General features: G+C 61.2%; 107 protein-coding genes and 1 tRNA gene (2 of these 108 cut by a window edge). 73 read left to right on the forward strand and 35 right to left on the reverse strand.

What is annotated here, in order from left to right; all coding sequences use genetic code 11:
- Window positions 1-571: the 3' end of a type VI secretion system ImpA family N-terminal domain-containing protein gene (locus tag LIX93_RS05765; protein ID WP_226503055.1), read on the forward strand. The gene continues 575 nt to the left of window position 1, outside the view; only the last 571 of its 1,146 coding nucleotides appear in the window; its start codon lies off the left edge, out of view; the stop codon is at window positions 569-571.
- Between the two features lie 64 nt (window positions 572-635).
- On the opposite strand, the gene LIX93_RS05770 is transcribed toward LIX93_RS05765, so the two are convergent.
- From LIX93_RS05770 to gap, 12 genes are all read right to left on the reverse strand, one after another.
- On the reverse strand, window positions 636-848 hold the full coding sequence (locus LIX93_RS05770) for a cold-shock protein (RefSeq protein WP_226503056.1): 213 nt from the start codon (window positions 846-848) through the stop codon (window positions 636-638).
- Window positions 849-1,271: 423 nt separating this feature from the next.
- Window positions 1,272-2,396, reverse strand: a complete 1,125-nt coding sequence (gene gcvT, locus LIX93_RS05775) for a glycine cleavage system aminomethyltransferase GcvT (RefSeq protein ID WP_226503057.1) — start codon at window positions 2,394-2,396, stop codon at window positions 1,272-1,274.
- Between the two features lie 200 nt (window positions 2,397-2,596).
- Window positions 2,597-5,458: an aminomethyl-transferring glycine dehydrogenase gene (gene gcvP, locus LIX93_RS05780; RefSeq protein WP_226503058.1), complete on the reverse strand. Its 2,862-nt coding sequence runs from the start codon at window positions 5,456-5,458 to the stop codon at window positions 2,597-2,599.
- Window positions 5,459-5,468: 10 nt separating this feature from the next.
- The gene (gene gcvH, locus LIX93_RS05785; RefSeq protein ID WP_226503059.1) at window positions 5,469-5,846 is read right to left on the reverse strand and encodes a glycine cleavage system protein GcvH; all 378 of its coding nucleotides are present in this window, start codon (window positions 5,844-5,846) and stop codon (window positions 5,469-5,471) included.
- Window positions 5,847-6,142: 296 nt separating this feature from the next.
- Window positions 6,143-7,651: a sigma-54-dependent transcriptional regulator gene (locus LIX93_RS05790; protein WP_226503060.1), complete on the reverse strand. Its 1,509-nt coding sequence runs from the start codon at window positions 7,649-7,651 to the stop codon at window positions 6,143-6,145.
- A gap of 203 nt (window positions 7,652-7,854) precedes the next feature.
- Entirely contained in the window at window positions 7,855-8,208 is a 354-nt protein-coding gene (locus LIX93_RS05795) for a DUF5064 family protein (RefSeq protein ID WP_226503061.1), read from the reverse strand.
- A 69-nt stretch (window positions 8,209-8,277) separates the two neighbouring features.
- Window positions 8,278-8,706, reverse strand: coding sequence for a YbaN family protein (locus tag LIX93_RS05800; protein ID WP_226503062.1), 429 nt, complete (start codon window positions 8,704-8,706; stop codon window positions 8,278-8,280).
- Complete coding sequence (locus LIX93_RS05805) at window positions 8,688-9,302, reverse strand: biliverdin-producing heme oxygenase (protein WP_226503063.1); 615 nt, start codon at window positions 9,300-9,302, stop codon at window positions 8,688-8,690. Before LIX93_RS05805 ends, LIX93_RS05800 begins: the two co-directional genes overlap by 19 nt.
- A gap of 152 nt (window positions 9,303-9,454) precedes the next feature.
- Window positions 9,455-12,016: a TonB-dependent receptor gene (locus LIX93_RS05810; protein ID WP_226503064.1), complete on the reverse strand. Its 2,562-nt coding sequence runs from the start codon at window positions 12,014-12,016 to the stop codon at window positions 9,455-9,457.
- Window positions 12,017-12,185: 169 nt separating this feature from the next.
- Window positions 12,186-13,142, reverse strand: coding sequence for a FecR domain-containing protein (locus LIX93_RS05815; protein WP_226503676.1), 957 nt, complete (start codon window positions 13,140-13,142; stop codon window positions 12,186-12,188).
- Between the two features lie 51 nt (window positions 13,143-13,193).
- Window positions 13,194-13,712, reverse strand: coding sequence for a sigma-70 family RNA polymerase sigma factor (locus tag LIX93_RS05820; RefSeq protein WP_226503065.1), 519 nt, complete (start codon window positions 13,710-13,712; stop codon window positions 13,194-13,196).
- Between the two features lie 90 nt (window positions 13,713-13,802).
- Entirely contained in the window at window positions 13,803-14,804 is a 1,002-nt protein-coding gene (gene gap, locus LIX93_RS05825; protein ID WP_226503066.1) for a type I glyceraldehyde-3-phosphate dehydrogenase, read from the reverse strand.
- Between the two features lie 266 nt (window positions 14,805-15,070).
- Here gap and edd point away from each other — a divergent pair, with 266 nt between their 5' ends.
- The 9 genes from edd to LIX93_RS05870 all read left to right on the forward strand — a co-directional run bounded on the left by edd (window position 15,071) and on the right by LIX93_RS05870 (window position 26,133).
- Window positions 15,071-16,897, forward strand: coding sequence for a phosphogluconate dehydratase (gene edd, locus LIX93_RS05830; RefSeq protein WP_226503067.1), 1,827 nt, complete (start codon window positions 15,071-15,073; stop codon window positions 16,895-16,897).
- Window positions 16,894-17,847 (forward strand): glucokinase, encoded by a 954-nt coding sequence (locus tag LIX93_RS05835; RefSeq protein ID WP_226503068.1) that lies wholly within the window; start codon window positions 16,894-16,896, stop codon window positions 17,845-17,847. Before edd ends, LIX93_RS05835 begins: the two co-directional genes overlap by 4 nt.
- 74 nt (window positions 17,848-17,921) lie before the next feature.
- Window positions 17,922-18,650: a response regulator transcription factor gene (locus LIX93_RS05840; protein ID WP_226503069.1), complete on the forward strand. Its 729-nt coding sequence runs from the start codon at window positions 17,922-17,924 to the stop codon at window positions 18,648-18,650.
- A 46-nt stretch (window positions 18,651-18,696) separates the two neighbouring features.
- Complete coding sequence (locus LIX93_RS05845) at window positions 18,697-20,112, forward strand: ATP-binding protein (RefSeq protein ID WP_275948747.1); 1,416 nt, start codon at window positions 18,697-18,699, stop codon at window positions 20,110-20,112.
- A 162-nt stretch (window positions 20,113-20,274) separates the two neighbouring features.
- On the forward strand, window positions 20,275-21,561 hold the full coding sequence (locus tag LIX93_RS05850; RefSeq protein WP_226503070.1) for an ABC transporter substrate-binding protein: 1,287 nt from the start codon (window positions 20,275-20,277) through the stop codon (window positions 21,559-21,561).
- 199 nt (window positions 21,562-21,760) lie between these two features.
- Window positions 21,761-22,669, forward strand: a complete 909-nt coding sequence (locus LIX93_RS05855) for a sugar ABC transporter permease (protein ID WP_226503071.1) — start codon at window positions 21,761-21,763, stop codon at window positions 22,667-22,669.
- Entirely contained in the window at window positions 22,662-23,507 is an 846-nt protein-coding gene (locus tag LIX93_RS05860) for a carbohydrate ABC transporter permease (protein WP_226503072.1), read from the forward strand. Before LIX93_RS05855 ends, LIX93_RS05860 begins: the two co-directional genes overlap by 8 nt.
- Before the next feature lie 3 nt (window positions 23,508-23,510).
- Window positions 23,511-24,671 carry an ABC transporter ATP-binding protein gene (locus tag LIX93_RS05865; protein WP_226503073.1) on the forward strand — a complete coding sequence of 387 codons (1,161 nt, stop codon included), beginning with the start codon at window positions 23,511-23,513 and terminating at the stop codon, window positions 24,669-24,671.
- Window positions 24,672-24,771: 100 nt separating this feature from the next.
- A complete protein-coding gene (locus tag LIX93_RS05870) occupies window positions 24,772-26,133 on the forward strand; it encodes a carbohydrate porin (RefSeq protein WP_226503074.1) in 1,362 nt (453 codons plus the stop codon).
- Between the two features lie 103 nt (window positions 26,134-26,236).
- Here the strand turns inward: LIX93_RS05870 and LIX93_RS05875 are convergent, their stop codons facing one another.
- Window positions 26,237-27,097 (reverse strand): MurR/RpiR family transcriptional regulator, encoded by an 861-nt coding sequence (locus LIX93_RS05875; RefSeq protein WP_226503075.1) that lies wholly within the window; start codon window positions 27,095-27,097, stop codon window positions 26,237-26,239.
- Between the two features lie 202 nt (window positions 27,098-27,299).
- Here LIX93_RS05875 and zwf point away from each other — a divergent pair, with 202 nt between their 5' ends.
- From zwf to LIX93_RS05890, 3 genes are read left to right on the forward strand one after another with little or no spacing between them, the layout of a single operon-like run.
- The gene (gene zwf / locus LIX93_RS05880; protein ID WP_226503076.1) at window positions 27,300-28,769 is read left to right on the forward strand and encodes a glucose-6-phosphate dehydrogenase; all 1,470 of its coding nucleotides are present in this window, start codon (window positions 27,300-27,302) and stop codon (window positions 28,767-28,769) included.
- Window positions 28,756-29,466, forward strand: coding sequence for a 6-phosphogluconolactonase (pgl, locus tag LIX93_RS05885; protein ID WP_226503077.1), 711 nt, complete (start codon window positions 28,756-28,758; stop codon window positions 29,464-29,466). The genes zwf and pgl overlap by 14 nt, the downstream gene beginning before the upstream one ends.
- Window positions 29,467-29,483: 17 nt before the next feature.
- The gene (locus LIX93_RS05890) at window positions 29,484-30,152 is read left to right on the forward strand and encodes a bifunctional 4-hydroxy-2-oxoglutarate aldolase/2-dehydro-3-deoxy-phosphogluconate aldolase (protein ID WP_226503078.1); all 669 of its coding nucleotides are present in this window, start codon (window positions 29,484-29,486) and stop codon (window positions 30,150-30,152) included.
- A gap of 91 nt (window positions 30,153-30,243) precedes the next feature.
- On the opposite strand, the gene LIX93_RS05895 is transcribed toward LIX93_RS05890, so the two are convergent.
- The gene (locus tag LIX93_RS05895; RefSeq protein ID WP_226503079.1) at window positions 30,244-30,483 is read right to left on the reverse strand and encodes a DUF3820 family protein; all 240 of its coding nucleotides are present in this window, start codon (window positions 30,481-30,483) and stop codon (window positions 30,244-30,246) included.
- Window positions 30,484-30,689: 206 nt separating this feature from the next.
- Between LIX93_RS05895 and LIX93_RS05900 the strand changes: the two genes are divergently transcribed.
- Window positions 30,690-31,145, forward strand: coding sequence for a PA2169 family four-helix-bundle protein (locus tag LIX93_RS05900; protein WP_226503080.1), 456 nt, complete (start codon window positions 30,690-30,692; stop codon window positions 31,143-31,145).
- A gap of 85 nt (window positions 31,146-31,230) precedes the next feature.
- Here LIX93_RS05900 and LIX93_RS05905 read toward each other — a convergent pair whose 3' ends face one another.
- Together LIX93_RS05905 and LIX93_RS05910 are read right to left on the reverse strand one after the other, a co-directional pair.
- Entirely contained in the window at window positions 31,231-32,745 is a 1,515-nt protein-coding gene (locus tag LIX93_RS05905; RefSeq protein WP_226503081.1) for a diguanylate cyclase, read from the reverse strand.
- A 351-nt stretch (window positions 32,746-33,096) separates the two neighbouring features.
- The gene (locus LIX93_RS05910; protein ID WP_226503082.1) at window positions 33,097-33,777 is read right to left on the reverse strand and encodes a hypothetical protein; all 681 of its coding nucleotides are present in this window, start codon (window positions 33,775-33,777) and stop codon (window positions 33,097-33,099) included.
- Window positions 33,778-33,952: 175 nt separating this feature from the next.
- Between LIX93_RS05910 and LIX93_RS05915 the strand changes: the two genes are divergently transcribed.
- Entirely contained in the window at window positions 33,953-34,249 is a 297-nt protein-coding gene (locus LIX93_RS05915) for a hypothetical protein (protein ID WP_226503083.1), read from the forward strand.
- An 8-nt stretch (window positions 34,250-34,257) separates the two neighbouring features.
- On the opposite strand, the gene LIX93_RS05920 is transcribed toward LIX93_RS05915, so the two are convergent.
- The 3 genes from LIX93_RS05920 to norR form a co-directional block, all read right to left on the reverse strand.
- The gene (locus LIX93_RS05920; RefSeq protein WP_226503084.1) at window positions 34,258-34,725 is read right to left on the reverse strand and encodes a GNAT family N-acetyltransferase; all 468 of its coding nucleotides are present in this window, start codon (window positions 34,723-34,725) and stop codon (window positions 34,258-34,260) included.
- A gap of 8 nt (window positions 34,726-34,733) precedes the next feature.
- A complete protein-coding gene (locus tag LIX93_RS05925) occupies window positions 34,734-35,633 on the reverse strand; it encodes a chemotaxis protein (RefSeq protein ID WP_226503085.1) in 900 nt (299 codons plus the stop codon).
- A gap of 81 nt (window positions 35,634-35,714) precedes the next feature.
- Window positions 35,715-37,277, reverse strand: coding sequence for a nitric oxide reductase transcriptional regulator NorR (norR, locus tag LIX93_RS05930; RefSeq protein WP_226503086.1), 1,563 nt, complete (start codon window positions 37,275-37,277; stop codon window positions 35,715-35,717).
- Between the two features lie 158 nt (window positions 37,278-37,435).
- Here norR and hmpA point away from each other — a divergent pair, with 158 nt between their 5' ends.
- The 10 genes from hmpA (at window position 37,436) to hemB (ending at window position 48,887) form a co-directional block, all read left to right on the forward strand.
- Window positions 37,436-38,608, forward strand: a complete 1,173-nt coding sequence (gene hmpA, locus LIX93_RS05935; protein WP_226503087.1) for an NO-inducible flavohemoprotein — start codon at window positions 37,436-37,438, stop codon at window positions 38,606-38,608.
- 165 nt (window positions 38,609-38,773) lie between these two features.
- On the forward strand, window positions 38,774-39,280 hold the full coding sequence (locus LIX93_RS05940; RefSeq protein ID WP_226503088.1) for a disulfide bond formation protein B: 507 nt from the start codon (window positions 38,774-38,776) through the stop codon (window positions 39,278-39,280).
- A gap of 564 nt (window positions 39,281-39,844) precedes the next feature.
- The gene (gene cyoA, locus LIX93_RS05945) at window positions 39,845-40,783 is read left to right on the forward strand and encodes a ubiquinol oxidase subunit II (protein ID WP_226503089.1); all 939 of its coding nucleotides are present in this window, start codon (window positions 39,845-39,847) and stop codon (window positions 40,781-40,783) included.
- Window positions 40,784-40,786: 3 nt separating this feature from the next.
- Window positions 40,787-42,802, forward strand: coding sequence for a cytochrome o ubiquinol oxidase subunit I (cyoB, locus tag LIX93_RS05950; RefSeq protein WP_226503090.1), 2,016 nt, complete (start codon window positions 40,787-40,789; stop codon window positions 42,800-42,802).
- A gap of 3 nt (window positions 42,803-42,805) precedes the next feature.
- Window positions 42,806-43,435 (forward strand): cytochrome o ubiquinol oxidase subunit III, encoded by a 630-nt coding sequence (gene cyoC / locus LIX93_RS05955; protein ID WP_226503091.1) that lies wholly within the window; start codon window positions 42,806-42,808, stop codon window positions 43,433-43,435.
- Window positions 43,435-43,767 (forward strand): cytochrome o ubiquinol oxidase subunit IV, encoded by a 333-nt coding sequence (cyoD, locus tag LIX93_RS05960; protein WP_226503092.1) that lies wholly within the window; start codon window positions 43,435-43,437, stop codon window positions 43,765-43,767. Before cyoC ends, cyoD begins: the two co-directional genes overlap by 1 nt.
- A 9-nt stretch (window positions 43,768-43,776) precedes the next feature.
- Complete coding sequence (cyoE, locus tag LIX93_RS05965) at window positions 43,777-44,652, forward strand: heme o synthase (protein WP_226503093.1); 876 nt, start codon at window positions 43,777-43,779, stop codon at window positions 44,650-44,652.
- A 457-nt stretch (window positions 44,653-45,109) separates the two neighbouring features.
- On the forward strand, window positions 45,110-46,318 hold the full coding sequence (alaC, locus tag LIX93_RS05970; RefSeq protein WP_226503094.1) for an alanine transaminase: 1,209 nt from the start codon (window positions 45,110-45,112) through the stop codon (window positions 46,316-46,318).
- Between the two features lie 421 nt (window positions 46,319-46,739).
- Window positions 46,740-47,894, forward strand: coding sequence for a cyclopropane fatty acyl phospholipid synthase (cfa, locus tag LIX93_RS05975; RefSeq protein WP_226503095.1), 1,155 nt, complete (start codon window positions 46,740-46,742; stop codon window positions 47,892-47,894).
- A gap of 18 nt (window positions 47,895-47,912) precedes the next feature.
- Window positions 47,913-48,887: a porphobilinogen synthase gene (gene hemB, locus LIX93_RS05980; RefSeq protein ID WP_226503096.1), complete on the forward strand. Its 975-nt coding sequence runs from the start codon at window positions 47,913-47,915 to the stop codon at window positions 48,885-48,887.
- Window positions 48,888-48,943: 56 nt separating this feature from the next.
- On the opposite strand, the gene LIX93_RS05985 is transcribed toward hemB, so the two are convergent.
- Entirely contained in the window at window positions 48,944-50,134 is a 1,191-nt protein-coding gene (locus LIX93_RS05985; protein WP_226503097.1) for an MFS transporter, read from the reverse strand.
- A gap of 276 nt (window positions 50,135-50,410) precedes the next feature.
- On the opposite strand from LIX93_RS05985, the gene LIX93_RS05990 reads away from it, so the two are divergent.
- Window positions 50,411-52,528 (forward strand): glycosyl hydrolase family 28-related protein, encoded by a 2,118-nt coding sequence (locus LIX93_RS05990; protein ID WP_226503098.1) that lies wholly within the window; start codon window positions 50,411-50,413, stop codon window positions 52,526-52,528.
- A 115-nt stretch (window positions 52,529-52,643) separates the two neighbouring features.
- On the opposite strand, the gene LIX93_RS29655 is transcribed toward LIX93_RS05990, so the two are convergent.
- Complete coding sequence (locus tag LIX93_RS29655; protein WP_226503099.1) at window positions 52,644-53,957, reverse strand: PAS domain-containing methyl-accepting chemotaxis protein; 1,314 nt, start codon at window positions 53,955-53,957, stop codon at window positions 52,644-52,646.
- Window positions 53,958-54,169: 212 nt separating this feature from the next.
- On the opposite strand from LIX93_RS29655, the gene LIX93_RS06000 reads away from it, so the two are divergent.
- The 4 genes from LIX93_RS06000 (at window position 54,170) to LIX93_RS06015 (ending at window position 57,139) form a co-directional block, all read left to right on the forward strand.
- Window positions 54,170-54,781 (forward strand): LemA family protein, encoded by a 612-nt coding sequence (locus LIX93_RS06000; protein ID WP_226503100.1) that lies wholly within the window; start codon window positions 54,170-54,172, stop codon window positions 54,779-54,781.
- Window positions 54,778-55,554: a TPM domain-containing protein gene (locus tag LIX93_RS06005; RefSeq protein ID WP_226503101.1), complete on the forward strand. Its 777-nt coding sequence runs from the start codon at window positions 54,778-54,780 to the stop codon at window positions 55,552-55,554. The genes LIX93_RS06000 and LIX93_RS06005 overlap by 4 nt, the downstream gene beginning before the upstream one ends.
- A gap of 27 nt (window positions 55,555-55,581) precedes the next feature.
- Window positions 55,582-56,199 carry a hypothetical protein gene (locus LIX93_RS06010; RefSeq protein WP_226503102.1) on the forward strand — a complete coding sequence of 206 codons (618 nt, stop codon included), beginning with the start codon at window positions 55,582-55,584 and terminating at the stop codon, window positions 56,197-56,199.
- Between the two features lie 100 nt (window positions 56,200-56,299).
- On the forward strand, window positions 56,300-57,139 hold the full coding sequence (locus LIX93_RS06015) for a PhzF family phenazine biosynthesis protein (RefSeq protein ID WP_226503103.1): 840 nt from the start codon (window positions 56,300-56,302) through the stop codon (window positions 57,137-57,139).
- 230 nt (window positions 57,140-57,369) lie between these two features.
- Here LIX93_RS06015 and LIX93_RS06020 read toward each other — a convergent pair whose 3' ends face one another.
- Window positions 57,370-58,542: an aspartate aminotransferase family protein gene (locus LIX93_RS06020; RefSeq protein ID WP_226503104.1), complete on the reverse strand. Its 1,173-nt coding sequence runs from the start codon at window positions 58,540-58,542 to the stop codon at window positions 57,370-57,372.
- Between the two features lie 98 nt (window positions 58,543-58,640).
- Between LIX93_RS06020 and LIX93_RS06025 the strand changes: the two genes are divergently transcribed.
- The gene (locus LIX93_RS06025) at window positions 58,641-59,564 is read left to right on the forward strand and encodes a LysR family transcriptional regulator (protein WP_226503105.1); all 924 of its coding nucleotides are present in this window, start codon (window positions 58,641-58,643) and stop codon (window positions 59,562-59,564) included.
- Between the two features lie 51 nt (window positions 59,565-59,615).
- Window positions 59,616-60,533: a polyphosphate kinase 2 gene (ppk2, locus tag LIX93_RS06030; protein ID WP_226503106.1), complete on the forward strand. Its 918-nt coding sequence runs from the start codon at window positions 59,616-59,618 to the stop codon at window positions 60,531-60,533.
- 17 nt (window positions 60,534-60,550) lie between these two features.
- Here ppk2 and LIX93_RS06035 read toward each other — a convergent pair whose 3' ends face one another.
- From LIX93_RS06035 to LIX93_RS06045, 3 genes are all read right to left on the reverse strand, one after another.
- Window positions 60,551-61,243: an amino acid ABC transporter permease gene (locus tag LIX93_RS06035; RefSeq protein ID WP_226503107.1), complete on the reverse strand. Its 693-nt coding sequence runs from the start codon at window positions 61,241-61,243 to the stop codon at window positions 60,551-60,553.
- Window positions 61,244-61,246: 3 nt separating this feature from the next.
- The gene (locus LIX93_RS06040; RefSeq protein ID WP_226503108.1) at window positions 61,247-61,975 is read right to left on the reverse strand and encodes an amino acid ABC transporter permease; all 729 of its coding nucleotides are present in this window, start codon (window positions 61,973-61,975) and stop codon (window positions 61,247-61,249) included.
- A 156-nt stretch (window positions 61,976-62,131) separates the two neighbouring features.
- The gene (locus LIX93_RS06045; RefSeq protein ID WP_226503109.1) at window positions 62,132-62,938 is read right to left on the reverse strand and encodes an ABC transporter substrate-binding protein; all 807 of its coding nucleotides are present in this window, start codon (window positions 62,936-62,938) and stop codon (window positions 62,132-62,134) included.
- A 332-nt stretch (window positions 62,939-63,270) separates the two neighbouring features.
- Here LIX93_RS06045 and LIX93_RS06050 point away from each other — a divergent pair, with 332 nt between their 5' ends.
- From LIX93_RS06050 to LIX93_RS06060, 3 genes are read left to right on the forward strand one after another with little or no spacing between them, the layout of a single operon-like run.
- Complete coding sequence (locus LIX93_RS06050; protein ID WP_226503110.1) at window positions 63,271-64,230, forward strand: ABC transporter substrate-binding protein; 960 nt, start codon at window positions 63,271-63,273, stop codon at window positions 64,228-64,230.
- A gap of 7 nt (window positions 64,231-64,237) precedes the next feature.
- On the forward strand, window positions 64,238-65,101 hold the full coding sequence (locus tag LIX93_RS06055) for an ABC transporter permease (RefSeq protein ID WP_226503111.1): 864 nt from the start codon (window positions 64,238-64,240) through the stop codon (window positions 65,099-65,101).
- Entirely contained in the window at window positions 65,098-65,901 is an 804-nt protein-coding gene (locus LIX93_RS06060; RefSeq protein WP_226503112.1) for an ABC transporter ATP-binding protein, read from the forward strand. The genes LIX93_RS06055 and LIX93_RS06060 overlap by 4 nt, the downstream gene beginning before the upstream one ends.
- 177 nt (window positions 65,902-66,078) lie before the next feature.
- Here the strand turns inward: LIX93_RS06060 and LIX93_RS06065 are convergent, their stop codons facing one another.
- Window positions 66,079-66,879, reverse strand: coding sequence for an alpha/beta hydrolase (locus LIX93_RS06065; protein WP_226503113.1), 801 nt, complete (start codon window positions 66,877-66,879; stop codon window positions 66,079-66,081).
- A 123-nt stretch (window positions 66,880-67,002) separates the two neighbouring features.
- Between LIX93_RS06065 and LIX93_RS06070 the strand changes: the two genes are divergently transcribed.
- From LIX93_RS06070 to LIX93_RS06095, 6 genes are all read left to right on the forward strand, one after another.
- The gene (locus tag LIX93_RS06070; protein WP_226503114.1) at window positions 67,003-67,509 is read left to right on the forward strand and encodes a MarR family transcriptional regulator; all 507 of its coding nucleotides are present in this window, start codon (window positions 67,003-67,005) and stop codon (window positions 67,507-67,509) included.
- A 27-nt stretch (window positions 67,510-67,536) separates the two neighbouring features.
- Window positions 67,537-68,472, forward strand: coding sequence for a LysR family transcriptional regulator (locus tag LIX93_RS06075; RefSeq protein WP_226503115.1), 936 nt, complete (start codon window positions 67,537-67,539; stop codon window positions 68,470-68,472).
- A gap of 130 nt (window positions 68,473-68,602) precedes the next feature.
- Window positions 68,603-69,535: a TauD/TfdA family dioxygenase gene (locus tag LIX93_RS06080; protein ID WP_226503116.1), complete on the forward strand. Its 933-nt coding sequence runs from the start codon at window positions 68,603-68,605 to the stop codon at window positions 69,533-69,535.
- Window positions 69,532-71,019 carry an AMP-binding protein gene (locus LIX93_RS06085; protein ID WP_226503117.1) on the forward strand — a complete coding sequence of 496 codons (1,488 nt, stop codon included), beginning with the start codon at window positions 69,532-69,534 and terminating at the stop codon, window positions 71,017-71,019. The genes LIX93_RS06080 and LIX93_RS06085 overlap by 4 nt, the downstream gene beginning before the upstream one ends.
- 9 nt (window positions 71,020-71,028) lie before the next feature.
- Window positions 71,029-71,628, forward strand: a complete 600-nt coding sequence (locus LIX93_RS06090) for a thermostable hemolysin (RefSeq protein ID WP_226503118.1) — start codon at window positions 71,029-71,031, stop codon at window positions 71,626-71,628.
- Between the two features lie 42 nt (window positions 71,629-71,670).
- The gene (locus tag LIX93_RS06095; protein WP_226503119.1) at window positions 71,671-72,873 is read left to right on the forward strand and encodes a multidrug effflux MFS transporter; all 1,203 of its coding nucleotides are present in this window, start codon (window positions 71,671-71,673) and stop codon (window positions 72,871-72,873) included.
- 65 nt (window positions 72,874-72,938) lie between these two features.
- Here LIX93_RS06095 and LIX93_RS06100 read toward each other — a convergent pair whose 3' ends face one another.
- Window positions 72,939-73,445, reverse strand: coding sequence for a GAF domain-containing protein (locus LIX93_RS06100; RefSeq protein ID WP_226503120.1), 507 nt, complete (start codon window positions 73,443-73,445; stop codon window positions 72,939-72,941).
- Window positions 73,446-73,672: 227 nt separating this feature from the next.
- Between LIX93_RS06100 and LIX93_RS06105 the strand changes: the two genes are divergently transcribed.
- Window positions 73,673-74,419 (forward strand): SDR family oxidoreductase, encoded by a 747-nt coding sequence (locus LIX93_RS06105; protein ID WP_226503121.1) that lies wholly within the window; start codon window positions 73,673-73,675, stop codon window positions 74,417-74,419.
- A 60-nt stretch (window positions 74,420-74,479) separates the two neighbouring features.
- Here LIX93_RS06105 and LIX93_RS06110 read toward each other — a convergent pair whose 3' ends face one another.
- Together LIX93_RS06110 and LIX93_RS06115 are read right to left on the reverse strand one after the other, a co-directional pair.
- Window positions 74,480-76,033: an alkaline phosphatase D family protein gene (locus LIX93_RS06110; protein ID WP_226503122.1), complete on the reverse strand. Its 1,554-nt coding sequence runs from the start codon at window positions 76,031-76,033 to the stop codon at window positions 74,480-74,482.
- Between the two features lie 205 nt (window positions 76,034-76,238).
- Window positions 76,239-76,565 (reverse strand): DUF3077 domain-containing protein, encoded by a 327-nt coding sequence (locus LIX93_RS06115; RefSeq protein ID WP_226503123.1) that lies wholly within the window; start codon window positions 76,563-76,565, stop codon window positions 76,239-76,241.
- 466 nt (window positions 76,566-77,031) lie between these two features.
- Here LIX93_RS06115 and LIX93_RS06120 point away from each other — a divergent pair, with 466 nt between their 5' ends.
- The gene (locus tag LIX93_RS06120; protein WP_226503124.1) at window positions 77,032-77,835 is read left to right on the forward strand and encodes a 2OG-Fe(II) oxygenase; all 804 of its coding nucleotides are present in this window, start codon (window positions 77,032-77,034) and stop codon (window positions 77,833-77,835) included.
- Window positions 77,836-78,089: 254 nt separating this feature from the next.
- Here the strand turns inward: LIX93_RS06120 and LIX93_RS06125 are convergent, their stop codons facing one another.
- Both LIX93_RS06125 and LIX93_RS06130 read right to left on the reverse strand, forming a co-directional pair.
- Window positions 78,090-78,533, reverse strand: coding sequence for a hypothetical protein (locus LIX93_RS06125; protein WP_346015220.1), 444 nt, complete (start codon window positions 78,531-78,533; stop codon window positions 78,090-78,092).
- Window positions 78,534-78,810: 277 nt separating this feature from the next.
- Window positions 78,811-78,895 (reverse strand) — tRNA-Leu (locus LIX93_RS06130).
- A 109-nt stretch (window positions 78,896-79,004) separates the two neighbouring features.
- On the opposite strand from LIX93_RS06130, the gene queA reads away from it, so the two are divergent.
- The 6 genes from queA to LIX93_RS06160 all read left to right on the forward strand — a co-directional run bounded on the left by queA (window position 79,005) and on the right by LIX93_RS06160 (window position 85,082).
- Window positions 79,005-80,054 carry a tRNA preQ1(34) S-adenosylmethionine ribosyltransferase-isomerase QueA gene (gene queA, locus LIX93_RS06135; RefSeq protein WP_226503126.1) on the forward strand — a complete coding sequence of 350 codons (1,050 nt, stop codon included), beginning with the start codon at window positions 79,005-79,007 and terminating at the stop codon, window positions 80,052-80,054.
- Window positions 80,055-80,059: 5 nt separating this feature from the next.
- The gene (tgt, locus tag LIX93_RS06140; protein ID WP_226503678.1) at window positions 80,060-81,175 is read left to right on the forward strand and encodes a tRNA guanosine(34) transglycosylase Tgt; all 1,116 of its coding nucleotides are present in this window, start codon (window positions 80,060-80,062) and stop codon (window positions 81,173-81,175) included.
- 43 nt (window positions 81,176-81,218) lie between these two features.
- A complete protein-coding gene (gene yajC / locus LIX93_RS06145) occupies window positions 81,219-81,557 on the forward strand; it encodes a preprotein translocase subunit YajC (protein ID WP_226503127.1) in 339 nt (112 codons plus the stop codon).
- A 63-nt stretch (window positions 81,558-81,620) separates the two neighbouring features.
- Window positions 81,621-83,489, forward strand: coding sequence for a protein translocase subunit SecD (gene secD, locus LIX93_RS06150; protein WP_226503128.1), 1,869 nt, complete (start codon window positions 81,621-81,623; stop codon window positions 83,487-83,489).
- 9 nt (window positions 83,490-83,498) lie between these two features.
- Window positions 83,499-84,410 carry a protein translocase subunit SecF gene (gene secF / locus LIX93_RS06155; RefSeq protein ID WP_226503129.1) on the forward strand — a complete coding sequence of 304 codons (912 nt, stop codon included), beginning with the start codon at window positions 83,499-83,501 and terminating at the stop codon, window positions 84,408-84,410.
- A gap of 138 nt (window positions 84,411-84,548) precedes the next feature.
- Entirely contained in the window at window positions 84,549-85,082 is a 534-nt protein-coding gene (locus tag LIX93_RS06160) for a glycine zipper 2TM domain-containing protein (protein WP_226503130.1), read from the forward strand.
- Window positions 85,083-85,208: 126 nt separating this feature from the next.
- On the opposite strand, the gene suhB is transcribed toward LIX93_RS06160, so the two are convergent.
- Window positions 85,209-86,027 carry an inositol monophosphatase family protein gene (gene suhB / locus LIX93_RS06165; protein WP_226503131.1) on the reverse strand — a complete coding sequence of 273 codons (819 nt, stop codon included), beginning with the start codon at window positions 86,025-86,027 and terminating at the stop codon, window positions 85,209-85,211.
- Window positions 86,028-86,173: 146 nt separating this feature from the next.
- Between suhB and trmJ the strand changes: the two genes are divergently transcribed.
- The 21 genes from trmJ to LIX93_RS06270 all read left to right on the forward strand — a co-directional run bounded on the left by trmJ (window position 86,174) and on the right by LIX93_RS06270 (window position 104,943).
- On the forward strand, window positions 86,174-86,947 hold the full coding sequence (gene trmJ / locus LIX93_RS06170) for a tRNA (cytosine(32)/uridine(32)-2'-O)-methyltransferase TrmJ (RefSeq protein WP_226503132.1): 774 nt from the start codon (window positions 86,174-86,176) through the stop codon (window positions 86,945-86,947).
- A complete protein-coding gene (gene cysE / locus LIX93_RS06175; protein ID WP_226503133.1) occupies window positions 86,947-87,723 on the forward strand; it encodes a serine O-acetyltransferase in 777 nt (258 codons plus the stop codon). Before trmJ ends, cysE begins: the two co-directional genes overlap by 1 nt.
- Window positions 87,724-87,931: 208 nt before the next feature.
- On the forward strand, window positions 87,932-88,423 hold the full coding sequence (gene iscR / locus LIX93_RS06180; protein ID WP_226503134.1) for a Fe-S cluster assembly transcriptional regulator IscR: 492 nt from the start codon (window positions 87,932-87,934) through the stop codon (window positions 88,421-88,423).
- A 43-nt stretch (window positions 88,424-88,466) separates the two neighbouring features.
- Entirely contained in the window at window positions 88,467-89,681 is a 1,215-nt protein-coding gene (locus LIX93_RS06185; RefSeq protein WP_226503135.1) for an IscS subfamily cysteine desulfurase, read from the forward strand.
- 47 nt (window positions 89,682-89,728) lie between these two features.
- Complete coding sequence (iscU, locus tag LIX93_RS06190; protein ID WP_226503136.1) at window positions 89,729-90,115, forward strand: Fe-S cluster assembly scaffold IscU; 387 nt, start codon at window positions 89,729-89,731, stop codon at window positions 90,113-90,115.
- Window positions 90,116-90,161: 46 nt separating this feature from the next.
- Complete coding sequence (iscA, locus tag LIX93_RS06195) at window positions 90,162-90,485, forward strand: iron-sulfur cluster assembly protein IscA (RefSeq protein WP_226503137.1); 324 nt, start codon at window positions 90,162-90,164, stop codon at window positions 90,483-90,485.
- An 11-nt stretch (window positions 90,486-90,496) separates the two neighbouring features.
- Window positions 90,497-91,018, forward strand: coding sequence for a co-chaperone HscB (hscB, locus tag LIX93_RS06200; RefSeq protein ID WP_226503138.1), 522 nt, complete (start codon window positions 90,497-90,499; stop codon window positions 91,016-91,018).
- A gap of 41 nt (window positions 91,019-91,059) precedes the next feature.
- Entirely contained in the window at window positions 91,060-92,922 is a 1,863-nt protein-coding gene (gene hscA / locus LIX93_RS06205; RefSeq protein ID WP_226503139.1) for a Fe-S protein assembly chaperone HscA, read from the forward strand.
- A 3-nt stretch (window positions 92,923-92,925) separates the two neighbouring features.
- On the forward strand, window positions 92,926-93,267 hold the full coding sequence (gene fdx / locus LIX93_RS06210) for an ISC system 2Fe-2S type ferredoxin (RefSeq protein ID WP_226503140.1): 342 nt from the start codon (window positions 92,926-92,928) through the stop codon (window positions 93,265-93,267).
- Between the two features lie 13 nt (window positions 93,268-93,280).
- On the forward strand, window positions 93,281-93,481 hold the full coding sequence (iscX, locus tag LIX93_RS06215) for a Fe-S cluster assembly protein IscX (protein WP_226503141.1): 201 nt from the start codon (window positions 93,281-93,283) through the stop codon (window positions 93,479-93,481).
- 86 nt (window positions 93,482-93,567) lie between these two features.
- Complete coding sequence (gene ndk, locus LIX93_RS06220) at window positions 93,568-93,999, forward strand: nucleoside-diphosphate kinase (RefSeq protein ID WP_226503142.1); 432 nt, start codon at window positions 93,568-93,570, stop codon at window positions 93,997-93,999.
- A gap of 23 nt (window positions 94,000-94,022) precedes the next feature.
- Complete coding sequence (gene rlmN, locus LIX93_RS06225) at window positions 94,023-95,171, forward strand: 23S rRNA (adenine(2503)-C(2))-methyltransferase RlmN (RefSeq protein WP_226503143.1); 1,149 nt, start codon at window positions 94,023-94,025, stop codon at window positions 95,169-95,171.
- Between the two features lie 13 nt (window positions 95,172-95,184).
- Window positions 95,185-95,946, forward strand: coding sequence for a type IV pilus biogenesis/stability protein PilW (gene pilW / locus LIX93_RS06230; RefSeq protein ID WP_226503144.1), 762 nt, complete (start codon window positions 95,185-95,187; stop codon window positions 95,944-95,946).
- The gene (locus LIX93_RS06235; protein WP_226503145.1) at window positions 95,943-97,001 is read left to right on the forward strand and encodes a RodZ family helix-turn-helix domain-containing protein; all 1,059 of its coding nucleotides are present in this window, start codon (window positions 95,943-95,945) and stop codon (window positions 96,999-97,001) included. The genes pilW and LIX93_RS06235 overlap by 4 nt, the downstream gene beginning before the upstream one ends.
- A 3-nt stretch (window positions 97,002-97,004) precedes the next feature.
- Complete coding sequence (gene ispG, locus LIX93_RS06240) at window positions 97,005-98,114, forward strand: flavodoxin-dependent (E)-4-hydroxy-3-methylbut-2-enyl-diphosphate synthase (RefSeq protein ID WP_226503146.1); 1,110 nt, start codon at window positions 97,005-97,007, stop codon at window positions 98,112-98,114.
- A gap of 35 nt (window positions 98,115-98,149) precedes the next feature.
- Window positions 98,150-99,439 carry a histidine--tRNA ligase gene (gene hisS, locus LIX93_RS06245; protein ID WP_226503147.1) on the forward strand — a complete coding sequence of 430 codons (1,290 nt, stop codon included), beginning with the start codon at window positions 98,150-98,152 and terminating at the stop codon, window positions 99,437-99,439.
- A 41-nt stretch (window positions 99,440-99,480) separates the two neighbouring features.
- Window positions 99,481-100,122 carry a tetratricopeptide repeat protein gene (locus LIX93_RS06250; RefSeq protein WP_226503148.1) on the forward strand — a complete coding sequence of 214 codons (642 nt, stop codon included), beginning with the start codon at window positions 99,481-99,483 and terminating at the stop codon, window positions 100,120-100,122.
- A complete protein-coding gene (bamB, locus tag LIX93_RS06255; RefSeq protein ID WP_226503149.1) occupies window positions 100,115-101,269 on the forward strand; it encodes an outer membrane protein assembly factor BamB in 1,155 nt (384 codons plus the stop codon). The genes LIX93_RS06250 and bamB overlap by 8 nt, the downstream gene beginning before the upstream one ends.
- A 143-nt stretch (window positions 101,270-101,412) precedes the next feature.
- On the forward strand, window positions 101,413-102,873 hold the full coding sequence (gene der, locus LIX93_RS06260; RefSeq protein WP_226503150.1) for a ribosome biogenesis GTPase Der: 1,461 nt from the start codon (window positions 101,413-101,415) through the stop codon (window positions 102,871-102,873).
- 142 nt (window positions 102,874-103,015) lie between these two features.
- Window positions 103,016-104,164: a pyridoxal phosphate-dependent aminotransferase gene (locus LIX93_RS06265; protein WP_226503151.1), complete on the forward strand. Its 1,149-nt coding sequence runs from the start codon at window positions 103,016-103,018 to the stop codon at window positions 104,162-104,164.
- Window positions 104,152-104,943 (forward strand): amidohydrolase, encoded by a 792-nt coding sequence (locus LIX93_RS06270; protein WP_226503152.1) that lies wholly within the window; start codon window positions 104,152-104,154, stop codon window positions 104,941-104,943. The genes LIX93_RS06265 and LIX93_RS06270 overlap by 13 nt, the downstream gene beginning before the upstream one ends.
- A 449-nt stretch (window positions 104,944-105,392) precedes the next feature.
- On the opposite strand, the gene leuA is transcribed toward LIX93_RS06270, so the two are convergent.
- The 3 genes from leuA to xseA form a co-directional block, all read right to left on the reverse strand.
- Window positions 105,393-107,063, reverse strand: coding sequence for a 2-isopropylmalate synthase (gene leuA, locus LIX93_RS06275; protein WP_226503153.1), 1,671 nt, complete (start codon window positions 107,061-107,063; stop codon window positions 105,393-105,395).
- A 463-nt stretch (window positions 107,064-107,526) separates the two neighbouring features.
- Window positions 107,527-108,354 (reverse strand): peptidoglycan DD-metalloendopeptidase family protein, encoded by an 828-nt coding sequence (locus tag LIX93_RS06280; RefSeq protein ID WP_226503154.1) that lies wholly within the window; start codon window positions 108,352-108,354, stop codon window positions 107,527-107,529.
- 3 nt (window positions 108,355-108,357) lie between these two features.
- Window positions 108,358-109,803 carry an exodeoxyribonuclease VII large subunit gene (gene xseA, locus LIX93_RS06285; RefSeq protein ID WP_226503679.1) on the reverse strand — a complete coding sequence of 482 codons (1,446 nt, stop codon included), beginning with the start codon at window positions 109,801-109,803 and terminating at the stop codon, window positions 108,358-108,360.
- Between the two features lie 165 nt (window positions 109,804-109,968).
- Here xseA and LIX93_RS06290 point away from each other — a divergent pair, with 165 nt between their 5' ends.
- From LIX93_RS06290 to guaA, 3 genes are all read left to right on the forward strand, one after another.
- On the forward strand, window positions 109,969-110,526 hold the full coding sequence (locus tag LIX93_RS06290) for a sugar ABC transporter ATPase (RefSeq protein WP_226503155.1): 558 nt from the start codon (window positions 109,969-109,971) through the stop codon (window positions 110,524-110,526).
- A gap of 108 nt (window positions 110,527-110,634) precedes the next feature.
- Entirely contained in the window at window positions 110,635-112,104 is a 1,470-nt protein-coding gene (gene guaB, locus LIX93_RS06295; RefSeq protein ID WP_226503156.1) for an IMP dehydrogenase, read from the forward strand.
- A 104-nt stretch (window positions 112,105-112,208) separates the two neighbouring features.
- On the forward strand, window positions 112,209-113,353 hold the 5' portion of the coding sequence (gene guaA / locus LIX93_RS06300) for a glutamine-hydrolyzing GMP synthase (RefSeq protein WP_226503157.1). It continues 433 nt past the right edge of the window; 1,145 of the gene's 1,578 nt are visible here — the first part of the coding sequence; it begins with the start codon at window positions 112,209-112,211; its stop codon lies off the right edge, out of view.

Consider the following 113,353-nt stretch of genomic DNA (forward strand, 5'->3'; position numbering starts at 1 on the left):
AATGCCGGTGGTCTTACTGCCAGCGCCCCAGATGCCTGAAATGCCACCTGATGGTTCAAAGCGCAAGCGCCGTATCGCGCTATGGCTGTTTGCGCTGATCGTCATCTTCGTACTGGCCGGCGGGGCTTGGTGGTGGCATTCATTCGCCGGGGCTCAACCACCTCACAGGTCTCTTGAGCCGGTGCGTCTGGACAGTCTGTCGCTGTTCGATGCCGGCAGCAGTGAACTCAAGCCAGGCTCGACCAAGGTGCTGATCAACTCGCTGGTCAACGTCAAGGCTCAGCCGGGCTGGCTGATCCAGATCGTCGGGCACTCCGACACCACAGGCGACGAGAATCAGAATCTTCAGCTGTCATACGCGCGCGCTCGCGCGGTGCGCAATTGGATGCAGCGTATGGGTGACATTCCAGACGATTGTTTCGTTGTGCAAGGTGCTGCCGGTACTCAGCCGATCATCAGCAACCATACGGCGGCGGGGCGAGCCGCCAACCGGCGAGTGGACATCAGTCTTGTGCCGCAAGCGGGTGTTTGTGGCGAGCCGAGCGTGCAGGTCGGCGGACCGATTCGATGAAGGCGTAACAGACATGAAAAAGCCCTCACCGATTACCGGCGAGGGCTTTTTCGTCACGCGCGAATCAGTCTTCGGCTTGAACTTCGTCAGCCTGCATGCCTTTTTGGCCTTGCACTGCAACGAAGCTCACTTTCTGGCCTTCTTTCAGGCTCTTGAAGCCGTTACCCTGGATTGCGCGGAAATGTACGAACAGATCCGGACCGCTCTCTGGAGTGATAAAACCAAAACCCTTTTCGTCGTTAAACCACTTGACGGTACCGCTCTGACGAGTCGACATAGCTTTATTTCCCTTGAAACAGAATTAGTGACAGCTTCTTCCAAATGAAAGAGTACTTGGCTGGTTGCGGGAAAGTTTAGCGCCGTCGAACGGGGATTGTAGCAATGCTCAGAGCTACTGCCCAGGCCACGTACTATAGAGACCCATGCAAACACAGTCGCTAGACTCTACGACAACTCCTGTGACAAAAACAAGCCTGCCAGACCGTGCTTTTAGCGCTTTTCAGCACCTTTTTATTCGCGGTTAATTACCTCTCGCCATTAGCCGCTGTTCGGTCTTTTTCGATTCCGTACAGTGAGTTTCGATATTGAATCGAGACAGTTCCTCTAAGCCCTTGTTAGTGCGAATAAAAGTTTTGAGGCGAAGGTTGTCTGGTCCGCAAGCAGGGTGCACGACCGGCGAGGTCGCCCACCTGCGAAGTGCCTAGCCGCGGTAATAACGCTGAACAACGAAGGGCATCTTGCTGACCTTGACCGCGACGCGCTTGCCGCGCACCACGGCCCACAAGTCGCTGTCCAGCACACTGTGAGCTATATCGACATAGGCCATGGCCACCGGCGCGCCCAAGGTCGGACCGAAGCCGCCGCTGCACACACTGCCCACTACCTTGCCCTCGGCATCTACCACCTCGGCGCCTTCACGCACTGGCGTACGCTCTTGCGGCAGCAGGCCTACGCGCTTGCGGGCGATGCCATCGCGCTGTTGGGCGAAGATCACTTCGGCACCCGGGAAGCCTCCCGCCCGCGCACCATCGCTGCGGCGGGCCTTGGAAATGGCCCACAACAGGCTGGCTTCGATGGGCGTGGTTTCGCTGTTCATGTCATGGCCATACAGGCACAGCCCGGCCTCCAGGCGCAGCGAGTCGCGGGCGCCGAGGCCGATCGCGGCGACCTCCGGCTCGGCCAGCAGGCGGCGGGCCAAGGCTTCGGCGCGTTCGGCGGGTACGGAGATTTCGAAGCCATCTTCACCGGTGTAACCGGAGCGACTGACGTAGCAGTCGCTGCCATCGATGCTGACGGCAGCGAACTGCATGAAGGTCATGGTCGCCACGCCAGGGGCCAGGCGCGCCAGCACGGTAACGGCGGCCGGGCCTTGCAGCGCCAGCAGGGCGCGCTGTTCAAACAGTGGCTCGACGGTGCACTGATCGCCCAGGTGCGCGCGCAGATGGGCCAGGTCTTGGTCCTTGCAGGCGGCGTTGACCACCAGAAACAGCTGGTCATCACCCAGGTTGGCGACCATCAGGTCATCGAGGATGCCACCCTGAGGATTGGTGAACATCGCATAGCGCTGCATGCCCACGGGCAGGTCGATGATGTCCACCGGTACCAGCGCTTCGAGGGCCTTGGCGGCGTTGGCGCCGGTCAGGCGAATCTGGCCCATGTGCGAGACGTCGAACAGGCCAGCCTGTTCGCGGCTGTGCAGGTGTTCCTTCATGACGCCCAGCGGGTATTGCACGGGCATGTCATAACCGGCGAACGGCACCATGCGCGCGCCCAGTTCGAGGTGCAAGGCGTGCAGGGGAGTGTGTTGCAGGGATTCGGTGGACATGGAGATGGTTCCTTGAAAATTGGGCAGGCCCGCGCTCGGTGAGAATTCTATGGTTTCGCGCCAGCTATCCCGGCGTCTTCGCGGGCAAGCCTTGCTCCTACAGCGCGGGTCGTACACCTGTGGGAGCAAGGCTTGCCCGCGAAGAGGCCGGTGCTGCCTGCCCAAAACCATAGAATCCCCACAAGGGAATGTGCGTGAAGTTATGCCTCTTGATACGCCTCGATCGAAGGGCAGGCGCACACCAGATTGCGGTCGCCGAAGACGTTGTCGACGCGGCCCACCGGCGGCCAGTACTTGCTCTGCACTAGCGAGCGCACTGGGTACACGGCCTGTTCGCGACTGTAGGGGTGGGTCCACTCGCCGACGATTTCCTCGGCGGTGTGCGGCGCGTTCTTCAACGGGTTGTCTTCGCTGTCGAGGCTGCCGTTTTCCACCGCGCGGATCTCTTCACGGATGCAGATCATGGCGTCGCAGAAGCGATCGAGCTCGGCGCGGGATTCGCTTTCGGTCGGCTCGATCATCAAGGTGCCGGCCACCGGGAACGACATGGTCGGGGCGTGGAAGCCGAAGTCGATCAGGCGCTTGGCGACGTCATCGACGCTGATGCCGCTGCTGTCCTTCAACGGCCGCAGATCGAGGATGCATTCGTGCGCCACCAGGCCGTTGCTGCCGCTGTACAGCACCGGGTAGTGGGTCTCCAGCCGGCGGGCGATGTAGTTGGCGTTGAGGATCGCCAGCTGCGAAGCGCGCTGAAGGCCGGCGCCGCCCATCATGCGGATGTACATCCAGGTGATCGGCAGGATGCTGGCGCTGCCGAATGGCGCCGCGCACACCGCGCCTTCCTTGCGCGCCATGCTCGCATGGCCGGGCAGGAACGGCGCCAGGTGTGACTTGACGCCGATCGGGCCGACGCCCGGGCCGCCACCGCCGTGGGGGATGCAGAAGGTCTTGTGCAAGTTGAGGTGCGAGACGTCGCCACCGAACTTGCCGGGTGCGCACAGGCCGACCATGGCGTTCATGTTGGCGCCGTCGATGTACACCTGGCCGCCGTTGTCATGCACGATGGCGCAGATCTCGCGGATGCCTTCTTCGAACACGCCGTGGGTCGACGGGTAGGTGATCATCAGTGCGGCGAGCTGGTCGCGGTGCTGCACGGCCTTGGCGCGCAGGTCTTCGATATCGACGTTGCCGCGGGCGTCACACGCGGTGACCACCACACGCATCCCGGCCATGTTGGCGGTAGCGGGGTTGGTACCATGGGCCGATGACGGGATCAGGCACACGTCACGGCGCTCGTCGCCGCGGCTCAGGTGGTAGGCACGAATGGCCAGCAAGCCGGCGTACTCACCTTGTGAGCCAGCGTTGGGCTGCAGCGACACAGCGTCATAGCCGGTGGCGGCGCAGAGCATGGCCTCCAGCTCGTCGGTGAGCATCTGGTAGCCCTGGCTTTGTTCGGCGGGAGCGAACGGGTGCAGGCTACCGAACTCCGGCCAGGTGATCGGGATCATCTCGCTGGCGGCATTGAGCTTCATGGTGCACGAACCCAGGGGGATCATGGTGCGGTCCAGCGCCAGGTCCTTGTCGGCCAGGCGGCGCAGGTAGCGCATCAGCTCGGTTTCGGAATGGTAGCGGTTGAACACTTCATGGCTGAGGATGGCCGACTGGCGCACCAGCGCGGCAGGCAGGCGATCACTGTAGCTCTGCGCCAGCGCGTCGAAGTCAGGTAGCCCCTGGCCGTCGGCAAACACCTGCCACAGCGCCTGTACATCGGCCTGGGTGGTGGTTTCGTCCAGCGACAGGCCCAGACGAGCCGCGTCGATGATCCGCAGATTGATGCCGGCCGCGGTGGCTTTTGCATGCAGCGCGGCAGTGGCATCGCCGGTGGCGAAAGTCAGGGTGTCGAAGAAGTATTCCTGCTCGGCGTGCACGCCCAGCGCGCTCAGGCCCTGGGCCAGCACTGCGGTCAGGCCGTGGACGCGGCGGGCGATCTGCTGCAGGCCTGCCGGGCCGTGATACACGGCGTAGGTGCTGGCGATGTTGGCCAGCAACACCTGGGCGGTGCAGATGTTGCTGGTGGCCTTTTCGCGGCGGATGTGCTGCTCGCGGGTCTGCATGGCCAGGCGCAGGGCGGTCTTGCCGTGGCGGTCGATGGACACTCCCACCAAGCGCCCGGGCATGTCGCGCTTGAACGCGTCGCGGGTGGCGAAGTAGGCGGCGTGCGGGCCACCAAAGCCCAACGGCACGCCGAAACGCTGGGCGCTGCCCAGGGCCACGTCGGCACCGAATTCGCCGGGCGGAGTCAGCAAGGTCAGGGCCAGCAGATCGGCCGCCACGGCGACCAGCGCGTTGGCGTCGTGAAAGCGCTGGATCAGGGCGGTGTAGTCGTACACGTCGCCGTTGGTGGCAGGGTACTGCAGCAGGGCGCCGAAATAGTCGCTCAGATCACCGAGTTGCTGTTCGTCGGCCACCACCACTTCGATACCCAAGGGTTCGGCGCGGGTACGCAGCACGTCCAGCGTTTGCGGGTGGCAATGCTGCGAAGCGAAGAACGCACGGCCCTGTTTGTTTTTGCTCAAGCGCTTGCAGAAGGTCATGGCTTCGGCGGCGGCGGTGGCTTCGTCGAGCAGGGACGCGTTGGAGATCGGCAGGCCGCTGAGGTCGCTGATCAGGGTCTGGAAGTTGAGCAGCGCTTCGAGACGGCCTTGGGAAATCTCCGGCTGGTAAGGCGTGTAGGCGGTGTACCAGGCTGGGTTTTCCAGCAGGTTGCGCAAGATCGGCGCCGGCGTGTGGCAGTTGTAGTAGCCCTGGCCGATGTAGGTCTTGAACAGTTGGTTGTGGCCGGCGATGGCCTTGATAGCGGCAAGGGCTTGAGCCTCGCTCTGGCCTTCGGACAGCTCCAGCACGCTGGTGCCCTTGATCGATTCCGGGATCACGCTGGCGCTCAAGGCCTGCAGCGAATCGAAGCCGAGGGTGGCGAGCATGGCCTGTTCGTCCTCGGCGCGCGGGCCGATGTGACGGGCGATGAATTCGTTGGCGGTGTTCAGAGGCGTGCGCAGGGTCATGACGGATTCCTTAGCCTTGGGCGCTGATCAAGTTGTCATAGGCTAGCTGATCGAGCAGCGTATCGAGTTGACCGGCGTCGGCCGGTACGAAACGGAAGAACCAGCCATCGCCCAGCGGCGCGTCGTTGACCAGCTCCGGGGTGGCATCCAGGGCGCTGTTGACCTCGACCACTTCGCCGTCCAGGGGCATGTTGATGCTGCTGGCGGCCTTGACCGATTCCACCACCGAGACTTCGGCGTGCTGGCTATAACTGGCCAGGTCCGGGAGCTGCACGAAAACCACGTCGCCCAAGGCGTTCTGGGCGAAGGCGGTAATGCCGACGGTGACGCTGCCATCGGCTTCCAGACGCAGCCATTCGTGCTCCACGGTAAAACGCAACTCGCTCATTCAAACTCCTCAGGGGCAGCGCTATGGGCTGGCCAATGCAAAGGTGGCCCGGGCGTGCTCGGGCTGATCTGGGAGCATTGTTTGCAAGTTTGTTGCCAAGTGGGTGCGGGTGTCGGAAACAGCGGGGTCGGGGGCGTTTTGGCGACTGACAGAGCAGGGCAGGCTGGAACGAAATCGATACGGTAGAAGGGGATTTATAAACTGGCGACTATTCAGCGCCTTACCGGCGGGCCTTGTGAGGCTGTTGGAATGATTTCGATACGATGTAACGAATTCGTTCCGGGCCGGATGCCGCACTAGGCATCCTTGTAAAGCCCGTACTTGCGCAACCGATGCGCAATCGCCGTATGGGAAGTCTGCAATCGCGCCGCCAACTGCCGAGTGGAGGGGTAGTTGACGTAGAGCTTCTCCAGCAGCGCTTTCTCGAAGCCTTCCACGGCCTGCTCCAGGCTGTCGATCTCGATATCGCTCTGACGCGCGACCGAGGTGCCGGCGATGTCCAGGTCGCCGATGTCCACCAAGGTGCTCTCGCAGATGGCTGCCGCGCGGAAGATGACGTTTTGCAACTGACGCACGTTGCCCGGCCAGCGGTTGCCCAGTAGCGCGGGATAGGTGCCCGGCGCCAGGCGGCACAGCGGCCGCTGGATCTGGGTGCAAGCCTGCTGCATGAAATAGCGCGCCAGCATCAGGATGTCCTGGCCGCGTTCACGCAGCGGCGGTACCTCCAGTGACAGCACGTTGAGGCGGTAGTAGAGGTCTTCGCGAAAGGTGCCTTCGGCGACCATCTTTTGCAGGTTGCGATGGGTGGCGCTGAGGATGCGCACGTCGACCTTGACCTCGCGGTCGCCGCCGACTCGCCGGAAGCTGCCGTCATTGAGGAAGCGCAGGAGCTTGGCTTGCAGGTAGGGCGACATTTCGCCGATCTCGTCGAGAAACACCGTGCCCTGGTTGGCCAGCTCCATCAGCCCCGGCTTGCCGCCCCGCTGAGCGCCGGTAAAGGCGCCGGGGGCATAGCCGAACAGCTCGCTCTCGGCGAGATTTTCCGGCAGCGCCGCGCAGTTGAGCGCCAGGAACGGCGAGCTGTGGCGTGCGCTGATGGCATGGCAGCCGCGGGCGACCAGTTCCTTGCCGGTACCGGTCTCGCCTTGGATCAGCAATGGCGCATCAAGGGCCGCCACGCGCAGCGCGCGGGTCTTGAGGGTACGGATGGGCGGTGATTCGCCCAGCAGCGAGTCGAAGCCTTCGGCATGATCATGGTGCAGCGCGGCCAGGCGTTCGCCCATGCGATTAGGTGGGTAGAGGGTCACCAAAGCACCAGCGTCGGTGATCGGCGTGGCATCGAGCAGCAGCGTCTGGCCATTGATCAGCACTTCGCGCAGCGGCAGCCGAAAGCCTTGCTCGATCAGGATAGCCAGCAGTTCATTGTCGCCCAGCAACTGGCCGAGGAATTCATCGCGCGGGTCGCGGCCATAGAGCGCGATCAACGCCGGATTGGCCAGCAGCACGCGCCCGGCGCTGTCCAGCGCCAATACCGGATCGGCCATGGCCGCCAGCAGGGCTTCGAGTTGCAGGTGACGACGCTGGCCCGGCAGCATATCGACCACCGTCACCGCCTGCACACCGCGCACGCTGAGCAAGGCATGGTGAAGCTCCTCGAGCACTTGGGGGCTCAGGGTTGGCGCGTCGATATAGACATTCGGCGGGACCATCTCCACGGCATCCAGGTTGAGGTTGCGAGCCCCAAGTAACGCCAGTACTTCCTGGGTGATACCGACTCGGTCGATGAAGCTGACGTGGATGCGCATGGGCTAGCAGAGGTTCTGGACAGCAGGGACGGGCAGTATGCCTTGGCGGGGTGAGTATTGGAAAATAGCTGTGATTCAACAGGGCATTATGCAAACCGCACTGGCCCTTCGGAGCCCAGCCTTGCTCCCACCCGTTTCAGGATCTGTTTGCACTGTGGGAGCAACGCTTGCTCGCGAAGAGACTGGCCGCAGCGACGCCACTCTCAGACACGCTCGGTATTCACCGGATCACCCGAATGTCGACCAAGTTTGCTGCGCACATCCTCGAACATCGCATCGTATTGCTTGTGCACCGCTATCGGCAGCACCTTGGCCTTGGGCAGCCCGTGTTTGTGGGCGATGCGTTCGGCATTGCTGGCGAAATTGCAGGCCATGTCCTGAGGCAGGTCGAATTGGTCTTCGAACCCCTTGCCGTCGATCTGGCCGCTGATGTCGAAGTGCATCAACGCGCCGCGCTCGGCGTCGGTGCGCACTTCGTACTTGAGGTGGATGTCATAGCCGACTTCGTCAGGAAGCAGCTTGGCGTGCTGGAGGTGCAGATGACCGGGTTCGAACATGGGAAGGGTTCTCCTGGGCTGATGCGTGCAGGATAGACCCTTGCCGAAGGCTGTGGTTCAGCACGGCGATCAGCTGCGGCGTTCTTCGGGCCGCGACCAGATCCACAGATTGACCAGCACCATGCCGCCAATGGCCGCATAGAGGAACCACAGGTGCTTGAGGGTCAGCCACATCACCACGCTGCAGATCAGCATGCTCACGGTGGCGCTGACCTTGGCCTTGCGCGTGATGATCTTGCCATCGCGCCAGTTGGTGATGATCGGACCAAACAGCCGATGGTTCTCCAGCCAAGCGCTCAAGGCCGGCGAGCTGCGGGTCGCGGCCCAGGCGGCCAGGAGGACGAACTCGGTCGTCGGCAAGCCGGGGATGACGATGGCGATCAGGCCGATGGTCAGGCTTGTGTAGGCCAGTACGCCATACAGCACACGAGCGATCTTGGAGCGGGGCGGCCTAGGGTTGTCCATGGAGTCCAGGTTGATCACGCCGAGACGTTGCATTCGGCGGCGTAGGTGTATTGCAACAGTACGTGCAGGCGGGAAAAGGCGTCGAGTGCGGCTTGATCGGCTTCGGCTTCTGCGGCCTCGCTGAACGCCAGCGCGTCGAACACCGCGTTGAACGCTTTCCAGCCCTTGGCACGGCCGCCTTCGGGTTCGGCCAAGTGACGGGCACCGAACGCTTCGGTGAAACCGAGGGCATTGGCACGCTTGATCAGGATGGCGGCGCCGAGTTTAGACCCTTCCGAGACACGAATCCAGGTAAGCGCGGTGGCCTGGCTGGGGTGGTTCAGAGCGCTCGGCAGTGGTGCCGGCACTGGCAAGCCAAGATCGGCAAGGTCGGCCTTGGCGGCATCGGCGCGACAGCGCTCGGGCAGGTCGGGGAACAGCGCGACCAGCGCCGGATCGTTGTACAGATGCTGCAGTTCGGCCTGGAACAGGTACTGCATCTGCACGAAATGGCCGTAGCTTTCGACGCTGTCGAAGGGGGCATAGCCGGCGACGACCTGCTCGAGCTCGTCGTGCAGGCTGTGACTCAGTGCACGCAGGCGCGCCGAGCGCAGAGGAGTGGCGTTTTGGGCCTGTTCGATGACAGTCATGGTCGAATCCTTGGAAAAATGGCGGTGCTGTATTAACCAGACGAATGAGGCGCCGCTCTCGGTAAAAATAGCGGGAAATGTTGCCTTCGGCTGGCATGGCAGAGGGCAGCCTGTACCGCGAGCCATCGGTGCTCGCGGTACAGTGCCACGAATCAGAGGTCCCAGACCAGATTGATTGCGAAGTTGCGGCCGGGTTCGCTGAGGCGCTCGATATTGGCGGGGGCCAGTACGCCGGCTTCGCCGACGCCGTCGTAGCCACGGACATCGTCCCACTGCCAGTATTTCTTGTTGGCAAGGTTATAGATCCCGCCACTCACAGTCAGATCCGAGGTGAGCTTGTAAAAGCCGGTCAGATCGACCACGCCGTAACCTGGTGGATGGAATTTGTTGGCGCCATCCGGAGCGTAGAACGTGCTGTCGTCGACGCGGGTTTTGCGCTTGACCAGCGTCCAGGCCAGCTCGCCGCCGTATTTGGGCTGGCTGTAGCCCAGGCCCATCACCGTGGTGAACGGATTTACGGTGTTCAGTGGCTCGCCCGTGTCCTGATTTTCCCCCCACAGATAGGCCATCGAACCTCTGGCGTACAGGCCTTGTGGTGCGCCGAAGCGGTCGAGGTCGAGGCGGCCCTTCAACTCGGCCCCTTTGATGACTGCGTGCTTGACGTTGTTCGCCTGGAACGTCAGCTCTTCGGCGCCGTTGGTGACATTGTCTTCGTCGATGAAGTTTTTGTACTGGTTATAGAACACTGCCAGGTCGAACGAGCCAGCGTCAAAGCTGCCCCGCAAGCCGGTTTCATAGCTGCGGCTTTCTTCCGGCTTGAGCCCCGGGTTGGGTTTGACGATGTAGCCGGTCGCCGTGTTTTCAAAGCGGCCATACAAGGACTTTGCCGAGGGTGTGCGGAAGCCTTCGGCATACTGGCCATACCAGGTGTAATGCTCGTCGAACGCGTAGGTCACGCCGAAGCTGGGTGTGAACTTGTGCCAGTTTCTGGTCGAGTCGTCGAAGACGTCGTCGGGATCGGCTGCCACCGATGCCAGGAAGGCATCGGTCCCATGTGGCTTGAGGCTGGTGTAGCTGTAGCGCAGGCCCGGAGTGAAGGTCCACTGGTTCCAGCTGATCTGGTCCTGAGCGAACAGCGCGTAGGTATCGACGATTGGATCCGGGAAGTCGCTGACCTTAGCGAGCGCCGAGGTCGCCAATGAGCCGCCGACGCCCACGGCGCGGCACGCTCCTGTTGCGGTCAGGCAGGTGGCGGTCCCGCTGCGCGAGCCAGTGACTTTCTGACGCTTGAAATGAGTGCCGTAGGTCAGCAGATGGTCGCTGTCGCCGATGCGCAAGGCCTTGTCAGCCTGGGCGTCGAGGACCCATTGGCGCTCCTGGTAAACCGTGTCGCGGGTACGCAGCACGGTGTAGGCGAATGGGAAATAGATTTCCTCGGTGCGCTGATCGGTCTTGGCCAACTGGTAGTTGAAGCTCCATTTGATGTGGTCAGCCACGGCGGAATCCAGGGCGAAGTCGTGAGTGACGCCAAAGCGTTCGCGACTGATCGTGTCGCTGCCCTGTCGAGTGCGGTACATGCCCAGGCCGGTTCCGTTGGCCTGGAACGGCCCGCCCACGGCACTCAACTGGTTGGTATCCACATCACTCTTGTACTTCTCGTAAGTGAACGCCAGCCGGCTTTCATCGGCGTAGTTCCAGCCCACCTTGGCCAGCACGTTGGTCTTGCGCGCGTCTTCAGGATTCGCCTCGGTACGGTTCAGGCCGGTACCGCCATGTTCGCCATAGGACTCGGTCTCATGGCCATCGCGCTGGCTGAAATGCAAGAGCCCATCGAAGTCACCGCTGCGCCCGGCAAATGTGCCGGACTTCAACCAGCTGTCATCCTTGGAGCTGTAGCCGGTCTTCAGGCGTGCGCCGTAGTCCTGGCCCGGCTTGATGATGTCCTCGGGGTCGAGGGTGAAGTAGCTGACCGCGCCGCCAATGGCACTGCTGCCGTATAACACCGAGGCGGGGCCGCGCAGGATCTCCACGCGCTTGATGATTTCCGGATCGACGTAGTTGCGCTCGGTCTGAGCGTAAGGGCCGTTGAAAAAGCTGTCGGGAACTTCGACGCCGTCCACCTGAGTGAGGATGCGGTTGCCATCGATGCCGCGGATGTTGTAGCCGGTGGTACCCGCGCGGTTGCCTGCGCCCCCGACCGAAACGCCCGGCTCATAGCGCACCAGGTCACGAATGTCGTTGACGTTCTGGCGGTCCAGCGCCTCGCGGGTGTGCACGGTGACGGTGGCGGGCACCTTGCTGACGTCCTCAGCCTGACGCGTCGCACTCACCGTGATCTCCTGCAACGCCAGGGCCGAGCTGCGGCTGCGCTCCAGCACGATGTTGGTGTCACCCAGCTTGCGATAGCTGAGGCCGGTGCCCAGCAGCAGGCGTTCGAGCGCCTTGTCGGGCGTCAAGGCACCCTTGACGCCGGGTGAGGAGACCCCCTGTGCCAGTTCCGCTGGCAGGCCCACTTGCCAGCCGGTGACCTGGCTGAAATTGTTCAGCGCGGCGACCAAGGGCTGCTGGGCGATGGCGAACGAGTAGGTACCGACCTGCCGGCGCACAGCCGAACCAGCATCGGCAGCGATGACGGGCAGCGCGATGCCGGCGCAGAGCAGGGCGACGGTGAGGACGGACAGCGTGTGAGCGCGGTGGTACGAACCTGATGGCATGAAAAGGTGTTCCCTGGCACGGGTAATAGTGAATGATTCGAATGGGAATCAATTGCATCGACTAAGACTAGACGTGCCAGGGAAACGATTGCGTAAAAATAATTGGCGTGGCTGGAGTTGTGCAGTGGTGCTGATGAGTCTTCGCGGGCAAGCACAGGCGCGGCAAATGTCAGTTGAGAATCACCAACCCCGGATACTCCTGCAGCCTGGCCGAGGTCACATGCGCTAGCGAACGCAACACATCCCGCGGTTGATCCAGGCGATAGTTGCCGGTGACCTTCAGGGCGTCCAGCTGGGCATTGCGGCTGACGATCCAGCCAGGGTAATAGCGGCGCAACTCGGTCAGCACCTCGCCCAACGGGCGGTCTTCGAACACCAGGCGGCCTTGCACCCAGGCCAGGTCAACCGCCGGGTCCATGTGTTCGCGCCGAGCGAAGCCCTGGGGGCCGATGCGGATACTGTCACCGGCGCTCAGGCGCAGGCTTTGGGTATCGTTGGCTTGCAAGTCGACATTGCCGCGCTGCACCTTGACCTGGGCCTCACCGTCCAGGTAGCTCACCGCGAACGCGGTGTCATGCACGCTGGCCAGCACCGGGCCGGCCTGGACCTCCAGCGGCAACGCCGGGTTGCCATTGACTTCGAAGAACGCCTCGCCTTGCAGCAGTCGGGTGCGGTGGTGATCGATATCGAAAGTCGAGGCGATGGCCGAATGGGTGTTGAGCAGCACCTTGGAGCCGTCCGGCAGTTCCAGCCGCTGACGCTCGCCCACCTGGGTCAGATGATCGGCTTGCAGGCGCATCGGCAGATTGCTGAAGCTCAATATGCCGACTACCAGCACGGCCGCTGTCGCCAAGGGTTTCCAGTAAGCCGCCAGGCGCCGAGGCAGGTGTGGCGTGCGCCGCGTCTGTAAGATCTCCGCCGCCTGGCGCACTGATGGCCCCTGCCATAACGCGGCGGCTTTGGCGAACGCGGCCGCATGTTCGGGCGCGGCCACTAGCCAGGCATCGAAAGCCACGCACTCTTCAGCGCTGGGGCTTTCGAGGCGGATCAGCCAGTCCAGCGCTTGATCGACGGCCGGATCCAGCTCGCCACTGCAGGTGTGGGTGGCTGCCCCAGACGCGGGCAGGGTGTCAGGATCAATCAAGACGGTTCCTCGGCAGCGAGTGCCAGATCAGATTCATGGCGCTTCCATGCGCTCGGCGATACCCATGCAGATGGCCATGATCAATTTGAGTTCCTTCTGCACCGTGCTGGCCGATACCTGAAGCGCTTCGGCGATGTCGACATAGCTGGCACCCTGCAGGCGGCTGAGGATGAAAATCCGTTGCTGGCGTTCGCTCAGCTTCGACAGGCTGCTGCTCAGGCGTTGCAGCAATTGCTCGGCATGGGCGGCATCTTCGGCGCAACTTCCGGGCGCTGCAACATTATGTAGCACATCTGTAGACACATCTTCCAGCAGCGTACGTTCCTGCAGGCGCCGTGCGCGCAGGTGATCGAGGGCCAGATTGCGTGCGGTCTGGAACACGAACGGCTCCAGGTGGGTGATGGGGCGCTCGTTCAGCGCCCGCGCGACCCGCAGGTAGGTCTCCTGCAGCAGGTCTTCGGCGGTGCTGGGGTTGTCGACCATGCGCTGCAAGGTGCGCAGCAGCACCAGGCGCTGGGCGATGAACACCGAGTTGAAGTGGGACTGGCTCACGGGAATACCGAACGACGAGGTAGCGGATGATAATGCTTATCATCCGCTACTCGCGTCAAGCGTTGCCTGAACCTTTACCTGGGGAAATCGTCACTCGGCGGAGCAGAGTGCCAGGCAGTTGTCGAGCATGCGGTTGGAGAAACCCCATTCGTTGTCGTACCAGGCCATGACCTTGACCAGTTTGCCGTTGGTCTTGGTGTGATTGGCGTCGAAGATCGACGACAGCGGGTTGTGATTGAAATCGGTAGAGACCAGCGGCAGGGTGTTGTAGCCCAGAATCTTCGATTGTTCACTGGCCTGCTTGAGCAGCGCGTTGATCTCTTCGCTGCTGGCCTGTTTGCCGACATTGAGGGTCAGGTCGACCAGCGACACATTGATCACCGGTACGCGTACCGACATGCCGGTCAGCTTGCCCGCCAGTTCCGGCAGCACCAGGCCCACGGCCTCGGCGGCACCGGTCTTGCTCGGGATCATCGACTGGGTGGCCGAGCGCGCGCGGTACGGGTCGGTGTGGTACACGTCGATCAGGTTCTGGTCGTTGGTATAGGCGTGAATGGTGGTCATCAGGCCTTGCTCGATGCCCAGCTCGCGGTGCAGTACCTGGGCGACCGGGGCCAGGCAGTTGGTGGTGCACGAGGCGTTGGAGATGATCTGGTGCGACTGGCGCAGCACGTTATGGTTGACGCCGTACACAACGGTGGCATCGGCGCCCTTGGCCGGTGCGGAGATAATCACTTTGCGGGCACCGGCTGTCAGGTGCGCGGCGGCCTTGTCGCGGTCGGTGAAGAAACCGGTGCATTCGAATACCACATCGATCTGCTGGGCCTTCCACGGCAGCTCGGCCGGATTGCGAATGGCGCTGACCGTAATACGGTCACCATTGACGGTAAGACTTTCTTCATCATGCTCTACCGTGGCGTCGAACGTGCCGTGTACGGTGTCGTACTTGAGCAGATGAGCGTTGATCTTGCTGTCACCCAAATCGTTGATGGCGACGACTTGCAGGTGCTGGCGATAGTCTTGGGTATACAGTGCACGGAGGACGTTACGACCGATGCGTCCAAAACCGTTGATTGCGATGCGAATAGTCATGGGGTACCTACTGTCAGACAGATTGTAAGGTGATCGGGCCACGAGCGCACGGGACACTGAATCTGGTTTTGTTGTTGGAATTACAAGATTATTCGCATAGAAATAGAAAACAAGCCTTTTTAATGGCAATATTTTGTTCTATCTACAACGAGTGACCGGTACGGCACCTTTTCTGGATCCTTTTCGAGCCTAGACGTTGTATCGGCCCGACGAGTGAAACTTGTGAATCTGCCGCAGAGGTCGCCCCAAAAGCCTGGAGTTTTCCCATGCATCCCCGCGTTCTCGAGGTCACCGAACGGCTGATAAACCGCAGCCGTGCCACACGCGATCGTTACTTGCAGCTGATCCGTGAGGCAGCTACAGACGGTCCGCAGCGTGGCAAATTGCAATGCGCCAACTTTGCTCACGGAGTGGCCGGTTGCGGTCCCGAGGACAAGCACACCCTGCGCATGATGAACGCCGCCAACATCGCCATCGTGTCGTCGTATAACGACATGCTCTCGGCCCACCAGCCCTACGAAACCTACCCGGCGCAGATCAAGCAGGCGCTGCGTGAGATCGGTTCGGTCGGGCAGTTCGCCGGTGGCGTGCCGGCCATGTGCGATGGTGTGACTCAGGGCGAAGCCGGCATGGAGCTGAGCCTGGCCAGCCGCGAAACCATCGCGCTGTCTACCGCCGTGGCGTTGTCGCACAACATGTTCGACGGCGCGCTGCTGTTGGGGATCTGCGACAAGATCGTGCCGGGATTGATGATGGGCGCGCTGCGTTTTGGCCATCTGCCGACCATTTTCGTCCCGGGCGGGCCGATGCCGTCGGGTATTTCCAACAAGGAAAAGGCCGACGTGCGCCAGCGCTACGCCGAAGGCAAGGCCAGCCGCGAAGAGCTGCTCGAGTCGGAGATGAAGTCTTATCACAGCCCTGGCACCTGCACCTTCTACGGCACCGCCAACACCAACCAGTTGTTGATGGAAGTGCTGGGCCTGCACTTGCCGGGCGCTTCGTTCGTCAACCCCAATACGCCGCTGCGTGATGCCCTGACTCACGAGGCCGCACATCAAGTCACGCGCCTGACCAAGGCCAGCGGCAACTTCATGCCATTGGGCGAGATCGTCGACGAAAAATCCCTGGTCAACTCCATCGTTGCCCTGCACGCCACCGGCGGCTCGACCAACCACACGCTGCACATGCCGGCCATCGCGATGGCTGCGGGCATCCAGCTGACCTGGCAGGACATGGCTGATTTGTCCGAAGTGGTCCCGACCCTGTCCCACGTGTATCCGAACGGCAAGGCCGATATCAACCACTTCCAGGCCGCGGGCGGCATGGCATTCTTGATTCGCGAGCTACTCGAAGCCGGGCTGCTCCATGAAGACGTCAACACCGTGGCCGGGCGTGGCCTGAGCCGCTATACCCAGGAGCCGTTCCTGGTAGAAGGCAAACTGGAGTGGCGCGACGGCCCGATCGAGAGCCTCGACGAAACTATCCTGCGCCCTGTCCGTAATCCGTTCTCGGCCGAAGGCGGTCTGCGAGTGATGCAAGGCAACCTCGGTCGCGGGGTGATGAAAGTCTCGGCGGTGGCGGTGGAAAATCAGGTGGTCGAAGCGCCGTGCCGGGTGTTCCAGGATCAGCAAGAGCTGGCCGACGCCTTCAAGGCCGGCGAGCTGGAGAAGGATTTCGTTGCGGTGATGCGCTTCCAGGGGCCGCGCTCCAACGGCATGCCTGAATTGCACAAGATGACGCCTTTCCTTGGTGTGCTGCAGGATCGCGGCTTCAAAGTGGCGCTGGTGACCGACGGGCGGATGTCCGGTGCTTCGGGCAAAATCCCGGCGGCCATCCATGTCAGCCCCGAAGCTGCCAGCGGTGGACCATTGGCGTTGGTCGAAGACGGCGATATCATTCGCGTCGATGGCGTCGCCGGTACCTTGCAGGTGCTGGTCGACGCCCAGACGCTGGCCGCGCGCACCCCGGCAGTCGGCACCCTGGCCAATGGCGTGGGCTGCGGACGTGAACTGTTTGGCTTTATGCGCCAGGCGTTCAGCTCGGCAGAACAAGGTGCCTGTGCCTTTACTTCGAGTTTGGAATCGCTGCAATGAAACTGGCGCTGGTAGGTGATATCGGTGGTACCAACGCGCGTTTCGCGTTGTGGGAAGAACAACAATTACATTCGGTTCGGGTCTTCCCGACCGCCGATTACACCAGCCCTGAGCACGCCATTGGCGTGTATCTGCAGGACCTCGGTCTGAACAAGGGCGATATCGGCGCGGTCTGCCTGGCGGTGGCCGGGCCGGTCAGCGGCGACGAATTCCGTTTCACCAACAGCCACTGGCGCATCAGCCGCAAGGCGTTTTGCGCGACCCTGCAGGTCGAGCACCTGTCGCTGATCAACGACTTCACCGCCATGGCCCTGGGTATGACCCGGCTCAAGCCCGATGAGTACCAGACCGTCTGCCAAGGCGATCCGGACCCGTCGCGCCCGGCCGTGGTCATCGGCCCTGGCACCGGACTGGGTGTGGGCACCCTGATGAATCTGGGCGAGCACTGGCTGGCGTTGCCGGGCGAGGGCGGGCATGTCGATCTGCCGGTGGGCAACGCGCGCGAGTCGCAGCTGCGCGCGCACATCGAGGCCGATATCGGCCATGTCAGTGCCGAAACCATCCTCAGCGGTGGCGGCCTGCTGCGCTTGTACCAGGCAATCTGCGCCGTCGATGGCCATACCCCCACGCACAAATCCCCGGCTGAAGTCAGCGAAGGCGCCTTGGCGGGGGAAGCGGTGGCGCTGGCCACCGTCGAGCAGTTCTGCCGCTTCCTCGGCCGCGTGGCGGGCAACAATGTCCTCACCGTGGGCGGTCGTGGCGGGGTGTATATCGTCGGCGGCGTGATCCCGCGTTTCCTCAAGCTGTTCCTTACCAGCGGCTTTGCCCAAAGCTTCGCCGACAAGGGCTGCATGAGCGATTACTTCAAGGGCATTCCGGTATGGGTCGTGACCGCCGAGTTCTCGGGCCTGCTGGGCGCTGGGGTGGCCTTGCAACAGACCCTGGCTTGAGCGTCTAATCAGCACCAGACAGCCGGGCGCTTCGACCCGGCGGATAACAATAAGCGAATCACAAGGACGGTCATGTGAGCACTGCCGGCAAATCGATCCTGCTGGTCGATGACGACCAGGAAATCCGCGAACTGCTGCAGGTCTACCTCAGTCGTGCCGGCTTTGCCGTGCGCACAACGGCGGACGGACGGGGTTTTCGCGAAGCACTGAACGCCGCTGACCCTACCGATCTGGTCATCCTCGATGTGATGCTGCCCGACGAAGACGGCTTCAGCCTGTGTCGCTGGACGCGGGCCCATCCGCGTCATGGCCAGGTGCCGATCATCATGCTCACCGCCAGCTCCGACGAGGCCGATCGGGTCATCGGCCTGGAGCTGGGTGCCGATGACTACCTGGGCAAACCCTTCAGCCCCCGAGAACTGCAAGCGCGCATCAAGGCCTTGCTGCGCCGCTGCTCGTTCAGTCAATCGTCCAATGCCAGCAGCGACGTTCTGGCGTTCGACGAATGGCGCCTGGACATGGTCAGCCATCGGCTGTTTCACGTCGATGGCGAAGAGGTGGTGCTTTCGGGGGCCGATTTCGCCTTGCTCAAGCTGTTTCTCGATCATCCGCAGCAGATTCTCGATCGCGACACCATCGGCAACGCCACCCGCGGGCGCGAGCCGATGCCGCTGGATCGCATCGTCGACATGGCGGTCAGCCGCCTGCGTCAGCGCCTGCGTGATATCGACAAGCCGCCTCGGCTGATCCGCACCGTGCGTGGCAGCGGCTATCAACTGGCGGCCAGCGTTGCGCCTGCCTGAACTGCGCCTGCCCAAGCCACGCCTGCCGCGCTCGCTGCTCGGGCGCATGTTGCTGCTTACCCTGCTGGCGGTGCTACTGGCCCAGGCGTTGTCGAGTGTGATCTGGGTGGCGCAATTGCGCGCCACCCAGCTCGAAGGCCTGGTTACCAGCGCCCGCAGCCTGGCTCATTCGATGGTCGCCAGCGTCAGTTACATTCGCTCGCTGCCGGTGGCTTACCGGCCGATGGTCCTTGAGCAGCTGCGCAGCATGGGCGGTACGCGCTTCGTGGTGACCCTCAACGACAAGCCTCTGGACATGAACGTGTTGCCGCGCACGCCGCGCAAGGACGCGGTCATCGACAGCGTCGGTGAAATCCTGCGCGCCAAGCTCGGCGACCAGGTGGATGTCTCGGTGCAATTCGTGGCCCCCGATGATCTGCGCATCTTCAACAGCGGCCTCAAGCTTGAAGAACTGCCGCGTTCCTGGGCCCACTACGCCTTGACCCTGGAGCCGGTCAATCCGCCGATCCTGGTCACCCAGATCGAACTGGGGGAGGGCGAGTGGCTGTACATCGCCTCCTTGCTGCCCGAGCCTTATACCAGTCTGGAGGAGCAAGGCCTGCCGGCGCAGCAGGTGGCCTTTATCGTCATGACCAGCGCCTTCCTGCTGTTGTTCATCGGCCTGCTGGTGCACTGGCAAAGTCGCCCCCTCAAGCGCCTGGCCCGGGCTGCGCGGGAGTTGTCGCTGGGCGCCGAGGTGGATGGCCCCGCAGTCGATGGGCCGATCACCGAGGGCGGGGGCAGCGAGGTGGTGGAGGTGGCCCGGGCCTTCAACGCGATGCGCGAACGCATCAGCCGCTACCTCACCGAGCGCAGTCAGTTGTTCAGTGCCATCTCCCATGATTTGCGCACGCCCATCACCCGTTTGCGCTTGCGTGTCGAGCTGCTCGAAGACCCGGATCTCGAGGCGCGCTTCAGCCGCGATCTCGACGAGTTGGAGTTGTTGGTCAAGGGCGCGCTGCAATGCGTGAAGGACACCGATATCCACGAAAACATCGAGCCGGTGGACCTCAACCACGTACTCGACTGCTTGGTCGAGCCGTTTCTGTCGCCCTTGGGCAACGGCACCGTGACCCTCGATGGCCGGGCGCGCAGGCCGTATTCGGGCAAGCCGCTGGCGCTCAAGCGCTGTATCGGCAACCTGATCGATAACGCCAGGAAGTACGGCAAGCGTGCCCATGTGCGCATCGAGGATGGCGGCAAGGTCTTTACCCTGCATGTCGACGACGAAGGCCCCGGCGTGCCGGAGCAGCGCCTGGAGCAGGTGTTCGAACCGCACTTTCGCCTGGCCGGCGGTCAGCAGGGCTATGGCCTGGGGCTGGGGATTGCGCGCAATATCGCCCATAGCCATGGGGGGGAGGTGACGCTGCAGAATCTGCGTGAAGGTGGTTTGCGCGTCACCTTGGTGTTACCGAGGGGGTGATGGGCGATCACTGACGGCCTTCGCGGGCAGCCTCAACGCAAATGTCACAGCATGGTGACATTCCCACAGCGATTCGTTACGTGCGTTTTGCCGAATCCTGTTTAGACTCCTCGCAGCGCAAGCACAGACTTGCCCCGGTATAACAACAAGAAAGGTAATCAAATGAATGCGATTTCTCGCCTCGCTACTGTCGTTTCCCTGGCTTCCTTGTTCCCGCTCAGCGCCCTCGCTGCCGATTCCAAAGGCACTGTAGAGGTCGTTCACTGGTGGACGTCCGGTGGTGAAAAGGCAGCGGTCGATGTCCTTAAAGCCCAAGTCGAAAAAGACGGCTTCACCTGGAAGGACGGCGCCGTCGCAGGCGGTGGCGGTGCGACTGCCATGACCGTGCTGAAGAGCCGCGCCGTGGCGGGCAACCCACCGGGTGCCGCGCAGATCAAGGGCCCGGATATTCAGGAGTGGGCCAGCACCGGCTTGCTCGACACCGACGCATTGAAGGAGGTCGCCAAGGACGAGAAGTGGGACAGCCTGCTGTCGAAGAAAGTCTCCGACACCGTCAAGTACGAAGGCAACTACGTGGCCGTGCCGGTGAACATCCACCGCGTCAACTGGCTGTGGATCAACCCTGAGGTGTTCAAGAAGGCCGGGATCGCCAAGGCGCCGACCACCCTCGAAGAATTCTATGCCGCCGGCGACAAGCTCAAGGCGGCGGGCTTCATCGCCCTGGCGCATGGCGGCCAGCCATGGCAGGACAGCACCGTCTACGAAGACGTGGTGCTCTCGGTCATGGGCCCGGAGGGCTTCAAGAAGGCCTTCGTCGACCTCGACCAGAAAACCCTCACCGGCCCGGAGATGGTCAAGGCCTTCACCGAACTGAAGAAAGTCGCCACCTACATGGACCCCAATCGCGCCGGGCGTGACTGGAACATCGCCGCTGCCGACGTGATCAATGGCAAGGCCGGCATGCAGATGATGGGCGACTGGGCCAAGAGCGAATGGACCGCGGCGCACAAGGTCGCTGGCAAGGACTACGAGTGCGTGCCGTTCCCGGGCACCCAGAATGCCTTCACCTACAACATCGACTCGCTGGCCATGTTCAGCCAGAAGGACAAGACCACCACGGCGGCCCAGCAAGATCTGGCCAAAGTCGCGCTGGGCATAGACTTCCAGAAAGTCTTCAGCATCAACAAGGGCTCGATCCCGGTGCGTACCGACATGTTGAACGACATGAGCAAGTACGGCTTCGACTCCTGCGCCCAGACCGCCGCCAAGGACTTCCTCGCCGACGACAAGACCGGCGGCCTGCAGCCGAGCATGGCGCACAACATGGCCACCAACCTGGCCGTGCAAGGCGCGATCTTCGATACGGTGACCAACTACATCAACGATCCGAAAGCCGATCCGCAGGAAACCGCGAAGAAGCTGGCGGCGTCGATCAAGGCGGCTCAGTAAGGCTCAGGAGCGGTGGCGACTCCTTCGCGGGCAAGCCTTGCTCCCACAGGCACCTGTGGGCGCAAAGATTGCTCGCGAAGGGCAAGCAAGCCACGCACCCAGTTCACCCCTGTCGGAGCTTTCACTCGCTTGCATCCTGTAGGGGGATGCAGGGGAACGTCCGGCAGGTTCTATTTGGTTTGACTACGGGATCACGTTGATGAGCTCTGTCGCTGTGTCCAGCAAAGCTTCGCCGTTCGACGCGCTGCAACGCTGGCTGCCCAAGCTGGTCTTGGCGCCCAGCATGCTGATCGTGCTGATCGGCTTCTACGGTTACATCCTCTGGACGGCGGTGATTTCCTTCACCAGCTCCAGCTTCATGCCCACGTACAAGTGGGTCGGCCTGGCGCAATACGCTCGGCTCTGGGACAACGATCGCTGGTGGGTCGCCAGCAAGAACCTCGCGGTATTCGGCTTCCTGTTCATCGCCATCAGCCTGGTGCTTGGCGTGTTCCTGGCCGTACTGCTCGACCAACGCATTCGCCGCGAAGGCTTCATTCGCACGATTTACCTGTACCCCATGGCACTGTCGATGATCGTCACCGGCACCGCCTGGAAGTGGTTGCTCAACCCCGGCCTGGGCCTCGACAAGATGCTCCGTGACTGGGGCTGGGACGGTTTTCGCATGGACTGGCTGGTCGACCCGAGCCGCGTGGTGTATTGCCTGGTGATCGCTGCCGTGTGGCAGTCGTCGGGGTTCGTCATGGCGTTGTTCCTGGCCGGACTGCGGGGTGTCGATCAGTCGATCATCCGCGCCGCTCAGGTCGATGGCGCCAGCTTGCCCACCATCTATCTGCGCATCGTGCTGCCCAGCCTGCGCCCGGTATTCTTCAGTGCCTTCATGATCCTCGCGCACATCGCCATCAAGAGTTTCGACCTGGTGGCGGCGATGACCGCAGGCGGCCCCGGCTACTCCTCGGACCTGCCAGCGATGTTCATGTATTCCTTCACCTTCAGCCGCGGCCAGATGGCCATGGGCTCGGCCAGTGCGATTCTGATGTTGTGCGCGATCCTGACGATCCTGGTGCCGTACCTGTACTCCGAACTGCGAGGCAAGCGCCATGAGTGATCGTCCACAACGCACGCCGCTGAGCCTCAGTCGCGTGGCCATCTACACCGTTCTGCTGATTGCTGCGGCGGTGTATCTGGTGCCGCTGGTGGTCATGCTGCTGACCAGCTTCAAGTCGCCCGACGATATCCGCACCGGCAATCTGCTCAGCTGGCCGGCCGTGGTCACCGGCATTGGCTGGATCAAGGCCTGGGACACGGTCGGCGGGTATTTCTGGAACTCAGTGAGGATCACCGTACCGGCCGTATTGATTTCGACCTTCATCGGCGCGCTCAACGGCTACGTGCTGTCGATGTGGCGCTTCCGCGGCTCGCAATTGTTTTTCGGCCTGCTGCTGTTCGGCTGCTTTCTGCCGTTCCAGACCGTCCTGCTGCCGGCGTCCTTCACCCTCGGCAAGCTGGGCCTGGCCAACACCACCACGGGCCTGGTGTTGGTGCACATCGTGTACGGCCTGGCCTTCACCACGCTGTTTTTCCGCAACTACTACACCAGCGTGCCGGGTGCCTTGGTGGCGGCGGCGCGGCTGGACGGGGCTGGGTTTTTTACCATCTTCAACAAGATCCTGTTGCCGATGTCGATCCCTATCATCATGGTCTGCCTGATCTGGCAGTTCACCCAGATATGGAACGACTTCCTGTTCGGCGTGGTGTTCGCCAGTGGTGACGTGCAGCCGATCACGGTGGCGCTCAACAACCTGGTCAACACCAGCACCGGGGTCAAGGAATACAACGTAGACATGGCCGCGGCGATGATCGCCGGGCTGCCGACACTGCTGGTGTATGTACTGGCGGGCAAGTATTTCCTGCGTGGGCTCGCTGCCGGCGCGGTCAAGGGGTAGAACATGGCAACGCTTGAACTGCGCAATGTAAACAAGACCTACGGCAGCGGTTTGCCGGACACCTTGAAAAATATCGAACTGAAGATCAACGACGGTGAGTTCTTGATTCTGGTCGGCCCGTCCGGTTGTGGGAAATCCACCCTGATGAACTGCATCGCGGGCCTGGAGAATATCTCCGGCGGCGCGATCCTGGTGGATGACAGCGACATCAGCGGCATGAGCCCCAAGGATCGCGACATCGCCATGGTGTTCCAGTCCTATGCGCTGTACCCGACCATGACGGTGCGCGAGAACATCGCCTTCGGCCTGAAGATTCGCAAGATGGCCCCGGCGGCCATCGAAGAAGAAGTCGCCCGAGTCGCCAAGCTGTTGCAGATCGAGCACCTGCTGGGCCGCAAACCGGGCCAGCTGTCCGGTGGCCAGCAGCAGCGTGTGGCCATGGGCCGCGCGTTGGCGCGGCGGCCGAAGATCTATCTGTTCGACGAGCCGCTGTCCAACCTGGACGCCAAGCTGCGGGTAGAAATGCGCACTGAAATGAAACTGATGCACCAGCGTCTCAAGACCACCACCGTGTACGTCACCCACGACCAGATCGAGGCCATGACGCTGGGCGACAAGGTGGCGGTGATGAAGGACGGCATCATCCAGCAATTCGGAACGCCCAAGGACATCTACAACGATCCGGCCAATCTGTTCGTCGCCAGTTTCATCGGTTCGCCGCCGATGAACTTCATTCCCCTGCGCCTGCAACGCCAGGACGGCCGCCTCGTGGCGCTGCTCGACAGCGGCCAGGCGCGTTGCGAACTGGCCCTGGGCATCGACGAGGCCGGCCTCGAGGATCGCGAAGTGATCCTCGGCATGCGCCCGGAGCAGATCGGCCTGGTGGGCAGTGATGCCAGCGAGTTGCCAAGCATTCGCGCCGAAGTGCAGGTCATCGAACCCACTGGGCCGGACACCCTGGTGTTCGTCACGCTCAATCAGACCAAAGTCTGTTGCCGCCTGGCACCGGACATGGCGCCACAGGTAGGCGAGACCCTCAACCTGCAGTTCGATCCGAGCAAGGTGTTGCTGTTCGACGCCAAGAGCGGTGAACGTCTGGGGGTTGTCGGCCAGCCGCAGTCTGCACCCCGCGCCGGTAACGTCGCGCAGTTCAAGGGTCGTTGAAAACCGGCGAATGGCCTGTCATTTGCCCATCGAGTTGTCACTGCAGCACGCCCCGGCTTGAAGGGTTGGGGCTAATAACAATAAAACGAGGACGCAAAGGATGAACAAGTACACCACCAAGGCACCCGCCAGATTGCAGTTGATCGGGCGGCTGTCGATGCTCGGAGCGTTGGGGCTTGCGGGCACGGCCCAGGCGACCGACGCGTTTGACGCCAATTCGCCATGGATGTCCGGCGACTGGGGCGGCACGCGTACCGAGCTGCTGAACAAGGGCTACGATTTTTCCCTGGAGTACGTGGGCGAAGTCGGCAGCAACCTCAAGGGCGGCTACGACCACGACACCACGGCGCGCTACAGCGACCAGTTCGCCCTGGGCGTGAAGTTCGATCTGCAGAAAATCCTCGGCTGGAACGACGCCGAAGCCAAGATCACCATCACCGAGCGTAGTGGTCGCAACATTTCCAACGATCGGATCGGCGACCCGCGTGGCGGCACCTTCAGCTCGTCCCAAGAGGTATGGGGGCGCGGCCAGACCTACCGCCTGACCCAGATGTGGATCAAGCAGAAATACTTCGACGGCGCGCTGGACGTCAAAGTCGGCCGCTTCGGCCCGGGCGAGGAGTTCAACAGCTTCCCGTGCGACTTCCAGAATCTGGCCTTCTGCGGTTCGCAGGTGGGTAACTGGGCCGGTAGCGTCTGGTACAACTGGCCGGTCAGCCAGTGGGCGTTGCGCGTCAAGTATCACCTGACGCCGGACGTCTACGCGCAGATCGGTGCGTTCGAGCAGAATCCGTCGAACCTGGATCGCCAGAACGGCTTCAAACTCAGCGGTAGCGGTACCAAGGGCGTGCTGTTGCCGGTCGAACTGGTATGGACGCCGAAGGTCAACGACTTGCCCGGCGAATACCGTGTGGGCTACTACAAGAGCTCGGCGCAAGCTGACGATGTCTACGAAGGCGCCGACGGTCAGGCCCAGCCGATCTCCGGCGGTGCATACAAGTCTCACGACAGCAAGCACGGCTGGTGGGTCGTGGCGCAGCAACAGCTGACCACGCACAACGGTGACAAGAACCGCGGCCTGAGCATCTTCGCCAACGCCACGGTGCACGACAAGGCCACCAACTACATCGATAACTACCAGCAGTTCGGTTTCACCTACAAGGGCCCGTTCGATGCGCGTCCCAAGGATGATATCGGTATCGGTGTGGCGCGTATCCACGTCAACGACGACGCCCAGGATCAACGCCGTCTGGTCAATGATTTGAGCGGTATCACCGACTATGACAACCCAGGCTACCTGCCGGTGCAGAGCACCGAGTACAACGCCGAGATCTACTACGGCTTCCACCTGGCCAACTGGCTTACCGTGCGGCCCAACCTGCAGTACGTGAAGCACCCTGGCGGTATCGACAAGGTCGACGATGCCATCGTTGCCGGGTTGAAGATTCAGTCGAGCTTCTGAGGATGTAAAAGCGGGGGAGGGGCAATCCCTTCCCCGTTCGTCTCGATGGCCCCTTCGCGAGCAAGGCTTGCCCGCGAAGGCCGTTACGCGGTGAGCCTGCTATTCACTCCTCCGCCGGATAGCGGCTGGCGTTCAAACTCTCTTTGATCTTGCGCAAATGCGGCTGGAAGTCAGTGCCGCGACGCAGGGTCATGCCTGTGGCCAGCACATCGAGTACGGTTAACTGAATGATGCGCGAGGTCATCGGCATGTAGATGTCGGTATCTTCGGGCAGCGGGATGTTCAAGCTCATCGAGCAAGCCTGTGCCAGCGGCGAGTTCATGGCCGTCAAGCCCAGCACTGATGCGCCGTTTTCCCGCGCCGTGCGCGCCACTTCCACCAGCTCGCGGGTACGCCCGGTGTAGGAAATGATCACGAACAGCTCGCCGGTATGGGCCACCGATGCGAGCATGCGCTGCATCAGCACGTCGGCGTGGGCGGTGACCGCCAGGTTGAAGCGGAAGAACTTGTGCTGCGCATCCATGGCCACCGGCGCCGAAGCGCCGAGGCCGAAGAAGTGGATCTGCCGCGCCTGGATCATCATGTCGACGGCGCGGCTGACCAGCGCCGGGTCCAATTGCTGGCAGGCGCTGTCCAGCGAGGCGATGGCGCTGGCAAAGATTTTTTGCGTATAGGCCGCCGGGTCGTCATCCTCCTCTACGGCGCGGCTTACATAAGCGGCGCCGCTGGCCAGGCTCTGGGCCAGTTGCAGCTTGAGTTCGGGATAACCACTGACCCCGAACGAGCGGCAAAAGCGGTTGACGGTCGGTTCGCTGACCTTGGCCGCCTGAGCCAAGGCGGCGATACTGAAGCGTGTGGCCTGCTGAGGGTTGAGCAAGATGGCTTCGGCCACCTTGCGCTCGGCCTTGTTGAGCTCTTCCAGGCGACCTTTGATCTGCTCCAGAAGGTTTCGCGCGCGGTCCATGGTGTCTCCTGGTTGGGGGAAAACAGCCGTTGGGCATCTGCCATGAGGCTGTCGTCAGGGTGGTCTATCGTACTGATGGCCCACTGGGATCACCACTTGAATCTGGTAAAGCGGCCAAATGTTGTGGTTATTACTACATTTACCTTGAAAATCGCCGTTGAAAACGGTATTTCTACTTCAACTTGATAAAAGAAAAAACATCATGCTCTCGAACCCTGCAGACCCTTGCACATTTGCCCTGTTCGGCGCCCTTGGCGACCTGGCACTGCGCAAACTGTTCCCGGCGTTGTACCAGCTGGACAGAGCCGAGCTGTTGCACGCAGAAACGCGCATTCTGGCGCTGTCGCGTGAAGCCGGTACGGTGGACGAGCACCTGGCGAACATCGAGTCGCGCTTGCGCAGCTTCGTCGGCGAAGCGCAGATCGAAGAGGCACCGCTCAAGCGTTTCCTGGCGCGTCTGAGCTACGTGCATGTGGACTTTCTCGAGGTCAACGACTACTACGCGCTGGCCGAAGTGGTGGGCGATGTCGACCAACTGATCGCCTATTTCGCGACCCCGGCAGCGGTCTATGGTGCTATCTGCGAGAACCTGGCCAAGGCCGGGCTGACCGAGCGTACCCGTGCCGTGCTGGAAAAACCCATCGGCCATGACCTGGAATCGTCACGCCGGGTCAACGATGCGGTGGCGCAGTATTTTCCGGAAAACCGCGTCTATCGGATCGACCATTATCTGGGCAAGGAGACGGTACAGAACCTCATCGCCCTGCGCTTTGCCAACAGCCTCTTCGAAACCCAGTGGAACCAGAATTCCATCTCCCACGTGGAGATCACCGTGGCCGAAAAGGTCGGTATCGAGGGCCGCTGGGGCTACTTCGACAAGGCTGGCCAACTGCGCGACATGATCCAGAACCACCTGTTGCAGCTGCTGTGCCTGATCGCCATGGACCCGCCGGCGGACCTCTCCGCCGACAGTATCCGCGACGAGAAGGTCAAGGTGCTCAAGGCCTTGGCGCCGATCACCTCCGACGGCCTGAACACTCAAGTGGTGCGCGGTCAGTACATCGCTGGCTACGCCGAGGGCAAGCCGGTCCCGGGTTACCTGGAGGAAGAAAACTCCAACACCCAGAGCGATACCGAAACCTTCGTCGCCCTGCGTGCCGATATCCGCAACTGGCGCTGGGCCGGGGTGCCGTTCTATCTGCGTACCGGCAAGCGCATGCCGCAAAAGCTGTCGCAGATCGTTATCCATTTCAAGGAGCCGCCGCATTACATCTTCGCTCCTGAACAGCGCCTGCAGATCGGCAACAAACTGATCATTCGCCTGCAACCGGATGAAAGCATTTCGTTGCGGGTAATGACCAAGGAGCAGGGCCTGGACAAGGGCATGCAATTGCGTAGCGGTCCGTTGCAACTGAATTTTTCCGACACTAATCGCGGCGGCCGTACTCCAGATGCCTATGAGCGTCTGCTGCTGGAAGTGATGAAGGGCAATCAGAACCTGTTTGTCCGTAAAGATGAAATCGAATACGCGTGGAAATGGTGTGATCAGCTGATCGCCGGGTGGAAGAAATCCGCCGATGCGCCCAAGCCGTACGCGGCCGGGTCGTGGGGGCCGATGAGCTCGATTGCACTGATTACCCGCGATGGGAGGTCTTGGTATGGCGATATCTGAACTGCAACTGCCCCAGGGTGTAAGCACCCAGGAATTCCCCAGCGCGCCGTTACTGGCCGAGGCGTTGGCCGAGCGTGTGGTGGGGCAACTGCGCGAAGCCATCGAGGCTCGCGGCGTGGCCACGCTGGTGGTCTCCGGGGGCAAGAGCCCGATTGCGTTGTTCCAGCATCTGGTACGCCTGCCGCTGGACTGGTCCAAGGTGGTGATCACCTTGGCGGACGAACGCTGGGTGCCGGTCGAGCACGTCGACAGCAACGAAGCGCTGCTGCGTCGTTACCTGCTGGTAGGCGCGGTGGCCAAGGCGAAATTCATCGGCCTGTACCGCTCCGCCGAGAGTCAGGAAAAGGCCGCGCTGGCCGCTGACGAAGCGCTGGCCGAGCTGCCGGCCATCGACGTGCTGGTGCTGGGCATGGGCGACGACGGTCATACCGCCTCGCTGTTCCCGAACAGCCCGAACCTGACCCAGGCGCTTGACCCGCAGGGTACTCGTCGCTGCTGGCCGATGCTGGCGCCGACCGTACCCCATCAACGCTTGAGCATGAGCCGCGCGCTGCTGGCCAGCGCCCGGCACCCGCTGCTGTCCATTTCCGGACAGGGCAAACTTGATACTTTGCGCACGGCCGCGAGTGGCGATGAAGCCACCATGCCGGTGCGTGCCTTTTTGCAATCCCCGTTGGAAATCTACTGGTGCCCATGAGCCAAGGACCCGCCGCTATGACGACGCCCGCACAACAACAAAGCCGCATGGCCGACAAGATCGCCCGCATCGACGCGATCTGCGCGCAAGCCCGCATCCTGCCGGTGATCACGATCAACCGTGAGCAGGACATCCTGCCCATGGCCGATGCCCTGGCCGCCGGTGGTCTGCGCACCCTCGAGGTGACGTTGCGCTCCGAGCTGGGCCTCAAGGCCATCAAGATTCTGCGCGAGCAACGCCCTGAATTGTCGATCGGCGCCGGTACGGTGCTGAGCCGCGAGATGTATGCGGCGGTCGAGGCCGCTGGCGCGCAGTTCGTGGTCACGCCAGGCGTGACCCAGGACATCCTGCAAGTGGGCCTCGAAAGCGACCTGCCGTTGTTGGCGGGCACCTCCAGCGCCTCCGACATCATGCTCGGCTATGCCCTGGGCTACCGACGCTTCAAGTTGTTCCCGGCGGAAGTCAGCGGCGGTGTCGCCGCACTCAAGGCCCTGGGTGGCCCATTCGTAGGCGTGCGTTTCTGCCCGACCGGCGGCGTGGGCCCGGCCAACATCAAGAGCTACATGAGCCAGCCCAATGTGATGTGCGTGGGCGGCAGCTGGATGCTCGACAGCGCCTGGATCAAGAACGGCGACTGGGCTCGGGTCCAGGAAGCCAGTGCCGAGGCGCTCGCGCTGCTGGACTGATTCCAAAGTTTTGTTGCATGGCTTGACGGCTATTTGTGGTGCGCTCGGTCGGCGCACCTTTTTTTTGCCTGCGAAAACCCGGCCGCCGCTCTCAATACTCCCGCGCTGGTGGCAGGCCATGCTTGGCCCGCAACGGGGCCAGCAGCTCCCCCAAGCCGTTGTGATCGATTTCCTGCATCAGCGCCAACAGTCCACCCAGCTCGCCTGAGGGGAAGCCTTCACGCGCGAACCAGTTAAGGTAAGGCCCTGGCAGATCGGCAATGATTCGGCCCTTGTATTTGCCGAACGGCATCTGTCGAGTGACCAGCAGTTCAAGTTTTTCAGGATTCATTATCAAGCGCAGCAATAAAGAGTATGGAATTTTGAAAATACAGGCATTTTGCATGAGGGCCAATAGACGCTTCATGCATAACGACAGATTCGATAAAGTTCACCTATTCTCAACCTGTTGATTATAAACGTTTTTATATTTATAGAGAGTCTGGCACGAACCCTGCTCTATTCAGGTTAACCCTTAAACAGTTGGAGTTACTGAATATGAACGATCAAGCCAAAGACGTCGTAAAAGTACTGAACAATCTGATCGAAACCTGCAAAGACGGTCAGGAAGGGTTCAAGACTTGTGCTGAAGATATCAAGAACCCTGAATTGAAAGCCCTGTTCATCAAGCGCTCCCAGGAGTGCGGTGTCTCGGCTGGCGAACTGCAGCAGGAAGTCATTGCACTGGGCGGCGAGCCTGAAGATTCCACCAGCGTAAGCGCTGATCTGCATCGCCGTTGGGTCGACTTGAAATCTCTGGTCACCGGCAAGAGCGAAGAAGCCGTGCTTAACGAAGCCGAGCGTGGTGAAGACCATGCCAAGGCCGCCTACAAGGAAGCCCTGGCTCAACCACTGCCAGCGAATATCTATGCCATCGTCGAACGTCAGTTCGGTGGTGTGCAGCGTAATCACGATCAGGTCAAAGCGCTGCGTAATATCGCCCGCGCCAGCTGATTTGCAATGAGTTAATGCGTGTGTCATCCCCTTTGACGCCGGCTGTTGCCGGCGTTTTTTTGCGTGTGCTATCGGCCTTTGATGCTCAGGAGGGCGATAGTTCGAAGACCGGGGACCGGGCGCAGGCGACCTGATTGCGGCCGTTGCGCTTGGCCCGGTACAGGGCCGCGTCGGCTTCGGCCAGCAGCGCTGCCAATGAATCCACGCCTTCAAGGGTCGTGGAGCCCACGCCGATACTGACCGTTACCGATAGCCGCGGGCTGCCCAGCACGCTTTGCTGCTCGACGGCCAGGCGGATGGTTTCGGCAATGGTGCGAGCGCCCTCCAAAGGGGTTTCGGCCAGTACCACCACAAACTCCTCGCCGCCATATCGTGCCGCCAGGTCCGCAGGCCGGTGGGTGCAGTGACGCAGGGTGTTGGCCACTGCACGCAAGGCGTCATCGCCGCCTTGATGGCCATGACGTTCGTTGAAGGCCTTGAAGTGGTCGACGTCGATCATCAGTACCGACAGCGGTTTGTGGGTGCGCAGGGCGCGTAGCCATTCGCGATTAAGCGTTAGGTCCAGCTGTCGGCGGTTAGCCAGGCCCGTCAGGCTGTCGGTGGCGGCCAGGGTGGCGAGCTTGCGCTCGGCGCGTTGGCGTTTTTTCAGTTCCCGGCGCAGCAGGGCGCCCAGCCACAGAATGCCCAGGCACAGCCCGCCGGTAGCGGTGCAGACCAGCACTGCGGTGCGGCGCCAGGCGCCATACACCACCTCGGCAGACACCGCGACCACGACGATCATCGGCAGTTTGCCGACGCGCCCGAACGTATAGAGACGCGCTTTATTATCGTTGCCAGACACCGCCACAAAGCTGCCCGAAGTACCCCCTGCCATTATCTCCAGGAAGTTGCCCCGATGACTATAGTCGGCGCCTGCCACGGCGTCGCCCATGGAGAGCGGCTCGCGGGCGAGCATGAAGCCCTCGTCGCTCATCAGGCTGACGCTGCTGTCCGAACCGATGTTCAGGCTTTTGAACAGATTGTTGAAGTAGTCCAGGCGCAGGGCGCCGGACGCCACACCGAGAAATTGCCCCGAAGGCGATGTGATGCGCCGGCTGAGGCTGATGCACCAGCCCAAGGTGCCGATCTGGTCCAGGAAGGGCCGGCTGACGATGAGGCCGCTGTCGACGTGTTCCCGGTGGGCACGGAACTCCGGCCAGCCGGCGAAATTGGCCTTGCGCGGCGGGTCTGCCAGCGAGTCGGCGACGATGTTGCCTTGCGCATCGATCCACAGCAGGTCGCCGCGCAAGGGCGCACCGGTCGCTTTGCCGAACAGCATGCTGCGCTGCAGGCGGGTGGGGATGGCGCCGAAGTCAGGGTTTTGCGAGGTTTCGATGAGCCCCTGCAGCGAGGCATCGTAGAGATCGATGTTGCGCTGCACTTCGGTGTCGATCAGTTGCACCACGTTGCTGGAGGCGCGAATGGCTGCCAGCTTGGCGCTGCTGTGCTCGCGCACGAGCATGAAGGTCACCAAGGCGATGATCGCCGCCATCGCCAGCACGCAGCCAAGAATCAACGCTCGTTCGGGTAGATCGCGTCTGCGGTGAGTCCGTTCGATCATGGCAGTGAATCTGGCTCGGTCAGTGAGACGGCGTTCAGGAGCGTGATTCCTGAGCGGCGGCGAGGCCCAATCGCCGTGTGACGTCGGGAGCGGCCGTATTCTAGGGGCGTGACCGAGTAGTCACAAGTGATCGAAACGGAGTTGGAAGTACGGCGCGTGGTGGAGGGCAATACTGAAATAAAACTTTTATCGATATTCTCTTTTGTTTTCCTTGGTTTATCTCGGTGACGCGCCAGGGCGAATCGATGTTTATTTGCCAGATCAAATCAAGTGGCAGCAATTATCGAAGCGCTGGAAATATCCAACGGGGCACATCGGTGCCGGAATCGAGTCGATGTCTTCAGGATTTTACTATTGCGCGACCACTTGCACGCGAGTCCCGGGCTTGAGCGCGGTCGGCCCATCGACCACCAATTGGTCACCTTGCTGCACGCCTTCGATGACTTCCAGCATGACCGTGCGATACGTCACCTTGACGGGTACCGAAGCCACGGTGTCGCCTTCCAGGCGGTAGACCGCATCCTGCCCGCCGTCGTGGCGCACCACATCGGCCGGGACCGCCAGCACCTGGCGCAACCAGCCGGTCTGCACCTGCAAGTTGATTGCATCGCCGGCGTGCAGTGTCTGCCGGGCATTTTCAAACTCGGCCTTGACCCGCACGGTGGCCGAGGGGGCTTCGTTGTCGATCAGCGTCAGGCGTCCCTCGGCCAGCAGCGAAGGCGACTGGCTGTTCGCGTAGGCCAATACCGGCGGATTTTCGGTGTCCTGTATCAGGTTCTGCAAGACGGGCAGGGTATTTTCAGGCAGGGCAAACTCGGCGGCCACAGGAGTGGTGCCAGTGGCGCCATGCAGCGAGTGAACGGTGCCCAGGCCGCCGAGCATGCGCGGGACGTCCTGCAGGGTCAGGGTGATGACGCGCACGTGAAGGGCGTCCTGGCCCACGGTTTTATCGCTGCGCGGTGACTGCAGGGCGAAATACAGAGCCAGGCCCAGGCCCGCGACCACTACAACAAGGATTGAAGACTTACGCATATGACTCGGTGCCTGACGCGGAGTATGGGCGCCTATGAAGCGGCCACTACTGAAACGTTTAATGTGAATTAACGGAGTATTCCTACAACCAACTCGGAATTATCCAATAGATCTTGCCAATAGCAGCCACGAGACTTAACACCGAGTCGATCTACGGACGCAAGAGGTAGTCTTGGTGGGTGCCCAGAAAAACAACAATTCTCTATCTTTTTCAATGTTCCTGCTGCCTGTCCTGCTGCTCGGTGGAGGGAGTCTAGGGCTTTATCTTGCGCCTTGGGGGCCTGCGTCCGGAGCCTGGCTGCTGCCCTTCATGGCTGTGGTCATCGGCTTGACGCATGTGTGGCGCTACCGGTGGATGTACTGGCTGTCTTCGAGCAGCACGGTGATCGGTGTGCTGGCGATGTTCATCGCAACGGAGAGCGAGCTGTCACTGACTGCATTGTCGTTTCTGTACTTGTTCGTACAAGCTTGAGCGCGCTATCAACAGGATTCGCGTCGCAGGCAGTGCAGGCCCATGTGCTCATACAGCCGGCGCGCCGGATGGTTGTCTTCGCGCACCCGCAGGTCCATCGAAGCTTCGCCGCGTTGGCGATAGGTTTGCATCGCCCAGGCGAGCAATGCGCGGGCGAGCCCCCGGCGCCGCGCCCGCGGATGCACCACCAGGTCCTTGAGATAGCCGCTGGTCCAGCCCTGCACCAGCGCGATCAGGCCGTGGTTGTCCATGACCAGCAGGCACAAGGCAGGATCGTACTCGGCATTGCTGCGCCACTGCTGCTGCCAGGTGGGCCAGTCAAGCAGGTCGTCGGCATTGGCTTCGCGTAACAGGGCGTAGGCAGGTGCGGCGTCAGCGGCGTCGAACAGGCGCAGCGTTACCTCGGGCGGCCAGAGGGGGGAGGGCGTCGCCTGCTGCAGCGGCATGCGCAGCAACAGGCAATGATCGGCCGCCATGCAGTGCGTCAGTCCGGCAGGCCGTTGACCGCCCGTGCCGCGCGAATCAGGCAATGGGTCAGCTCTGGCGAGGAGAATTTGGTCAATACCGCGTTGGCACCGGCGGCCTTGGCCTTCTCGCTGTTCATGGCGCTGTCCAGCGAGGTGTGCAGCAGCACGTACAGGTCCTGGAAGTCCGGCGTCTCGCGCAGGCTGCGGGTCAGGGCATAGCCGTCCATCTCGGACATCTCGATGTCCGACACCAGGATGTTGATCTGCTGGGCGGTGCCTTGCAGATCCAGCAGTTGCTCGATGGCTTCCTTGGCACTGCGGGCGGTGTGGCAGGACAGGCCCAGTGTGCGCAGCGTCAGTACCGATTGCTGTAACGCTACCTGGCTGTCGTCGACCACCAGGATGTTAGCCGTGGAGAGCATCTCGGCATCTTGCGCACTCAGGCCGGTGGCCACAGCCTCGACCTTCATCGGAGAAATGCCGTGGATGACTTTTTCGATGTCCAGCACCTGCACCAACACGTTATCGACTCGAGTCACGCCAGTGATATAGGACTTGTTGCCCGAGCCAAAGGGCGGCGGGCGAATGTCGGTGGTCAGGCAGTGGACGATCTTGCTCACGGCTTGCACGTGCAGGCCCTGCTTGGAGCGGCTCACATCCGTGACAATCAGGCAGCCACCGGCCGGGTCGAGCAGGGGCATTTCGCCGATGGCGCGGCTGAGGTCGATTACCGACAGCGAGGTACCGCGCAGCGTGGCGACGCCTTTGACGTTGGGGTGCGATTCCGGCAGGCGAGTCAGCGGTGGGCAGGGGATGATCTCGCTGACTTTGAGCAGGTTGATCGCCATCAATTTGCCGCTGCGCAGGGTGAACAGCAACAGCGACAACGAATCCGCGCGGGCTTTGGGGGACGACATAAGAACCTTCTGAGTCGTGTGGGGGGAGCATTGTTGGGGTTATCGACCTGAGGGCGGCAGGCTTTAGCGTTTTGTCTGCGGTCATTTCAATGACAGGCGTCTGGCCATGCGATTGAGGTTAGCGCGGTCCATGCCGAGCTCCCTGGCGGCGCTGGCCCAATTGTGGTCGTGTCGGGTCAGGCACGCTTCGATCATCTGGCGTTGAAAGCTGTCGGTGGCCCGGCGCAGGTCGCCGTCCGGGGAGAACGGTAGAGGCGGCGTACCTGGGCTGGGCGACTGATGTGCAGCCATTGGCATGTCCACTCCCTGTTCGATATCCAGGTCCCGGGCACTCAAGCCTAGCAACCGGGAGCCCGCCCGTCGCCCCCAGGCCTTGAGTGCGCTACGGCCGATCAGGTGCTCCAGTTCCCGCACATTGCCGGGCCAAGTATAGGCCAGCAGGGCGGACTGGGCGTCCGCCTCCAGGTGTAACCCGTCGAGGCCCAAGCGCGAGCGGTTGAGCTCCAGAAAGTAGCCGCTGAGCAGCAACACGTCGCGCTCACGCTCGCGCAACGGCGGAATGTGCAGCGGGAATACGCTCAAACGGTGATAGAAATCGGCGCGGTAGCGTCCCGCGCGCACTTCTTCGGCGAGGTTGCGGTTGGTGGCCGCGATCACGCGCACATCTACTCTTTGATCCTTGTCGGAACCCAGCCGCTGCAGCTGGCCGCTTTGCAGCACGCGCAACAGTTTGGCCTGGACGGTGAGCGGCAATTCACCGACCTCGTCGAGGAACAGGGTGCCGCCATCCGCCAGTTCGAATTTGCCCCGGCGGTCGGCTTGCGCGCCGGTAAAGGCGCCGCGCACATGGCCGAACAGCTCGCTCTCGACCAGGTTTTCCGGCAGGGCCGCACAATTGATGCTCACCAGTGGTGAGCGGGCGCGTGACGAGGCGCGGTGAATGGCTTGCGCGACCAGCTCCTTGCCCACCCCCGTTTCCCCGGTGACGAGTACCGTCAGGTCGCTGTGGCTGACCAGTTCGATCTCTTCCTGCAGGCGTCGGAGGGCGGGGCTCTGGCCGATCATTGGCTGGTGTTGCTGGCCGCTGGCCTGGCGGTAGATCTCAGCGCGGTGGTGCTCGTCTTCGGCGCGCCGCGCCAGATGCTGGATACGCTCGGCCACCGTGACGGTGGCAGCGGCGAGGCTGGCGAAGGCTTGCAGGGCGCCGGGCTCCAGGTGGTCGAAGCGGTGTGGGTCGAGGGCGTCCAGGGTCAGCAAGCCCCAAGGTCGCTCATCGATCATCAGCGGGCAACCCATGCAATCGTGTACATGCAGTTGCTCGTGCAGGCCGTCCACTAGCCCGTCATAAGGGTCGGGCAGCGGGCTGCGGCTGTCGAAGCGCGTGGGCGCGGGACTTGCCAGCAGTTGCTGGAAGCGTGGATGTTCGTCGACCTTGAAGCGTCGGCCCAGGGTGTCGGTACTCAGGCCGTCGACCGCCAGTGGGATCAGCCACTGGCCTTCAAGGCGCAGCAGTGCGGCAGCGTCGCAGGGCAGCAGGGCCCGCAGTGCGTCCAGCAAGCGACGATAACGTTCTGTCTCGGGCAGCTCTCGGGAGAGATCCTCGACCAGAGGGAGAAGGGCGGTCAGCAGGGGTTTTGCAGTCATAAAGACCTCGCGTAGTCGATATGACTCTACTCGATTGCGAGTCATTATGACTTCATAATTATCAAGCTATTGATTTATATGGATAATTTATATGGCATGAAAAGTGGAATGTCTTTGGCAGACATTCATCGTGAGCCCCACGGCTCCAGGAGCTTTCTATGCTGAGCCTAGAACACCGCGCCATCGTCAAAGCCACTGTCCCCTTGCTGGAAACCGGCGGCGAGGCCCTGACCACGCATTTCTACCAACTGCTGCTGAACAAGCACCCCGAGCTGCGTCCACTGTTCAATCAGGCGCACCAGGCCGATGGCGCGCAACCTCGCGCGTTGGCCAACGGGGTGTTGATGTACGCCAAGCACATCGATCAGTTGGACGCCCTCGGCGATCTGGTGGGGCGCATCATCAACAAGCATGTGTCGCTGCAGATCCTGCCAGAGCACTATCCGCTGGTTGGCGCCTGTCTACTGCAATCCATCGAGGAGGTTTTGGGCAAAGAGATCGCCACCGCTGCGGTCATTGAGGCCTGGGGCGCGGCCTATGGGCAGTTGGCCGAGATTCTGATCGGTGCCGAAGAGGTGCGATATCAGCAAAATGAGCAAGCCGAAGGCGGCTGGCGTGGCGCACGGGCATTCCGCCTGAGCCGCAAGGTTGTGGAAAGCGCAGAGATCACTTCGCTGTATTTCGAACCCGTCGATGGCCAGGCGATTCTGCTTGCTGCGCCTGGGCAATACATCGGCCTGCGGCTCTCTATCGATGGTCAGGAGCATCGGCGCAACTACTCGCTCTCGGCGCTGGCCAGCCACGGGCATTACCGCATCAGCGTCAAGCGTGAACCGGGCGGCAAGGTATCCAACTACCTGCACGACCGATTGGCCATCGGCGCCCCCCTGGACCTGTTCGCCCCTGCCGGTGAGTTCACCCTCACAGACAGTGACAAACCCTTGGTACTGATCAGCGGCGGCGTCGGTATTACCGCCACCCTGGCGATGCTCGAGGCTGCGCTGCCAACAGGGCGTGCCGTGCATTTCATCCATTGCGCGCGCAATCACGCAGCCCACGGGTTCAGGACGCAGGTCGATGCGCTGGCCATGCAATATCCGCAGCTCAAGCGTTTTTACTGCTACGAAGAAGGGGCGGGCGCCGATGCCCTCGGCCGTCTTGATGCCAGCCTGTTGGAGCGCTGGCTGCCGCTTTCGCGTGACGTGGATGCCTACTTTCTCGGGCCCAAGCCCTTTATGTCGGCGGTGCGCAGATTGTTGATCGCCAGCGGCGTGCCTTCGCAGCAGTGTCGGTACGAGTTTTTCGGCCCGGCCAGTGCGCTGGATCAATAAAAGCGAAATCAAGCCCCTGTAACATTTGCACAGAGTTAATCGTGCATTAATCGATTTACCCTTTACTCGCTGGCGCTGCAGGGGCGTAGACTTGCGCCCACTTTTCATCTGCGGCCCTCAAATGCGGCCGCAGGTCGATTCGAACTGGCGAACAAAGGAAAACCCATGAGTGACATCAATGTGCGGCTGGTCCGCGAGCGGCGTTATCTGGTGCTGCTGGGGATCATCTGTCTGGCGCTGATCGGCGGCGCGCTGTACATGCAGGTGGTATTGCAAGAGGCCCCTTGCCCCCTGTGCATCCTGCAACGCTATGCCTTGCTGCTGATCGCCATTTTCGCCTTCATCGCCGCCGCCATGCCGGGGCGCAAATCGATGACCTTTTTCGAGGGGCTGGTGGTCTTGAGTGCCTTGGGCGGGATCGCCGCTGCCGGCAATCACGCGTGGGTGCTCGCCCATCCGTCGGATAGCTGCGGCATCGATGTGCTGCAACCAATCGTCGATGGCTTGCCTATGGCGAACTGGTGGCCAATGGTCTTCCAAGTGTCTGGCTTCTGCACTACGCCGTACCCGCCGGTGCTGGGTTTGTCGCTTGCGCAGTGGGCTTTGACGGCTTTCGTGCTGACCGCTGTGCTGGTGCCGCTGTGCGTTTACAGAAATCGTCGGAACGCCTAGCTCGCTTCAGATTCATACTTGCAGGCCGATACAAATTGTCGCCTGCGCGGTTTCGTCGCGGCGAATGACGATTTATTCTGGTTCATTCGCCTGCAGCCCAGATATTTCGGGCGTATCAGCGGATCTGTCAGGGTGCGACATCGTGTCGCAAGGACTTGAAATTACGGCCGATTGTTGCATAATTCGGAAGTAACTGTTGCTAACTAAACCGTATTCATTGAGGGGTTACCTCACTACAATCGCGGCACTTTCCGCCTTGCGGTACCGTCTGAAAACCCTCCGAATCACGCGCACACGCGCTGTTCAGAGCCTCGGGCATCCAGCTTCGCGGTGTCGTGTAGAAGGTCCCTTCAGGATGTCCTGCACCCGATGGATCGGGTCCGTTGAAGGCGTAATGCCGACGAAGCCACAATAATAGAACACCGTACTACACTGGTCTGCCAACAGCAGCTGATCTAGAGGCATGCCCGTTTTCGATACCGATAAATGCTGACGCTTGGCAGGACGAAGTGTTGGCGATCACAACACAATTGCATTGAAGCAAGCTGCTTTAGAGGTCGTGAGATGAGCAAAAAGCGTTACCCCAGACTGTTTGGCATATTGCCCTTTTTCGGCATGCTTTTTCTCAGCGGGTGCAACTGGACCCTGCTGGATCCGAAAGGGCAGGTCGGCATCGACGAACGTAACCTGATCTTCATCGCCTTCGCCTTGATGTTGCTGGTGGTGGTTCCGGTGATCGTCATGTGCTTCATGTTCGCGTGGAAGTACCGCGCGTCCAACAAGGATGCCGATTATCAGCCCGAGTGGGCCCACTCCACCAAGATCGAACTGACAGTGTGGGGCATCCCGCTGCTGATCATTATCGCGCTCGGCTGGGTGACCTATGAATCCACTCACCGCCTTGATCCGTACAAGCCACTGGTTTCCGAGAACAAGCCCATCACCATCCAGGTTGTAGCGCTGGACTGGAAGTGGATGTTCATCTATCCGGAACAAGGCATCGCCACGGTCAACAAAGTGGTGTTCCCGGCCAATACACCGGTCAATTTCCGTATCACGTCCGACTCGGTGATGAACTCGTTCTTCATCCCGGCACTCGGCGGCCAGATCTACGCGATGGCCGGCATGCAGACCCAGCTGCACCTGATAGCTAACGAAAACGGTGTGTTTGACGGTATCTCCGCCAACTACAGCGGTGCCGGTTTCACCGGTATGAAGTTCAAAGCAGAAGCGACCTCCCAGGCTGATTTCGATGCGTGGGTCAGTAAAGTCAAGGCAGCACCTAAACAGCTTGATACGGCTGAATACGCTGAAATGGCCAAACCAAGTGAAAACAATCCTGCCGTCGAGTACAGCTCGTTTGCACCGAACCTGTTTCAGACCATCCTCGACAAGTACGAAGGTATGAACCCAGGTAAAGGTCTGCACTCCGAGCACGAAGCCGGTGGCAGTATGGAAGGGATGGACATGGGCGCGAATTCAGCTGCTGGGGCGAAGGAGTAAAAGATGTTCGGTAAATTAAGTCTGGAGGCGATACCGTTCCACGAGCCGATTGTGATGGTGACCCTTGCGGTCGTCGCCATATTGGGCCTGGGCCTCGTATCAGCAATCACCTACTTCAAGAAGTGGGGTTATCTGTGGACCGAGTGGTTGACCACTGTCGACCACAAACGTATCGGCGTGATGTACATCGTCGTGGCCGTGGTCATGTTGCTGCGTGGTTTTGCCGACGCCATCATGATGCGTTCCCAGTTGGCGGTCGCCACGGGCGGCTCCACCGGCTTCTTGCCGCCGGAACACTACGACCAGATCTTCACCGCTCACGGTGTGATCATGATCATCTTCATGGCCATGCCATTCATGATCGGTCTGATGAACATCGTGGTGCCGTTGCAGATCGGCGCACGCGACGTGGCCTTCCCGTTCCTCAACTCCGTCAGCTTCTGGCTGTTCGTGGCTGCGGTGCTGCTGGTCAACATCTCCCTGGGTGTCGGCGAATTCGCCAAGACCGGCTGGGTGGCCTATCCACCGCTGGCGGGGCTGCAATACAGTCCGGGCGTAGGCGTTGACTACTACATCTGGGCACTGCAGATATCAGGCCTGGGTACATTGCTGACAGGGGTGAACTTCATCGTCACCATCCTGAAGATGCGTGCGCCTGGCATGACCCTGATGAAAATGCCGGTGTTCACCTGGAACTGCCTGTGCACCGCTGTCCTGATCGCCGCTTCGTTCCCGATCCTGACTGCGACACTGCTGTTGCTGACCGCCGACCGTTACCTGGGCTTCCACTTCTTCACCAATGAACTTGGTGGGAACCCGATGATGTACGTCAACCTGTTCTGGGCATGGGGTCACCCTGAGGTGTACATCCTGATCCTGCCAGCGTTTGGTGTCTTCTCCGAGGTCACCTCGACGTTCGCCAAGAAACGCCTGTTCGGCTACGTATCGCTGGTCTATGCGACCATCGCCATTACCGTGCTGTCGTTCATCGTCTGGCTGCACCACTTTTTCACCATGGGTTCGGGGGCCAACGTCAACGCCTTCTTTGGCATCATGACAATGGTGATCGCGATCCCGACGGGTGTGAAAATCTTCACCTGGCTGTTCACCATGTACCGTGGTCGCATCGAGTTCACCACTCCGATGCTGTGGACGATCGGCTTCATCGTGACCTTCAGTATCGGTGGTATGACCGGCGTATTGCTAGCCGTTCCTGGTGCTGACTTCGTACTGCACAACAGCCTGTTCCTGATTGCGCACTTCCACAACGTGATCATCGGTGGTGCCGTGTTCGGTTACCTGGCCGGTTTCTCGTTCTGGTTCCCGAAAGCCTTCGGCTTCAAGCTGAACGAGCGTCTGGGCAAGTACTCCTTCTGGTGCTGGATCGTCGGTTTCTACCTGGCGTTCATGCCGCTGTACGTGCTGGGCTTCATGGGCATGACCCGTCGCCTGAACCACACCGATAACCCAGAATGGACGCCGTGGCTGCTGGCTGCCTGGGTCGGTGCACTGTTCGTCGCTGCAGGTATCTTCTTCCAGCTGCTGCAACTGTACGTGTCGATTCGCGACCGTCACAAGAACCTGGACACCACGGGCGATCCATGGGATGGCCGTACGCTGGAATGGTCGACTTCGTCGCCACCGCCGTTCTACAACTTCGCTGAAGTACCAGCCGTTTCCGACCTGGACGCTTACTGGGGCATGAAAGAGCGCTCCCAGGCGACCGAAAAGGCCGCGACCTACAAGCCGATCCACATGCCACGCAACACCGGCATGGGTGTACTGATCGGTGCGTTCAGCCTGGTAATGGGTTTCGCACTCATCTGGCACATCTGGTGGGCAGCGATCATCGGTCTGGTCGGCATGATTGCCGGTGTGATCATCCGCAGCTACGACAACGATATCGACTACTACGTGCCGGTTGACGTAATAGCACGCATCGAGGGCGAACACATGAAGTCGCTGGCTGCCGCCAGTGCCGCTCATGGCCGTCTGAACTCCACGGTGGAGAAGGCTTAAATAATGTCCAATACAGCAATTCACGGCGCTGTCGCCGACGGCCATGGTCACGATCATGGCCACGATGATCATCACGACGCCGGGGCCATGACGGTCTTCGGCTTCTGGATCTACCTGATGACGGACTGCATCCTGTTCGCGTCGATCTTTGCCGCGTACGCAGTCCTGGTAAACAACGTTGCTGGCGGGCCTTCGGGCGCCGACATCTTCGAACTGCCTTATGTGCTGGTCGAAACCGCAGCGCTGCTGTTGAGCTCCATCACCTTCGGCTTCTCGATGCTGGCGATGTACAAGGGTGACAAGGGCAAAGTGCTGCTGTGGCTGTTCATCACGTTCCTGTTCGGTCTGGTCTTCATCGGCATGGAAATCAATGAATTCCACAAGCTGATCGAAGAAGGTTTCGGCCCGGATCGCAGTGGCTTCCTGACCGGGTTCTTCACCCTGGTCGGCACCCACGGTGTGCACGTGACCAGCGGTCTGTTGTGGATGGCCGTGGTCATGCTGCAAGTACGCAAGTACGGCCTGACGCCTACCAATCAGACGCGCATGAGCTGCCTGAGCTTGTTCTGGCACTTCCTGGACGTGGTCTGGATCTGCGTATTCACCGTTGTCTACCTGCTGGGGACCCTGTAATGGCTAACGCACATACCACTTCCGCCGGCAGCAGCCACGGTAGCCACAAGTCGTACCTGATCGGTTTCATCCTGTCGGTGATCCTGACCGCGATTCCGTTCGCCGCAGTCATGACCCACGCGCTGCCCAAGGACATGACCCTGCTGGTCGTCCTGGTTACCGCCGTGGTTCAGGTCCTGGTGCACCTGGTGTACTTCCTGCACCTTGACCGCAGCTCCGAACAGCGCTGGAACGTGATTGCATTCGTGTTCTCGGCATTGATCATTGCGTTCCTGGTCGGCTTGTCGCTGTGGATCATGTTCAGCATTCATCACTTCATGATGGCGAAGTGAGGCAGGCGCATGTCCATTAAGCACTTTATCCAAATCACCAAACCGGGGATCATTTTCGGTAACGTGCTTTCTGTGGCAGGCGGCTTTTTCCTGGCCTCGCAAGGAACGGTCAATCTCTGGCTGTTCCTCGCTACAGTGATTGGTACTTCGTTGGTGGTGGCGTCGGGCTGTGCATTCAACAATTGCATCGACCGCGACATCGACGTGAAGATGGAGCGCACCAAGAACCGCGCGTTGGTCCAGGGCGAGATTTCTCTGAAAGTCGCCCTGACCTACGCCACGGTGCTGGGTGTCGCCGGGCTGGGCATGCTCTGCGAGCTGGCCAACCCGCTGGCCTCGCTGTTCGGCCTGATCGGTTTCATCATCTACGTCGGTTTCTACAGCCTCTACCTGAAGCGCAAGTCGGTTCACGGCACGCTGGTGGGCAGCCTCTCCGGGGCCATGCCACCGGTCATCGGCTATGTCGCGGTGAGCAATCACTTCGACCTGGCCGCGCTGACCCTGCTGGTGATGTTCAGCCTGTGGCAGATGCCGCACTCGTACGCAATCGCGATCTTTCGCTTCAACGATTACCTGGCAGCGTCCATTCCGGTGCTGCCGGTCAAGCGTGGTATCGAAGTCGCCAAGCGGCACATCCTGTACTACATCGCGGCGTTTCTGGTCGCTACGCTGATGTTGACCCTTGGCGGCTATGCCGGCATGAGTTACATGGCAGTGGCAGCGGCGATGGGCATGTACTGGCTGTACATGGCCTGGACCGGCTACAAGACCTCAGATGACGTGAAGTGGGCGCGCAAGCTGTTCGTGTTCTCGATCTTCACCATCACGGCGCTGAGCATCATGATGTCCGTGGACTTCAAGATCCCGACGGTGCTGCTTACCTAAGCGTATTGTTTTACGCGTAGGTGCCAGGCGTTAGCCTACTGCCATACGAAACGCCCCGGGCCTCAAGGTTTCGGGGCGTTTTTGTTTTTGCGGGATTCGGGTTTGGGCCTGCTTACGCTCCAGCCTGCGCAGCGGCCTGCCATTGGCCCCTCGCCTAGGCTCGGGGTGCCCGCGTTCCGTCAGCTGAACAGAAGGCACGCCTCGACGCGCCATCTATGGCGCAACGAGGCTTTGCCGGCATCCATGCCGGCAAGCCCTCTGTTCAGCTGACGGAACGCGGCCTGCTGGAGGGCCGCCGCACAGGCTGGAGCGCAAGCAGGCCCACACCGACCCAGCCCCCCCGCCCAATGAAAAACACTGGACAACCCCAACCCAGGGCCATTATCTTCCCTGCCGTGGCCACCGCAGTGGCCGACGTCGCTCGGACGGTTCCGGGCGCTTACGTTTCGAGGAAGTCATGGCCGAACATCGTTCGCCGCGCCGCTTTGCGCGCATAGATCGTCTCCCCCCCTATGTTTTCAATATCACTGCCGAGCTGAAGATGGCCGCGCGTCGTCGTGGCGAAGACATCATCGACTTGAGCATGGGCAACCCCGACGGGCCGACGCCGCCGCACATCGTCGAAAAACTCTGCAGCGTCGCCCAGCGCGAAGACACCCACGGTTACTCCACCTCTCGCGGTATCCCGCGCCTGCGCCGGGCAATCTCGCGGTGGTACAAGGATCGCTACGACGTCGAGATCGACCCTGAAGACGAAGCCATCGTTACCATCGGCTCCAAGGAAGGCCTGGCGCACCTGATGCTGGCCACCCTGGACCAAGGCGACACCGTCCTGGTGCCCAACCCCAGCTACCCGATTCACATCTACGGTGCCGTGATTGCCGGCGCCCAGGTGCGCTCGGTGCCACTGGTGCCAGGGGTGGATTTCTTCAACGAGCTGGAGAGGGCGATTCGCGAGTCCATCCCCAAGCCGAAGATGATGATTCTGGGCTTCCCGTCCAACCCGACCGCGCAATGCGTGGAACTGGATTTCTTCGAGCGCGTGGTGGCCCTGGCCAAGCGCTACGACGTGCTGGTGGTGCACGACCTCGCTTACGCCGACATCGTCTACGACGGCTGGAAAGCCCCTTCGATCATGCAGGTGCCGGGCGCCAAGGACATCGCGGTCGAGTTCTTCACCCTGTCCAAGAGCTACAACATGGCCGGCTGGCGGATTGGCTTCATGGTCGGCAACGCGGAACTGGTCAACGCCCTGGCGCGGATCAAAAGCTACCACGACTACGGCACCTTCACGCCGTTGCAGGTCGCCGCCATCGCCGCGTTGGAAGGCGATCAGCAGTGCGTGCTGGACATCGCCGAGCAGTATCGCCAGCGCCGCAACGTGCTGGTCAAGGGCCTGCACGAACTGGGCTGGATGGTCGAGAACCCCAAGGCGTCGATGTACGTGTGGGCCAAGATCCCCGAGGCGTATGCGCATCTGGGCTCGCTGGAGTTCGCCAAGAAGCTGCTGGCCGAAGCCAAGGTCTGCGTGTCGCCGGGTATCGGCTTTGGCGACTACGGCGACGATCATGTGCGCTTCGCGCTGATCGAGAACCAGGACCGGATCCGGCAGGCAGTGCGCGGGATTCGGCAGATGTTCCGGGCGGATGACAAGGCCAGAGTCTGATACTGCGCGGTCCCTGTGGGCGCGTGCAGAGCCCGCTCCCACAGGTGAAAGTGTTGCGCATGGTGGCTCAGCGTAGTGATCAGGTTCCAGCCATCACCGTACAACACGGTATTTTCCGGGAAACCCGGTTCTGGGCTACGCTGCATATACTTGCTACTGGATTATTACCGATCCGGAAAATAACTTTTCCCAAATGGGTATTTTTAACTGCGCGCATTCGGGCCTAAGCTCGAGTGATTAGCTGATGATGAAAATATCCATGAAAGTGCGTCATAAAGTCGCCCCGCATCGCCACTGCCATTGCCTCACGGGCGCCGGGGGCTATGCTGTGGACGGCACTTTTGCTTTTTGCGTGAGTTCTAAATTTTTGGACGTACGACTCGCGCATTACTAGATCGAATGCAAAGAACAGGGGATCGCTATGCACACCAAGCTTTCTGGTTCACCCGCTTCTTCTACCCGCAGCACCAGTGCGTTGCGGTTTACCCAAGATCTGCTGTCCAAAGCTGGCCTGAGCGTGGATGGACGCGCCCCATGGGACATGCAGATCAAGGACCCCAAAGTTCCCGAGCGCGCGCTCGCCGAGGGCAACCTCGGCCTGGGCGAGGCCTACATGAACGGCGACTGGGATGCCGAGCAACTCGATGAGTTCTTTGCGCGTCTGTTGCGCTCTGGGGTAGCGGACCTGGTCAACCCGGCGGCGCTGTTGTTCCATGCGGTGCGTGCCAAGTTGGTCAACCTGCAAAGCCGCAGCCGCGCCTTTCAGGTGGGGGAGCAGCATTACGATCTAGGCAATGACTTCTACGAAAGCATGCTCGACCCGCGCATGGCCTACACCTGCGGTTACTGGCGCGACGCCAAGGACCTGACCGAAGCGCAGAACGCCAAGCTCGACCTGATCTGTCGCAAACTGAACCTGCAACCTGGCCAGCGCGTGCTGGATATCGGCTGTGGCTGGGGCAGTTTCATGTCTTACGCAGCCGAGCACTATGGTGTCGAGTGCGTAGGTGTGACCATCTCCAAGGAGCAGTGCGACTGGGCCAAGCGTCAATACCCGGACCTGCCGCTGGAGTTTCGCCTGCAGGATTACCGTGAAGTCGACGAGCAGTTCGATCACATCGTCAGCGTCGGCATGTTCGAGCACGTCGGCCGCAAGAATCACCGCACCTACATGGAAATGGCCCATCGTTGCCTCAAGGACGACGGCCTGTTCCTGCTGCACACCATCGGCAAGAACCAGCGCAACAGCTCCACCGATCGCTGGATCGATAAATACATCTTCCCCAACGGCGACTTGCCGTCCATCGGTCAGATCGGCGATTCCATCGATGGACTGTTCGTGGCCGAAGACATGCACAACTTCGGCGCCGACTACGATAAGACACTGATGGCCTGGTGCGAGAACTTCGAAGCGGCCTGGCCACGCTTCTCGCAAGTCATGGGCGAGCGTTTCTATCGCATGTGGCGTTATTATCTGCTGTCGTGCGCCGGGGCTTTTCGAGCCCGTGATATACAGCTCTGGCAATGGGTACTGTCGAAAAAAGGCGTACTCGGCGGCTATGAGCGCGTCGTTTGATCAATCAAGGAATTCCCGATGTCCAGTTATTTCCCCGCGACACGTCCACGTCGTCTGCGGCGCAACGAGCACTTGAGGTCGATGTTCCAGGAGGCGGAGTTCAGCCTGGATGACCTGGTGCTACCGATTTTCGTCGAGGAAGGCATCGACGATTTCGTCCCGATCAAGACCATGCCCGGGGTCAATCGCATCCCCGAGTCGAAGCTGGCCAGCGAGATCGAACGCTACGCCCGCGCGGGTATCCGCTCGGTCATGACCTTCGGCGTTTCGCACCATCTCGACGAGACCGGCAGCGACACCTGGAACGACAACGGCCTGGTGGCGCGCATGTCGCGCATCATCAAGGACACCGCTCCGCAGATGGTGGTCATGTCCGATACCTGCTTCTGCGAGTACACCTCTCACGGCCACTGCGGCGTGCTGCACGGTCATGAAGTCGACAACGACGCGACGCTGATCAACCTTGGCCGCCAGGCCGTGGTGGCCGCTCAGGCGGGCGCGGATTTCATTGCGCCATCGGCGGCGATGGATGGCCAGGTGCAGGCGATCCGCAGTGCCCTGGACGCAGCGGGCTTCAGCCAGACCTCGATCATGGCCTATTCCACCAAGTTCGCCTCGGCGCTGTACGGCCCGTTCCGTGAAGCCGGTGGCACGGCACTGACCGGTGACCGCAAGACCTACCAGATGAACCCGATGAACCGCCGTGAAGCGGTGCGCGAGTCGCTGCTGGACGAGCAGGAAGGTGCCGATGCGATCATGGTCAAACCGGCCGGTGCCTATCTGGACATCATTCGCGACATCCGCGAAGCCTCACGCTTGCCCCTGGCGGCGTATCAGGTGAGTGGCGAGTACGCGATGATCAAGTTCGGCGCGCAGGCCGGTGCCATCGACGAGGCGCGCGTGATGCGCGAAAGCCTGGGCGCGATCAAGCGTGCGGGCGCCGATCTGATCTTCACCTACTTCGCCATGGACATCGCCCGCGACGGGATTTGATCCACGCAATGCCCCTGTGGGAGCGAGCTCGTTCCCACAGAGGCAGGCGAATACGCTCAGGCGGCACTCGCGCGCCGTGCATACCCCATGCTCACCATCGCCAGCACGGCTACTGCGGCGATGATCACGCTGAACACCTCACCCGCCAGGCTCAAGCCGAACGGCGCGATGCTGAATCCCAAGGCAATCACCGGCAGCGACATCGAGAAATAGAACACGATGAACAACGCCGAGGTCACCGCTGCCTTCTGCTGCGGCGGGCAGGCCGCCATCACTGCGCCCATCCCGGCTTTGAACACCATGCCCTGACCGGCACCGGACAGGCAGCCGCCTAACAGCAACAGGCCCATCTGATGGGTGTGGATGCTCGCGCCCAGCGCCAGCACGCCAGCGATCAAGCCGCAGCACCCGACGGTCATCTGCTGCTTGGGGGCGATCCATTTCAGCGCCGCCTGACCGCCGATAGAAGCGACGAAGAACAGGCAGCACACGGCGCCGATCACCAGGCCCCCTTGCTGGCCCATCAATTGGCGCATGATCGATGGCACCAGGCTGGTGACTACCCCGGCAACGCTGAAACCGGCCAGCCCGGCGATCGCTGCCGGAATGAACAACGCGCGCACCGCCGGCGTGATGCTGGGGCGCATGATCCCCAGGCGCACCTGCTCGGGCCGCTGCACCGTTTCGCGCGCCACGGCGATACCTGCCGCCGCCAGCACCAGCAGGCCCAGGTGCAAACCGAAGACAAGGGTGGTCGGCCATGGCAGGTATTGCGAGGTAAACCCCGCCAGCAACGGGCCGAAGCCCAGGCCGAACATGTTGGCGGCAGTGGCCATCAAGGTCGCCTGGCTGCGCCACGCCGTGGGCGCCGACTCGACCACCGCCACGGTCGCGGTGCCGGTCATGATCCCGGCGCTGAAACCGGAAAACAACCGGCCCGCCAGCATGCCGCCGACCGAGTGGGTGGTGAGGAAGATCACCGCGCTGATCGCCGCCATCAGCAGACCCGCCAGCAACAGCGGACGGCGGCCGATCTGGTCCGACCAGCTGCCGACCAGCACTAGCGCAGCGATCACCCCGGCGGCGTACACCGAGAAGATCAACGTCAGCCAGATGGCATCGAAGCCCAGTTGCTGCTGGTACAGCGCATAGAGGGGAGTCGGCAGGGTAGTGCCCATCATGGTGATGAAAAAGGCTACGGCTACCAGCAGAAAGTCGCGCTGTGCGTGGGGCGTTTTATCCGTCATTGGAAGGCTCTGTCTCAAGGGCTTGATTTCAGGGTGTGACCGGTGTGGTGTCGCCAAGGTTCGCACAAGTCATGGGCGAAGAGGCCCCATTGTCACAGAGAATCTTGCGCGACAGCCAGTTGGCGTTTCGTCGGGTCGCGAGTTCAAATCTGGAAAAACCTCTCAGTTCGCCCACACTGTCACATTCTCTCGCAGTCTGTTCGCCGGTCTGGCGTGTGCTGCGCAGCAGTGCACCGGTTGTCGATCAAGGAGTCACTCGCAGGTTCTGGAGAACTCATGACCACAGTGTTCAATGCCGCCGATTTCGGCGCGACAGGTAACGGTAGCAGCGACGATACCGCCGCGCTGCAAAAAGCCATCAATGCCGCCGCAGCCGGGGGAGGGACCGTGCACCTCGATGCCGGCACTTATATCCTCAGCGCCACGGCCGGCAGTTGCCTGACCCTGAAAAGCAACGTCACCCTGCAAGGCGACGGTATCGGTGCCACCACGCTGAAGCTGGCCGATGGCGCCAGTGCGGCCGTCACCAGCCTGATCAAGGCCGGCAACAGCAGCCACGATGTCGGGGCCAGCCGGTTGACCCTGGATGGCAACACCGCGCATACCGCCGCTGTCGCCACAGGCTGGCTCAACGGCAGCGCTACCCAGGTGCAGTTGGACAGCATCGAGGCGCAGAACTTCGGCGGCGCCGGCCTCGATCTGCAGGGCAAGAACAGCCAGGTCACCCTCAGCCACAGCAGCGTGCACAACAACGCCGGTGATGGCCTGGTGGCCGATTACCTCAGCAACAGCACCTTCAGCCACAACAGCGCCTACGCCAATGGCGGCAATGGCTACAACCTGGGTGGCGACGTACGCCTGATCGACAGTGACGCCTACCGCAACGGCGGCAGCGGCGTGTTCCTGCAAGAGGGCACCAGCGGCGCTCGCAGTGCGCTGTCAGTCGAAGGCGGGGTGATCTATGGCAACCATGCCGATGGCGTGACCGCCAGCGCGGCGGAACTGTTCTCCATCAGCGGCGCCGATATCCATGACAACGGCGATGCGGGCGTGTCCCTGGAGGCCAGTTCGTTCGGCGACGTGTCCTACAACCACATCTACGATAACGCCCAGAATGGCAGCTCGGCCGAAGTGCAGATTCTAGGCGCAGCCAGCGGTGTCACTGGCAAATCGGCGACGCCGGCGTCCGAGTTCAACACCGTCGGTACCAACATCATCACCGGCGGCGAGCACTCCACCTATGGCGTGCTCGAAGCCCAGGGCGCTGGCGACTACAATTTCGTCAATCAGAACATCATCAGCAACATGATCGAGGGTGGCGCCCAGGTGTACGGCGAGCACAGCGACTCGGCGAAGAACCCCTCGCAGATCTTCACCTTCGGTACCAGCGACGGCAACGCCATTACCGGCGGCATCACCCGCGACACCATGTTTGGCCAGGCTGGCAATGACGTGCTCAGCGGTGGCGCCAACGACGACACCCTGGTCGGCGGTGGCGGGGTCGACACGCTCTCCGGGGGCACCGGCAATGATATCTTCCGTTTCACCTCACTGGAGGACAGTTACCGCACGGCGAGCAAATCCTTCGCGGATCGCATCACCGATTTCGATGCCGCCCACGACAAACTCGACCTCGCCGACATCAATATCAGCGGCCTGGGTGACGGTCAGAACGGCACCCTGTACCTGTCGTACAATGCTGCCAAGGACGTCACCTACCTGAAGAGCTTCGAGGAGGACGCGCAGGGCAACCGCTTCGAGCTGGTGCTCAAGGGTGATTACCGTGGCAGCCTGACCGATGATAACTTCCAGCACGAGATCAGCGGGACCTCGGGCCGCGACGTTCTCACCGGTACGGCCGGCGCCGAGACCTTGCTGGGCAATGCCGGCAAGGACGTGCTCGATGGCGCTGTAGGGGACGATCGGCTCAACGGCGGCGCAGGCGCCGATGTGCTCACCGGTGGCGCGGGTGCCGACACTTTCGTGTTCACCAATGTGCACGACAGCACCCGTTCCGACGGTGCGGGGGGCACGGCGCTGCGCGAAACCATCACCGACTTCAACGAACAGGACAACGACCTGATCGACGTCTCGGCGCTGGGGTTCAGTGGTCTGGGCAATGGTTACAACGGCACCCTCAAGGTGGTGCTCAGTGCGGCGGGGGACAAGACTGCACTCAAGTCACTCGAGCCGTCGGGCCCTGATGGCCAGCATTTCGAGATATTGCTCAGTGGTAACCACCTCAATGATCTGACGATGAACAACGTCATCTTTTCCAACCAGAGCAGTTCGGTGGTGACCTCCGAGCCTTACCAGAGCCCTGGATTGGACGATGGCACGGTGGCGCCGATCACGGTGATCGGCGTGGCCGGTCATCAAGAGGCACTCAGCTGACGCGGCGCTGATGCTGCTGGCCTCTTCGCGAGCACACTTTGCTCCTGCGGTCTTGCACCTGGAGCAAAGCGTGCTCGCGCAAGGGCCCTCGACAGCACTATCAATCCGCCAGTAATCAGCGCAACTGACTGGCAAACTGCCCCACCGCACTGACCACCCGCTTGGCGCCATCCTGTATCTCGACGATCACGTCACCCGCCTGGTTGGCCAGGTTCAAGCCTTGCTCGGCCTGGGTGCGGCTGTTGGCCATGCCGCGCACGGCTTCCTCGGCCAGCTTCTGGTTCTGTTGCACCACCGTAATGATCTCTTCCGTGGCCGTGCTGGTGCGCCCGGCCAGTTGCCGCACTTCATCCGCCACCACGGCAAAACCGCGGCCCTGTTCGCCCGCGCGCGCCGCCTCGATCGCCGCGTTGAGGGCCAGCAGGTTGGTCTGCTGGGCGATGCCGCCGATGGTCTGCACGATCGAGCTGATCAGCAGCGACTGCTTGCCCAGCGCCTCGATGCCCTGGGAGGCAGACTCCATCTCTTCGGCGATCTTGTGCATGGTATTGACGGTTTCCTGGACCACGCTGGCACCGCGTTGGGCACTCACATCGGTCTGCTGCGAGGTACTGAACGCGATGCTGGCCGCCTCGTTGACCTCATGCTCGCGGTTGACCTGATCGGTCACCAGGGTCGCGAACTTGACCACTTTGTAGAGCTTGTCGCTGGTGTCATGCACCGGGTTGTAAGAGGCTTCTAGCCATACCGTACGGCCGCTGGCGTCGATGCGCTTGAAACGATCGGCAATAAAAGTGCCGCGGTTGAGCGTGGCCCAGAATTCGCGATATTCAGCCGAGTTGGCTTCTTGCGGATCGCAGAACATGCTGTGGTGCTTGCCTTTGATCTGCTCCAGGCGATAACCCATGGCCTGCAGGAAGCGATCGTTGGCAGTCAGTACCTCGCCTTGCAGGTTGAACTCGATGACGGCGGTGGAGCGCAGCAGCGCATTGATCAGCCCTTCGTTTTCCTTGGCGATGACCACCGTGGTGGTCACGTCGGTGGCCACGCAGTCGACGCGAAAGACATTACCCTGCTCATCCTTGAGCGGATTCCAGAACGCCCGCAGCCAAGCCTCGGTGCCATCGGCGCGCAGCAGCCGGTAGAGATCGCCGATGGAGTTGCCGCGAGCGACCGCCGCCTTGAGGTTGCGGTAGCAATCGAGTTTCTTGACGTACTCCGGAACGATCTCGTCCAGCGAGCGTCCCAGCAATGTCGACTCGGTGTGCTGCATGGCCTGGGTGAATTTCTGGTTGATATGGGTGATGCGAAACTGCGCGTCGATACTCAGCGCGATCATCTCCTGGTCCATCGCTTCTTGCACCTGCCGCAGCAGGCTGACCTCGGCGCGCAACGCCGCCAACTCCTGTTTGGAACGAGTATTGAACATGGCGATACCAGATGTAGGAAACAGTTAATAAGGTTTATCGACGCGATCCAGCGTTTTTTGATTTACCAGACAGTTTTCCCGATTGACGGGTACTGGCTCATTGCCCATACCCGCTATTGAGCTTAGCAGTGGTTTTGCCAGTGCAACGGCTAGTCTTCAACAGAACCGCCCAATGGCTTGGCCACCTATCTCGCAAGGAACGACACGTCATCATGGACATCATCGCAAATACCCTGTCTCGCACCCGGCTGCTGGCACTGCTGGTCATCACCAGCTTGCTGAGCGGCTGTGGCATCAATAACATTCCCCAGTACGACGAACAGGTCAAAGCGGCCTGGGCGCAGGTCGAAAACCAGTACCAGCGACGTGCCGACCTGATCCCCAATCTGGTGGAAACCGTCAAGGGCTATGCGAAGCAGGAGCAGGACACCTTGACCAAGGTGATCGAGGCGCGGGCCAAGGCGACGTCGATCCAGATCGATGCGAGCACCATCAACGATCCGGCCAAGGTGCAGCAGTTCGACCAGGCTCAGCAGCAACTCAGTGGTGCACTGAGCCGCTTGATGGTGGTGTCCGAGCGCTATCCTGACCTCAAGTCCAACCAGAACTTCCTGGCGTTGCAATCGCAGCTCGAGGGCACCGAAAACCGTATCGCGGTGGCGCGGCGTGACTTCATCGCTGCCGTCGAGAAGTACAACACCGAAATCCGTACCTTCCCCGGCAAGCTCTGGCAGATGACGATGTACCGCGACATGCAGGTACGCGAGAACTTCAAGGCCACCGCGGCCAATGCCAACGAAGCGCCCGCCGTGAAGTTTCAATGAGGCCATCGCTGGCGAGGCTGTGCCTGACGCTGATGCTGTGGGGCTTGGTGAATATCGCCCAGGCCCTGACCTTTCCGACCCTGAGTGGGCGGGTAGTGGATCAGGCCGGCATGCTCGATGCTGGGGCGCGGACGCAGATCAGCCAGATGCTCGAGGCTCATGAACAGGCCAGCGGCGAGCAACTGGTGGTGGTCACGGTGCCGGACCTGCAAGGCAGCACCATCGAGGATTACGGCTACCAGCTCGGGCGCGCCTGGGGCATAGGCCAAAAGGGCAAGGACAACGGTGCGCTGCTGCTGGTGGCCAAGGACGAACGGCGGGTGCGTATCGAGGTGGGATACGGCCTTGAAGGTCGCCTCACCGACGCGCAGTCCTCGATCATCATCAACAGCGTCATGTTGCCGGCCTTCAAACAAGGCAATTTCAGCGCCGGCATTCAGGCAGGCGCGGCCGCTATGTTGCAGGTACTCGGGGGCGATCCTCTGGCGCAGCCGCAGCAGCGTGCGGCCAGTGAACACGGCCGCGAGCAATTGCCGTGGCCGCTATTTCTGTTCCTCATCGTGGTCGTGGTGCTGGTTGTGCGCGGTGGTGGAGGCGGTGGCCGTGGCCGTGGAGGTGGCGGTCGCTCGGTGCTGAACGGCGCGATACTGGGCAGCGTGCTGGGCGGCGGTGGTTCCTCGGGCGGCGGCTTTGGCGCAGGTGGCGGTGGCGGCGGTGGTTTTGGTGGGGGCGGCGGCAGCTTCGGCGGCGGTGGAGCTTCCGGTGGCTGGTAAACGAATGACAACGAGTCTGACCCCAACATGACCCTGCTCAACGAACATGCGCAACAACAGGTCGCCGCCGCTATCGCCAAGGTCGAGCGCGAGAGCGACGCCGAACTGGTCACCGTGCTGGCGCCGCGAGCGGACGATTACGCTTACATTCCGCTGCTCTGGGCGGGCCTGATTGCGCTCCTGGTGCCTGGTATCGTCAACTACTACCCGGCCTGGCTCAGCGCTCACCAGTTGCTGTTGGTGCAATGGCTGACCTTTATCGTGATCGGCCTGGTATTTCGTTTGCCGGTGATCACCACGCGCCTGATCCCCCGACGAGTGCGGCACTGGCGGGCGGCCAACCTGGCGCGGCGCCAATTTCTCGAACGCAAGCTGCACCATACGGTGGGCGGCACCGGGGTGTTGATCTTCGTCTGCGAGGCCGAGCGCTACGTAGAGATACTGGTGGACCATGGGATTTCCCAGCGCATCGGCGATGACACCTGGAAGGCGATCGTCGCCGACTTCACCCAGGCGGTCGGCCGTGGCCAGACGCTGCAGGGATTCCTGACCTGCATCGAGGCCTGCGGCGAGCACCTCAAGCGCCATGTGCCACTGACCCAGGCGCGTAACGAGTTGCCGGATCGCCTGATCATCCTCGACTGACCGCAGCGCTCGCGCCCGACCGAGCCTGGAAAAATGCCTTTGCAGCTCCCATAGGCTGCGGCACAGTGCAGTCTTTTCCCCTGGCACGAGGCTTTCTGCGGTGCGCACTTACCCCTTCAAACAGGTCGACGTCTTCAGTACCCAGCCGCTCAAAGGCAATCCGCTGGCGGTAGTGCTTGGCGCCGATGAGCTGGACGCCACCCGCATGGCGGCGTTCGGCAACTGGACCAACCTCAGCGAAACCACCTTCCTGCTCCAGCCCCAGGACCCGCGGGCAGACTACCGAGTACGGATCTTCACCACCTCGCGCGAGCTGCCGTTCGCCGGCCATCCGACCTTGGGCAGTTGTCACGCCTGGCTGCAGGCCGGCGGCCAGCCCAAGGGTGAAGAGATCATTCAAGAGTGCGGTATCGGCCTGGTGCGGATTCGGCGCCAGGGCACGCAGCTGGCCTTTATCGCACCGCCGTTATTGCGGGCCGGCCCGGTCGAGGCCGAGGTACTGGAGCGCGTACGCCAGGCGCTGGATTTGCGCCCTGAAGAAATCCTCGACGCGCAGTGGGTGCAAAACGGCGTGCCATGGATGGCGCTGATGCTGCCGAGCCGGGCGCGGGTGTTGAGTTTGCAGCCCGACTACGCGCAGTTGGCCGGTCTGGATGTAGGGGTGGTGGCGCCGTGGCAGGCCGAAGATGGCGATGAAGCGCAGTTCGAAGTGCGCGCCTTTATCGGCGGTGACGGTGTGCCCGAAGACCCGGCCACCGGTAGCCTCAACGCCGGTATCGCACGTTGGTTGCTGAGCACCGGCCAGGCCCCTGCGCGCTATGTCGCCAGTCAGGGCACTGCACTGGGTCGCTCGGGCCGGATTAGTGTGGAGCGAGTGGGCGATGACATCTGGATCGGCGGTGCGGTGGTGACCTGCATCGAGGGGCAAGTCAGGCTTTAAGCTGAAATCTGCGGTGCAGCTGATGGCCTCTTCGCGGGCAAGCCTTGCTCCCACAGGTGTACAAATCAACTCTGTGGGCAAGCCTTGCTCCCACGAGGGTACGAGTCAACTCTGTGGGCAAGCCTTGCTCCCACAGGTGTACAAATCAACTCTGTGGGCAACCCTTGCTCCCACGAGGATACGAGTCAACTCTGTGGGAGCAAGGCTTGCCCGCGAAGAGGCCTCCAGCCTCAACCGAGAAGCAACTGCTCGAGCCTGCCAACGATCATGTCCACTTCCAGATCGCTGACCGTCAGTGGCGGCAGCAAGCGCACGGTCTTGCCCCGCGTCACATTGATCAGCAGCCCTTGCTCCTGCGCAGCCCTGAGCGCCAGATCCCGCACCGGCTCGCGCAACTCGATCCCGACCATCAGCCCCAGGCCACGAATCTCCAGGACATTGGCGTTATCGGCCAACGCCTCGCGCAGTCCCTTGAGCAACCGATGGCCCTGACGCGCGGCGTTAGCCAGCAACCCCTCGTCCCGGACAATCTCCAGCACCGTACAGGCCACCCGGCACGCCAACGGATTACCGCCAAAGGTGCTGCCGTGGCTGCCCGGGGTGAATAGGTCGGCGATCCGCTGCCGGGCCAGGCAGGCGCCGATCGGGATGCCGTTGCCCAGCGCCTTGGCCAGGGTCAGCACATCCGGGACGATGCCCGCATGCTGGAAGGCGAACCAGTGCCCGGTACGGCCGATGCCGGTCTGGATTTCGTCGAGCATCAACAGCCAGCGTTGGCTGTCGCACTGAGCGCGCAACGCCTGGAGGTAGCCCGCAGGCGCGGTTTGTACGCCGCTCTCGCCTTGCACGGGTTCGAGCAATACGGCACAGATGCGTTCGGCGTAAGTCCGCGTCAGCGCCTGTAGCGCGGCGATATCACCAAAGGGCACCCGCAGGAAATTACCCGGCAACGGCTGAAAACTGCTGCGTGATGCGGCGCAATCGCTGGCCGCCAAGGTGCCCAGAGTGCGGCCATGAAACGCGTTGACCATGACCACGATCAAGGGCGCCTCGATGCCCTTGGCCCAGCCGTACAAGCGGGCCAGCTTGAGCGCGGTCTCGTTGGCCTCGGCGCCGGAGTTGTTGAAAAACGCCGCGTTGAGGCCCGACAGCGTGGTCAGTTTGGCGGCCAGCCGTTGCTGCCAATCGATGCCGTACAGGTTGGAGGTATGAAGCAGCAATCCGGCTTGCTCGGTGATCGCCGCGACGATGCGAGGATGACAGTGGCCGACGTTGGTCACTGCCACCCCGGCCACCGCGTCCAGGTATTCGCGACCATGCTGATCCCACACACGGGTGCCCAGGCCGCGCTGAAATTTCAGGGGCAGGGGTTTATAGGTGTTCATCAGGCTGGCAGCGGTCACGGTCTGGATCTCCTTGGATTGGTTTTTGCCAGTATCTTTAACCACTCGATGGGGATAAATGCGTCTATCCTGAGATGACTTTAAAGCAGGGGTTGATAATGGATTTGTTCCAGGCCATGGGTGTGTACGTCAAAGTGGTCGAAACCGGCAGCATGACCGCCGCCGCGCAAGCCTGCGGGCTGTCCACCACCATGGTCGGTAATCACCTGCGTGCGCTTGAACAACGCCTGGGCGTCAGCTTGCTCAAGCGCACCACTCGTCGCCAGAGCCTCACCGAGTTCGGCGCCACCTACTACCAGCGTTGCAAGGACGTGCTGGGGCTGGTCGACGATTCCGAGCAACTGGCCGAGCAGGCGCAGGACGACGCCCGTGGCATGTTGCGCCTGACCGCTCCTGCCGCGTTCGGGGCCGAACGCCTGGCGCCAGCGCTGGCAGAATTCAGCCTGCTGTACCCGCTGGTGCAGTTGGAAGTGGTGCTGACCAACCAGATCATCGACCCGATCGAACAGAACTTCGACGCCGCCATTCGCTTAGGCGTGATCGAATCCTCCGGGCTGATTGCCCGTCCGTTGCAGGATTACACCCTCAATATCTGCGCCGCGCCCGAATACCTGCAACGTCGCGGCATCCCCGCCGACCCCGAGCAATTGCGCGAGCACGACTGCCTGGCGTTTTCCTACCCGGCTGGAGACGATTGGCAATCGGTGGCCAAGCAGTGGCGGCTCACCGGCCCGCAAGGCGAGGTGGTCGTCCCGGTGTCCGGCCCCATGGCCATCAACAGCTCTCCAGGCCTGCGTCAGGCCGCCCTGGCCGGTATGGGCATCGTCATGCTGCCCGACGTGGTCGTCGGCCAGGACATCGCAGAAGGCAAACTCATCGCCCTGCTCAACGACTACCCACCGCCGAGCCGGCCGATGCACCTGGTCTACACCCAGGACCGTTATCGGTTGCCCAAGCTGCGGCGGTTCGTGGATTTTGTGATGGCGCGATGGGGGCGTACTCAAGGCTTCACTGCCCCGTAACAAAATGTCTTTAAGCTGCGAGCCTCATCCGTCAGCCACGGGGCTCTCAGCATGCAAGCGACGACCGAAATTCTGATGCAGCGCATTCACCGCGAGTTGCTCGACCACAGCGACGAGGAGCTGGAACTGGAACTGATGGAGGACGGCGAGGGGCTGGATGAGCTCTTTGATCACCACACCCCCGAGAGCCCGGAGAAGGCCGCGCGACGCTTTTATTTCCAGGAGCTGTTCCGCCTGCAGGGCGAGTTGGTGAAGCTGCAGAGCTGGGTGGTCAAGACCGGCCACAAGGTGGTGATCCTGTTTGAAGGGCGAGATGCGGCGGGCAAGGGCGGGGTCATCAAGCGCATCACTCAGCGGCTCAACCCGCGGGTCTGCCGGGTGGCGGCACTACCGGCACCGAACGATCGCGAGCGTACCCAATGGTATTTCCAACGCTACGTTTCGCACTTGCCGGCAGCCGGTGAAATCGTGCTGTTCGACCGCAGTTGGTACAACCGCGCGGGCGTCGAAAAGGTCATGGGCTTTTGCAACGACGACCAGTATGAGGAGTTTTTCCGCACGGTGCCGGAGTTCGAACGAATGCTGGCAAGCTCCGGCATCCAGCTGATCAAGTACTGGTTTTCGATCTCCGACCAGGAGCAGCATCTGCGCTTTTTGAGCCGTATCCACGACCCGCTCAAACAATGGAAGCTGAGCCCGATGGACCTGGAGTCGCGTCGGCGCTGGGAGGCCTACACCAAGGCCAAGGAAGTCATGCTCACCCGCACCCACATCGCCGAAGCGCCGTGGTGGGTGGTGCAGGCGGATGACAAGAAAAAGGCTCGGCTCAACTGCATCAATCATTTGCTGGCGCAGATGCCGTACGAAGAGGTCGAAACGCCGCGTATCGAATTGCCGCAACGGGAGCGGCAAGAGGATTACACCCGCACGCCGACGCCGCCGGAGTTGTTTGTGCCGTTGGTGTATTGAGGGCGCCGCGATCCCGATCAGCTCTTTTGTACTCGGGCCGATGCGTTGCGTGTCAGCAGATTGGCTAGCACCGAGAGGCCCGAGCAGAAGATGAAATACACCAGACCCACGAACAGGAAAATCTCGGTGGGATGCACCATCACCCGATTGCTCACCTGAGTGGCCACGAACGACAGCTCGCCGACGCCGATCACATAGCCCAGGGAGGTGTCCTTGATCAGCGAGACCCACTGGTTCAAAAACGAGGGCAGCATGATCGGTAATGCCTGGGGCAGTATCACTGAGGTCAGTATCTGCCCATTTCTCATGCCCAGCGCCTTGGCGGCGGCCCACTGTCCGCTGGGCAGGCTCATGATCCCGGCATATACCGAGTGAGCCAGGTAGGCGCCGCCGATCAGCGACAAGGCGCAGACCACCGTCGCGAGTGCGGGCACATCGACATGGAAGACGATGGGCAGCAGGAAGTAGCTCCAAAAGATCAGCATCAGCACCGGGATCGCCCGGAAAAAGCCCAGAAACGCTATCAGCGCCCAACGTGCGCGGCCCTTGATCACCACCATGGCGATGCCCAGAGCCAGGCCGATGATCGCCGCGGCGATCCCCGAGCACAGGCTCAGCACCAGGGTCAGGGCGGCGCCGCCCAGCGGGCCGTCGGGATAGGCGCCAATCAGCAGGTAACTCAGGTTGTCGCGGATAACCGAAAAATCCATGGCTCAGGCGGCCTTCTGACGATAGGCGGCGCTGCGCTGAATCAACACACCGACCACTTCGATCACGGCGATGGCGGCGATGTACAGCAACGTTGCGAAGCCGAACGCCTGGAAGGTCTTGAAGGTTTCGGTCTCGACCTGACGCGAGGCGTAAGACAGCTCGGCCAGGCCGATGGCCATCGCCAGGGACGAATTCTTCAGGGCGTTCATGTACTGCCCCAGCAACGGCGGCAGGGCGGTGCGCAGTGCCTGTGGCAGGATCACCGAGCGCCACACTTGCCCAGGCGTGAGCCCTAGCGCCAGGCCGGCGGCCTGTTGTTCCTTGCGTACCGAGGCGATGCCGGCGCGCAACTCTTCGGCGATAAAGGCGCTGGTGTACAGCGTCAGGCCCCAGAAGCCGGCAATGACTTCGAACGACGGCCATTCCAGCAGCCAGCCGCCAAGGCGCCATTCATGGGGGAAGTTGATCCAGGCAACGAAGTCTTCCGGCAACAGTGCCGAGACCCCGAAGTACCAGAAGAACAGTTGCACCAGCAACGGGGTGTTACGAAACAGCCCCAGGTACGCGATCGCCAGCCCGCGCAATGAGCGTGATAGCGATACCCGCCCCAGGCACACGACAAAGCCCAGCGCGGTCGCAGTCAGGCAGACCACCACGCTGAGCACCAGGGAGAGTTTGAAACCATCGAGCAATAGGTACAGGTATTGCGGTGCGAGCAATTCGCCGAACATAGCGGGGAGTCCGTTGGAAATCTGTTAGCGGCGCCTTTGGATTTGCGTTGCTGCACCGCGCACTTTTGCGAGCACGCTTTGCACCCACAGGTGGACGCCTGTGGGTACAGGTTGCGCGTTCGGCCGCGACGAGGCCATCAGCAGGGCTACAACCCCCTAGCCCTTGTCGCCAATCTTGTACAAGCGCGCCAGCGGCGTCTTGGTGTCGGGGCCGAACCAGGTGTCGTAGATTTTCTGCGCCTGGCCGCTGGCTTCGAGCTCGGTCAGGGTCTTGTTGACGAAGTCGGTGAGGGCCGTTTCGCCCTTGGGCAGCCCGACACCGATCAGGTCGTTGGAAATGGTGAAGGGCGGGACTTCGTATTTATCCTTGTCGGGCACGTTGGCCAGCAGGCCGATCAGTTTGGGGCCGTCCTGCGTGATGGCCTGCACGTTGCCATTGCGCAGTGCAGTAAAGGCAAATGGCGTATCGTCGTAGGCCACTACCTTGGCACCCGGGTATTTGGCCCGCAGCACGCCTTCGTTGACCGTGCCTTTGTCGACGCCGACCTTCCATTTGTTCAAGTCTTCCGGGTTCTTCAAGGTGCCTTTCTTGACGATGAACTGCTGTCCGGAAGCGAAGTAAGGAATGCTGAAGTTCACCTGCTCGGCGCGTTCCGGGGTGATGGTGAAGTTGGCCAGCACCAGGTCGACCTTGTTGGACACCAACAGCGGCACGCGGTTGGCCGGGTTGGTCGGTTGAACCTCGAGCTTTACCCCCAGTTTGTCGGCAATGGCCTTGGCGTAATCCACATCCAGGCCTTCGATCTGTTTGCTTTTGGCATCGACGAATCCAAACGGCGGATTACCGTCGAAAGAAGCGACCCGTAATACGCCGGATTTCTTGATGTCTTCCAGGCGATCGGCGTGTGCCAAGGTTGAAAGTACGGCGATAGCGATGGCAGTAATGGCAGTGAGTTTTTTCATAAGGCGTCAAGTCCCTGAGCGCTGGAAATTATTTAAGAAGCGGGCGCTGGCTTATAGGGATAAAGGGATTGGACCCTCGGGTTAGCGCCTCTGCGGGATGGATCGTTGCAGGTGTTCAAGGGGCAGGGAAATAAGTAATAACGCTAACTTATGCAAATTGGGTCTAGAATTTTTTATTCGTTTTCGAAATAACAAGCGGAATTTTTAGTATTTTAAGTGCCGTTTCCAGCTGGCTATAGTCTGCGGCCAATCAATAACGGAGCCGTACCATGGGTCGCGGATGGAAGAAACTAATCGTCGGTTTGAGCCTTGTAACATCAGTGGTTTTCTCCATGGCTTCGTTTGCCGAAACTGCACCTGACGAAGTTCGCTTCGCTTGGGCGGGTGGCCCGCGTACCTGGGTGCTGGGCAAGATCGACAAGTCATTCGATAAAGCCTTTGGTGCTCCGGTCAAATGGATTGCCTTTGCCTCTGGCTCCGATGTACTGAGCCTGTTCGCCGCCAATGAAATCGACATAGCGCGTTTCGGTTCCAGTCCCGCGGCTGCCGGTATCGCCCGTAATCTGCCGATCGAAGTGATTGGCGCACCGGAAATCATCGCCACGTCCGAGCGCCTGATCGCCCGCAAAGGCATCAACAACCTTAAAGATCTGGAAGGCAAGACCGTTGCCTATCCGGCAAACTCAACCGCGCAATATGCCTTTGAAGCCGCCATCAAGCTCAATCACGTCGATCGCAGCAAGATCAAGGCGCTGACCCTCAAACCCGCAGAAATCGTCGCCGCCTGGCAGCGTGGCGATATCGATGCGGCGTATGTATGGGGGCCATTCACCCAGCAGTTGGAAGCCGCCGGTGGCACACAGATCTTCGCCACCCAGGACCTGGCCAAACAGGGCGTGCTGATTTTCAACAACCTGGTGGTGCGCAAGGCTTTCGCAGATGCACACCCCGAGCTGGTGGTGAAATTCCTTCAGGTGTTCCAGGACAAGGTCGATCAGTACAAGAAAGACCCTGAAGGTTCGGCCAAGTTGATTGCCGAGCATCTCGATATCCCGTTCGCCACTGCACGCGATACTTTGGCAGGCGTGAAGTACCCCTCGATCAACGAGCAGCTGACGACCGCCTACCTGGGCAACAGCCAGACCAAGGCTGACTCGCAGATTGCCAAGGCCTACAAGGACACGGCCAATTTCCTTGTCGATATCGACGAGTTGCGTAAACGTGATGTGCCTGAGTCCTACGCGCCGCATATCAACACCACGTTCCTGGAACGTGCCGCCGCAGCCAAGTGAGTTTTCCATGTCCTTGATAAACGCAAAGGGGGTCGCTGCGGCGACACCCGATGCTGCGCATAACCCCTCTGCACGATCGGGCCGCCTGGCGGCCTGGTTGCAACAGTGGAAATTGCGTCTGATCAGCATCGCCGCCGTCGCTTTGGTGCTAGGGATCTGGCAACTGTCCAGCACCCTGGAGTGGGTCAATCCGACCCTGCTGCCGCCTGTGACGGAAGTGGCGACCACCGCCCTCGAACTGGTAGCCAAAGGTTACCGCCAGACACCGTTGTGGCAGCATTGGCTGATAAGCACAGCGCGCGCCTCGGCCGCGTTTGCCGCCGCCATTATTGTCGGTGTGCCGCTGGGCCTGGCGATGGGTCGCAATCCCTACGTGAATGCCGCGCTCAATCCTTTCGTGCAGTTCCTGCGGCCATTGCCGAAAATCGCTCTGGTGCCGCTGGTCATCCTGTGGCTGGGCATTGGCGAAGGTGGCAAGTTTTTCCTGATTTTCATCGCCACGGTGCTGAGCATCGTTGTCAGCGCGGCGGCGGCGGTACAAGGCGTCAGTGAGGCACGGATTCGCGCCGCACAGACGCTGGGCGCCAGCCGACGCAAGCAGTTTACCCATGTGATTCTGCCCAACGCCTTGCCGGAGATCATGACCGGCATCCGCCTCTCGGTGGGCGTCGGCTGGACCTCGCTGATCGCCGCCGAAATGGTTGCCGCCGACTCCGGCCTCGGCTGGATGGTCATCAATGCCGGCACCTACCTGCGCACCGATGTGGTCATGCTGGGCATCCTCATGCTTGGCCTGACCGGGGTGCTGTTCGATCTGGTCATCGTTACCTTGCAACGTCGATTCGCCCCCTGGGCCGGGAAGGATGTATGAGCACTCAGCACCGCATCAGCCTCACTTCGGTGAGCAAGCGCTTTGCCAGTCCTGGCCACGGCAAGCCTGATACCGAAGTATTGCGCAACGTTTCCTTATCCCTGGCCGATGGCGAGTTCGTCTGCCTGCTGGGGCCTTCAGGCTGCGGCAAGTCGACCATCCTCAACATGGTCGCCGGCTTTGAACACGCCGACAGCGGCGCCGTGCTGCTGGATGGCAAGCCCATCACGCAACCCGGCCCGGAACGCGGCGTTGTGTTCCAGCAGCCGACGTTGTTCCCTTGGCTGAACGTGCAGGAGAACATCGCCTTCGGCCCGCGGATTACCGATCAGCCCAAGGCCGCCTACCAGCAACAGGTCAACCACTACCTGGAGCAGGTGGGTCTCGTCGAGTTCGCCGATCACTACCCCTGGCAACTGTCCGGCGGCATGCGCCAGCGCGCGGCGTTGGCCCGTGCCTGGCTGCCCAATCCGGAAATCCTCTTGATGGATGAGCCCTTCGGCGCGCTCGATGCACAAACCCGCCTGGAAATGCAGGAGCTGCTGGTGTCGATCTGGGAACGCACGCGCACGACCATTCTGTTCGTGACCCACGATATCGATGAAGCGCTGTTTCTGGCAGATCGGATATTGGTGATGTCGGCGCGGCCGGGGGTGATCAGCGAAGAGTTGAAGGTCCCGTTCGAACGGCCGAGAACACCGGAGGATCTGGTGGCCGATCCGGTGTATGGCGGGTTGAAACGGGACATTTTGCACGTGTTGCGCCAGGAGGCGGGGAAGCGCGTGGCGGCGGGGCATTGAGCCGCCGCGTGATAGGTGAAGGCGGCCGGGTATCAGCATGCGACCCCCCTAGCGATTCAGCTCTTGGAGCGGTCACATTTTGGCGGTTTTCACTGCCTCCCTGAATGGCCTGGATCAGCTCGACCGTGCAGATGATACCCAAACGCACCCACTACAGGATTGCCAAGCCCGGGCGCATCACCTGGCCCGCAGGAACTCAGTGATACGGCGGTTGAACTCAGCGGGGCAAGACAAGTTGAACACGTGGCCGCTACCCGGCACCACGGCCAGCTCGGCTGACTTGATGGCGTCGCTGATCTCCTGTGCTTCGCCCAAAGGGCTCATGGCGTCGTTTTCACCCGCCAGCACCAAGGTCGGCGCGGTGATCTGGTCAAGTCGCTGGGTGATGTCGTAGAACTTCATCCCTTCGCACCAGTGGATATGATTGCGTGGCGCTTGCATGGCAGCTTGCGCGTGCCACGCCTGATACCATGCCAGCCCCGCTGGCGAATCCGCGAAGGCTTGGCCGACCAGATCCACCCAGCTCGACTTGAACCGTTTGACACACCCTTCAGGCTGGGTGATTGCCTCGATCCAGGTGTTGAGCATCTTTTGCCGAGGCAGCGTGGCCATCGACCTGAACGTAGCGGCGACAATCAGTTTATCGACTGCCTGGGGGTAGTCTGCAGCGATCTCGAGGGCAACCATGCCGCCCAGTGACAGCCCTACGAAAGCGGCGCTCTCGAGCCCCAGAAATTGCAAGAGTGCCACCATTGCCTTGGCTTGCTCACGTGCGGTCAGCACCCGCTTGACCGGCCCGGATGCACCGTGGCCCAGCAAGTCAGGGACAATCACTCTGTGGCCCAGGCGCATCAGTTCGACCACTTGCGGCGTCCAGGCCCGGCCGGTATTGCTCAGGCCATGCAGCAGCAGTATCGGTGTGCCTGCGCCTGCATCGAAGTAGTAGTAACGGTCGCCATCGTGCTCGAAAAATGTCATGGGTGTTTCCTAGTGGAGCGGTGTTCGGCGGTAATGTAACTTAACGTTAAGATATCTGAAAGGCGCAATGGTTCGAACGGCCTGTGAGGCCTCGGTGCGTCCTTTGAGCACAATGGAGTGGTAATGAAAGATCACGTTGATTTTGTGGTGGCCCAGTGGGCGCAGGTGATGCCAAGCATCGACGCCTCCTCGATGGAGATTTTTGGGCGGATGGCGCGAGTAGAAAAACACCTCGAGCGTGTGCGATCACTCGCCTTGGCGCCATTCGGGTTCAAGGAAGGCGAGTTCGACGTACTCGCCACATTGCGCCGCTCCGGAGCCCCTTACCGACTCACGCCCACCGAGCTCTATCGCTCGCTGTTGATCACCTCCGGGGCGATGACCAACCGGCTGGTCAGGCTTGAAAGCGCCGGTATGGTCGAGCGCATCAGCGATGAACGGGACCGACGCAGTGTGCAGGTAGCGCTCACTGACCTAGGCAAGGCGCTGATCGACGAGGCTGTCGTAACCCATACCGAGGTACAGAATAGTGTGCTCGCGCCACTGTCGGCCGAGCAGCGCATCACACTCGCGGGGCTGCTCAAGCTAGTACTGTCGAATCTGCCAGGTGAAAGTGCTCCAGTAGAATGATTCCGGACAACTCAGGAGGCGTTCCCCATGCTGCACAGCAACTATCTCAAGCAACTTGATCTGCAAGACATCGTGGTTTTCCTCAACTTGCTCGAGCAGCGTAGCGCCAAGCGAACCGCAGAACTGATGAGCGTCAGCCAGCCGACCGTCAGCTATTGCCTGAAGAGGCTGCGCGGCTGCTTTGACGACACGCTGTTTGCCTCCTCCCAAGGCGATTTGCTGCCGACCACCAAAGCCGAACGCATCGCGCCCTATCTGCGTGTGGTGGTGGAGTCGGTCAATCGCTGCGCCGAGCAGGAAATCGGCTGGCCTGCTGTCGACGTCAACAAGGTGTGGCAGATCTACGCGCCCGAGTACTTCGAACTGCTGGTATTGCCACAGGCTATGCACGCTTTGGGCACAGCACATCCAAATGTGTCTTTGCACCTGGAGCGCCTGGGCCGAGACTTGCCCATCGACCGGTTGATCAGCGGGGATGCCGACATCGCCATAGGGTTCGGACCGGGATATCACCAAATGCACCCGGAGGTTGAGTGGCAATCGATCCTCAACGACAAGTTTTTTTGCCTGACCAGCAATCCCGGGCATGGCGGCGCAGGGGCTATGACGCTGGATGAATTTTGCGCATCGCCGCATGTATTCCCTACGCCCTGGTTGTCGGAGAAAAACATGGTGGACGGCTGGCTCGAAAAGATCGGACGATCGCGCACTGTCCTGGCCCGGGCGAACGGGTACCAGGCCTGCGTCAACATCATTGCTGCCGTGCCTGCGACCCTGGCCCTTCCCGCACGCTTGCTGCCCTTGCTGCGTATCCCGGAAAACGTGATGGTCTGTGAAGCGCCCATGGGCTTCCCTACGTTTACTCTGGATATGATCTGGTCAAAAGATCGCAGCCGCAGCCAGAGTATCTCCAGCCTGAGGCAACTGGTCGCGCAGGCGTCAGTGCGACTGCTGAATACTTAGCGCAAGGCACATTTAAATTTTCCAGTCGCGTATCTAATTCTTAAAACCAGCCTCAACTGCTTTTCTCCTATTGTGTTTTCAACTGGTAGCGGTCGCTACCCGCGTCAAAATACCAATAGGAGAATGTTAGATGCTGGCCCAAGCTCAATCGCTGGTCTTCCCTTTTTATCGGCAGCCGACCCCCTGTTACGGGTTCGAATGCATTTATGCTGTCGATCCGAACCTGCGGGTGCTGACGTCCATCGGCACCGAGGAGTTGTACGCGGATCTCGCCCATAGCGGCGCAGTGATCTATCGGGACTTCGGCGATACGCTGCAGGATTTCAACGATTTCGTCAGTGCTCACTCCTCCCGAGTGACCTTCGATCCAGCCCGCAAGACGGCCACTGCCAACACCGCCGAAATCGATGCGGGTACCTATGAAATGGGCTTGCACAGGGAAAACGGCAGCCTGCCGTTCAACCCTGATCTGCAGTGGTTTTTCTGTCTTGAGGCGGCGTGCGTCGGATCTGAAACTACCCTGTGCGATGGCCAGAAGGTGCTGTTCGATCTGTCTGCCAGGACCCGCAAGCTCTTTGAAACCCGACCGATAAAATATGCTCGGCGTATTCCATGGAGCAACATAAAACGCTTTCTGAGTGTCGAGCTGCAATTGCCGATCGATGAAATAACCGATGACCATCTGGAGCGGGTGAATGGCGAGGTCCCAGGGCAACGTTACCGTCGCATTGATCAGAACCTGATTGAGTCCCAGCTGACCATTTCGGCCATGGCCACCAGTTGCTTTTCGGGTCGGCAGGCGTTCTGTAATTCAATGCTCGGCCCGAGCTTCAACTACGAGCCCCCACGAATCACCTGGGGCAATGGCGATGAAATCTCCCTGGATATCTGGGACGAAGTCAAAGACGTCACGGCCCGCAACACCTACAGCCATTTCTGGAAAAAAGGCGACATCGTGGTGATCGACAACACCCGCGTCATGCATGGTCGCCGTCGCCTGGACGATACCTCCCGGCGTATTTTCGGCGCGCAAAGTTATCGCGTTGGAGGGGCTGCGCAATGATCACTCAAAAACTGCAGGCCTATCTGGCCGGCACGCCCGATCGGGTCGTGATCAAGGAAATGAACGGGCGTGCCTATACCCTTCATGAGTTGCGCGATGATGCCGCACAGCTGGCGCAAGCGTTGCAGGCGCGTATGGGCAGCTGCCAGCGCAAGGTGTTCGGCATTGCCATGCGCTCGTGCTATGAGTGGGTATCGACGTTGCTGGCCATTCAGCAAGTGGGCGGGGTGTTGCTGCCGGTACCGATCGAGTTTTCCGACGACCAGATTGGCAGCCTGCTGGGCAAGGCCGCAGCGGTGTTTGTCAGCGACGACAAGACGGCACGTCGCCTGCAGCAGATTCTTCCGGACAAAGCGTGCTTCATTCCCGGCCAGCTAGTGGCGGACACCACGCGGCAACCCTGGCCGCAGGAGGATGAACGCCTCGACGCAGGTATCGTGTCGGTCATCCATACCTCAGGTACAACGTCCAAACCCAAAGGCGTACTGATCAGGGACGAGGCTGTGGGACTGCTGGTCGACAACGTGATGAAGCGCCTGCCGCAACAGCCGTTGCATTACTTCTCCATCGTGCCCATGAGCCTGCTGATCGAACAGGTGCTTGGTGTATTCATTCCGATCCTGTCGGGAGGCACCCTGACGCTGATGCCGGCAGGGGTCGCGGAGTACGGCTCGGCGAGCGGCAATGCCCGGCAGTACCTGGAATTGATCGCACCCAACGCGCCGAACTTTCTGTATTTGCCGCCGAAGTTGCTGGAGGAGGCCAACCTGCTGTTGGACAGTCACACCCCCCGGCAGCTGTTCGGCGGCAGTTTTCCGCACATCATCACCGGCGGTGCAAAGATACCGGTGTCGGTGTTACATGCACTCGAGGCCAAAGGCGTGCAGGTGTTCGAAGCCTATGGCCTGAGTGAAAACTCATCGATCATTTCGCTCAATTCGCCAGCGGAGCGCCAGCTCGGGTCGGTCGGCACTTTGCTGGAGGGTATCGAGCCCAGGTTCGTGGAGGGCGAGTTGCTGGTCAAGACACCCACGCTGTGCGCGGGTTACTACAACGCCGATGACACGGCGTGCGATCTTTCGGGCGGGTATCTGCATACCGGTGACATCGCTGAGCTGCGCGACGGATTTCTGTACATCACCGGGCGCAAGAAGCACGTGATCATTCTTTCCACCGCCCGCAATATTTCCCCGGAGTGGGTGGAGAACGTCTACAAGGAGAGCCCTCTGATCGATGACATGATCGTCATGGGCGAGGGCAAGGACGAGCCCTGCGCGCTGATCCTGTCGGCTGCGGACGAGTCGGCCGTGCGGGCTGAAATGGCCCATCTCGAGCACCGCCTGGCGGACTTCGCCAGAGTTCGACGCATCCAGGTGATCAGGGATATCTCGGGCTTTCGGGATCGGTTCTACACCGTCACCGGGCGGCCGCGCCGGGCAGAGATCGAAGCGCGTTTCCTTGAAACGCTGTACGCGTCGGCGTAAGGGGGGCTTATGTACATGATCCGCCATTTCTATCGGGGCCGGCCTGGCTACCGATGCTTGCAGGAGGCGGTGCGGGGGCACTACCTCAAACATTATGGAGCGACGCCGGAACCGGCGCCGGATCTGTTCCTGTGCTTGACCGAGGCCGATGGTGCTGCACCGGGGTATGCTTGCCTGGGCATCACCTATGGCGATACGGGCAAGCTGTTCAGCGAGTATTACCTCGATCAAGCGCTGGACCGGACCTACGGCCTGGAGCGCTCGCGTATTGTCGAGCTGGGTGCCTTGGCGTCATTTCGCACTGGCAGTGGTGCTGGCAAGTACTTGCTCAACGCGGCGATCAAGACCCTGATGCTGCACAACTATGGGCTGGTCGTGTGCACGGCTACCGGGGCGGTCAGGCAGATCCTCGATCAGATCGTGACCAATCTGGACGACCTGGGGCGCGCCGAGCACAGCCGCGTCAGAGATCCGCACGTCAATTGGGGGACCTATTACGACCAAGGTCCACGGGTGGTGGCATCGCAACTTGAGCCGTCGGCCTTCTGGGCGCACCTGCCGTGCGGCTTGATCCGGTCTCGCCACTTTGCCGTTCCGGCATCCGTCTAACGTCGTCATGCGCAGAATGAACTGCGCATCGGAGCTTTATCCATGGATAGCAACAAGCGTTACGAGAACTTCATCGTGTTCCTCGCGCCACTGATCAACAGCGTTGGCGGGATTGCCATTGATCTGTATGCGCCGAGTATTCCTTCCATTGGCCGGGAGTTGGCAGCCAGCCCGGCACTGATGCAAAACACCATCACCCTCACGTTGATCTGTTACGCCATCGGGCAACTGTTTTTCGGCATGCTGGCGGACGCCAGGGGCCGCCGGCCTGCGGTATTGCTCGGGTTGACGCTATTTCTTGCGGGCAGTGTCATGGCGGCGATGTCCGGGTCCATTGCCCTGCTGTTGGTGGCCCGAGCATTACAGGGCTTTGCCATTGGCGCCTGCCAGGTCGTTGCCCGCGCGGTATTGGTGGACACCGTCAAAGGCCCGCGATTCGCCGTGGCGATCATCTATCTGAGCCTGGCCTTCGGGTTGGGCCCGGTGCTGGCGCCCTACGTAGGGGGCGCGATCGAGGTGCATCTGGGGTGGCGCTACAACTTCGTGCTCTATGCGGTTTATGGTCTGGTGGTATTGGCGTTTGTCCTGGCCGGGCTCAAGGAGTCGTTGGCCCCTGCGCAGCGAAGGAGCCCATTGCAGACGCTGGCCGGTTACGGTGCGATTCTGGGGGATGCACGCTTTCGCTCGTCGGTCACCCTGCTAGGGGCGAGTTTTTCCGCCTTCTTGCTGTGGAACGTGATCGGGCCCTACATCGTGCAGGATCGCCTGGGGCACAGTGCGCAGTATTTCGGCACCACGGCGCTTGGCGTGGGTGCTTGCTACTTGACCAGCACCTTGCTCAATCGATTTTTGATTCGCGTAGTGACGTCGGACACGCTGATGTGGGCGGGCACCCTGATGTTCGTGGCGGGGGCGGGTGTGATTGCCTCGTCGGGCGATGAGCTGAACCTGTCGAGGGTATTGGCCGGCATCATGTTGATCGCCTTTGCCCAGGGCTTCATCTTTTCCAACGCCATGGCGCGCTCCATGTCGTTGTTTCCTGATCGGGCGGGCGTTGCCGCCAGCCTGCAAGGGTGCTTGATGCTGGCGTTCGGTTCGGCTGCCTCGGCGTTGGCGAGTGTGTTGCCGTTGCACACCAACCTGGCGATCGGCGGGGTGTTCGGCGTGCTGTTCCTGGTGTCGCTGACCGGGATGGTGTCGCTTCGCAGGACGCGGCTGGCCGATTCGCCGGGGTTCGGCACTTAGACCTGGTTGTCCTGCAAGCGCCGGTCTCGTTCAGCGACCGGGCTGATTTGCGACGCCCGCAACGGTCAACTCTCGGCCAGCTCTCGGTGTGAGGAAAAAATGCAGCCAATCAGCCGGGAGAAAATGCTCAGGGTTTCGATCAGGTCAGGGTCTTCAAGCAGTGTGGCGCGCGAATCCATGACGCACAGCGTGCCGAACACGTCTCCATTCTGAAGAAAGATCGGCAACCCGATATAGCTTTCAAAGCCGAGTTTCTGCGGCGTCGGCCGGCCCGAGTAGCGTTTGTCCTGGCTCACGCTGGGGATGATCAGCGGACGTGGATCGAGGCGTATGTCGTTGCAGAAGGTGGTGTCGAGGGCTACGGCATCGCCCGGTTGTATGCCGAAATGTATTTCGTCGTGTACGGCGCAAGCGATCCAGTCCGTCTCGCTGAATTTCGAGATGGCGGCGCAGCGCATCTGCGTCAGGCGGGTGACCAGCGTGAGCAGGTTGGTGGTGCTTTCTATTTCCGCGATGGCGGCTCGCTCAGCACGGCTTAGCGGGATCTGCGGGATGAGGTTTGCGGACGTCATAGGTCGAGGCCTTACTGCTGAGGGGCGCATTCTTGCGGCGGTTGCCGCAGCTTACACGGGCGTAAAACAGGGCACGAATTGAACCTCTCTATCGTCAAGTCTCCAAGCGCATGGCCTGGAGCACTGTCTGGCCTGGCCGGCCAGGAATATGCGGCTTGGCTCAGGGTGACTGCGTTGTACTCTGTGTTGGTTTATTGTTCGCTCAGTCATACAACTACGGAGTCAACATGAGAGGGATTGCATTGGTCACCGGAGGCAGCCGCGGTATTGGCGCCGCGACTGCACTCAAACTCGGTACGCTTGGTTACACCGTCGTGCTCACTTACGCCCATGATCGTTTGGCTGCCGAGCAGGTTGTCAGCGCTATAGAAGCAGCAGGCGGCAAGGCGCAAGCACGAAGTCTGGATATCGCTTCGGAGCCGCAAGTTTTAGCGCTTTTCGACGAGTTGGGCGCTATACCCGAACCCCTCACGCTGCTGGTCAACAACGCGGGTGTGACTGAGGGCTTCAGCAAGCTTGAAGCGCTGAGGTTCGAACAACTGCAACGGGTGTTTCAGGTCAATGTATTCGGCGCGTTCATGTGTGCTCGCGAAGCGGTGCGACGCATGGGATATTCCCATGGCGGCCAGGGTGGAGTGATCGTCAATGTGTCCTCTCGCGCTGCCGAATTGGGTGGCAGCGGCGAGTGGATTCACTACGCGGCCACCAAAGGTGCACTGGACAGTCTGACGCGAGGGCTGGCCAAGGAGGTGGCGCGCGATGGTATTCGGGTCAACGGCGTAGCACCTGGGTTGATCGATACGGACCTGCATGCGACCAATGGCAAGCCCGAGCGGGTGGCGGATATGGCGCCGGGTATTCCGATGGGGCGCGCGGGGCTGCCGGAAGAGGTGGCGGATTGCGTGGCCTGGATTGCTTCGGCGGGGGCGGGGTACGTGACGGGGGCGATCGTGCCGGTGTCCGGTGGGCGATAAAGCTTGCGGCGCAAATCGCCTTGGCGGCCTGTCAGTCAGCCACCAAGGCGCAGCGCCTGATCAAACGGGCTGGAGGTGCTGCTCGAACACCACGACCCCATCGAGGTCGCGAAGCTGCACGGTCATCTCGCCACTTTGCCCTTCAATCTGTACTTCCCCAAAAAACTGATACCCCGCAAAGGGCGACGTATTTTGCGCAGGCGGTGCCTTTTGAAACACCACCTCAGGGCCAAAGGTCCCATCCAGCGGATTAGGCCCGAAGCTTCCGGCATTCAACGGCCCGGCGACGAACTCCCAGAACGGCTCGAAATCCAGAAACGCCGCGCGCTCCGGGTGATAGTGATGCGCGGCGCAATAGTGCACATCCGCCGTCAGCCACACCGTGTTGGCGACCTTGTGCTGGCGCAGGAATCCGAGCAGATCAGCCATCTCCAGCTCGCGACCCTTGGGCGCGCCATTGTCGGCATTGGCAATCGCTTCCCAGCGGCCGACTCCGGGGCTGACCTCACCGTCCGGTACGCCCAGGCCTATGGGCATGTCTGCTGCGATCACTTTCCACTGCGCCTGGGAGTTTTTCAGTCCGGCCTTGAGCCACTCCACCTGGGCGGGCCCCATGAAGGCAGTATCCGCGCTCGGTTTTTCTGCCAGATTGGCATCGTTAGGGCCACGATAGCTGCGCATATCGAGCACGAAGATATCCAGCATCGGCCCATAGCTGAGCTTGCGGTAGATACGCCCGCCGTTGTCGGCTTGCTGGCGGCGCATGGGCGAATATTCTAGCCAGGCCTGACGAGCATTGCCCACCAAGGCGTTGATGTCCTTGGTGTGATAACGCGAGTCCAGTTGCTTGCTCGGCGACCAGTTGTTGGTCACCTCGTGGTCGTCCCATTGCCAGATCTGCGGCACTTCGGCGTTGAAGCGGCGTACGTTTTCGTCCATCAGGTTGTAGCGATAGGCGCCACGATAGTCGGCCAGGGTCTCGGCGACCTTGCTCTTGGCCTCGGTGGTAATGTTTCGCCAGATGCGGCCGTTTTCGGTGGTCAAGGTCTCCGGCACTGGGCCGTCGGCGTAGATGGTGTCGCCGCTGTGGATAAAGAAGTCCGGCAGGCGCAGGCGCATGGCTTCGTAGATGCGCATACCGCCGATGTCCGGGTTGATGCCGAAGCCCTGGCCGACCGTGTCGCCACTCCAGACGAAACGGATGTCGCGGCGCTGGCTCGGCGCGCTGCGCAGGTGGCCGAACCAGGGCTCGCTGGCCACGCCGCTTTGCGCATCCTCGAATTGCACGCGATAGAAGATTGCCTGGTCCACGGGCAGCCCGGTCAGCTCGACCCGCGCGGTGAAGTCGGTCCTTGCATCGGCCAGTGCCGAGACCAGCCGTCGCGGGTTGCTGAACACGCTGCGGGTGTCCCACTCCACCACCATCCGCGCCGGCCGGTCGCACCGGCTCCAGACCATGGCCTTGTCCCCCAGCAAGTCGCCGGATTGCACACCGTCGGTGAGCTGCGGGCGGTCCTTGACCGAGGCAAGGACGGCCGGTGCCAGGCCGGGCAGCACCAGGCTGGCGCCGGCTACCTGGAGGATACGACGGCGGCTGGGGTCGAATGAGATCATGGCGAAGCCCTGTGTGGGAAAAGGGCTATGTAAGCGTGGGGATGTGACAGGGTGGTGAAGGGGGGAGGTGGCCGTCGCGGCGAGTGTCATTTGAGGGCGGGCGTTATAGCTTCAATATCTGCGCAAGCCGGAGCAATACCACGAGCTACCATCAGCGCTATCGACTGGATTTAAGAGTGCGACAGCGCAGATGATTTCGACAGGATTACTGTCCGGTGGATGGGGACGAGGCGGATTGCCGGGATCCCGGTTTATCGCTGCACTGGGCGTTCTGCAGCCCGACGGTGACGTCATCGATAATGGCTTTGGCCATGTCGCCGAGATAGTGCGCGGCCCAGACCAGATTGCTCTGAGGTTCGCCATTGCTGCCGAGCAAGGTGAGCTCGTTAGCCGAGGCCATCAGCAGTGAGGCATGCTCCAGGGCCTCGATCACGCAGATGCCTGGGTTGAGGCGGAACAGGCGCTGGTTCCGCGCATTGCAGGGCGCAAAGGTCGCAATGCCGCGGGTGGTGATTTCGGTAATTGCGGTCACAGGGCACCTCCTGCGATTACAGCGATGCGAAGTGGTGCGAGCGAGCGGGTTTTGCGCATGGTACAGGGGGGCATAGGTGTAGCTCCTATCATTGAGGAACTGCCACCGTTCGCGGCCAAACGAATTTGGGTGGCAGATTGCGCGGGGTTGGCCGACCGGGACAATAGGAACCCGGCACACCCGAAGGTGTCCCAGCGCAACCCGCCATGACACAGAATCGCCGACGAAAAAACGTCTGCAATTGTGAGGAGAGTTGCGTCTATTGTCCCGAGCGGCCAAGCACGGTTCGCTGCATGTACAGCGAGCTGCGAACGATACCTAGGTCAGGTAGGCCACGCAACCGCGACCCTTCACTGTATGTTTCGGCATATGACAGCGGCTGGACGGCTGAACAGCGGCTGAAGTAGTGTGTGCGCCAATGGTCGAACGCATCGACAGGTCCTTGGATTGAATGATTGGAGCGGTAATGGCATCCACCTCCCAGGCGCTACCTCTGACGTTGTCTCCGGAATTCGACTTTGATCACAACGCAGCCAGCGATTTCGGTACCTCGCTGAATAGTAGCTACGTCCAGGCGGCGCCTTTCCCGCACATCGTTATCGATAACTTCCTGAATGACGAGCTGATCGCGAATATCTGCAAGCACTTCCCGGTCGAGCAAACCCACAACGAGATGTTGTATGAGCGTGGCTACAAGGGCCAGCTCAAGCGCCAAATCAGCCCCAACGAATGCGCACCCTTTTTGAAAACCGTTTTCAATGCGTTCAACTCGGCGCCCATGCTCCAGTTTCTGGAAAAGCTCACGGGCATCGAGGGCCTGATTCCTGACCCTTATTTCGCTGGGGGCGGGCTGCATGAGACGAGAACTGGCGGATTCCTCGGGGTGCACTCAGATTTCAGGCTGAACAAAAAGCTCAATGTCGAGCGCCGACTCAATATCATCATCTATCTGAATGACGACTGGCAGGAGGCATACGGGGGGCATCTGGAACTGTGGGATGTCGGGATGAAGAAATGCCTGAAAAAGATCCTGCCAATTTATAACCGTTGTGTGATTTTCAATACAGATAAAGACAGTAATCACGGGCATCCAGAGCCGTTGACCACGCCGGAAAACATTACTCGCAGGTCTGTAGCGCTTTATTACTACACTGCTAGAGCCGTACCAAGTGAGCCTGGCGAAAGGAACAAAACCCATTACAAACCTCGGCCAAAGGATCTGCTGAGTTTCGGGTATTACGCGAATAAATGGTTCAAGAAGAAAAAGTAAACTGCACGCACGGAGTTCCCGGTATCAATGCTCTGAGAAGGGGTTCAAGGCACGTCATGGGGCGTTGACACAGGGCTCGGCTGCGTTGATAATCCGGTGGTCGACACAGACCGGAACCTCTTTGAGGGGTGTCGATATCGGAGCGAAAGCTCTCTCAGCCCGTGAGCGAGATAGGCGAAAGCCGAAAGATTAGGCCGATAATGGATTCAGCAGAAGCCCCAGAAGCGAAAGCTCTGGGGTTTTTTGCGTTCTGATCACACTGATTTTCCCTCATTGCGCATTTGCAGGATGTAACGCACGTTGAAAGGTTTTCCTCGCGGTAGTGAGGTACGCCCCCAGCTCTCTACCTCATAGGCGCTGATGACGCGCAACTTGAGCAGGTTTGTTGTCCCGCTTGGCTTGCTGATCGAGAAAAAGATAGCGTAGTCGTGGAGGTCGAGGCAGAAGTAACGCTGGCCCCCTTTTCGACTGTTGTGCGGGACTGCCGCGCCGCTGAAAAAGCGGCGTTCAAAGTAGTTTCTCAACTGAGTGCTGCAGTGATACCGCAAAGGGCAAAAATACCGGCGCTCTCCTTGATGGAAGAGTTGTACGTTGTCGCTTTTGTCGTCCGTGAAAGTATGGAAACCGAATTCAAAACGGACCGACACCTTCTGCCCGGCGATGTCATATGCCTGCTCGAATGGCTGCAGATGGGCCATGCTTTTCACCAAACCATTAATGCTCAGGTCATTCCACTGCATTCACTGCCGCCGTCCGAGGGCCTTCAGGGAGGGCATATCTACTTATTAACTTCGGATGGGGCAACGGCTGGATTTGGTCTGGATGTTTCAATGGGAGCGTAAAGCACCAGGTACGGCGTCCTGATATTCGTGAGGGCGCAATATCCAGAGCACCCCAAACCCCGCCCACAAAAAAACCGGCTCATCGGCCGGTTTTTTTCGCCAACCCGGTAGAAGGGTCAACGTTACATCTAGATGGTGCCCCGAGGGAGACTCGAACTCCCACTCCTTTCGAAAACGGATTTTGAATCCGCCGCGTCTACCAATTCCGCCATCAGGGCTTGCTGGGCGCGAAGTATAGAGAGGCTCCGACCGTTGGTCAACAACGTTTCATGGCCAGATTTGCAGAAATTTGCTAAGCTTTTCAGCCCTATGTAGCCGAACACCATCATGCGCGTCGCTGATTTCTCCTTCGAACTCCCCGATTCCCTGATCGCTCGCCACCCGTTGGCCGAGCGCCATGGCAGCCGTCTGCTGGTCCTCGATGGGCCGAGCGGGGCGCTGGATCATCGTCAATTCATCGACCTGCCGGGCTATCTGCGCCCAGGCGACCTGATGGTGTTCAACAACACCCGGGTGATTCCTGCACGGGTGTTCGGGCAAAAAGCGTCGGGCGGCAAGCTGGAAATTCTGGTGGAGCGGGTGCTCGACACCCACAGCGTGCTGGCCCATGTGCGTTCGAGCAAGTCGCCCAAGCCCGGCTCGACGATTCTGATCGACGGCGGTGGCGAGGCCGAGATGGTCGCGCGCCACGATGCGTTGTTCGAGCTGCGTTTCAATGAAGAAGTGCTGCCGCTGCTCGACCGCGTCGGCCATATGCCGCTGCCGCCCTACATCGATCGTCCGGACGAGGGCGCCGATCGCGAGCGCTATCAAACGGTGTACGCCGAGCGCTCCGGCGCCGTTGCAGCCCCCACCGCGGGCTTGCACTTCGATGAGCCATTGCTGCAAGTCATCAAAGACAAGGGCGTCGAAACCGCCTTTGTGACCTTGCATGTCGGCGCGGGCACCTTCCAGCCGGTGCGGGTCGAGAAGCTCGAAGATCACCACATGCATAAAGAGTGGCTCGAGGTGAGCCAGGACGTGGTCGATGCCGTGCATGCCTGCAAGGCGCGCGGCGGTCGGGTGATCGCGGTGGGCACGACCAGCGTGCGTTCGCTCGAAAGTGCCGCCCGAAGCGGCGAGCTCAAGCCGTTCAGCGGCGACACCGATATCTTCATTTTCCCGGGTCGGCCGTTTCATGTGGTCGATGCCCTGGTGACCAATTTCCATTTGCCGGAATCCACGCTGTTGATGCTGGTGTCGGCGTTTGCGGGTTATCGCGAGACCATCGCCGCCTACAAGGCCGCTGTGGATAACGCCTACCGCTTCTTCAGTTACGGTGATGCGATGTTCATCACCCGCAATCCGCAAGCGTGCGGCCCAGAGGATCGAGCATGAGTCGTATGTCTTTTGAATTGCTGGCCACCGATGGCAAGGCCCGTCGTGGTCGCCTGACGTTCCCCCGTGGCGTGGTCGAGACCCCGGCCTTCATGCCGGTGGGCACTTATGGCACGGTCAAGGGCATGCTGCCGCGGGATATCGAGGCGACCGGTGCGCAGATCATCCTCGGCAACACCTTTCACCTGTGGCTGCGCCCGGGCACGGAAGTGATCAAGGCCCACGGTGATCTGCACGATTTCATGCAGTGGAAGGGCCCGATTCTGACCGACTCCGGTGGCTTCCAGGTGTTCAGCCTGGGCGCGATGCGCAAGATCAAGGAGGAGGGCGTGACCTTCGCCTCGCCGGTGGATGGCGCGAAGGTGTTCATGGGGCCAGAAGAGTCGATGCAGGTGCAGCGCGACCTGGGCTCCGACATCGTGATGATTTTCGACGAATGCACGCCGTACCCGGCCGATGAAGACGTGGCGCGGGTGTCGATGGAACTGTCGTTGCGCTGGGCTCAGCGCTCGAAGAATGCCCATGGCGAAAACACCGCTGCACTGTTCGGTATCGTGCAGGGCGGCATGCATGAAAACTTGCGCAAACGCTCGCTGGAAGGCCTCGACAAGATCGGCTTCGACGGCCTGGCCATCGGCGGTCTGTCGGTGGGCGAACCCAAGCACGAGATGATCAAGGTGCTGGATTATCTTCCAGGCCTGATGCCTGCTGAAAAACCTCGTTACCTTATGGGCGTTGGCAAACCGGAAGATCTGGTGGAGGGTGTGCGCCGCGGTGTGGACATGTTCGATTGCGTGATGCCAACCCGCAATGCCCGCAACGGGCATCTGTTCATCGACACCGGCGTGTTGAAGATCCGTAACGCGTTCCATCGCCATGATGATTCGCCGCTCGATCCGACCTGCGATTGCTACACCTGCCAGAACTTCTCTCGCGCTTATCTGCATCACCTGGACAAGTGCGGCGAAATGCTGGGGAGTATGTTGAATACGATCCACAATTTGCGTCATTACCAGGTGCTGATGGCTGGTTTGCGCGAGGCTATTCAACAAGGTACATTGGCCGCCTTTGTCGATGCCTTCTACGCCAAACGCGGGCTTGTTACGCCGCCTTTGGCTTGATTTCGTGACCTTATAGAGTCAACTTTCGCTACTGGAGCGCTAAATGAGCTTTTTTATCTCTGATGCTTTTGCCGATGCTGCTGCACCGGCAGCCGCCGGCCCGATGGGCGGTGGTTTCGAGTGGATCTTCCTGGTCGGCTTCCTGGTCATCTTTTACCTGATGATCTGGCGTCCACAGGCCAAGCGCGCCAAAGAGCAGAAGAACCTGCTGGGCGGCCTGTCCAAGGGTGACGAAGTGGTCACCACCGGTGGTATCGCTGGCAAGATCAACAAAGTTACCGACGACTTCGTAGTTATTGAAGTATCGGACACTGTAGAGCTGAAGATTCAGAAGGGTTCGATCGCCGCAACCCTGCCAAAAGGCACGCTCAAAGCGATCTAAGCTTCGCAATTTTACCAATCGACGGGGCGCGCAAGGCGCCTCGCGTCTTGAACGGGCGGCGTGATGCTGAACAAATACCCTCTGTGGAAATACATTCTGATCCTGGCGGTGCTGGCGATCGGTTTTATTTATTCCGCACCCAATCTCTATCCTGACGACGCGGCCATTCAGGTCACTGGCGCGAGCACTGCTTTGCAGGTCTCTCAGGCAGAACTGGATCTGGCGAGCAAAGCGCTCACCGATGCCGGTATTCCGGTCAAGGCGGCCGCACTGGCTGCCAATGGCAAAGGCGGGCTGATCCGTCTGCAAAAAGCTGAAGACCAGCTGCCGGCCAAGGACGTGGTGCGCAAGGCCATGGGGGACGATTACGTCGTAGCCCTGAACCTGGCCCCGACCACGCCGAACTGGCTGCGTCACCTGGGCGCGAGCCCGATGAAGCTGGGTCTGGACTTGTCGGGCGGTGTGCATTTCCTGCTGGCAGTCGACATGGACAAGGCCTTGGACGCGCGCATGAAGATCTATGACGGCGACGTCAAGACCGCGCTGCGCAAGGAGCAAGTACGCTATCGCAGCCTGCCGCCGCAGGATGGCGCGATCGTACTGGGCTTCGCGGATGACGCGGCTCGCGATCAAGCGCAGGCGATCATCAAGAAGGCCTACACAGATTTCGTCATCACCCCTTCCCAGCGCGGTGACACGCCGGTGCTGAGCCTGGCGATGACGCCGGCGAAAATTTCCGAGATTCGTGAATACTCGCTCAAGCAGAACTTGACCACCGTGCGTAACCGGGTCAACGAGCTGGGTGTGGCCGAGCCGCTGGTACAGCGCCAAGGCGCCAACCGTATCGTCGTCGAGCTGCCGGGCGTGCAGGACACCGCCGAAGCCAAGCGTATCCTCGGCAAGACGGCCAACCTGGAGTTCCGTCTCGGTGCCGGCCCGGATGATTCCCGCGCGACCACCGAGTCCTTCGAGTTCCGTGATGGCAGCCGTCCGCCGGCCGCCGTCGAGCGTGGCCTGATCATCACCGGTGACCAGGTCACCGACGCCCAGGCCAGCTACGACGAGCACGGCGCGCCGCAGGTGAACATCAAGCTGGATGGCCACGGCGGCGACCTGATGAGCCGCGCCACGCGCAGCAACGTCGGGCGCAGCATGGCGGTGATCTTCATCGAGCAAAAGCCGACCACCCGCTATGTCAAGCAGATGGTCGACGGCGTCGAGAAAGACGTCGCCGAGCAGACCTTCACCGAAGAGAAAAAGATCATCAGCCTGGCGACCATCCAGTCGCCGCTGGGCAGTCAGTTCCGCATCACCGGCCTGAATGGCCAGGGCGAGTCGTCCGAGCTGGCACTGCTGCTGCGTGCCGGTGGTCTGGCGGCGCCGATGTACTTCGCCGAAGAGCGCACCATCGGCCCGAGCCTGGGTGCCGACAACATCACCAAGGGTACCCACGCGGCGCTCTGGGGCATGCTGTTCGTGTCGATCTTCATCATGGTCATCTACCGTTTCTTCGGCTTGATCGCGACCGTGGCCCTGGCCTTCAACATGGTCATGCTGCTGGCGTTGATGTCGCTGCTGGGTGCCACCCTGACCTTGCCGGGTATCGCCGGTATCGTCTTGACCATGGGCATGGCGGTGGACGCCAACGTGCTGATCTTCTCGCGGATACGTGAAGAGATCGCCAACGGCATGAGTGTGCAACGCGCGATCCATGAAGGTTTCGACCGTGCCTATACGGCAATCATCGACGCCAACCTGACTACCTTGCTGGTGGGCGGGATTCTGTTCGCGATGGGGACCGGGCCGATCAAAGGCTTTGCCGTCACCATGTCCCTCGGGATCTTTACCTCGATGTTCACGGCCATCATGGTGACCCGCGCGATGGTCAACCTGATCTACGGCGGCCGCGACTTCAAGAAGTTGTGGATTTAAGGGGCTGACATGAAAAAGACCATCAACTTCATGGGCGTGCGCAATGTTGCGTTCGCCATCACGGTGCTGCTGACCATCCTCGCGCTGTTCAGCATGTTCCACAAAGGGCTCAACTACGGTCTGGATTTCACCGGCGGTACGCAGATCGAGCTGACCTATCAGAAGACCGCTGACCTGGACCTGGTACGCACCGAGCTGACCAATGCCGGCTACAAAGAGGCCGTGGTGCAGACGTTCGGTTCGACCACCGACTTGCTGGTGCGCATGCCTGGCGAAGACCCGAAACTGGGTCAGGAAGTGGCCGATGCGCTGCGCAAGGTCGGCGGCGACAACCCGGCAACCGTCAAGCGCGTCGAGTTCGTCGGCCCGCAGGTCGGTGAAGAGCTGCGCGACCAGGGCGGCCTCGGCATGCTCATGGCGCTGGGCGGCGTGTTGATCTACCTGGCCTTCCGCTTCCAGTGGAAGTTTGCCCTGGGTGCGATCCTGTCGCTGATCCACGACGTGGTGGTGACCGTTGGTTTGCTGTCGTACTTCCAGATCACCTTCGACCTGACGGTGCTGGCGGCGGTACTGGCGATCATCGGCTACTCGCTCAACGACACCATCGTGGTGTTCGACCGAGTGCGGGAAAACTTCCGCGTGCTGCGCAAGGCCGACCTGATCGAAAACATCAACGTGTCGACCACGCAAACACTGTTGCGCACCATGGCGACGTCGATCTCCACGCTGCTGGCCATCGGCGCGCTGATGCTCTTTGCGGGTGACAACCTGTGGGGCTTCTCGCTGGCGCTGTTCATTGGTGTCATGGCGGGTACCTACTCGTCGATCTACATCGCCAACGTGGTGCTGATCTGGCTGAACCTCAATAGCGAGGATCTGATCCCAGCGACCACCGCCGACAAGGTGGATGATCGTCCTTGACCGACGATTGACCGTCCATCGGTAACATAGAAAGGCGCGAGTATTGAACTCGCGCCTTTTTTTGTGCTCCTAGGCTGGGAGAACCGCGGGGTCTCGAGTGAATAAAAAAGCCCCGTTTTCAGCAGTTTGGAGGTTATCGTGAACAAGTCGTTGCTGACAGGCGCCGTATTGGGTGCCGTGGTGGTTACCGCCGGTGGCGCCTTTGCCACCTACAGTCTGGTCAAGAGCCCGGACTCGGCTCAGGTGCTCGCCGTCGAGCCGATCAATCAGCAGATCAAGACGCCGCGCCAGGAATGTAAAGAAGTCGCCGTGACCCACCGTCGAGCGGTCAAGGACCAGCATCAGATCGTCGGCAGCGTGCTAGGTGCTGTGGCGGGTGGCTTGCTGGGCAGTCAGATCGGCGGCGGCCATGGCAAGACCCTGGCCACGGTAGCGGGTGCTGCGGGCGGCGGTTATGCCGGCAACAAGGTGCAGGAGAACATGCAGAACAACGACACCTACACCACCAACGAAACGCGCTGCAACACGGTCAACGACATCAGCGACAAGACCGTGGGCTACAACGTCAAGTATCAGTTGAATGGCAAGGTTGGCCAGGTGCGTATGGATCGCGATCCAGGCGGCTCGATCCCTGTGGATAAGCAGGGGCAGTTGGTGCTGGGGCAGAATTAAGGCCAGGGCTTCGCGGGCTAACCTCGCTCTTACAGATCTGCAGCTGTGGGAGCAAGGCTTGCCGGCGAAGCTTTTAACGCACAAAAAAAGCACCCCGCAGGGAACTTTTTTTATTGCAGCAACCGATCAGCGCTTGAGCGAAGCCGGCAGGTGCGGCTGGATCGCGGTCAGCACGGCCTTGAAGCACTTGGTGTTACCGGCAACGATGTGACCCTTTTCCAGGAAGTCGTGACCGCCGGTGAAGTCGCTTACCAGGCCGCCGGCTTCTTGAATCAGCAGCACGCCTGCGGCCATGTCCCATTCCGACAGGCCCGACTCCCAGAATGCATCGAAGCGACCGGCCGCCACGTAGGCCAGGTCCAGGCTGGCGGCACCAGCGCGGCGGATGCCGGCGGTCTGGCCGACCAGCGCGCGGAACATGCCCAGGTAGTTGTCGAGGTTGTCCATCTGGTCGTCGCGGAACGGGAAGCCAGTGCCCAGCAGCGCGCCATCAAGGCTGGTGCGGGGGCTGACGCGCAGGCGACGGCCGTTGAGTTGTGCGCCGCGGCCGCGGCTGGCGGTGAATTCTTCCTGGCGCACTGGATCCAGCACCACGGCGTGTTCCAGGCGGCCGCGATACTTGCACGCGATGCTCACGGCAAAGTGCGGTACGCCGCGCAGGAAGTTGGTGGTGCCGTCCAGCGGGTCGATGATCCACAGGTACTCTTCACCTTCGATGCCGGTGCCGGCGTGCAGGCCGGTTTCTTCACCGCGGATCGAATGGTTCGGGTACGCCTTGCGCAGGATGTCGATGATTTTCTGCTCGGCGGCGCGATCGACTTCGGACACGTAGTCCTTGGCGTCTTTCTCATCGACCTTGATGGTATCCAGGCGCTCGATGGAGCGGAAAATCAATTCGCTGGCGCTGCGGGCGGCGCGCAGCGCGATAGTCAGCATGGGCTGCATGGAGGTTTCACCTAAGGTCGTTAAAGAAAGCCGGACATTCTAACAGAAAAGTTTCCCTGAAGAAGGGCGACGTGCGCATTGCGTAGCGCAACCTAGGTGGCTTCTGTAAGATTTGCCTCCTTTGTCCTTGTTCGAGAGCGCTTGCGGTGCTGGAAAATATTCGTGTCGTGCTAGTCAATACCAGTCATCCGGGCAATATCGGCGGCGCCGCGCGGGCCATGAAAAACATGGGGCTGTCGCGCCTGGTGCTGGTCGATCCGCAGCAGTTCCCACATCACGAGGCCGACGCACGGGCTTCGGGCGCCAACGATATCCTCGAATCGGCGCAAGTGGTGGCAACGCTTGAGGACGCCCTGGTGGGCTGCAGCCTGGTGCTCGGGACCAGTGCGCGCGATCGTCGAATCCCGTGGCCGCTGCTGGATCCGCGTGAGTGCGGAACCAAATCCGTCGAGGAGGCGGGGCAGGGGCTGGAAGTCGCGTTGGTATTCGGCCGTGAATATGCCGGCCTGACCAACGAGGAGCTGCAACGATGTCACTACCATGTGCATATCCCGTCGAACCCGGATTTCAGTTCGCTCAATCTCGCGGCGGCCGTTCAGGTGCTGGGCTACGAGGTGCGCATGGCGTGGCTGGCGGCCGAGGGGCAGCCGTCCAAGGTCGAGAAGGAAGAGCTCAATGCGCCGGGTAACGACACGCTGTCGACCAGCGACGAGATGGAGCGCTTCTATGGCCAGCTGGAGCAGACATTGGAGGGGATCGGGTTTCTCGATCCATCCAATCCGCGGCATTTGATGGCTCGCCTGCGCCGCCTGTACGGGCGCAGCGCGGTGAGCCGTTCGGAAATGAATATTCTGCGTGGCATTCTCACCGAAACCCAGAAAGTGGTCCGCGGCGAGCCCCACAAGCGTAAGGACAAATGATGTTCGAGCGAGTACGTGAAGATATCCAGAGCGTGTTCCATCGTGACCCGGCGGCGCGCAACGCGTTTGAGGTGCTGACCTGCTATCCGGGGCTGCACGCTATCTGGCTGCATCATGCGGCTCACGCGCTGTGGGCGCGGGATTGGAAGTGGATTGCGCGGATGGTGTCCAATTTCAGCCGCTGGTTGACCGGTATCGAGATTCACCCAGGGGCGAAGGTCGGGCGCAGGTTTTTCATCGACCACGGCATGGGCATCGTCATCGGTGAGACGGTCGAGATCGGCGATGACGTGACGCTGTATCAGGGCGTGACCCTGGGCGGCACCAGCTGGAATGCCGGCAAGCGCCATCCGACGCTGGAAGACGGTGTGGTGGTGGGTGCCGGGGCCAAGGTGCTAGGGCCGTTCACGGTCGGCGCCGGGGCCAAGATCGGCTCCAACGCCGTGGTCACCAAAGCGGTACCAGCCGGCGCCACTGCGGTGGGTATTCCGGGGCGAATCATCACCCGTACCGACGCGGTGCAGGACGCCAACCGCAAGGCCATGGCCGAAAAGATCGGCTTTGAGGCCTATGGGGTGAGCGAGGACATGCCTGATCCGATCGCCAAGGCTATCGGGCAGTTGCTGGATCATCTGCATGCGGTGGATGGTCGTCTGGAAGGGATGTGCGACGCGCTAGGCAAGCTCGACAGTGATTATCACGCCAAGGAGCTGCCCGAGCTGCGTGATGAAGACTTCGAGTGCGTGCAAGAGCAAGAGCGCAAAGCTCAGGCTTGAATCGCCGTTATCAGGGGCGGTGTCTTTGATGGCACCGACTTGGGTCTGATGCCTGCCATCTCCCCAAGGCGACCATTAGTTTGCTATCATCCGGCCGCCGTTTACCCCGCAATCCCGAGTAAAACGCTTGGTCTTATAGTTGACTAAAACCCTCGGGAATTGCATACTTGACACATGCCGACACTCCATTTCCCTCGTGGTACCCACCATGCGACTGACAACTAAAGGCCGATACGCCGTGACCGCCATGCTCGATCTGGCGTTGCACGCGCAGAAGGGCCCGGTCTCGTTGGCCGACATTTCCGAGCGGCAGGGTATTTCCCTGTCGTACCTCGAGCAGCTGTTCGCCAAATTGCGCCGTCGCAACCTGGTGTCCAGCGTTCGCGGCCCCGGCGGTGGTTACCAGCTCTCCCGGGAAATGGAAGGTATCCAGGTCGCCCAGGTCATCGACGCCGTCAACGAGTCGGTCGATGCCACCCGCTGTCAGGGGCTGGGCGATTGCCATGCCGGAGACACCTGCCTGACCCACCACTTGTGGTGCGACCTCAGCCAGCAGATTCACGAATTCTTGAGCGGTATCAGTCTGGCGGATCTTGTGACTCGCCGTGAGGTGCAAGAAGTCGCCCAGCGTCAGGACCAGCGCCGTTGCAATGGTCGGTCGCCCTTAATGGACAAGATTGAAACGTCCGCCGTCGAATAGCCGCCACTTACGAGCGGTGCTCGAGCCTGATAGGAGATATTCAATGAAGTTGCCAATTTACCTCGATTACTCCGCGACCACTCCGGTTGATCCGCGTGTCGCGCAAAAAATGATCGAATGCCTGACTGTCGAAGGTAACTTCGGCAACCCGGCTTCGCGCTCCCACGTGTTTGGCTGGAAAGCCGAAGAAGCGGTCGAGAACGCCCGTCGCCAGGTCGCTGACCTGGTCAACGCCGATCCCCGCGAAATCGTCTGGACCAGCGGTGCCACCGAGTCCGACAACCTGGCCATCAAGGGTGTCGCGCACTTCTACAGCACCAAGGGCAAGCACATCATCACCACCAAGATCGAGCACAAGGCGGTCCTGGACACCACGCGTCAACTGGAGCGTGAAGGTTTCGAGATCACCTACATCGAGCCGCGCGAAGATGGCCTGGTGACTGCCGAGATGATCGAAGCGGTCATGCGTGACGACACCATCCTGGTTTCGGTGATTCACGTGAACAACGAAATCGGCGTCATCAACGACATCGCCGCCATTGGCGAGCTGACCCGCTCGCGCGGCGTGCTGTTCCATGTCGATGCTGCGCAGTCTACCGGCAAGGTCGCTATCGACCTGGCCGCCCTCAAGGTCGACCTGATGTCGTTCTCGGCCCACAAGACCTACGGCCCTAAAGGCATTGGCGCGCTCTACGTCAGCCGTAAGCCGCGCGTACGTCTTGAAGCAGCCATGCACGGCGGCGGTCACGAGCGCGGTATGCGTTCCGGCACTCTGGCCACTCACCAGATCGTTGGCATGGGTGAAGCTTTCGCCGTCGCTAAAGCCGAAATGGCCAGCGAAAACGTCCGCATCAAGGCCCTCAGCGACCGCTTCTACAAGCAGGTCGAACACCTTGAAGAGCTGTACGTCAACGGCAGCATGACTGCCCGCGTACCGCACAACCTGAACCTGAGCTTCAACTACGTCGAAGGCGAATCGCTGATCATGGCCCTCAAGGACCTGGCAGTGTCTTCGGGTTCGGCGTGCACCTCGGCATCCCTGGAGCCTTCGTACGTACTGCGCGCCCTGGGCCGCAACGACGAACTGGCGCACAGCTCGATCCGTTTCACCTTCGGCCGTTTCACCACCGAAGAAGACGTCGACTATGCCGCTGCCAAGGTCTGCGAGGCCGTCACCAAGCTGCGCGCTCTGTCGCCGCTGTGGGACATGTACAAAGACGGCGTCGACATTTCGAAAATCGAGTGGGCGGCGCACTAAATAGCCGTCGCCAAGAACGGCTCTCTGATGAGTGAGGATTAAGTACCATGGCTTACAGCGAAAAGGTCATCGACCACTACGAAAACCCGCGCAACGTCGGCAAGATGGACGCTGAAGACGCGGACGTCGGCACCGGCATGGTCGGTGCTCCGGCATGCGGCGACGTCATGCGCTTGCAGATCCGCGTCAACGACGCGGGGATCATCGAAGACGCCAAGTTCAAGACCTACGGCTGCGGTTCGGCCATTGCCTCCAGCTCCCTCGCTACCGAGTGGATGAAGGGCAAGTCCCTGGACGAAGCCGTGACCATCAGCAACACCCAGCTGGCCGAAGAACTGGCCTTGCCGCCGGTCAAGATCCACTGCTCTGTACTCGCTGAGGACGCTATCAAGGCGGCCGTCAAGGATTACAAGCAGAAGAAAGGCTTGATCTAAGCTCGGGCACGCAACGTAACTGGCAACTAACAGTTAAGGAACCACGATGGCTATCAGCATGACAGAAGCCGCCGCCAACCACGTCCGCCGCTCCCTCGCGGGCCGCGGCAAGGGCGACGGTATCCGCCTGGGTGTACGCACCACCGGTTGCTCGGGGCTCGCCTACGTCCTGGAGTTCGTTGACGCGGCAGACAGCGAAGACGAAGTCTTCGAGAACCACGGCGTCAAGGTGATCATCGATCCCAAAAGCCTGGTCTATCTCGACGGCACCGAGCTGGATTTCGTCAAGGAAGGGTTGAACGAAGGCTTCAAGTTCAACAATCCCAACGTGCGCGGTGAGTGTGGCTGCGGCGAAAGCTTCAACATCTGAGGCTGATAGCTGTGGGTACTCCTTGCCATTACGCCTTGTTCGACTTGCAGCCGGCTTTCAAGCTGGATCTCGAGCAGTTGGCCGTTCGTTATCGCGAACTCGCGCGTGAAGTTCACCCTGATCGCTTTGCCGACGCACCCGAGCGTGAGCAGCGTCAGGCCCTGGAGAAGTCGGCTGGCCTGAACGAGGCCTACCAGACACTCAAGAACGCCCCCAAGCGTGCTCGCTATCTGCTGTCCATCAGCGGCCCGGAAGTGCCCCAGGAAGTCACGGTGCACGACCCGGAGTTCCTGATGCAGCAGCTGGAGCTGCGCGAGGAGCTCGAAGACCTGCAGGACAACGCCGATGTGGCGGGTGTCGCAGTCTTCAAGCGGCGTTTGAAGGTGGCCCAGGACGAACTCAACGACAGCTTCGCCGCTTGTTGGGATGATGCAGCGCAACGTGAACAGGCCGAACGCCTGATGCGGCGCATGCAGTTCCTCGACAAGCTCTCTTACGAAGTGCGCCAGCTCGAAGAGCGCCTCGACGATTAACCCAGTGTGGCTCCGGTTGCACCCCTGATATTCAGATAAGCATGGCCCTACTGCAGATTGCCGAACCCGGCCAGAGTCCCCAACCGCACCAGCGTCGTCTGGCGGTCGGGATCGACCTGGGCACTACCAACTCGCTGGTCGCCGCATTGCGCAGCGGCCTGTCCGAACCGCTGGCTGACGCGCAGGGGCAGGTCATTCTGCCGTCTGCCGTGCGCTACCACGCCGATCGCGTCGAAGTCGGCGCCAGCGCCAAGGCTGCCGCCGCGCAAGACCCGCTGAACACCGTGATGTCGGTCAAGCGCTTGATGGGGCGCGGTCTCGCCGACGTCAAGCAGCTGGGCGATCAGCTGCCTTACCGCTTTGTCGGTGGTGAGTCGCACATGCCGTTCATCGAGACCGTGCAGGGTGCCAAGAGTCCGGTGGAAGTCTCCGCCGAGATCCTCAAGGTGCTGCGCCAGCGCGCCGAAGCCGCCTTGGGTGGCGAGCTGGTGGGTGCGGTGATCACCGTGCCGGCGTATTTCGACGATGCGCAGCGTCAGGCTACCAAAGATGCCGCCAAGCTGGCCGGTCTCACCGTACTGCGCCTGCTCAACGAGCCGACAGCTGCGGCCGTCGCCTATGGCCTGGACCAACACGCCGAAGGCCTGGTGGCCATCTATGACCTGGGTGGCGGTACCTTCGACATTTCCATTCTGCGCCTGACCGGCGGCGTCTTCGAAGTGCTCGCGACCGGTGGCGACAGTGCCTTGGGCGGCGATGACTTCGACCATGCTATCGCTGGCTGGATCGTGGAGCAGGCCGGTTTGTCGGCCGATCTCGACCCCGGCGTCCAGCGCTCGTTGCTGCAGGCCGCCTGCGCCGCCAAGGAAGCCCTGACCGATGTCGACAGCGTCGACGTCGTTTACGGTGACTGGCAGGCCGCGCTGACCCGCGAGCATTTCAATGGCCTGATCGAAAGCATGGTCGCGCGCAGCCTCAAGGCGTGCCGACGTGCGGTGCGTGATTCGGGCATCGAGCTTGAAGACGTGGCCGCCGTGGTCATGGTCGGTGGCTCGACCCGCGTGCCGCGGGTGCGCGAAGCTGTGGCCGAGGCCTTTGGTCGCCAGCCGCTGACCGAGATTGATCCGGATCAAGTGGTGGCCATCGGCGCCGCGATCCAGGCCGATACCTTGGCCGGCAACAAGCGCGACGGTGGCGAGCTGCTGCTGCTCGACGTCATCCCGCTGTCCCTGGGGCTTGAGACCATGGGCGGGCTGATGGAAAAGGTGATTCCGCGCAACACCACGATCCCGGTCGCCCGCGCTCAGGACTTCACTACCTATAAAGACGGCCAGTCGGCCATGATGATTCACGTGCTGCAAGGCGAGCGTGAATTGATCAGCGACTGCCGTTCGCTGGCACGCTTCGAATTGCGTGGCATCCCGGCCATGGTCGCCGGTGCGGCGAAGATCCGTGTGACCTTCCAGGTCGACGCCGACGGTCTGCTCAGCGTTTCGGCACGCGAGCTGGGTTCGGGCGTCGAAGCCAGCATCCAGGTCAAACCGTCCTACGGTCTGACCGATGGCGAAATCGCCAAAATGCTCAAGGATTCATTCCAGCACGCCAGCGACGACAAGGTCGCGCGCCAGGTGCGCGAGCATCAGGTCGACGCCGAACGCCTGCTCGAAGCCGTGCAGGCCGCGCTGGACGTAGACGGCGAGCGGCTGCTCGATGAAGAAGAACGCATGGTCATTGGCCTGCAAATGGACGAGTTGCGCGCCCTGATAGGCAGCAACGATGGTTCGGCCATCGAACAGCAGACCAAGCTGCTGTCGCAGGTGACCGATGCCTTTGCCGCTCGTCGCATGAACAACGCCGTGAAAGACGCGCTGTCCGGGCGCAACCTGAATGAAATCGAGGAATAATTGATGCCTAAGGTCACTTTTCTACCCCATGCCGAGCATTGTCCCGATGGCATGGTCGTGGAAGCCGAAACCGGGCGATCGATCCTGGATGTAGCGCACGACCACCACATCGAGATCGAAAGCGCCTGCGGCGGGGTGAACGCCTGTACCACCTGCCACTGCGTGATCCGCAAGGGTTTCAATTCGCTGGAAGAGGCGGATGATCTCGAGGAAGACTATCTTGATCGTGCATGGGGCCTCGAACCCACGTCGCGTCTGAGCTGCCAGGCGAAAGTCGGAACCGAAGACATCACTGTCGAAATTCCGAAATACTCGCTCAACCATGCGGCCGAAGCGCCGCACTGACCGAGGGAATGTCATGAGTTACGGTTGGAATGATGTACAGCGGATCGCCGAGGAGCTTGCCGAGCAGCACCCAGGCGTCGATCCGTATTCGGTCAGCTTCCCCAGGTTGCAGAAGCTGATCGAGGAGTTACCAGGATTCGACAAGACTTCTGGCCGGGTCGGCGAGAAGGTGCTCGAAGCGGTTCAACCGCTCTGGGCCGACGAAATAGACTGATAGATTTGCAGGTTAGGCAATACCCGAGAACCCGCGTATAATTCGCGGGTTTAATTTTTCGCAAAATCACGTTTCTGGAGTTTCACATGGCTGTTCAACGTACTTTCTCCATCATCAAGCCTGACGCCGTTGCAAAAAACGTAATCGGCGAGATCACCACTCGTTTCGAAAAGGCCGGCCTGCAAGTCGTCGCTTCGAAACTGAAGCAACTGTCCAAGGCCGAAGCCGAAGGCTTCTACGCTGAGCACAGCGCTCGTGGCTTCTTCGGCGAACTGGTTGCGTTCATGATCTCCGGTCCGGTTGTCGTTCAGGTGCTCGAAGGCGAAAACGCCATCGCCAAGAACCGCGAACTGATGGGCGCTACCAACCCTAAAGAAGCTGCTGCCGGCACCATCCGCGCTGACTTCGCTGATTCCATCGACGCCAACGCTGTTCACGGTTCGGACTCCGAAGCCGCTGCTGCTCGTGAAATCGCTTATTTCTTCGCTGCTACTGAAGTAACCGCTCGTAAAGCCTGAGGCTGTTGAGTGAGGGTGAATCCATGACTGATATGACTGGCAAGACCAACCTGTTGGGGCTGACTCAACCGGAAATGGAAAAGTTCTTCGACTCGATCGGGGAGAAGCGCTTTCGTGCCGGTCAGGTCATGAAATGGATCCACCATTATGGTGTCGATGATTTCGATGCCATGAGCAACGTCAGCAAGGTCCTGCGCGAAAAGCTCAAGGCCTGTGCCGAGGTCCGCGGGCCGGAGGTGGTCAGCGAAGACATCTCCACCGATGGCACCCGTAAATGGGTGGTCCGCGTGGCCTCTGGCAGCTGCGTCGAAACCGTCTACATCCCCCAGGGCAAGCGTGGCACCTTGTGTGTTTCGTCCCAGGCGGGCTGCGCGCTGGATTGCAGTTTCTGCTCCACGGGCAAACAAGGCTTCAACAGCAACCTCACCGCCGCCGAAGTCATCGGTCAGGTGTGGATTGCCAACAAATCCTTCGGCAGTGTCCCGGCGACCGTCGACCGTGCCATCACCAACGTGGTGATGATGGGCATGGGCGAACCGCTGCTGAACTTCGATAACGTCGTTGCCGCCATGCATTTGATGATGGACGACTTCGGCTATGGCATCTCCAAGCGTCGGGTGACTCTGTCCACCTCCGGCGTGGTGCCGATGATCGATGAGCTCTCCAAGCACATCGACGTCTCCCTGGCCCTGTCGCTGCACGCACCCAACGATGCGTTGCGCAACCAACTGGTGCCGATCAACAAGAAGTACCCGCTCAAGGTCCTGCTCGAGTCCTGCCAGCGCTACATGGCGACGCTGGGCGACAAGCGCTACCTGACCATCGAGTACACCCTGCTCAAGGACGTCAACGACCAGCTCGAACATGCGGTAGAAATGGTCGAACTGCTCAAGGATGTGCCGTGCAAGGTCAACCTGATCCCCTTCAACCCGTTCCCTCATTCGGGTTATGAGCGGCCGAGCAACAATGCCATCCGTCGCTTCCAGGATCATTTGCACCAGGCCGGTTTCAATGTCACCGTACGCACCACCCGCGGCGAAGACATCGACGCCGCTTGCGGACAACTGGTCGGCCAGGTAATGGACCGCACTCGCCGTAGCGAACGCTACATTGCTGGACGCGAGTTGAGTGCCGACGCCCAAGCGCAGCTGATTGCCGTCGCTCGGAACTGAAGAGAGGAACTCCATGTCCCTGCGCGCTGCGCTGTTGTTTGTCGTTGTCAGCCTGTTGGCCGGTTGCATAACCACCGGCAAAGTCAATCCCATGACTACCCAGAAGGGCCGCGACGAAGCACGCAGAGCTTATGTGCAACTGGGCATCGGTTATCTGCAGGAAGGCCAGACCGAGCGCGCCAAGGTGCCGTTGCGCAGTGCGCTGGAGCTGGACTCCAGCGATCCCGACGCCAATGCCGCGCTGGCGTTGGTGTTCCAGAGCGAGGGCGAGAACGAGCTGGCCGAGGAGCATTTTCGCAAGGCGATCGCCAAAAGCGATGGCGATGCCCGGATCCTCAACAATTACGGCAGCTTCCTTTACGAACAAAAGCGTTACAAGGACGCTTACGCAATGTTCCAGAAAGCCGCAGGCGATCCCCTGTATCCTGAGCGCTCGCGGGTGTTCGAGAACATCGGCCTGACCGCATTGGCCCTGGGCAATCGCGTCGAGGCCCAGGAGAGTCTGGTCAAGGCCCTGCGTCTGAACCCCGATCAACCACGGGCGTTGCTGGAATTGGCAGAAATTTCATATGACACCCAGCAATATGTCCCTGCTCGCGGCTACTATGAGCGGTTCACCCAGCTCAGTGAGCAAAACGCGCGCAGCCTGTTGTTGGGCATGCGTCTGGCGAAGATTTTCGATGACAAGGACAAAGCCGCGAGTTTTGCCCTGCAGTTGAGAAGACTCTACCCCGGTACCCCGGAATATCAGCAATACCTGTCGGAGCAAAGATGAAAGCGGCGCATCCCGAAGTTGTAGCAGGCACTTTCGCCCATCCCGGTGAAGTCTTGCGTCAGGCCCGTGAAGACAAAGGCTGGTCGCAGAGCGATGTGGCAGTCAGGCTGAATCTGACGGTGTCCTCCCTCAACAACCTTGAGACCGGCGCCTTCGACAAGCTGCCAGGCCATACCTTCGCTCGTGGGTATATCCGAGCCTATGCCAAACTGCTCGGCATGGACCAGACCCCTCTGGTGCAGGCCTTCGACCAGGCCACCGGTACCAATGCCCAGGGCAGCAATGTCCATGGGCTGGGTCGTATCGAAGAGCCCGTACGCCTGTCCCACAATATTCTGCGCATCGTCAGCCTGTTGCTGCTGATCCTGGTGATCGGCGGCGGTTTCCTCTGGTGGCAGGATCAAGCCGGCCAGCGCGGCAAAGACCAAAACGCCGCGGCCATCGATCATGTGGAAGTCGAAGGCGCCGATGGCACCACCCGCGTACACCCGATTGACGAGCCGCAAGTGCCGGCCACCGCACCGACCGCGACACCCGGCCAGCCCAATGCGTTGGCGCTGCCGCAAGGCGTGCCGCCGGTCGATCCGGCCACCACGGGTACGCCTGCATCGCCTGCCAGCCAGGCGGCGACCGCTGCCCCGACGACGGGTTCGGCGCTGCCGCTCAATCCGGCCACGCATGCGCCTGGAGCCGCTACTGCACCGGCGGCGACCGCCGCGACCACTCCGGCATCGACCGCTCATGTGCCGCCGGCCAATACCCCGTTCGCGCCATCGGCCCCAGCCGCACCGGATGTGCAAGCACCGGTGGCAGGCGCGGGGCAGGTCAATATTCAATTTGTGGCCGACTGCTGGACGCAAGTCACCGACGGCACCGGCAAGGTGCTGGTCAGCGGCCTCAAGCGTACCGGCGATACCCTCGACCTGAGCGGCAAGCCACCGTTTGCCGTGCGTCTGGGCTTCGCCAAAGGCGCCCAGATCACTTACAACGGTGAGGCTGTGGACGTCGCCAAATACACCTCCGGGCAAACTGCACGCCTGAAACTGGGGCAATAAATCATGCACGGCGAATCACCTATCAAGCGTCGCGTATCTCGCAAGATCTGGGTTGGCTCGGTTCCGGTCGGTGGCGATGCGCCCATTGCCGTCCAGAGCATGACCAACACCGATACCAACGATGTCGCTGCCACGGTTGCGCAAGTCCAGCGCCTGCAAGACGCCGGCGCCGACATCGTGCGCATCTCGGTACCTGACATGGATGCGGCAGAGGCCTTCGGGCGCATCAAGCTGCTGACCTCGGTGCCACTGGTGGCGGATATCCACTTCGATTACAAGATCGCCCTGCGCGTCGCCGAGTTGGGCGTCGATTGCCTGCGCATCAACCCCGGCAACATCGGTCGCGAAGACCGCGTGCGTGCCGTGGTCGACGCCGCTCGTGATCGGGGCATCCCGATCCGCATTGGCGTCAACGCCGGCTCGCTGGAAAAGGACCTGCAAAAGAAATACGGCGAGCCGACGCCCGAGGCGCTGGTCGAGTCCGCTCTGCGCCATGTCGAGCACCTGGCGCGCCTGGACTTTCAGGACTTCAAGGTCAGCGTCAAGGCCTCCGACGTGTTCATGGCCGTCGACGCCTACCGCCTGCTGGCCAAGCAGATCAGCCAGCCGTTGCATTTGGGCATCACCGAAGCCGGTGGTTTGCGCTCAGGCACGGTGAAATCTGCCGTCGGCCTCGGTATGCTGCTGGCCGACGGGATTGGCGATACTATCCGCATCTCGCTGGCGGCGGACCCGGTGGAGGAGGTCAAGGTCGGTTTCGACATTCTCAAGTCCCTGCGCCTGCGCTCGCGTGGCATCAACTTTATCGCCTGCCCGAGCTGCTCGCGGCAGAACTTCGACGTGGTCAAGACCATGAACGAACTCGAGGGTCGCCTCGAAGACCTGCTGGTGCCGCTGGATGTCGCGGTGATCGGTTGTGTCGTCAACGGCCCGGGTGAGGCCAAGGAAGCCCATGTGGGGCTGACCGGCGGCACGCCCAACCTGATTTACATCGACGGCAAGCCGTCGCAGAAGTTGACCAACGACAACCTGGTCGATGAGCTCGAACGGCTCATTCGCCAGAAGGCGGCCGAAAAGGTCGAAGCCGACGCCGCGCTGATCTTGCGCAGCTGATCGGGCCTGTTGATACGTATCGCTAAGGATTTTTTGTGAGTAAGTCTCTGCAAGCCATTCGTGGCATGAACGACATCCTGCCGGAGCAGACGCCACTGTGGCGCTACTTCGAAGGCACCGTGGCCGGTTTGCTGGACAACTACGGCTATCGGCAGATCCGCATGCCGATCGTCGAGTTCACCGAGCTGTTCAAGCGCTCCATCGGCGAAGTCACCGACATCGTCGAAAAAGAGATGTACACCTTCGAAGACCGCAACGGTGATTCCCTCACCCTGCGTCCCGAAGGCACCGCCGCCTGCGTGCGCGCGGCGCTGGAACACGGCATCACTGGTGGTGGCCAGGTGCAGAAGCTCTGGTACATGGGCCCGATGTTCCGCCACGAGCGCCCGCAAAAAGGTCGCTATCGTCAGTTTCACCAGATCGGCCTGGAGGTCTTCAACCTCGAGGGTCCCGATATCGACGCCGAGCTGATCATCCTTACCTGGCGCCTGTGGGCTGCCCTGGGTATTCGCGACGCGGTGACCCTCGAGCTCAACAGCCTGGGCACCAGCGAGTCCCGTGGTCGTTATCGTGAAGCGCTGGTGGAGTTCCTCACCGCGCGACTCGACCAGCTTGACGAAGACAGCCAGCGCCGCCTGAAGACCAACCCGCTGCGCGTGCTCGACACCAAGGACGCCAATACCCAGGCGGCCCTGGTCGGTGCCCCGCAGTTGGCGGACTACCTGGATGACGATTCGCGTACGCACTTCGAGGGCCTCAAGGCGCGTCTCGATGCGGTGGGCATTCCCTACGTGATTAACCCCAAGCTGGTGCGCGGCCTCGATTACTACAGCAAGACCGTGTTCGAATGGGTCACCGACAAGCTCGGCTCCCAGGGCACCGTCTGCGCCGGGGGGCGTTATGATGGTCTGGTCGAGCAGATGGGCGGCAAGCCGACCCCGGGCGTCGGTTTTGCCATGGGTATCGAGCGTCTGATCCTGCTGCTTGAAACCCTCGACAAGGTGCCCGAGTCGATCGCCCGTCAGGTCGATGTCTACCTCTGTGCCTTCGGTGAAGCGGCCGAACTGGCCGGGCTGGCGCTCAGCGAGCGTCTGCGTGATGCTCTGCCGTCGCTGCGCCTGCAGGTCAACGCCGGTGCCGGCAGCTTCAAGAGCCAGTTCAAAAAGGCCGACAAGAGCGGCGCCCTCTACGCGCTGATCCTGGGTGACGACGAGATGGCTGCGCAGACCGTTGGCGTCAAGCCGCTGCGTGGTCAGGGCGAACAACAAAACATTGCCTGGGATGCTCTCGCCGAGCATCTGGCGACTCACGTCGCCCAGGGTTGAAGCTGTTTCAACAGCCGAATTCGCGAAATAGGAGTATTGGGGTGTCAGGTACTGAAGATGAACAGCTCACCGAGTTGAAAGACTGGTGGCAGCGTAATGGCAAACCCTTGGTCACCGGCGGCCTGTTGGCCCTGGTGGTGGTATTTGGCTGGCAGGCCTGGCACCGATACCAGACCAATCAGGCCCAGGGTGCTTCGAATCTGTATCAGCAGCTGCTGGAGACCACGCTGAACCCGAGCGGCAAGCCGGACACCGCCCAGGTGGCCGACCTGGCCAACAAGCTCAAGACCGACTTCGGCGGTACGGCGTATGCCCAGTACGGCAGCCTGTTCGTGGCCAAAGTGGCGGTGGACAACAACAAGCTCGACGATGCGGCAGCCGAACTGCGCGCCATCGTCGACAAGCCGTTCAACCCGACCTTGGGTGAAGTCGCACGCCAGCGCCTGGCCCAGGTGCTGGGTGCGCAGAACAAGGCCGCCGATGGCCTGAAACTGCTCGACGGCGATGCCGACAAGTCGTTCCTGGCCGCCCGTGAAGAACTGCGCGGCGACCTGCTGGTTCAGCTGGGTCGTGGCGACGAAGCGTTTACTGCCTATCAGAAGGCCAAGGCTGCACTGTCTGACGACGCTGCGGTCGGTAGCCTGCAAATCAAGCTGGACGACCTGGCCAAAGGGGATGCGTGACGTGATTCGTTGGAAACATGCAGCATTGCTGGCTCTGGCCGTTTTGGCCGCGGGTTGCAGCAGCAACAGCAAAAAAGAACTGCCACCGGCCGAACTCACCGATTTCAAAGAAGAAGTCGTGTTGCAGAAGCAGTGGAGCACCTCGATCGGTGACGGGCAGGGCGAAACCTACAACATGCTGGTGCCAGCGGTTGATGGTGGCACGATTTACGCGGCCGACGTGAATGGCGAAGTCTTTTCGCTGAACCGCGCGACCGGCGACGTGAACTGGAAGAAGAAGCTCAAGCTGCCGGTCTCCGGGGCTGTGGGTGTAGGCTCCGGGTTGGTCATGATCGGTACTATCGCCGGTGAAGTGATCGCGCTCGACGCCAGCAATGGTGAAGAGAAGTGGCGCGCTCGCGTGTCCAGCGAAGTGCTCGCGCCGCCTGCCAACAACGGTGATCTGGTCGTCGTGCAGACCCAGGACGATAAAGTCTTCGGTATCGATGCGGCCACCGGTACTCAGCGCTGGATGTATGACAGCACCCCGGCGGTCCTGACTCTGCGTGGCACGGGTGCTCCGCTGGTGACCAGCCGCCTGGCGATCGCTGGGCTGTCCAACGGCAAGGTCGTCGGCCTGGATACCCAGAACGGCGTGCCGGTCTGGGAAACCCCGGTCGCCGTGCCTCAGGGGCGCTCGGAGCTCGAGCGTGTGGTCGATATCGATGGCGGTCTGCTGCTGTCGGGCAGCACCCTGTACGTGACCAGCTATCAGGGCCGTATGGCCGGCCTCGATCTGGACTCCGGGCGTATCCTCTGGCAGCGTGATGCATCGAGCTATGCCGGTGTCGCCGAGGGCTTTGGTAACGTCTACGTGGCATTGGCGAGCGGCACCGTTGAAGGTGTCGACGAGCGCAGCACCACGGCGTTGTGGAGCAACGATAAACTGGCCCGCCGCCAGCTGTCGGCCCCTGAAGTGTTCTCAAGCTATGTGGCTGTCGGCGACATGGAAGGGTATCTGCACCTGCTGAGCCAGGTCGACGGACGCTTCGTCGGCCGTATCCGTATCGACAGCGACGGCCTGCGTGCGCGTCCGCTGGTGGTCGGCGATACAATCTACGTGTTTGGCAACAGCGGCAAGCTCGAGGCGCTGACCATCAAGCAGTAGGTTGCGTCTATGCTTGAGGTCAAGGTATGGCCTCAAGGAGCCCCGTTCACCGGGGCTTGCGGCACCTACCGTGCCGCTCCGAATTCCGGCCGCTGCCCTGCAGCGGCTTTTGTATTTTCTGAATTAACGAAGTGGAGAGCCGCATGGTTCCCGTAATCGCCCTGGTGGGTCGACCGAACGTCGGCAAGTCCACCATGTTCAACCGCCTGACCAAGAGCCGCGACGCTATTGTCGGTGATCTCTCTGGCCTGACCCGTGATCGCCAATACGGTGAGGCGCGCTGGCAAGGGCGTTCCTACATCCTGGTCGACACCGGTGGTATTTCCGGTGACGAACACGGCATGGACGAAAAAATGGCCGAGCAGTCACTGCTGGCCATCGAAGAAGCCGATGTGGTGCTGTTCCTGGTGGACGCCCGCGCCGGCTTCACCGCAGCCGATCAGATGATCGGCGAGCACTTGCGCAAGCGTAACAAGCGCTCCTTGCTGGTGGCCAACAAGGTCGACAACGTCGACCCGGAAATGGCCCGCGCCGAATTCGCTCCGCTGGGCATGGGCGATGCCATCCCGGTGGCCGGTGCTCAAGGTCGCGGTATCAACGCCTTGCTCGAAGCCGCCCTTGGTGAATTCCCCCGCGACGTCGAAGAGGACCTCAACGCTGACGTGAAGGAAGGCGAGGAGGCCGTGTTGATCCCTGGCCCGAGCGAGAAGGATGGCATCAAGATCGCCATCATCGGTCGCCCGAACGTCGGCAAGTCGACTCTGGTCAACCGCATGCTCGGTGAAGACCGGGTGATCGTCTATGACGAGCCGGGCACCACTCGCGACAGTATCTACATCCCGTTCGAGCGTAACGAAGAGAAGTACACCCTTATCGACACCGCCGGGGTGCGCAAGCGCGGCAAGATCCACGAAGAGGTCGAGAAGTTCTCGGTGGTCAAGACGTTGCAGGCCATCAAGGACGCCAACGTGGTGATTTTCGTCATGGACGCCCGTGAAGGCGTGGTCGACCACGACCTCAACCTGCTGGGCTTCGCCCTCGAAGCCGGTCGCGCTATCGTCATCGCGCTGAACAAGTGGGATGGCATGCTGCCGAGCGAGCGCGACTACGTGAAGACCGAGCTGGAACGTCGGTTGTTCTTCGTCAGCTTCGCCGATATCCACTTCATTTCGGCGCTGCACGGTACGGGCGTAGGTAATCTGTACGCCTCGGTGCAGAACTCGTTCAAATCCGCCATCACTCGCTGGCCGACCAACCGCCTGACCCAGATCCTCGAAGATGCGGTGCAGGAGCACCAGCCGCCGATGGTCAACAGCCGTCGCATCAAGCTGCGCTATGCCCACCTGGGTGGCGCCAACCCGCCGCTGATCGTGATCCACGGCAACCAGGTCGAGAAGGTGCCCACCTCCTACGTGCGTTACCTGGAGAATACCTACCGCCGGGTGCTGAAGCTGGTTGGTACGCCGATCCGTATCGAGTTCAAGGGCGGCGAGAACCCGTACGAAAAACTCAAGAACACGCTCACCGACCGCCAGGTCAACAAGAAGCGCCGTTTGATGTCGCACCACAAGAAGGCCGACAAGAAGCGCCGCGACAAGCGCTGATTCCAGCCGCACCACACCCTCTGTGGGAGCGACCCCGGCCGCTCCCACAGCTGAGATCATCGTTTTACACCTCTCGCCAATCAGCTATCCTGCCGCTCTACCCCGCGCCGTTGGCGGAACGTCGTGCAGCAGGAACAGGCCCATGATCAGCAGCAAGTTGCCGAATGTCGGCACCACTATCTTCACCACCATGTCCCAGCTCGCGGCGCAGACCGGCGCGATCAATCTTTCCCAAGGCTTCCCTGACTTCGACGGCCCCCAAGGCCTGCGCGATGCCGTGGCCTATCATGTCGCCAATGGCCATAACCAGTACGCGCCCATGACCGGGCTGCCCGCGTTGTGCGAGCAGGTCGCGATCAAGCTCGCTCGCAGCTATGGCGTGAGCGTCGATGCGGAGCGGGAAATCACCATCACACCAGGCGCCACCCAAGCGATCTTTTGCGCAGTCCAGGCGGTAGTGCGACCCGGCGACGAAGTGATCGTTTTCGACCCTTGCTACGACAGCTACGAGCCCTCCGTGGAACTGGCCGGCGGTCGCTGCGTGCACGTGCAGCTCAGTGCCAACAGCTTCGCCATCGACTGGCAGGCCCTGAGGGATGCCATCGGTTCGCGCACTCGGATGATCATCCTCAACAGCCCGCACAATCCCAGCGGTGCCCTGCTCAGCAGTGCCGATCTGGATCAGTTGGCGGCTTTGATCGCCGACCGGGACATCTATGTCGTCAGCGACGAAGTCTACGAGCATCTGGTCTACGACGGCGCCAGGCACGTCAGCGTGCTGGCCCATGAAGCCTTGTTCCAGCGCGCCTTCGTGGTCAGTTCGTTCGGCAAGACCTACCATGTCACCGGCTGGAAAACCGGTTACGTGGTGGCCCCGCCGGCCCTCACCGCCGAGCTGCGCAAGATTCACCAGTACGTCAGTTTCTGCGGTGTAACGCCGCTGCAATACGCGCTGGCCGACTACATGGCCGCGGCGCCGCAGCACGTGGAGGAGTTGCCGGCGTTCTACCAGGCCAAGCGTGATCTGTTCTGCGATCTGCTGGACAATTCGCGCTTCACCTTTGATCGAGTGGGCGGTACCTACTTTCAGTTGGTCGATTATTCACAAATCCGCCCCGACCTGAACGACGTCGATATGGCGTTATGGATGACCAAGGAGCACGGCGTGGCGACCATTCCAGTGTCGGTGTTTTATCAAACGCCGGTACCCGATCAACGCCTGGTACGCCTGTGCTTCGCCAAACGCGAGGAGACGCTGCGAGCAGCAGCCCTGAAACTATGCGCGATCTGACGACCCTGACCAATCTCGATATTGCCTTGGTGCAGACCACCCTGGCCTGGCACGACCGCACGGCCAACCTGGAACATTTCAACGAGCTGCTGGAGCAGGCACGGGGGGCCGACTTGATCATCCTCCCGGAGATGTTCACCACCGGTTTCTCTATGGACTCGGCCGGGCAGGCCGAGCCTGAGCAGGGCCCGACCAGCAAGTGGCTGCGGGCCCAGGCAGAAAAGTTCGCGGCGGTGATCACCGGCAGCGTGATCATCCAGGCAGCCGACGGCAGCTACCGCAATCGCTTGCTGTGGGCCCAACCCGACGGGCAGATCCTGCATTACGACAAACGCCATCTGTTCCGCATGGCCGATGAGCATGCCCATTACACCGCAGGCTCGGAGCAGGCGGTGTTCGAGGTCAAGGGCTGGCGGGTGCGACCGCTGATTTGCTACGACCTGCGGTTTCCGGTGTGGAGCCGAGACGCCGAGACGACCGACCTGCTGGTCTATACCGCCAACTGGCCGGGCGCGCGGCGCCTGCATTGGAATCGACTGCTGCCCGCGCGGGCGATCGAGAACCTGTGCTACGTGGCCGCCGTGAATCGCGTTGGTACGGACGGCAAGGGCTTCGCCTACACGGGTGACAGCCAGGTGCTGGATTTTCAGGGTGAAACCCTGCTGTGCGCAGGCGAGCTGGACGGGGTGGTGCGGGCGATCCTAAGTGCGGGCGATCTGGCCAGTTATCGCGAGCGTTTTCCGGCGTTTCGGGATGCTGATGGGTTTAGTCTGAGCTGATTTTTTTGGTGCTGAGGTGGGTTGCAGCATTTTTTGGTATGGGAGTGGGGTGGTTCTGCTTTCGAGCCGGCCTTGGGGTCGCCGCCCGCCATACGGCCCCTCGCCCAGGCTCGGCGTGCCCACGCTGCGCCCCACTGGCGCTGGGCACGCCTCGACGCGCCATCCATGGCGCAACGAGGCTTAGCCGGCATCCATGCCGGCTAGCCCTGCGCCAGTGGGCCGCAGCGCGGCGGGGCTGGCTAACGGGCGGCGACCCCAAGGCCGGCTCGAAAGCAGACTTCGAAATTTGTGTGGGCAACACGGTTTTTAAAAGCGTCTGTGCAGCATCAATCTCGTGTGCATGCCCACACTCAAATCCCCGGCCCCTCGGTCCAACTCCGCTCTCAGGACAAAACCACCGGACACAAAAAAACCGGCCACTGAGGGCCGGTTTTTTATTCAGCAGTGCATCAAGCCGCTTTCGCTTGCTGCTGACTCAACGAGCGATTCAGCGCGCTGAACAGGGCCTTGAAGCTGGCCGTGGTGATGTTTTCATCCACGCCGATGCCATGCACCGGGCGCTCACCGGCCACACGCAGCTCGATATACGCGGCTGCCTTGGCGTTGGTGCCCGCACCGATAGCGTGCTCGTTGTAGTCCATGATCTCTACCGAAATGGGCAGGCCGGCGACCAGCGCTTCCAAGGCGCCGTTGCCCTTGCCGCGCCAGTGCTGAGTCTCGCCGTCGCTGTGCACTTCCACATCCACGGCACTGTTGCCGTTCTCTTCCTGCAGCTTGTGGCTGATCAGTGCGTACGGCGTGTTGGCTTGCAGATACTCTTTGCGCAACAGGCCGTAGATCTGCTGAGCGGTCATCTCCAGGCCCAGGCGATCGGTTTCACCCTGTACGACCTGGCTGAATTCGATCTGCATGCGGCGCGGCAGGCTGATGCCGTATTCCTGTTCGAGCAGATACGTGATGCCGCCTTTGCCGGACTGGCTGTTGACGCGAATGACCGCTTCGTAGCTGCGGCCGATGTCGGCTGGGTCGATCGGCAGGTAGGGCACTTCCCACACGGTGCCTTCTTTTTGCTGGGTAAGGCCCTTGCGGATGGCGTCCTGGTGCGAGCCGGAGAACGCGGTGTGCACCAGATCGCCCACATACGGATGGCGCGGGTGCACCGGAATCTGGTTGCATTCTTCGACCACTTTACGCACGCCGTCGATGTCGGAGAAGTCCAGCTGCGGGTTGACGCCTTGGGTATAGAGGTTCAGGCCCAGGGTGACCAGGTCGACGTTGCCGGTACGCTCGCCGTTGCCGAACAGGCAGCCTTCGACGCGATCGGCACCGGCCATCAGGCCCAACTCGGTGGCGGCGACGCCGGTACCACGGTCGTTGTGAGTGTGCAGGCTGATCAGCACGCTGTCGCGGCGTGATACATGGCGACCGAACCATTCGATCTGGTCGGCATAGATGTTCGGGGTCGACACTTCAACGGTGGCCGGCAGGTTGAGGATCACCTTGTTGGTCGGGGTCGGATTCCACACCTCGATCACGGCGTCGCAGACTTCAACGGCGAAATCCAGCTCGGTGGCGCTGAAGGTTTCCGGCGAGTACTGGAAGGTCCACTGGGTTTCGGGCTGCTGGGCGGCGTATTTGACGAACAGCTTGGCCGCGCTCACGGCGATCTCTTTGACGCCGGCCTTGTCCTGGTTGAAGACGATCTTGCGGAACGACGGCGAGGTAGCGTTGTACAGGTGAACGATGGCTTTCTTGGCACCGCGCAGGGATTCGAACGTGCGTGCGATCAGGTCTTCACGGGCCTGGGTCAGCACCTGAATGGTGGTGTCGTCCGGGATGTGGCCGTCCTGGATCAAGGTGCGCACGAAGTCGAAATCGGTTTGCGAGGCAGAAGGGAAGGCTGCTTCGATTTCCTTGACGCCGACGCTGACCAGCGTTTTCCAGAAGCGCAGTTTTTTCTCGGCGTCCATCGGCTCGATCAGCGACTGGTTGCCGTCACGCAGATCGGAGCTGCACCAGATCGGCGCGGCGGTGATGGTCTTCGAGGGCCAGGTGCGGTCGGCAATGTCGACGGTGGCAAAGGCGCGGTATTTCTGTGACGGGTCTTTGAGCATGCTCATGGCGAAAATCCTTTGAATGCGGCCGATGGAGAGGGCCTGCCGAAAAATAACTGAAGAAGAAGGGCGAGGCGACGCGATTCAGCCTGGCAGTCGGGCACTCACCAGGCAGAGGCTGGCGTGCTGGCGGAGCAGAATGTGGGTGTTTGCGTTGTTCATGGGGTCAACCCTAACCATTGAGGGAAAAGATGGCAAGGGTGTGGAAAAAATTGGTAGAAGTTGCCTTTAATCTGGCTTTATTGGATTTTTATCGCGGTGATGGTTGGCGAATGCATGGGTAATTGCTCACGGACTTCGATGAGCGCAATGGGTGGGTGTGTCATCGACGGCCCCTTCGCGGGCAAGCCTTGCCCTGTGGGAGCAAGGCTTGCCCGCGAAGGGGCCGGTGCTACTGGCATAGAACCCTGGAATCTCTCGCAGGTGATTGGTGGCAGCAAAGCGCGCTCGCGAACGACGCACCACTGCACTACGGTTGAAACGCCCCGATAAAAATCGCCGGATCGACTCGCGCGTCATTCAAGCTCACGTTCCAATGCATATGCGGCCCCGTCGCCCGACCGGTCGATCCAACCCGGCCGACCACGGCGCCGCGGGCCAGCGTTTGTCCAAGCTGCACGTCGATCTTGGACATATGACAGAACATGCTGATAAAGCCCTGGCCGTGGTCGACGAATACCGTATTGCCGTTGAAGAAATAATCGCCCACCAGGATCACCTTGCCAGCGGCCGGGGTCTTGATCGGCGTGCCTGCAGGCACCGCGAAATCCAGGCCAGCATGGGGATTGCGCTCTTCGCCATTGAAGAAGCGGCGTACGCCGAAGCGGCTCGACAGGGGACCGTTCACAGGCTTGTCGAGCAACAGATTGCTCGGTGTGCCGGGGCTGAAGCTGCGGTAGGCGGTGGTCTGGATCGCCAGTTCCTGGTTGATGCGGGTCAAGTCCTGAGGTTCGGGATTGACCTGGCGCTTGTTCTTGAGAGTTATGCGCTGCTCGGGATAGTGCTTGCTGGTGACCGTGAAGGGCACCTGGCGGGTGCCGTTGGCACTCTGCACGCTGAGCGTCTGGCTGCCGGGCTTGACCGTCAGCGCCAGGCCGACGATGGCGCGCCAGGTGTCCTGCTCCTTGACTACCAGCACCGGCTTGCCGTCGATAAAGGCCTTGGGTGCCATGGCCGCGGGGCCGAGGTCGACGACCGCGACGCCACCCGGCACCGGTTTGTCCAGCAAACGGGTGATGTAGCTGTCGGCCTGGGCCATGGACGAAAGGCACAATAACAGCAAGGCGATCAAGCGCATGGTTCAGTCCAGTAGTGACAGGGTGACCGGTGTCAGGTGGTTGTCTTCGACCCGCACGTCCAGCTCGCCTTCGCCCAGGCGGGCCTTCAGACGCTGACCGGTGCGGGTCTGTGCGGCGCTGCGGATGGCCTGGCCGTGTTCGTCCAGCAGGATGCTGTAACCGCGGCCCAGCGTCGCCAGCGGGCTGACCAGGTGCAGCGTCTGCATCTGTGTCTGCAACTGTTGGCGACGGTCTTTGAGGGTGGTGGTGATAGCCTTGGGCAGGCGTTGGTCCACTGCGTTCAGGCGTTCATGGTCACGCTTGAGGCGTTGCTCGATGGCGCGGCGCATCAACGTGTCGAGACCTGCCAGGCGCTGTTTGAGCAACGCCAAGGCGCGCCCAGGATGCTGCGTGGCCAAGCGTGCATCGAGATGAGCGAGGCGCTGTTTGCGTTGACCGAGGCGTTGCTCGAAAGCACGGCGCATGCGCATGTCCAGGTCGTCCAGGCGCTGGGCCTGCTGGCGCAGACGCTCGCCTGGATGGCGCAACCGGCGGGTCAGGCCTTCCAGGCGCAGACTGTGGTGGGCCAACTGATTGCGCATGCGCAGCAGCAGTCGGCGCTGCAGGTTCTCGATGCGCCGTTGCAAGTCGCTCATGTCCGGCGCCAGCAGCTCCGCAGCGGCGGATGGCGTGGGGGCGCGGACGTCGGCCACGAAGTCGCTGATCGATACATCGGTTTCGTGCCCCACGGCGCTGACGATCGGCGTCACGCAGGCATCGATGGCGCGGGCCACGGCCTCTTCGTTGAAACACCAGAGGTCCTCCAGCGAGCCGCCGCCCCGGGCCAGAATGATTGCATCGAAGCCGCGGCTGTCGGCCAGCTTGAGGGCACGCACGATCTGGTTGAAGGCTTCGCGCCCTTGTACGGCAGTAGGGATCAGGGTCAGCTCGACCTGCGGAGCGCGGCGACGAAACACACTGATGATGTCGCGAATCACCGCGCCAGTGGGCGAACTGACGATACCGATGCGCCGCGGATGAGCGGGCAGGGCGACCTTGCGCTCGCTGCTGAACAGCCCTTCGGCGCCGAGCTTGTCCTTGAGCGCCTCGAAGGCCTGGCGCAGGGCGCCATCACCGGCCGGTTCGACGGTGTCGAGGATCAACTGGTAATCGCCGCGGCCTTCGAACAGCGAGACCTTGCCACGCACCTTGACCGCCACCCCGTCCTTCAGCGCCTGGCGCACCTTGGCGGCGTTCTGCCGAAACAAGGCGCAACGCACCTGGGCGCCGCTGTCCTTGAGAGTGAAGTACACGTGTCCGGAAGCCGGCCGTGCGAGGTTGGAGATCTCGCCCTCGACCCAGATATTGCTGAACACGTCCTCGAGCAGCACCCGGGCACGGCCATTGAGTTGGCTGACGGTAAGCACTTCGCGGTCCAGACCGAGTCTGGCAAAGGGGTCTTTAATCATGCCGGGCATGATAAAGGGTTACCGACCCTGTAGCGAGGGGGCTTGCCCCCGATTGGGCAGGGGCAGCGCCATTAAGTGGCTGACACAATCAGGGGCAAGCCCCTGGCTACGGCACTGTGCGGTGGTATCATCGACAACTTCACTCGCTCAGAGGCCTGCCGCTGCATGAACACCCAAAGCATCATCGTCCCGCGTCTCTCCACTGTCCCGGTCCATGAACCGCGAGCACGGGCGATTCTGCGCTGGCTGGTGCGCAAGGAAATCATCCAGGAGGCGCTCACCACCTGCGGGCGCACCGGCAATCGCATGGCCTACGGTATCGGCCCAGGCGCGCGCAGCGTGGTACTGAAGCCGGAACTGTTGCCCTATGAGGACTCGGTCAACGGCCTGGAAGTGGTCACCGATCGCTGCATCTTCACCCCGGACGTCGGTTTTCTCCACGAAGCTGGCTGCGCCGAGTGCCGCCGCGAGGTCGGCGAGGCGCTGTTCGATAGCCTCGAAGACTGGATGCCGGGCTACACCGACAACTTCACCTGCCCCGAATGCGGGCATGAAGACGACATAAATGGTTTCCTGTTTCTGCAACCATGTGCCTTTTCCAATCTAGGCTTCATCTTCAATAACTGGCAGGCAGCAGGGTTGCAGCAAGCGTTCGTCGACGAGTTCGCCGATTGGCTCGATCAGCCCGTGGCCAACGTCTCGGTGATACTGCGAGACAGCTGAAGCCGTCGCTGCCAGTAAATGGCGTTGCCACGAAGGTTTACCTTTCATCCATCAGCATGTATAGGTACAATGGCGCGCTTCCATTTTTCCCGCCCGGGAGCTCCCGCGATGCTGCGTATCAGCCAAGAAGCACTGACCTTCGACGACATCCTTCTCGTACCCGGTTATTCCGAAGTACTGCCCAACGAAGTCAGTCTCAAGACCCGTTTGACCCGTGGCATCGAGCTGAACATCCCCCTGGTTTCAGCTGCGATGGACACCGTCACCGAAGCCCGTCTGGCCATTGCCATGGCACAGGAAGGCGGCATCGGCATCATTCACAAGAACATGACCATCGAACAACAGGCCGCGGAAGTCCGCAAGGTCAAGAAGTTCGAAGCCGGCGTGGTCAAGGACCCGATCACCATCGAGGCCGACGCCACGGTTCGTGATCTGTTCGAACTGACCCGCCTGCACAACATCTCCGGCGTACCGGTGCTGCACGATGGCGACCTGGTCGGCATCGTCACCTCACGTGACGTGCGTTTCGAGAATCGCCTGGACGTCCCGGTCCGCGAAGTCATGACCCCCAAAGAGCGTCTGGTCACCGTCCGTGAGGGCGCTGACAAAGCCGAGGTGCGCGAGCTGCTGCACAAGCACCGCCTCGAAAAGGTTCTGATCGTCGACGCCAACTTCCAGCTCAAGGGCATGATGACCGTCAAGGACATCGAAAAGGCCAAGGCCTACCCGCTGGCCAGCAAGGACGATCAGGCTCGCCTGCGCGTTGGTGCTGCGGTCGGTACCGGCAAGGACACCACTGAACGCGTCACTGCGCTGGTCAATGCCGGCGTCGACGTGATCGTGGTCGACACCGCTCACGGTCACTCCAAAGGCGTGATCGACCGCGTTCGCTGGGTCAAGCAGAACTTCCCGGACGTTCAGGTCATCGGCGGCAACATTGCTACCGGCGCAGCCGCCAAGGCCCTGGCCGAAGCGGGCGCTGATGCGGTCAAGGTCGGTATCGGCCCGGGCTCGATCTGCACCACCCGTATCGTCGCCGGTGTCGGCGTTCCGCAAATCAGCGCGATCGCCAACGTCGCCGCTGCATTGGAAGGCACCGGTGTGCCACTCATCGCCGATGGCGGCATCCGCTTCTCCGGTGACCTGTCCAAGGCCATCGTCGCTGGCGCCTACTGTGTGATGATGGGCTCGATGTTCGCCGGTACTGAAGAAGCACCGGGCGAGATCGAGCTGTTCCAGGGTCGTTCTTACAAGGCCTACCGTGGCATGGGCTCGCTGGGCGCCATGTCCCAGGCCCAGGGCTCTTCGGACCGCTATTTCCAGGACTCCTCGGAAGGCGCCGAAAAACTGGTACCCGAAGGCATCGAAGGCCGCGTCGCCTACAAAGGCTCGCTGGCCGCGATCATCCATCAACTGATGGGTGGTCTGCGTTCGTCCATGGGCTACACCGGCAGTGCCGACATGGCGCAAATGCGCACCAAGCCCGAGTTCGTGCGCATCACCGGTGCCGGCATGGCTGAATCCCACGTCCACGACGTGCAGATCACCAAGGAAGCTCCAAACTATCGCGTAGGTTGATAGTGATCGCGCTCCGGCCTACACGCCGGAGCGCGATGATGAATTTTAACCGGGGCTGTTTCTGACAGCCCCGTGTCGTTTCTGATTACAGACGAGAATGAGTCATGGCCCTCGACATTCACGCCCACCGCATCCTGATCCTCGACTTCGGTTCCCAGTACACCCAGCTGATCGCCCGCCGCGTGCGCGAAATCGGCGTGTACTGCGAGCTGCATCCTTTCGACATGGACGACGCCGCGATCCGCGAATTCGCCCCTAAAGGCGTCATCCTCGCCGGCGGTCCCGAGTCGGTCCACGAGGCCGACAGCCCGCGCTGCCCGCAGGCGGTGTTCGACCTGGGCGTGCCGGTATTCGGCATCTGCTACGGCATGCAGACCATGGCCGAGCAACTGGGCGGCAAGGTCGAAGGTTCCGATCTGCGTGAATTCGGCTATGCCCGCGTCGACGTGGTTGGCAAGAGCCGCCTGCTGGACGGCATCGAAGACCATATCGACGCCGACGGCCTGTTCGGCCTCGATGTGTGGATGAGCCACGGTGACAAGGTCACCAAAATGCCAGCGGACTTCCACATTCTGGCCAGCACCCCGAGCTGCCCGATCGCTGGCATGTTCAACGACGAACGCGGCTACTACGGTGTGCAGTTCCACCCCGAAGTGACCCACACCAAACAGGGCGGTCGCATCCTGTCGCGCTTCATCCTCGATATTTGCGGCTGTGAAGCACTGTGGACACCGTCGAAGATCGCCGAAGACGCCATCGCTCAGGTCCGCGCTCAGGTCGGTACTGACAACGTCCTGCTGGGCCTGTCTGGCGGCGTCGACTCCTCGGTCGTTGCCGCGCTGTTGCACAAAGCCATCGGCGACCAGCTGACTTGCGTCTTCGTCGACAACGGCCTGCTGCGCCTGCACGAAGGCGAGCAAGTGATGGCCATGTTCGCCGAGAACATGGGCGTCAAGGTGATCCGCGCCAACGCTGAAGATCAGTTCCTCAACAACCTGGCCGGCGAGTCCGACCCGGAGAAGAAGCGCAAGATCATCGGCCGCACTTTCATCGACGTATTCGATGCGCAATCGAGCAAACTGGACAACATCAAGTACCTGGCCCAGGGCACCATCTACCCGGACGTGATCGAGTCGGCTGGCGCCAAGAGCGGCAAGGCCCACGTGATCAAGTCTCACCACAACGTTGGTGGCCTGCCGGAAGAGATGAACCTCAAGCTGGTCGAGCCGCTGCGCGAGCTGTTCAAGGA

It is taken from the genome of Pseudomonas sp. MWU16-30317, from assembly GCF_020515695.1.
Taxonomy (GTDB): Bacteria; Pseudomonadota; Gammaproteobacteria; order Pseudomonadales; family Pseudomonadaceae; genus Aquipseudomonas.

Excerpts from the sequence above, each read along its gene's own strand:
- LIX93_RS05770 (WP_226503056.1), bottom strand. The coding sequence starts at position 848 with ATGTCGACTCGTCAGAGCGGTACCGTCAAGTGGTTTAACGACGAAAAG.
- gcvT (WP_226503057.1), bottom strand. The coding sequence starts at position 2,396 with ATGTCCACCGAATCCCTGCAACACACTCCCCTGCACGCCTTGCACCTC.
- gcvP (WP_226503058.1), bottom strand. The coding sequence starts at position 5,458 with ATGACCCTGCGCACGCCTCTGAACACCGCCAACGAATTCATCGCCCGT.
- gcvH (WP_226503059.1), bottom strand. The coding sequence starts at position 5,846 with ATGAGCGAGTTGCGTTTTACCGTGGAGCACGAATGGCTGCGTCTGGAA.
- LIX93_RS05790 (WP_226503060.1), bottom strand. The coding sequence starts at position 7,651 with ATGCGCATCCACGTCAGCTTCATCGACCGAGTCGGTATCACCCAGGAA.
- LIX93_RS05795 (WP_226503061.1), bottom strand. The coding sequence starts at position 8,208 with ATGTTCGAACCCGGTCATCTGCACCTCCAGCACGCCAAGCTGCTTCCT.
- LIX93_RS05800 (WP_226503062.1), bottom strand. The coding sequence starts at position 8,706 with ATGCAACGTCTCGGCGTGATCAACCTGGACTCCATGGACAACCCTAGG.
- LIX93_RS05805 (WP_226503063.1), bottom strand. The coding sequence starts at position 9,302 with ATGACTGTCATCGAACAGGCCCAAAACGCCACTCCTCTGCGCTCGGCG.
- LIX93_RS05810 (WP_226503064.1), bottom strand. The coding sequence starts at position 12,016 with ATGCCATCAGGTTCGTACCACCGCGCTCACACGCTGTCCGTCCTCACC.
- gap (WP_226503066.1), bottom strand. The coding sequence starts at position 14,804 with ATGACTATTCGCATCGCAATCAACGGTTTTGGACGCATCGGTCGTAAC.
- edd (WP_226503067.1), top strand. The coding sequence starts at position 15,071 with ATGCATCCCCGCGTTCTCGAGGTCACCGAACGGCTGATAAACCGCAGC.
- LIX93_RS05835 (WP_226503068.1), top strand. The coding sequence starts at position 16,894 with ATGAAACTGGCGCTGGTAGGTGATATCGGTGGTACCAACGCGCGTTTC.
- LIX93_RS05845 (WP_275948747.1), top strand. The coding sequence starts at position 18,697 with ATGTTGCTGCTTACCCTGCTGGCGGTGCTACTGGCCCAGGCGTTGTCG.
- LIX93_RS05850 (WP_226503070.1), top strand. The coding sequence starts at position 20,275 with ATGAATGCGATTTCTCGCCTCGCTACTGTCGTTTCCCTGGCTTCCTTG.
- LIX93_RS05855 (WP_226503071.1), top strand. The coding sequence starts at position 21,761 with ATGAGCTCTGTCGCTGTGTCCAGCAAAGCTTCGCCGTTCGACGCGCTG.
- LIX93_RS05860 (WP_226503072.1), top strand. The coding sequence starts at position 22,662 with ATGAGTGATCGTCCACAACGCACGCCGCTGAGCCTCAGTCGCGTGGCC.
- LIX93_RS05865 (WP_226503073.1), top strand. The coding sequence starts at position 23,511 with ATGGCAACGCTTGAACTGCGCAATGTAAACAAGACCTACGGCAGCGGT.
- LIX93_RS05870 (WP_226503074.1), top strand. The coding sequence starts at position 24,772 with ATGAACAAGTACACCACCAAGGCACCCGCCAGATTGCAGTTGATCGGG.
- LIX93_RS05875 (WP_226503075.1), bottom strand. The coding sequence starts at position 27,097 with ATGGACCGCGCGCGAAACCTTCTGGAGCAGATCAAAGGTCGCCTGGAA.
- zwf (WP_226503076.1), top strand. The coding sequence starts at position 27,300 with ATGCTCTCGAACCCTGCAGACCCTTGCACATTTGCCCTGTTCGGCGCC.
- pgl (WP_226503077.1), top strand. The coding sequence starts at position 28,756 with ATGGCGATATCTGAACTGCAACTGCCCCAGGGTGTAAGCACCCAGGAA.
- LIX93_RS05890 (WP_226503078.1), top strand. The coding sequence starts at position 29,484 with ATGACGACGCCCGCACAACAACAAAGCCGCATGGCCGACAAGATCGCC.
- LIX93_RS05895 (WP_226503079.1), bottom strand. The coding sequence starts at position 30,483 with ATGAATCCTGAAAAACTTGAACTGCTGGTCACTCGACAGATGCCGTTC.
- LIX93_RS05900 (WP_226503080.1), top strand. The coding sequence starts at position 30,690 with ATGAACGATCAAGCCAAAGACGTCGTAAAAGTACTGAACAATCTGATC.
- LIX93_RS05905 (WP_226503081.1), bottom strand. The coding sequence starts at position 32,745 with ATGATCGAACGGACTCACCGCAGACGCGATCTACCCGAACGAGCGTTG.
- LIX93_RS05910 (WP_226503082.1), bottom strand. The coding sequence starts at position 33,777 with ATGCGTAAGTCTTCAATCCTTGTTGTAGTGGTCGCGGGCCTGGGCCTG.
- LIX93_RS05920 (WP_226503084.1), bottom strand. The coding sequence starts at position 34,725 with ATGGCGGCCGATCATTGCCTGTTGCTGCGCATGCCGCTGCAGCAGGCG.
- LIX93_RS05925 (WP_226503085.1), bottom strand. The coding sequence starts at position 35,633 with ATGTCGTCCCCCAAAGCCCGCGCGGATTCGTTGTCGCTGTTGCTGTTC.
- norR (WP_226503086.1), bottom strand. The coding sequence starts at position 37,277 with ATGACTGCAAAACCCCTGCTGACCGCCCTTCTCCCTCTGGTCGAGGAT.
- hmpA (WP_226503087.1), top strand. The coding sequence starts at position 37,436 with ATGCTGAGCCTAGAACACCGCGCCATCGTCAAAGCCACTGTCCCCTTG.
- LIX93_RS05940 (WP_226503088.1), top strand. The coding sequence starts at position 38,774 with ATGAGTGACATCAATGTGCGGCTGGTCCGCGAGCGGCGTTATCTGGTG.
- cyoA (WP_226503089.1), top strand. The coding sequence starts at position 39,845 with ATGAGCAAAAAGCGTTACCCCAGACTGTTTGGCATATTGCCCTTTTTC.
- cyoB (WP_226503090.1), top strand. The coding sequence starts at position 40,787 with ATGTTCGGTAAATTAAGTCTGGAGGCGATACCGTTCCACGAGCCGATT.
- cyoC (WP_226503091.1), top strand. The coding sequence starts at position 42,806 with ATGTCCAATACAGCAATTCACGGCGCTGTCGCCGACGGCCATGGTCAC.
- cyoD (WP_226503092.1), top strand. The coding sequence starts at position 43,435 with ATGGCTAACGCACATACCACTTCCGCCGGCAGCAGCCACGGTAGCCAC.
- cyoE (WP_226503093.1), top strand. The coding sequence starts at position 43,777 with ATGTCCATTAAGCACTTTATCCAAATCACCAAACCGGGGATCATTTTC.
- alaC (WP_226503094.1), top strand. The coding sequence starts at position 45,110 with ATGGCCGAACATCGTTCGCCGCGCCGCTTTGCGCGCATAGATCGTCTC.
- cfa (WP_226503095.1), top strand. The coding sequence starts at position 46,740 with ATGCACACCAAGCTTTCTGGTTCACCCGCTTCTTCTACCCGCAGCACC.
- hemB (WP_226503096.1), top strand. The coding sequence starts at position 47,913 with ATGTCCAGTTATTTCCCCGCGACACGTCCACGTCGTCTGCGGCGCAAC.
- LIX93_RS05985 (WP_226503097.1), bottom strand. The coding sequence starts at position 50,134 with ATGACGGATAAAACGCCCCACGCACAGCGCGACTTTCTGCTGGTAGCC.
- LIX93_RS05990 (WP_226503098.1), top strand. The coding sequence starts at position 50,411 with ATGACCACAGTGTTCAATGCCGCCGATTTCGGCGCGACAGGTAACGGT.
- LIX93_RS29655 (WP_226503099.1), bottom strand. The coding sequence starts at position 53,957 with ATGTTCAATACTCGTTCCAAACAGGAGTTGGCGGCGTTGCGCGCCGAG.
- LIX93_RS06000 (WP_226503100.1), top strand. The coding sequence starts at position 54,170 with ATGGACATCATCGCAAATACCCTGTCTCGCACCCGGCTGCTGGCACTG.
- LIX93_RS06005 (WP_226503101.1), top strand. The coding sequence starts at position 54,778 with ATGAGGCCATCGCTGGCGAGGCTGTGCCTGACGCTGATGCTGTGGGGC.
- LIX93_RS06010 (WP_226503102.1), top strand. The coding sequence starts at position 55,582 with ATGACCCTGCTCAACGAACATGCGCAACAACAGGTCGCCGCCGCTATC.
- LIX93_RS06025 (WP_226503105.1), top strand. The coding sequence starts at position 58,641 with ATGGATTTGTTCCAGGCCATGGGTGTGTACGTCAAAGTGGTCGAAACC.
- ppk2 (WP_226503106.1), top strand. The coding sequence starts at position 59,616 with ATGCAAGCGACGACCGAAATTCTGATGCAGCGCATTCACCGCGAGTTG.
- LIX93_RS06035 (WP_226503107.1), bottom strand. The coding sequence starts at position 61,243 with ATGGATTTTTCGGTTATCCGCGACAACCTGAGTTACCTGCTGATTGGC.
- LIX93_RS06040 (WP_226503108.1), bottom strand. The coding sequence starts at position 61,975 with ATGTTCGGCGAATTGCTCGCACCGCAATACCTGTACCTATTGCTCGAT.
- LIX93_RS06045 (WP_226503109.1), bottom strand. The coding sequence starts at position 62,938 with ATGAAAAAACTCACTGCCATTACTGCCATCGCTATCGCCGTACTTTCA.
- LIX93_RS06050 (WP_226503110.1), top strand. The coding sequence starts at position 63,271 with ATGGCTTCGTTTGCCGAAACTGCACCTGACGAAGTTCGCTTCGCTTGG.
- LIX93_RS06055 (WP_226503111.1), top strand. The coding sequence starts at position 64,238 with ATGTCCTTGATAAACGCAAAGGGGGTCGCTGCGGCGACACCCGATGCT.
- LIX93_RS06060 (WP_226503112.1), top strand. The coding sequence starts at position 65,098 with ATGAGCACTCAGCACCGCATCAGCCTCACTTCGGTGAGCAAGCGCTTT.
- LIX93_RS06065 (WP_226503113.1), bottom strand. The coding sequence starts at position 66,879 with ATGACATTTTTCGAGCACGATGGCGACCGTTACTACTACTTCGATGCA.
- LIX93_RS06070 (WP_226503114.1), top strand. The coding sequence starts at position 67,003 with ATGAAAGATCACGTTGATTTTGTGGTGGCCCAGTGGGCGCAGGTGATG.
- LIX93_RS06075 (WP_226503115.1), top strand. The coding sequence starts at position 67,537 with ATGCTGCACAGCAACTATCTCAAGCAACTTGATCTGCAAGACATCGTG.
- LIX93_RS06080 (WP_226503116.1), top strand. The coding sequence starts at position 68,603 with ATGCTGGCCCAAGCTCAATCGCTGGTCTTCCCTTTTTATCGGCAGCCG.
- LIX93_RS06085 (WP_226503117.1), top strand. The coding sequence starts at position 69,532 with ATGATCACTCAAAAACTGCAGGCCTATCTGGCCGGCACGCCCGATCGG.
- LIX93_RS06090 (WP_226503118.1), top strand. The coding sequence starts at position 71,029 with ATGTACATGATCCGCCATTTCTATCGGGGCCGGCCTGGCTACCGATGC.
- LIX93_RS06095 (WP_226503119.1), top strand. The coding sequence starts at position 71,671 with ATGGATAGCAACAAGCGTTACGAGAACTTCATCGTGTTCCTCGCGCCA.
- LIX93_RS06100 (WP_226503120.1), bottom strand. The coding sequence starts at position 73,445 with ATGACGTCCGCAAACCTCATCCCGCAGATCCCGCTAAGCCGTGCTGAG.
- LIX93_RS06105 (WP_226503121.1), top strand. The coding sequence starts at position 73,673 with ATGAGAGGGATTGCATTGGTCACCGGAGGCAGCCGCGGTATTGGCGCC.
- LIX93_RS06110 (WP_226503122.1), bottom strand. The coding sequence starts at position 76,033 with ATGATCTCATTCGACCCCAGCCGCCGTCGTATCCTCCAGGTAGCCGGC.
- LIX93_RS06120 (WP_226503124.1), top strand. The coding sequence starts at position 77,032 with ATGGCATCCACCTCCCAGGCGCTACCTCTGACGTTGTCTCCGGAATTC.
- LIX93_RS06125 (WP_346015220.1), bottom strand. The coding sequence starts at position 78,533 with ATGGCCCATCTGCAGCCATTCGAGCAGGCATATGACATCGCCGGGCAG.
- queA (WP_226503126.1), top strand. The coding sequence starts at position 79,005 with ATGCGCGTCGCTGATTTCTCCTTCGAACTCCCCGATTCCCTGATCGCT.
- tgt (WP_226503678.1), top strand. The coding sequence starts at position 80,060 with ATGTCTTTTGAATTGCTGGCCACCGATGGCAAGGCCCGTCGTGGTCGC.
- yajC (WP_226503127.1), top strand. The coding sequence starts at position 81,219 with ATGAGCTTTTTTATCTCTGATGCTTTTGCCGATGCTGCTGCACCGGCA.
- secD (WP_226503128.1), top strand. The coding sequence starts at position 81,621 with ATGCTGAACAAATACCCTCTGTGGAAATACATTCTGATCCTGGCGGTG.
- secF (WP_226503129.1), top strand. The coding sequence starts at position 83,499 with ATGAAAAAGACCATCAACTTCATGGGCGTGCGCAATGTTGCGTTCGCC.
- suhB (WP_226503131.1), bottom strand. The coding sequence starts at position 86,027 with ATGCAGCCCATGCTGACTATCGCGCTGCGCGCCGCCCGCAGCGCCAGC.
- cysE (WP_226503133.1), top strand. The coding sequence starts at position 86,947 with ATGTTCGAGCGAGTACGTGAAGATATCCAGAGCGTGTTCCATCGTGAC.
- iscR (WP_226503134.1), top strand. The coding sequence starts at position 87,932 with ATGCGACTGACAACTAAAGGCCGATACGCCGTGACCGCCATGCTCGAT.
- LIX93_RS06185 (WP_226503135.1), top strand. The coding sequence starts at position 88,467 with ATGAAGTTGCCAATTTACCTCGATTACTCCGCGACCACTCCGGTTGAT.
- iscU (WP_226503136.1), top strand. The coding sequence starts at position 89,729 with ATGGCTTACAGCGAAAAGGTCATCGACCACTACGAAAACCCGCGCAAC.
- iscA (WP_226503137.1), top strand. The coding sequence starts at position 90,162 with ATGGCTATCAGCATGACAGAAGCCGCCGCCAACCACGTCCGCCGCTCC.
- hscA (WP_226503139.1), top strand. The coding sequence starts at position 91,060 with ATGGCCCTACTGCAGATTGCCGAACCCGGCCAGAGTCCCCAACCGCAC.
- fdx (WP_226503140.1), top strand. The coding sequence starts at position 92,926 with ATGCCTAAGGTCACTTTTCTACCCCATGCCGAGCATTGTCCCGATGGC.
- iscX (WP_226503141.1), top strand. The coding sequence starts at position 93,281 with ATGAGTTACGGTTGGAATGATGTACAGCGGATCGCCGAGGAGCTTGCC.
- ndk (WP_226503142.1), top strand. The coding sequence starts at position 93,568 with ATGGCTGTTCAACGTACTTTCTCCATCATCAAGCCTGACGCCGTTGCA.
- rlmN (WP_226503143.1), top strand. The coding sequence starts at position 94,023 with ATGACTGATATGACTGGCAAGACCAACCTGTTGGGGCTGACTCAACCG.
- pilW (WP_226503144.1), top strand. The coding sequence starts at position 95,185 with ATGTCCCTGCGCGCTGCGCTGTTGTTTGTCGTTGTCAGCCTGTTGGCC.
- LIX93_RS06235 (WP_226503145.1), top strand. The coding sequence starts at position 95,943 with ATGAAAGCGGCGCATCCCGAAGTTGTAGCAGGCACTTTCGCCCATCCC.
- ispG (WP_226503146.1), top strand. The coding sequence starts at position 97,005 with ATGCACGGCGAATCACCTATCAAGCGTCGCGTATCTCGCAAGATCTGG.
- bamB (WP_226503149.1), top strand. The coding sequence starts at position 100,115 with ATGCGTGACGTGATTCGTTGGAAACATGCAGCATTGCTGGCTCTGGCC.
- der (WP_226503150.1), top strand. The coding sequence starts at position 101,413 with ATGGTTCCCGTAATCGCCCTGGTGGGTCGACCGAACGTCGGCAAGTCC.
- LIX93_RS06265 (WP_226503151.1), top strand. The coding sequence starts at position 103,016 with ATGATCAGCAGCAAGTTGCCGAATGTCGGCACCACTATCTTCACCACC.
- LIX93_RS06270 (WP_226503152.1), top strand. The coding sequence starts at position 104,152 with ATGCGCGATCTGACGACCCTGACCAATCTCGATATTGCCTTGGTGCAG.
- leuA (WP_226503153.1), bottom strand. The coding sequence starts at position 107,063 with ATGAGCATGCTCAAAGACCCGTCACAGAAATACCGCGCCTTTGCCACC.
- LIX93_RS06280 (WP_226503154.1), bottom strand. The coding sequence starts at position 108,354 with ATGCGCTTGATCGCCTTGCTGTTATTGTGCCTTTCGTCCATGGCCCAG.
- xseA (WP_226503679.1), bottom strand. The coding sequence starts at position 109,803 with ATGATTAAAGACCCCTTTGCCAGACTCGGTCTGGACCGCGAAGTGCTT.
- LIX93_RS06290 (WP_226503155.1), top strand. The coding sequence starts at position 109,969 with ATGAACACCCAAAGCATCATCGTCCCGCGTCTCTCCACTGTCCCGGTC.
- guaB (WP_226503156.1), top strand. The coding sequence starts at position 110,635 with ATGCTGCGTATCAGCCAAGAAGCACTGACCTTCGACGACATCCTTCTC.